This is a genomic window from Pantoea hericii (assembly GCF_014155795.1).
Taxonomy (GTDB): domain Bacteria; phylum Pseudomonadota; class Gammaproteobacteria; order Enterobacterales; family Enterobacteriaceae; genus Pantoea; species Pantoea eucalypti.
The window spans coordinates 401,416-512,952 of record NZ_SCKV01000001.1; the positions used below are offsets into that span (position 1 = coordinate 401,416).

The 111,537-nt window shown below is 53.8% G+C and carries 125 protein-coding genes (2 of these 125 cut by a window edge); 22 read left to right on the forward strand and 103 right to left on the reverse strand.

Annotated features, from left to right (window positions below):
- From nuoL to lrhA, 12 genes are all read right to left on the reverse strand, one after another.
- Positions 1 to 376, reverse strand: partial view of an NADH-quinone oxidoreductase subunit L gene (gene nuoL / locus H7K52_RS01665; protein WP_182629570.1) — the start only. 1,460 nt of this gene lie to the left of the window's left edge; only the first 376 of its 1,836 coding nucleotides appear in the window; the start codon lies at positions 374 to 376; the stop codon falls past the left edge of the window.
- Positions 373 to 675: an NADH-quinone oxidoreductase subunit NuoK gene (gene nuoK / locus H7K52_RS01670; RefSeq protein ID WP_003854236.1), complete on the reverse strand. Its 303-nt coding sequence runs from the start codon at positions 673 to 675 to the stop codon at positions 373 to 375. The genes nuoL and nuoK overlap by 4 nt, the downstream gene beginning before the upstream one ends.
- Complete coding sequence (gene nuoJ / locus H7K52_RS01675; protein ID WP_003854237.1) at positions 672 to 1,223, reverse strand: NADH-quinone oxidoreductase subunit J; 552 nt, start codon at positions 1,221 to 1,223, stop codon at positions 672 to 674. The genes nuoK and nuoJ overlap by 4 nt, the downstream gene beginning before the upstream one ends.
- Before the next feature lie 10 nt (positions 1,224 to 1,233).
- The gene (gene nuoI, locus H7K52_RS01680; RefSeq protein ID WP_003854239.1) at positions 1,234 to 1,776 is read right to left on the reverse strand and encodes an NADH-quinone oxidoreductase subunit NuoI; all 543 of its coding nucleotides are present in this window, start codon (positions 1,774 to 1,776) and stop codon (positions 1,234 to 1,236) included.
- Positions 1,777 to 1,787: 11 nt separating this feature from the next.
- On the reverse strand, positions 1,788 to 2,765 hold the full coding sequence (gene nuoH, locus H7K52_RS01685; protein WP_003854240.1) for an NADH-quinone oxidoreductase subunit NuoH: 978 nt from the start codon (positions 2,763 to 2,765) through the stop codon (positions 1,788 to 1,790).
- Positions 2,762 to 5,485 (reverse strand): NADH-quinone oxidoreductase subunit NuoG, encoded by a 2,724-nt coding sequence (nuoG, locus tag H7K52_RS01690; RefSeq protein WP_105098955.1) that lies wholly within the window; start codon positions 5,483 to 5,485, stop codon positions 2,762 to 2,764. Before nuoG ends, nuoH begins: the two co-directional genes overlap by 4 nt.
- A 109-nt stretch (positions 5,486 to 5,594) precedes the next feature.
- Positions 5,595 to 6,935 carry an NADH-quinone oxidoreductase subunit NuoF gene (gene nuoF, locus H7K52_RS01695; RefSeq protein WP_175501446.1) on the reverse strand — a complete coding sequence of 447 codons (1,341 nt, stop codon included), beginning with the start codon at positions 6,933 to 6,935 and terminating at the stop codon, positions 5,595 to 5,597.
- Between the two features lie 2 nt (positions 6,936 to 6,937).
- A complete protein-coding gene (gene nuoE, locus H7K52_RS01700; RefSeq protein ID WP_003854243.1) occupies positions 6,938 to 7,453 on the reverse strand; it encodes an NADH-quinone oxidoreductase subunit NuoE in 516 nt (171 codons plus the stop codon).
- 2 nt (positions 7,454 to 7,455) lie between these two features.
- A complete protein-coding gene (nuoC, locus tag H7K52_RS01705; RefSeq protein ID WP_182629571.1) occupies positions 7,456 to 9,255 on the reverse strand; it encodes an NADH-quinone oxidoreductase subunit C/D in 1,800 nt (599 codons plus the stop codon).
- A 113-nt stretch (positions 9,256 to 9,368) separates the two neighbouring features.
- Positions 9,369 to 10,046, reverse strand: a complete 678-nt coding sequence (locus H7K52_RS01710) for a NuoB/complex I 20 kDa subunit family protein (protein WP_003854245.1) — start codon at positions 10,044 to 10,046, stop codon at positions 9,369 to 9,371.
- 15 nt (positions 10,047 to 10,061) lie between these two features.
- Entirely contained in the window at positions 10,062 to 10,505 is a 444-nt protein-coding gene (locus H7K52_RS01715) for an NADH-quinone oxidoreductase subunit A (RefSeq protein WP_003854246.1), read from the reverse strand.
- Positions 10,506 to 11,143: 638 nt separating this feature from the next.
- Complete coding sequence (gene lrhA / locus H7K52_RS01720; RefSeq protein WP_003854247.1) at positions 11,144 to 12,067, reverse strand: transcriptional regulator LrhA; 924 nt, start codon at positions 12,065 to 12,067, stop codon at positions 11,144 to 11,146.
- Positions 12,068 to 13,031: 964 nt separating this feature from the next.
- On the opposite strand from lrhA, the gene H7K52_RS01725 reads away from it, so the two are divergent.
- Positions 13,032 to 14,249, forward strand: a complete 1,218-nt coding sequence (locus tag H7K52_RS01725; RefSeq protein ID WP_003854248.1) for a pyridoxal phosphate-dependent aminotransferase — start codon at positions 13,032 to 13,034, stop codon at positions 14,247 to 14,249.
- A gap of 69 nt (positions 14,250 to 14,318) precedes the next feature.
- Complete coding sequence (gene yfbR / locus H7K52_RS01730) at positions 14,319 to 14,918, forward strand: 5'-deoxynucleotidase (protein ID WP_182629572.1); 600 nt, start codon at positions 14,319 to 14,321, stop codon at positions 14,916 to 14,918.
- A 29-nt stretch (positions 14,919 to 14,947) separates the two neighbouring features.
- Here the strand turns inward: yfbR and H7K52_RS01735 are convergent, their stop codons facing one another.
- The 3 genes from H7K52_RS01735 to yfbV form a co-directional block, all read right to left on the reverse strand.
- Positions 14,948 to 15,607 (reverse strand): sugar phosphatase, encoded by a 660-nt coding sequence (locus H7K52_RS01735; protein ID WP_182629573.1) that lies wholly within the window; start codon positions 15,605 to 15,607, stop codon positions 14,948 to 14,950.
- Positions 15,608 to 15,620: 13 nt separating this feature from the next.
- A complete protein-coding gene (locus H7K52_RS01740; RefSeq protein WP_003854251.1) occupies positions 15,621 to 16,115 on the reverse strand; it encodes a YfbU family protein in 495 nt (164 codons plus the stop codon).
- A 145-nt stretch (positions 16,116 to 16,260) separates the two neighbouring features.
- On the reverse strand, positions 16,261 to 16,713 hold the full coding sequence (yfbV, locus tag H7K52_RS01745; protein ID WP_008926473.1) for a terminus macrodomain insulation protein YfbV: 453 nt from the start codon (positions 16,711 to 16,713) through the stop codon (positions 16,261 to 16,263).
- A 337-nt stretch (positions 16,714 to 17,050) separates the two neighbouring features.
- Between yfbV and ackA the strand changes: the two genes are divergently transcribed.
- On the forward strand, positions 17,051 to 18,253 hold the full coding sequence (ackA, locus tag H7K52_RS01750) for an acetate kinase (RefSeq protein WP_039659730.1): 1,203 nt from the start codon (positions 17,051 to 17,053) through the stop codon (positions 18,251 to 18,253).
- A gap of 86 nt (positions 18,254 to 18,339) precedes the next feature.
- Positions 18,340 to 20,469, forward strand: a complete 2,130-nt coding sequence (gene pta / locus H7K52_RS01755) for a phosphate acetyltransferase (RefSeq protein ID WP_033743374.1) — start codon at positions 18,340 to 18,342, stop codon at positions 20,467 to 20,469.
- A gap of 110 nt (positions 20,470 to 20,579) precedes the next feature.
- On the opposite strand, the gene yfcD is transcribed toward pta, so the two are convergent.
- Positions 20,580 to 21,104: an NUDIX hydrolase YfcD gene (gene yfcD, locus H7K52_RS01760; RefSeq protein ID WP_003854255.1), complete on the reverse strand. Its 525-nt coding sequence runs from the start codon at positions 21,102 to 21,104 to the stop codon at positions 20,580 to 20,582.
- Between the two features lie 108 nt (positions 21,105 to 21,212).
- Complete coding sequence (gene yfcF, locus H7K52_RS01765) at positions 21,213 to 21,854, reverse strand: glutathione transferase (RefSeq protein ID WP_008926475.1); 642 nt, start codon at positions 21,852 to 21,854, stop codon at positions 21,213 to 21,215.
- Between the two features lie 182 nt (positions 21,855 to 22,036).
- Here yfcF and H7K52_RS01770 point away from each other — a divergent pair, with 182 nt between their 5' ends.
- Positions 22,037 to 22,936 carry a TIGR01777 family oxidoreductase gene (locus H7K52_RS01770; protein ID WP_003854257.1) on the forward strand — a complete coding sequence of 300 codons (900 nt, stop codon included), beginning with the start codon at positions 22,037 to 22,039 and terminating at the stop codon, positions 22,934 to 22,936.
- A 36-nt stretch (positions 22,937 to 22,972) separates the two neighbouring features.
- Here the strand turns inward: H7K52_RS01770 and hisP are convergent, their stop codons facing one another.
- From hisP to pdxB, 14 genes are all read right to left on the reverse strand, one after another.
- Positions 22,973 to 23,746: a histidine ABC transporter ATP-binding protein HisP gene (gene hisP, locus H7K52_RS01775; RefSeq protein ID WP_003854258.1), complete on the reverse strand. Its 774-nt coding sequence runs from the start codon at positions 23,744 to 23,746 to the stop codon at positions 22,973 to 22,975.
- Between the two features lie 8 nt (positions 23,747 to 23,754).
- A complete protein-coding gene (locus H7K52_RS01780) occupies positions 23,755 to 24,471 on the reverse strand; it encodes an ABC transporter permease (protein WP_003854259.1) in 717 nt (238 codons plus the stop codon).
- Positions 24,464 to 25,153 carry a histidine ABC transporter permease HisQ gene (locus H7K52_RS01785; RefSeq protein WP_003854260.1) on the reverse strand — a complete coding sequence of 230 codons (690 nt, stop codon included), beginning with the start codon at positions 25,151 to 25,153 and terminating at the stop codon, positions 24,464 to 24,466. Before H7K52_RS01785 ends, H7K52_RS01780 begins: the two co-directional genes overlap by 8 nt.
- Positions 25,154 to 25,331: 178 nt before the next feature.
- Entirely contained in the window at positions 25,332 to 26,114 is a 783-nt protein-coding gene (argT, locus tag H7K52_RS01790; protein ID WP_003854262.1) for a lysine/arginine/ornithine ABC transporter substrate-binding protein ArgT, read from the reverse strand.
- A gap of 259 nt (positions 26,115 to 26,373) precedes the next feature.
- On the reverse strand, positions 26,374 to 26,943 hold the full coding sequence (locus tag H7K52_RS01795; protein WP_008926477.1) for a UbiX family flavin prenyltransferase: 570 nt from the start codon (positions 26,941 to 26,943) through the stop codon (positions 26,374 to 26,376).
- 112 nt (positions 26,944 to 27,055) lie between these two features.
- Positions 27,056 to 28,573, reverse strand: a complete 1,518-nt coding sequence (gene purF / locus H7K52_RS01800; protein WP_078804617.1) for an amidophosphoribosyltransferase — start codon at positions 28,571 to 28,573, stop codon at positions 27,056 to 27,058.
- 37 nt (positions 28,574 to 28,610) lie between these two features.
- A complete protein-coding gene (gene cvpA / locus H7K52_RS01805) occupies positions 28,611 to 29,096 on the reverse strand; it encodes a colicin V production protein (protein WP_003854265.1) in 486 nt (161 codons plus the stop codon).
- A gap of 265 nt (positions 29,097 to 29,361) precedes the next feature.
- Positions 29,362 to 30,144, reverse strand: a complete 783-nt coding sequence (gene dedD, locus H7K52_RS01810; RefSeq protein WP_003854266.1) for a cell division protein DedD — start codon at positions 30,142 to 30,144, stop codon at positions 29,362 to 29,364.
- Complete coding sequence (gene folC / locus H7K52_RS01815) at positions 30,134 to 31,402, reverse strand: bifunctional tetrahydrofolate synthase/dihydrofolate synthase (protein WP_182629574.1); 1,269 nt, start codon at positions 31,400 to 31,402, stop codon at positions 30,134 to 30,136. The genes dedD and folC overlap by 11 nt, the downstream gene beginning before the upstream one ends.
- 94 nt (positions 31,403 to 31,496) lie before the next feature.
- Positions 31,497 to 32,411, reverse strand: coding sequence for an acetyl-CoA carboxylase, carboxyltransferase subunit beta (gene accD, locus H7K52_RS01820; protein ID WP_182629575.1), 915 nt, complete (start codon positions 32,409 to 32,411; stop codon positions 31,497 to 31,499).
- Between the two features lie 144 nt (positions 32,412 to 32,555).
- The gene (locus H7K52_RS01825) at positions 32,556 to 33,218 is read right to left on the reverse strand and encodes a DedA family protein (protein WP_003854268.1); all 663 of its coding nucleotides are present in this window, start codon (positions 33,216 to 33,218) and stop codon (positions 32,556 to 32,558) included.
- A gap of 29 nt (positions 33,219 to 33,247) precedes the next feature.
- Positions 33,248 to 34,051: a tRNA pseudouridine(38-40) synthase TruA gene (gene truA, locus H7K52_RS01830; protein ID WP_182629576.1), complete on the reverse strand. Its 804-nt coding sequence runs from the start codon at positions 34,049 to 34,051 to the stop codon at positions 33,248 to 33,250.
- A 2-nt stretch (positions 34,052 to 34,053) separates the two neighbouring features.
- Positions 34,054 to 35,061, reverse strand: coding sequence for an aspartate-semialdehyde dehydrogenase (locus H7K52_RS01835; RefSeq protein ID WP_003854270.1), 1,008 nt, complete (start codon positions 35,059 to 35,061; stop codon positions 34,054 to 34,056).
- Positions 35,062 to 35,364: 303 nt separating this feature from the next.
- Positions 35,365 to 36,498, reverse strand: coding sequence for a 4-phosphoerythronate dehydrogenase PdxB (gene pdxB, locus H7K52_RS01840; RefSeq protein ID WP_003854271.1), 1,134 nt, complete (start codon positions 36,496 to 36,498; stop codon positions 35,365 to 35,367).
- 372 nt (positions 36,499 to 36,870) lie between these two features.
- On the opposite strand from pdxB, the gene H7K52_RS01850 reads away from it, so the two are divergent.
- Positions 36,871 to 37,770, forward strand: coding sequence for a DMT family transporter (locus tag H7K52_RS01850; RefSeq protein WP_003854273.1), 900 nt, complete (start codon positions 36,871 to 36,873; stop codon positions 37,768 to 37,770).
- On the opposite strand, the gene H7K52_RS01855 is transcribed toward H7K52_RS01850, so the two are convergent.
- Together H7K52_RS01855 and tctD are read right to left on the reverse strand one after the other, a co-directional pair.
- Entirely contained in the window at positions 37,751 to 39,139 is a 1,389-nt protein-coding gene (locus H7K52_RS01855; protein WP_003854274.1) for a sensor histidine kinase, read from the reverse strand. The genes H7K52_RS01850 and H7K52_RS01855 overlap by 20 nt on opposite strands.
- Positions 39,130 to 39,801, reverse strand: coding sequence for a transcriptional regulator TctD (tctD, locus tag H7K52_RS01860; RefSeq protein WP_003854275.1), 672 nt, complete (start codon positions 39,799 to 39,801; stop codon positions 39,130 to 39,132). The genes H7K52_RS01855 and tctD overlap by 10 nt, the downstream gene beginning before the upstream one ends.
- Positions 39,802 to 39,921: 120 nt before the next feature.
- Between tctD and H7K52_RS01865 the strand changes: the two genes are divergently transcribed.
- The 4 genes from H7K52_RS01865 (at position 39,922) to flk (ending at position 44,022) form a co-directional block, all read left to right on the forward strand.
- The gene (locus tag H7K52_RS01865) at positions 39,922 to 40,902 is read left to right on the forward strand and encodes a tripartite tricarboxylate transporter substrate binding protein (RefSeq protein ID WP_008926486.1); all 981 of its coding nucleotides are present in this window, start codon (positions 39,922 to 39,924) and stop codon (positions 40,900 to 40,902) included.
- 12 nt (positions 40,903 to 40,914) lie between these two features.
- Positions 40,915 to 41,346, forward strand: a complete 432-nt coding sequence (locus H7K52_RS01870; protein WP_008926487.1) for a tripartite tricarboxylate transporter TctB family protein — start codon at positions 40,915 to 40,917, stop codon at positions 41,344 to 41,346.
- A 10-nt stretch (positions 41,347 to 41,356) separates the two neighbouring features.
- The gene (locus H7K52_RS01875; protein WP_003854278.1) at positions 41,357 to 42,862 is read left to right on the forward strand and encodes a tripartite tricarboxylate transporter permease; all 1,506 of its coding nucleotides are present in this window, start codon (positions 41,357 to 41,359) and stop codon (positions 42,860 to 42,862) included.
- A 113-nt stretch (positions 42,863 to 42,975) separates the two neighbouring features.
- Entirely contained in the window at positions 42,976 to 44,022 is a 1,047-nt protein-coding gene (gene flk / locus H7K52_RS01880; RefSeq protein WP_003854279.1) for a flagella biosynthesis regulator Flk, read from the forward strand.
- Between the two features lies 1 nt (position 44,023).
- Here the strand turns inward: flk and H7K52_RS01885 are convergent, their stop codons facing one another.
- A complete protein-coding gene (locus tag H7K52_RS01885; protein WP_003854280.1) occupies positions 44,024 to 44,467 on the reverse strand; it encodes a rhodanese-like domain-containing protein in 444 nt (147 codons plus the stop codon).
- Positions 44,468 to 44,554: 87 nt separating this feature from the next.
- Between H7K52_RS01885 and pdxR the strand changes: the two genes are divergently transcribed.
- Entirely contained in the window at positions 44,555 to 45,979 is a 1,425-nt protein-coding gene (gene pdxR, locus H7K52_RS01890) for a MocR-like pyridoxine biosynthesis transcription factor PdxR (protein ID WP_008926488.1), read from the forward strand.
- A 78-nt stretch (positions 45,980 to 46,057) separates the two neighbouring features.
- Here pdxR and fabB read toward each other — a convergent pair whose 3' ends face one another.
- Complete coding sequence (fabB, locus tag H7K52_RS01895; RefSeq protein WP_003854282.1) at positions 46,058 to 47,278, reverse strand: beta-ketoacyl-ACP synthase I; 1,221 nt, start codon at positions 47,276 to 47,278, stop codon at positions 46,058 to 46,060.
- A 154-nt stretch (positions 47,279 to 47,432) separates the two neighbouring features.
- On the opposite strand from fabB, the gene mnmC reads away from it, so the two are divergent.
- A complete protein-coding gene (mnmC, locus tag H7K52_RS01900; RefSeq protein WP_182629577.1) occupies positions 47,433 to 49,439 on the forward strand; it encodes a bifunctional tRNA (5-methylaminomethyl-2-thiouridine)(34)-methyltransferase MnmC2/FAD-dependent 5-carboxymethylaminomethyl-2-thiouridine(34) oxidoreductase MnmC1 in 2,007 nt (668 codons plus the stop codon).
- 36 nt (positions 49,440 to 49,475) lie between these two features.
- On the opposite strand, the gene H7K52_RS01905 is transcribed toward mnmC, so the two are convergent.
- The 6 genes from H7K52_RS01905 to prmB are packed head-to-tail and all read right to left on the reverse strand — an operon-like array spanning position 49,476 to position 54,062.
- Complete coding sequence (locus tag H7K52_RS01905; RefSeq protein WP_003854283.1) at positions 49,476 to 49,760, reverse strand: YfcL family protein; 285 nt, start codon at positions 49,758 to 49,760, stop codon at positions 49,476 to 49,478.
- A gap of 32 nt (positions 49,761 to 49,792) precedes the next feature.
- Complete coding sequence (locus H7K52_RS01910; protein ID WP_003854284.1) at positions 49,793 to 50,338, reverse strand: elongation factor P hydroxylase; 546 nt, start codon at positions 50,336 to 50,338, stop codon at positions 49,793 to 49,795.
- 19 nt (positions 50,339 to 50,357) lie between these two features.
- Complete coding sequence (locus H7K52_RS01915) at positions 50,358 to 51,161, reverse strand: sulfite exporter TauE/SafE family protein (RefSeq protein ID WP_182629578.1); 804 nt, start codon at positions 51,159 to 51,161, stop codon at positions 50,358 to 50,360.
- Positions 51,162 to 51,169: 8 nt separating this feature from the next.
- A complete protein-coding gene (mepA, locus tag H7K52_RS01920) occupies positions 51,170 to 51,994 on the reverse strand; it encodes a penicillin-insensitive murein endopeptidase (protein WP_003854286.1) in 825 nt (274 codons plus the stop codon).
- Between the two features lie 4 nt (positions 51,995 to 51,998).
- Entirely contained in the window at positions 51,999 to 53,084 is a 1,086-nt protein-coding gene (gene aroC, locus H7K52_RS01925) for a chorismate synthase (RefSeq protein WP_003854287.1), read from the reverse strand.
- A 45-nt stretch (positions 53,085 to 53,129) separates the two neighbouring features.
- Positions 53,130 to 54,062: a 50S ribosomal protein L3 N(5)-glutamine methyltransferase gene (gene prmB, locus H7K52_RS01930; RefSeq protein WP_008926490.1), complete on the reverse strand. Its 933-nt coding sequence runs from the start codon at positions 54,060 to 54,062 to the stop codon at positions 53,130 to 53,132.
- Positions 54,063 to 54,221: 159 nt separating this feature from the next.
- Here prmB and smrB point away from each other — a divergent pair, with 159 nt between their 5' ends.
- The gene (gene smrB, locus H7K52_RS01935) at positions 54,222 to 54,770 is read left to right on the forward strand and encodes an endonuclease SmrB (protein WP_008926491.1); all 549 of its coding nucleotides are present in this window, start codon (positions 54,222 to 54,224) and stop codon (positions 54,768 to 54,770) included.
- Between the two features lie 29 nt (positions 54,771 to 54,799).
- On the opposite strand, the gene sixA is transcribed toward smrB, so the two are convergent.
- From sixA to H7K52_RS01955, 4 genes are all read right to left on the reverse strand, one after another.
- Positions 54,800 to 55,282, reverse strand: coding sequence for a phosphohistidine phosphatase SixA (sixA, locus tag H7K52_RS01940; RefSeq protein WP_182629579.1), 483 nt, complete (start codon positions 55,280 to 55,282; stop codon positions 54,800 to 54,802).
- Positions 55,283 to 55,506: 224 nt separating this feature from the next.
- Positions 55,507 to 57,603, reverse strand: a complete 2,097-nt coding sequence (gene fadJ / locus H7K52_RS01945) for a fatty acid oxidation complex subunit alpha FadJ (protein WP_110411219.1) — start codon at positions 57,601 to 57,603, stop codon at positions 55,507 to 55,509.
- Positions 57,603 to 58,913, reverse strand: coding sequence for an acetyl-CoA C-acyltransferase FadI (gene fadI, locus H7K52_RS01950; RefSeq protein WP_182629580.1), 1,311 nt, complete (start codon positions 58,911 to 58,913; stop codon positions 57,603 to 57,605). The genes fadJ and fadI overlap by 1 nt, the downstream gene beginning before the upstream one ends.
- Positions 58,914 to 59,071: 158 nt before the next feature.
- The gene (locus tag H7K52_RS01955; protein ID WP_003854289.1) at positions 59,072 to 59,368 is read right to left on the reverse strand and encodes a YfcZ/YiiS family protein; all 297 of its coding nucleotides are present in this window, start codon (positions 59,366 to 59,368) and stop codon (positions 59,072 to 59,074) included.
- A 358-nt stretch (positions 59,369 to 59,726) separates the two neighbouring features.
- Here H7K52_RS01955 and fadL point away from each other — a divergent pair, with 358 nt between their 5' ends.
- Positions 59,727 to 61,010, forward strand: a complete 1,284-nt coding sequence (fadL, locus tag H7K52_RS01960; RefSeq protein WP_008926495.1) for a long-chain fatty acid transporter FadL — start codon at positions 59,727 to 59,729, stop codon at positions 61,008 to 61,010.
- A gap of 317 nt (positions 61,011 to 61,327) precedes the next feature.
- Here fadL and mlaA read toward each other — a convergent pair whose 3' ends face one another.
- The 10 genes from mlaA to ccmA all read right to left on the reverse strand — a co-directional run bounded on the left by mlaA (position 61,328) and on the right by ccmA (position 69,208).
- Positions 61,328 to 62,092, reverse strand: a complete 765-nt coding sequence (mlaA, locus tag H7K52_RS01965; protein WP_003853085.1) for a phospholipid-binding lipoprotein MlaA — start codon at positions 62,090 to 62,092, stop codon at positions 61,328 to 61,330.
- 150 nt (positions 62,093 to 62,242) lie between these two features.
- Positions 62,243 to 63,454 carry a c-type cytochrome biogenesis protein CcmI gene (ccmI, locus tag H7K52_RS01970; protein WP_003853087.1) on the reverse strand — a complete coding sequence of 404 codons (1,212 nt, stop codon included), beginning with the start codon at positions 63,452 to 63,454 and terminating at the stop codon, positions 62,243 to 62,245.
- On the reverse strand, positions 63,454 to 63,906 hold the full coding sequence (locus tag H7K52_RS01975) for a cytochrome c-type biogenesis protein (protein ID WP_003853088.1): 453 nt from the start codon (positions 63,904 to 63,906) through the stop codon (positions 63,454 to 63,456). Before H7K52_RS01975 ends, ccmI begins: the two co-directional genes overlap by 1 nt.
- A complete protein-coding gene (locus H7K52_RS01980) occupies positions 63,903 to 64,460 on the reverse strand; it encodes a DsbE family thiol:disulfide interchange protein (protein ID WP_182629581.1) in 558 nt (185 codons plus the stop codon). The genes H7K52_RS01975 and H7K52_RS01980 overlap by 4 nt, the downstream gene beginning before the upstream one ends.
- A complete protein-coding gene (locus tag H7K52_RS01985) occupies positions 64,457 to 66,415 on the reverse strand; it encodes a heme lyase CcmF/NrfE family subunit (RefSeq protein ID WP_182629582.1) in 1,959 nt (652 codons plus the stop codon). The genes H7K52_RS01980 and H7K52_RS01985 overlap by 4 nt, the downstream gene beginning before the upstream one ends.
- The gene (gene ccmE, locus H7K52_RS01990) at positions 66,412 to 66,897 is read right to left on the reverse strand and encodes a cytochrome c maturation protein CcmE (protein ID WP_008926498.1); all 486 of its coding nucleotides are present in this window, start codon (positions 66,895 to 66,897) and stop codon (positions 66,412 to 66,414) included. The genes H7K52_RS01985 and ccmE overlap by 4 nt, the downstream gene beginning before the upstream one ends.
- On the reverse strand, positions 66,894 to 67,127 hold the full coding sequence (gene ccmD / locus H7K52_RS01995; protein ID WP_039659712.1) for a heme exporter protein CcmD: 234 nt from the start codon (positions 67,125 to 67,127) through the stop codon (positions 66,894 to 66,896). Before ccmD ends, ccmE begins: the two co-directional genes overlap by 4 nt.
- Entirely contained in the window at positions 67,124 to 67,864 is a 741-nt protein-coding gene (locus tag H7K52_RS02000; RefSeq protein WP_008926499.1) for a heme ABC transporter permease, read from the reverse strand. Before H7K52_RS02000 ends, ccmD begins: the two co-directional genes overlap by 4 nt.
- Before the next feature lie 67 nt (positions 67,865 to 67,931).
- Positions 67,932 to 68,591 (reverse strand): heme exporter protein CcmB, encoded by a 660-nt coding sequence (ccmB, locus tag H7K52_RS02005; protein ID WP_003853097.1) that lies wholly within the window; start codon positions 68,589 to 68,591, stop codon positions 67,932 to 67,934.
- The gene (ccmA, locus tag H7K52_RS02010; RefSeq protein WP_008926501.1) at positions 68,591 to 69,208 is read right to left on the reverse strand and encodes a cytochrome c biogenesis heme-transporting ATPase CcmA; all 618 of its coding nucleotides are present in this window, start codon (positions 69,206 to 69,208) and stop codon (positions 68,591 to 68,593) included. The genes ccmB and ccmA overlap by 1 nt, the downstream gene beginning before the upstream one ends.
- A gap of 242 nt (positions 69,209 to 69,450) precedes the next feature.
- Between ccmA and H7K52_RS02015 the strand changes: the two genes are divergently transcribed.
- From H7K52_RS02015 to H7K52_RS02025, 3 genes are all read left to right on the forward strand, one after another.
- Entirely contained in the window at positions 69,451 to 70,386 is a 936-nt protein-coding gene (locus H7K52_RS02015; protein ID WP_182629583.1) for a formate/nitrite transporter family protein, read from the forward strand.
- Positions 70,387 to 70,923: 537 nt separating this feature from the next.
- Positions 70,924 to 71,685 carry a hypothetical protein gene (locus H7K52_RS02020; protein ID WP_182629584.1) on the forward strand — a complete coding sequence of 254 codons (762 nt, stop codon included), beginning with the start codon at positions 70,924 to 70,926 and terminating at the stop codon, positions 71,683 to 71,685.
- Complete coding sequence (locus tag H7K52_RS02025; protein WP_182629585.1) at positions 71,682 to 72,086, forward strand: hypothetical protein; 405 nt, start codon at positions 71,682 to 71,684, stop codon at positions 72,084 to 72,086. Before H7K52_RS02020 ends, H7K52_RS02025 begins: the two co-directional genes overlap by 4 nt.
- Before the next feature lie 104 nt (positions 72,087 to 72,190).
- Here the strand turns inward: H7K52_RS02025 and H7K52_RS02030 are convergent, their stop codons facing one another.
- The 47 genes from H7K52_RS02030 to H7K52_RS02245 form a co-directional block, all read right to left on the reverse strand.
- Positions 72,191 to 72,466, reverse strand: a complete 276-nt coding sequence (locus H7K52_RS02030) for a phage repressor protein (protein WP_259400594.1) — start codon at positions 72,464 to 72,466, stop codon at positions 72,191 to 72,193.
- A 49-nt stretch (positions 72,467 to 72,515) separates the two neighbouring features.
- Positions 72,516 to 72,755, reverse strand: coding sequence for a DNA polymerase V (locus H7K52_RS02035; RefSeq protein ID WP_182629587.1), 240 nt, complete (start codon positions 72,753 to 72,755; stop codon positions 72,516 to 72,518).
- 229 nt (positions 72,756 to 72,984) lie between these two features.
- The gene (locus H7K52_RS02040; RefSeq protein ID WP_110411212.1) at positions 72,985 to 73,416 is read right to left on the reverse strand and encodes a tail fiber assembly protein; all 432 of its coding nucleotides are present in this window, start codon (positions 73,414 to 73,416) and stop codon (positions 72,985 to 72,987) included.
- The gene (locus tag H7K52_RS18905) at positions 73,413 to 74,219 is read right to left on the reverse strand and encodes a hypothetical protein (protein WP_238329298.1); all 807 of its coding nucleotides are present in this window, start codon (positions 74,217 to 74,219) and stop codon (positions 73,413 to 73,415) included. Before H7K52_RS18905 ends, H7K52_RS02040 begins: the two co-directional genes overlap by 4 nt.
- A gap of 62 nt (positions 74,220 to 74,281) precedes the next feature.
- Complete coding sequence (cor, locus tag H7K52_RS02050; RefSeq protein WP_182629588.1) at positions 74,282 to 74,506, reverse strand: phage exclusion lipoprotein Cor; 225 nt, start codon at positions 74,504 to 74,506, stop codon at positions 74,282 to 74,284.
- Between the two features lie 88 nt (positions 74,507 to 74,594).
- Positions 74,595 to 75,275, reverse strand: a complete 681-nt coding sequence (locus H7K52_RS02055) for a hypothetical protein (protein WP_182629589.1) — start codon at positions 75,273 to 75,275, stop codon at positions 74,595 to 74,597.
- A gap of 1 nt (position 75,276) precedes the next feature.
- The gene (locus tag H7K52_RS18845; protein ID WP_220486691.1) at positions 75,277 to 75,579 is read right to left on the reverse strand and encodes a hypothetical protein; all 303 of its coding nucleotides are present in this window, start codon (positions 75,577 to 75,579) and stop codon (positions 75,277 to 75,279) included.
- Complete coding sequence (locus H7K52_RS02060) at positions 75,579 to 78,788, reverse strand: TipJ family phage tail tip protein (protein WP_182629590.1); 3,210 nt, start codon at positions 78,786 to 78,788, stop codon at positions 75,579 to 75,581. The genes H7K52_RS18845 and H7K52_RS02060 overlap by 1 nt, the downstream gene beginning before the upstream one ends.
- A gap of 56 nt (positions 78,789 to 78,844) precedes the next feature.
- Positions 78,845 to 79,468: a tail assembly protein gene (locus tag H7K52_RS02065; protein WP_008925138.1), complete on the reverse strand. Its 624-nt coding sequence runs from the start codon at positions 79,466 to 79,468 to the stop codon at positions 78,845 to 78,847.
- Positions 79,461 to 80,180 (reverse strand): C40 family peptidase, encoded by a 720-nt coding sequence (locus tag H7K52_RS02070; RefSeq protein ID WP_008925137.1) that lies wholly within the window; start codon positions 80,178 to 80,180, stop codon positions 79,461 to 79,463. The genes H7K52_RS02065 and H7K52_RS02070 overlap by 8 nt, the downstream gene beginning before the upstream one ends.
- Positions 80,181 to 80,182: 2 nt before the next feature.
- Positions 80,183 to 80,920, reverse strand: a complete 738-nt coding sequence (locus tag H7K52_RS02075; protein ID WP_008925136.1) for a phage minor tail protein L — start codon at positions 80,918 to 80,920, stop codon at positions 80,183 to 80,185.
- Between the two features lie 52 nt (positions 80,921 to 80,972).
- A complete protein-coding gene (locus tag H7K52_RS02080; protein WP_008925135.1) occupies positions 80,973 to 81,314 on the reverse strand; it encodes a phage tail protein in 342 nt (113 codons plus the stop codon).
- Between the two features lie 2 nt (positions 81,315 to 81,316).
- Complete coding sequence (locus H7K52_RS02085; RefSeq protein ID WP_182629591.1) at positions 81,317 to 84,664, reverse strand: phage tail tape measure protein; 3,348 nt, start codon at positions 84,662 to 84,664, stop codon at positions 81,317 to 81,319.
- A gap of 241 nt (positions 84,665 to 84,905) precedes the next feature.
- Positions 84,906 to 85,274 (reverse strand): phage tail protein, encoded by a 369-nt coding sequence (locus H7K52_RS02090; protein WP_182629592.1) that lies wholly within the window; start codon positions 85,272 to 85,274, stop codon positions 84,906 to 84,908.
- Positions 85,275 to 85,328: 54 nt separating this feature from the next.
- Positions 85,329 to 85,781, reverse strand: a complete 453-nt coding sequence (locus H7K52_RS02095) for a phage tail protein (RefSeq protein WP_182629593.1) — start codon at positions 85,779 to 85,781, stop codon at positions 85,329 to 85,331.
- 33 nt (positions 85,782 to 85,814) lie between these two features.
- The gene (locus tag H7K52_RS02100; RefSeq protein WP_220486692.1) at positions 85,815 to 86,207 is read right to left on the reverse strand and encodes an HK97-gp10 family putative phage morphogenesis protein; all 393 of its coding nucleotides are present in this window, start codon (positions 86,205 to 86,207) and stop codon (positions 85,815 to 85,817) included.
- A 10-nt stretch (positions 86,208 to 86,217) separates the two neighbouring features.
- Positions 86,218 to 86,601 (reverse strand): hypothetical protein, encoded by a 384-nt coding sequence (locus tag H7K52_RS02105; protein ID WP_008925130.1) that lies wholly within the window; start codon positions 86,599 to 86,601, stop codon positions 86,218 to 86,220.
- Positions 86,594 to 86,929: a phage head closure protein gene (locus H7K52_RS02110; RefSeq protein ID WP_008925129.1), complete on the reverse strand. Its 336-nt coding sequence runs from the start codon at positions 86,927 to 86,929 to the stop codon at positions 86,594 to 86,596. Before H7K52_RS02110 ends, H7K52_RS02105 begins: the two co-directional genes overlap by 8 nt.
- Complete coding sequence (locus H7K52_RS02115; RefSeq protein ID WP_008925128.1) at positions 86,926 to 87,252, reverse strand: head-tail connector protein; 327 nt, start codon at positions 87,250 to 87,252, stop codon at positions 86,926 to 86,928. The genes H7K52_RS02110 and H7K52_RS02115 overlap by 4 nt, the downstream gene beginning before the upstream one ends.
- A 37-nt stretch (positions 87,253 to 87,289) precedes the next feature.
- Entirely contained in the window at positions 87,290 to 88,504 is a 1,215-nt protein-coding gene (locus H7K52_RS02120; protein ID WP_008925127.1) for a phage major capsid protein, read from the reverse strand.
- 9 nt (positions 88,505 to 88,513) lie between these two features.
- Complete coding sequence (locus H7K52_RS02125; RefSeq protein ID WP_008925126.1) at positions 88,514 to 89,362, reverse strand: head maturation protease, ClpP-related; 849 nt, start codon at positions 89,360 to 89,362, stop codon at positions 88,514 to 88,516.
- 11 nt (positions 89,363 to 89,373) lie between these two features.
- Entirely contained in the window at positions 89,374 to 90,678 is a 1,305-nt protein-coding gene (locus H7K52_RS02130; protein WP_008925125.1) for a phage portal protein, read from the reverse strand.
- Positions 90,678 to 92,408 (reverse strand): terminase large subunit, encoded by a 1,731-nt coding sequence (locus H7K52_RS02135; protein ID WP_008925124.1) that lies wholly within the window; start codon positions 92,406 to 92,408, stop codon positions 90,678 to 90,680. The genes H7K52_RS02130 and H7K52_RS02135 overlap by 1 nt, the downstream gene beginning before the upstream one ends.
- A gap of 3 nt (positions 92,409 to 92,411) precedes the next feature.
- A complete protein-coding gene (locus H7K52_RS02140) occupies positions 92,412 to 92,885 on the reverse strand; it encodes a phage terminase small subunit P27 family (protein WP_008925123.1) in 474 nt (157 codons plus the stop codon).
- A gap of 220 nt (positions 92,886 to 93,105) precedes the next feature.
- Positions 93,106 to 93,456 carry an HNH endonuclease gene (locus tag H7K52_RS02145; protein WP_182629594.1) on the reverse strand — a complete coding sequence of 117 codons (351 nt, stop codon included), beginning with the start codon at positions 93,454 to 93,456 and terminating at the stop codon, positions 93,106 to 93,108.
- Positions 93,425 to 94,042: a hypothetical protein gene (locus H7K52_RS02150; RefSeq protein WP_220486717.1), complete on the reverse strand. Its 618-nt coding sequence runs from the start codon at positions 94,040 to 94,042 to the stop codon at positions 93,425 to 93,427. The genes H7K52_RS02145 and H7K52_RS02150 overlap by 32 nt, the downstream gene beginning before the upstream one ends.
- Positions 94,024 to 95,481, reverse strand: a complete 1,458-nt coding sequence (locus H7K52_RS02155) for a glycosyltransferase family 2 protein (protein ID WP_182629596.1) — start codon at positions 95,479 to 95,481, stop codon at positions 94,024 to 94,026. The genes H7K52_RS02150 and H7K52_RS02155 overlap by 19 nt, the downstream gene beginning before the upstream one ends.
- A gap of 51 nt (positions 95,482 to 95,532) precedes the next feature.
- Positions 95,533 to 95,946, reverse strand: coding sequence for a gas vesicle accessory protein GvpU (gvpU, locus tag H7K52_RS02160; protein ID WP_182629597.1), 414 nt, complete (start codon positions 95,944 to 95,946; stop codon positions 95,533 to 95,535).
- A gap of 129 nt (positions 95,947 to 96,075) precedes the next feature.
- Positions 96,076 to 96,549, reverse strand: coding sequence for a hypothetical protein (locus H7K52_RS02165; RefSeq protein WP_182629598.1), 474 nt, complete (start codon positions 96,547 to 96,549; stop codon positions 96,076 to 96,078).
- 36 nt (positions 96,550 to 96,585) lie between these two features.
- Positions 96,586 to 96,861, reverse strand: a complete 276-nt coding sequence (locus H7K52_RS02170; RefSeq protein WP_182629599.1) for an Acb2/Tad1 domain-containing protein — start codon at positions 96,859 to 96,861, stop codon at positions 96,586 to 96,588.
- A gap of 334 nt (positions 96,862 to 97,195) precedes the next feature.
- Positions 97,196 to 97,354, reverse strand: a complete 159-nt coding sequence (locus H7K52_RS18850) for a YnfU family zinc-binding protein (protein ID WP_220486693.1) — start codon at positions 97,352 to 97,354, stop codon at positions 97,196 to 97,198.
- A 194-nt stretch (positions 97,355 to 97,548) separates the two neighbouring features.
- On the reverse strand, positions 97,549 to 97,812 hold the full coding sequence (locus H7K52_RS02175) for a hypothetical protein (RefSeq protein WP_182629600.1): 264 nt from the start codon (positions 97,810 to 97,812) through the stop codon (positions 97,549 to 97,551).
- A 44-nt stretch (positions 97,813 to 97,856) separates the two neighbouring features.
- Positions 97,857 to 98,102 (reverse strand): Rz1-like lysis system protein LysC, encoded by a 246-nt coding sequence (lysC, locus tag H7K52_RS19070; protein WP_476641275.1) that lies wholly within the window; start codon positions 98,100 to 98,102, stop codon positions 97,857 to 97,859.
- Positions 98,017 to 98,454 carry an Rz lytic protein gene (locus H7K52_RS02180; protein ID WP_039659660.1) on the reverse strand — a complete coding sequence of 146 codons (438 nt, stop codon included), beginning with the start codon at positions 98,452 to 98,454 and terminating at the stop codon, positions 98,017 to 98,019. The genes lysC and H7K52_RS02180 overlap by 86 nt, the downstream gene beginning before the upstream one ends.
- Entirely contained in the window at positions 98,442 to 99,074 is a 633-nt protein-coding gene (locus H7K52_RS02185; protein ID WP_182629601.1) for a glycoside hydrolase family 19 protein, read from the reverse strand. The genes H7K52_RS02180 and H7K52_RS02185 overlap by 13 nt, the downstream gene beginning before the upstream one ends.
- Positions 99,058 to 99,420 (reverse strand): phage holin, lambda family, encoded by a 363-nt coding sequence (locus H7K52_RS02190; protein WP_082668175.1) that lies wholly within the window; start codon positions 99,418 to 99,420, stop codon positions 99,058 to 99,060. The genes H7K52_RS02185 and H7K52_RS02190 overlap by 17 nt, the downstream gene beginning before the upstream one ends.
- 347 nt (positions 99,421 to 99,767) lie before the next feature.
- Complete coding sequence (locus tag H7K52_RS02195; RefSeq protein ID WP_182629602.1) at positions 99,768 to 100,196, reverse strand: antiterminator Q family protein; 429 nt, start codon at positions 100,194 to 100,196, stop codon at positions 99,768 to 99,770.
- A 21-nt stretch (positions 100,197 to 100,217) separates the two neighbouring features.
- Positions 100,218 to 101,234, reverse strand: a complete 1,017-nt coding sequence (locus H7K52_RS02200; RefSeq protein ID WP_182629603.1) for a DUF968 domain-containing protein — start codon at positions 101,232 to 101,234, stop codon at positions 100,218 to 100,220.
- On the reverse strand, positions 101,231 to 101,947 hold the full coding sequence (locus H7K52_RS02205) for a phage antirepressor KilAC domain-containing protein (RefSeq protein WP_182629604.1): 717 nt from the start codon (positions 101,945 to 101,947) through the stop codon (positions 101,231 to 101,233). Before H7K52_RS02205 ends, H7K52_RS02200 begins: the two co-directional genes overlap by 4 nt.
- A 344-nt stretch (positions 101,948 to 102,291) precedes the next feature.
- The gene (locus H7K52_RS02210; protein ID WP_182629605.1) at positions 102,292 to 103,491 is read right to left on the reverse strand and encodes a hypothetical protein; all 1,200 of its coding nucleotides are present in this window, start codon (positions 103,489 to 103,491) and stop codon (positions 102,292 to 102,294) included.
- A gap of 370 nt (positions 103,492 to 103,861) precedes the next feature.
- Positions 103,862 to 104,080: a RusA family crossover junction endodeoxyribonuclease gene (locus H7K52_RS02215; RefSeq protein ID WP_259400602.1), complete on the reverse strand. Its 219-nt coding sequence runs from the start codon at positions 104,078 to 104,080 to the stop codon at positions 103,862 to 103,864.
- Positions 104,077 to 105,429 (reverse strand): ParB/RepB/Spo0J family partition protein, encoded by a 1,353-nt coding sequence (locus tag H7K52_RS02220; RefSeq protein WP_182629606.1) that lies wholly within the window; start codon positions 105,427 to 105,429, stop codon positions 104,077 to 104,079. The genes H7K52_RS02215 and H7K52_RS02220 overlap by 4 nt, the downstream gene beginning before the upstream one ends.
- 115 nt (positions 105,430 to 105,544) lie before the next feature.
- Positions 105,545 to 105,979: a PerC family transcriptional regulator gene (locus H7K52_RS02225; RefSeq protein WP_182629607.1), complete on the reverse strand. Its 435-nt coding sequence runs from the start codon at positions 105,977 to 105,979 to the stop codon at positions 105,545 to 105,547.
- A 12-nt stretch (positions 105,980 to 105,991) separates the two neighbouring features.
- Complete coding sequence (locus tag H7K52_RS02230) at positions 105,992 to 106,876, reverse strand: conserved phage C-terminal domain-containing protein (RefSeq protein WP_182629608.1); 885 nt, start codon at positions 106,874 to 106,876, stop codon at positions 105,992 to 105,994.
- Entirely contained in the window at positions 106,854 to 107,048 is a 195-nt protein-coding gene (locus H7K52_RS02235) for a DUF4222 domain-containing protein (RefSeq protein ID WP_182629609.1), read from the reverse strand. Before H7K52_RS02235 ends, H7K52_RS02230 begins: the two co-directional genes overlap by 23 nt.
- 186 nt (positions 107,049 to 107,234) lie before the next feature.
- Positions 107,235 to 107,783, reverse strand: a complete 549-nt coding sequence (locus H7K52_RS02240; RefSeq protein WP_182629610.1) for a YmfL family putative regulatory protein — start codon at positions 107,781 to 107,783, stop codon at positions 107,235 to 107,237.
- 28 nt (positions 107,784 to 107,811) lie between these two features.
- Entirely contained in the window at positions 107,812 to 108,021 is a 210-nt protein-coding gene (locus tag H7K52_RS02245) for a Cro/CI family transcriptional regulator (protein WP_089414382.1), read from the reverse strand.
- A 99-nt stretch (positions 108,022 to 108,120) separates the two neighbouring features.
- Here H7K52_RS02245 and H7K52_RS02250 point away from each other — a divergent pair, with 99 nt between their 5' ends.
- From H7K52_RS02250 to H7K52_RS02265, 4 genes are all read left to right on the forward strand, one after another.
- Entirely contained in the window at positions 108,121 to 108,765 is a 645-nt protein-coding gene (locus tag H7K52_RS02250) for a LexA family protein (RefSeq protein ID WP_182629611.1), read from the forward strand.
- A gap of 674 nt (positions 108,766 to 109,439) precedes the next feature.
- Positions 109,440 to 109,598 (forward strand): DUF1317 family protein, encoded by a 159-nt coding sequence (locus H7K52_RS02255; RefSeq protein WP_182629612.1) that lies wholly within the window; start codon positions 109,440 to 109,442, stop codon positions 109,596 to 109,598.
- A gap of 10 nt (positions 109,599 to 109,608) precedes the next feature.
- Positions 109,609 to 110,052 (forward strand): hypothetical protein, encoded by a 444-nt coding sequence (locus H7K52_RS02260; RefSeq protein WP_182629613.1) that lies wholly within the window; start codon positions 109,609 to 109,611, stop codon positions 110,050 to 110,052.
- Positions 110,049 to 110,453, forward strand: coding sequence for a hypothetical protein (locus H7K52_RS02265; RefSeq protein ID WP_182629614.1), 405 nt, complete (start codon positions 110,049 to 110,051; stop codon positions 110,451 to 110,453). Before H7K52_RS02260 ends, H7K52_RS02265 begins: the two co-directional genes overlap by 4 nt.
- Positions 110,454 to 110,488: 35 nt before the next feature.
- Here the strand turns inward: H7K52_RS02265 and H7K52_RS02270 are convergent, their stop codons facing one another.
- Entirely contained in the window at positions 110,489 to 111,169 is a 681-nt protein-coding gene (locus H7K52_RS02270) for an SOS response-associated peptidase family protein (protein ID WP_182629615.1), read from the reverse strand.
- Between the two features lie 47 nt (positions 111,170 to 111,216).
- Between H7K52_RS02270 and H7K52_RS02275 the strand changes: the two genes are divergently transcribed.
- A protein-coding gene (locus H7K52_RS02275; protein WP_182629616.1) for a hypothetical protein crosses the window boundary here: on the forward strand, positions 111,217 to 111,537 show its 5' portion. Its footprint extends 18 nt past the window's final position; only the first 321 of its 339 coding nucleotides appear in the window; it begins with the start codon at positions 111,217 to 111,219; its stop codon lies off the right edge, out of view.

Genomic DNA, 111,537 nt, shown 5'->3' on the forward strand with positions numbered 1-111,537 from the left:
TGGCGATAAACAGGTTGGTATAGGCGAAGAAGCGGGAGTAGCCCTCTTCTCCACGCATATACCAGGAGGCGAACATATGAATGAAGAAGCCAACACCGGTGACGACTGACAGCATGGTCAGAGACAGGCCATCCAGCGTCAGGTTCACTTTCATGTCGAAGTTGCCGACATGCATCCAGGTCCAGAGTGACTGGGTATAGGCTTGCTGACCACTGGCGAAGAACTCGAATCCGAGCATCACTGTAGTCAATGCTGCCAGACCCACCGATCCCATACCTACCGTGGCCGACAGGTTCTCAGACCAGCGACCGCGGGAAAACGCTAACAGCAGAAAGCCGATCAGCGGAAACAAGACAGTTAAATAGAGAAGATTCATCCGCGCATCTCGCTCACAGTATCAATGTTCAGCGTCTGACGACGACGATAGAGCTGAAGCAGCAGCGCCAGACCAATACTGGCTTCCGCTGCCGCCAGGCTGATCGCCAGGATATACATCACCTGTCCATCGGCCTGACCCCAGTAGCTCCCGGCAACCACCAGAGCTAAGGCGGCGGCGTTGATCATGATTTCAAGGCCGATCAGCATAAACAGCAGATTGCGGCGTATCACCAGCGACGTCAGTCCAAGGACAAACAGCACGGCAGCAAGAATCAATCCATGTTGTAACGGGATCATGCGTTCTCCTTTTTCACCTGAGCGGCGTCAGCATTACGGTTACTCAGGACTTCGCCCTGACGCTCTTCACGACCGATATGGAACGCCACGACCAGACCTGCCAGCAGGAGCATAGAAGCCAGTTCAACCGCCAGTACATAAGGACCAAACAGGCTGATGCCGACCGCTTTGGCGTCGATGATGGTGCCATCAATGCCCTGGTCATTCGCCGTCAGGATGGCGTAAATCATCACCACCAGCAGCAGCAACGAGACGATGCCGGGACCAATCCACAATGACGGGCTGAGCCACTCACGCTCCTGCTTCTCCGTCTGCTTGCCCAGGTTCAGCATCATAACGACGAAGACGAACAGCACCATGATGGCGCCAGCGTAGACGATGATCTCCAGCGCACCGGCAAAATAGGCACCCATTGAGAAGAAAACGCCCGCGATCGATAACAGCGAAACGATCAGGTACAGCAACGCATGTACCGGATTGGTGTGGGTAATGACGCGCAACGTCGTCAGCACCGCCACCAGTCCGCAAAGATAAAACGCAAATTCCATGCCTTGCTCCTTAAGGTAATAAGCCTTTGACGTCGATAGGCTTGGCTTCGTTTTCCGCTTCGCCCTTATCTTTACCGTCAATCGCCATACCTGCCATGCGGTAGAAGTTGTACTCCGGATATTTACCCGGTCCCGAAATCAGCAGATCGTCCTTTTCATACACCAGATCCTGACGCTTAAACTCACCCAGTTCGAAATCCGGGGTAAGCTGAATCGCGGTGGTCGGACAGGCTTCTTCACACATGCCGCAGAAAATACAGCGTGAGAAGTTGATGCGGAAGAACTCCGGGTACCAGCGGCCATCTTTGGTCTCGGCTTTCTGTAGTGAAATACAGCCAACCGGACAGGCAACCGCACACAGGTTACAGGCGACGCAACGCTCCTGACCATCCGGATCGCGGGTTAACACGATACGGCCACGATAGCGTGGCGGCAGATAAACCGGCTCTTCCGGGTACATCTGCGTTTCACGTTTGGCAAAGGCGTGCAGCCCTATCAGCCAGATACTGCGAACTGTCGTGCCAAAGCCTACGACAATATCTTTCAAAGTCATTTGTTAACCCCTTACGGCGCTGTGTAGAGAATCACTGCGGCAGTCGCCAGCAGGTTCAACAGCGTCAACGGCAGACACACTTTCCAGCCGAATGACAGCACCTGGTCGTAGCGTGGACGCGGAAGCGCAGCACGAATCAGGATGAACATCATCATAAAGAACGCCGTTTTCAGGGCGAACCAGATGAACGGCGGCAGGAAAGGTCCGTGCCAGCCACCAAAGAACAGCGTTACGATCAGCGCTGAAACGGTGGTAATCGCCACATATTCGCCGACAAAGAACAGGCCAAACTTCATGCCGGCATATTCAATGTGATAACCATCTGCCAGTTCCTGCTCCGCTTCTGGCTGGTCAAAGGGATGACGGTGACACACCGCCACGCCAGCAATACAGAAGGTTACGAAACCAAAGAACTGCGGAATGATGTTCCACAGGTGCGTCTGGCTGTTGACGATATCGTTCATGTTGAACGAGCCCGCCTGCGCCACCACACCCATCAGCGACAGACCCAGGAACACTTCGTAGCTCAGCGTCTGCGCCGAGGCGCGCATCGCACCCAGCAGCGAGTATTTGTTGTTACTCGACCAGCCAGCAAACAGCACGGCGTAGACCGCAAGGCCCGCCATCATCAGGAAGAACAGCAGACCGATATTCAGGTCTGTCACCATCCAGGTTGGCGACACTGGCACGATAGCAAAGGCCAGCAGCAGAGAAACAAAGGCAATAACCGGCGCAAGGGTAAAGATAAAGCGGTCGGTAAATGGCGGAACCCAGTCCTCTTTAAAGAACATTTTGATCATGTCCGCAACCAGCTGGAGCGAGCCGCCCCAGCCGACGCGGTTAGGTCCGTAACGGTTCTGGAACAGGCCGAGCAGACGACGCTCGGCGAAGCTCATGAACGCGCCGCAGGCCACAACCACCAGCAGAATCACAATGGCTTTAACAATGGCCAGCAGAATGTCGATAACGTCCGGTGTTAACCAGCTCATTGCGCCGCCTCCTGCAGAGTGTCGATTTTACCGTTCGCCAGGAATGGCGGAACGCCCGGCATACCCAGCGGCAGACCAATCTGACCCGCCTGCAGTGACGCCGAGAAACGGACCGGCAGACGCACTGTCTCGCCGGCACAGCTGAATTCAACCGCCGCGCCATTGTTGACGCCCAGCTTCGCTGCATCCTCCGGGTTAATCACCAATGCAGGCTCTGTCATGCGCTGCTGGAAGACCGGTGAACGCTGTGACATCTCTTCGCTACCGAACAACCGGTGGAGAGGCGCCACACGCCACTTCGCATCACTGACAAACGCGGCAGGAACGGTTGTGAACCATGGCAGCTCACTGTTGCTGGCTTCAAACAGGCGTACGCCCGGATCGCCATGACGCAGTTTGCCGCCCACTTCAGCCTGGAACTTGTTCCACGCCTGCGGTGAGTTCCAGCCTGGAGCCCAGGCAAACGGAATCTGCGAACGCGGAGCTGATGGCTGGTTGTTCCCTTCCATAGAGAAGGCGAACATGGTGTCCTGGTCCTGCGGCTGACGCGGTTCATGAACGCTGATATTCGCGCGCATCGCAGTACGTCCACTGTTACGTATTGGAGAACGCGCCAGTTTCTGACCACGGATGCGGAAGCTGGCGTCAGGTGCCGCTTCTTTAATACCCGCGAGCTGTGGCAGACGGGTCACCACGGCATCGATCACGTGATCGAGCTGCGTCCAGTCCACGTGACGGCTTTCCAGCGTGCTGTGCAGCGAGTGCAGCCAGCGCCAGCTTTCCAGCATCACAACGTTGCTGTCGTAATAGGCAGGATCGTAAACCTGGAAGAAACGCTGGGCGCGGCCTTCATGGTTAATCGAGGTACCATCACTTTCAGCGAAGCTGGCGGTCGATAACACCAGACCCGCTTTCTCCAGCGTGGCTGTACGCTGATGATCAACAACAATCACGTTCGTGGTCTGCGCCAGGGCTGCATCCACCACGGCTTTTGGTGCGTGACGATAGAGGTCATTTTCCAGCACCACCAGCGCATCGGCTTCGCCGTTGCTCAGTTGCTCCAGCGCATGCTCCAGTGGATTACCGCCGATCATGCCCAGACCGATGCTGTTGGCGTGACCTGCCAACAGAGTAATGCCGACATCTGCGCCGCGTGCCTTCAGGGCTTTCGCCACGTTCGCTGCGGCTTCAATGACTGCGCTGCTGCCTGAGTGAGTACCGGAAATGATTAATGGCTTTTTCGCGCCGGCCAGCGCCTGAACGACAACGTCCATTTTCCCGTTGAGCTTGCTGTCGAAATCGGTCACTGCCGGAGCAGATTCATCCAGTGCACTGGCGATAGCGAAGCCGAGGCGCGCCTGATCTTCAACCGGCGCACGATAGCTCCATGCCGCGATATCATCCAGACGGGTTTCATCAACATGGGTAACGAACAGAGGATGCTTCGCGTTCTGACCGATGTTCATAATGGCGGCGATCTGCCAGTCTGCGACTTTCTGCGCAGCGGCCATATCACGCGCTTTGCCTTTTACCGCCTGACGGACAGAGAGTGCCACGCGAGCACCAACCTGTGTAAGGTCTTCACCCAGCACCAGCACCGCATCGTAGCTTTCAATTTCACGCAGCGATGGCGTATAGACACCGCTTTCGCGCAGGACTTTGAGCATCAGTTCAAGACGGGCCTGCTCGTCCGCTGGCATACCGGTTGAGAAGTTCTCTGCGCCCACCAGTTCACGCAGTGCAAAGTTACTTTCAACGCTGGCGCGCGGCGAGCCGATGCCGATCACTTTCTTCGCCTGACGCAGCAAATCTGCACCGGCATTGACCGCCTGCTCTGCGTTCAGCGTAACCCAGTCATTGCCGCGCAGCAGCATCGGCTGGCGTGGACGATCTTTGCGGTTCACGTAGCCATAGCCAAAGCGGCCACGGTCACACAGGAAGTAGTGGTTTACGGTGCCGTTATAGCGGTTTTCAATACGACGCAACTCACCATAACGCTCACCCGGGCTGGTGTTACAGCCGACACTGCACTGCTGGCAGATGCTCGGCGCAAACTGCATATCCCATTTACGGTTATAGCGTTCTGAGTGGGTTTTATCCGTGAAGACGCCGGTCGGGCAGATTTCAACCAGGTTGCCAGAGAACTCGCTTTCCAGCGTGCCATCTTCCGGGCGACCAAAGTAGACGTTGTCATGCGCGCCGTAGACACCCAGATCTTTGCCATCGGCATAATCTTTGTAGTAACGCACACAGCGGTAACAGGCGATACAGCGGTTCATCTCGTGGGAGATGAACGGACCGAGATCCTGATTACGGTGAGTACGTTTGGTGAAGCGATAGCGGCGGAAGCTGTGGCCGGTCATTACTGTCATATCCTGCAGGTGACAGTTACCGCCCTCTTCGCACACCGGACAGTCGTGCGGGTGGTTGGTCATCAGCCACTCCACCACGCTTTCGCGGAACTCTTTCGCTTCGCCATCATCGATGGAGATGAATGTGCCGTCAGAGGCCGGTGTCATGCAGGACATGACAAGACGGCCGCGGGTATCTTCGGCATTCTGAAATTGCTTTACCGCACACTGGCGGCAGGCCCCAACGCTTCCCAGCGCCGGATGCCAGCAAAAGTAAGGAATATCAAGGCCCAGAGAGAGACATGCCTGTAGCAGGTTGTCCGCTCCGTTCACATCATACTCTTTACCGTCTACATGAATTGTAGCCATAGTGACATGCTTCCGTAAGGCTCGTCAGAGACGAGCGTTAATCATATTCTTGCCCCGACGCACGACATTGTCGGGGCGGCGGCACCAGGCCTGTTCCGTTTTTGGTGAATTACCAGCGCGCTTTCAGCAGGTTTGGCTGGATCCCGCCAATGGCACGGGTATTACCAAACACCTGCGGCGCCATGCCGGCTTCAAACTCTTCACGGAAATATTTAATCGCACTTTGCAGCGGCTCAACCGCACCTGGCGCATGCGCACAGAAGGTTTTGCCTGGGCCAAGCTGACGGCAGAGTTGCAGTAAGGTTTCAATATCGCCTGGCTGGCCCTGTTTCTGCTCCAGCGCACGCAGAATTTTCACGCTCCACGGCAGACCGTCACGACACGGAGTACACCAGCCGCACGACTCACGGGCAAAGAACTCTTCCAGGTTACGCACCAGGGAAACCATGTTGATCTCGTGATCAACGGCCATTGCCAGCGCCGTACCCAGACGACTGCCCGCTTTGCCAATGCTGGCAAATTCCATCGGCAGATCCAGGTGCTGGTCGGTCAGGAAGTCAGTCCCTGCGCCGCCGGGCTGCCAGGCCTTGAACTTCAGTCCGTCACGCATGCCGCCTGCATAATCTTCCAGGATCTCACGTGCGGTGATACCGAATGGCAGCTCCCAGACGCCGGGATTTTTAACCCGCCCGGAGAAGCCCATCATTTTGGTACCGGCATCTTCACTTTTAGAGATGTTTTTGTACCACTCCACACCGTTGGCCAGAATCGCCGGCACGTTCGAGAGGGTCTCTACGTTGTTCACGCATGTTGGTTTGCCCCACGCGCCCGCACTCGCCGGGAATGGCGGCTTGGAACGCGGGTTAGCACGACGGCCTTCCAGTGAGTTAATCAGTGCCGTCTCTTCGCCGCAGATATAACGCCCTGCGCCGGTATGGACGATCAACTCAAAGTCGAAGCCGGTACCGAGAATATTTTTACCGAGATAGCCCGCTTCCGTGGCTTCAGCAATCGCACGGCGCAGATGCACCGCCGCTTCAATGTATTCGCCACGTAAGAAGATGTAGCCACGGTAGGCCTTTAGCGCAAAGGCGCTGATCAGCATGCCTTCCACCAGCTGGTGAGGCATCTGCTCCATCAGCAGGCGGTCTTTATAGGTGCCTGGCTCCATTTCATCGGCGTTACACAGCAGGTAACGGATGTTCATCGACTCATCTTTCGGCATCAGGCTCCACTTCAGACCGGTAGAGAAGCCTGCACCGCCGCGCCCTTTCAGGCCGGAGTCTTTGACTGCCGCGACAATTTCATCCTGTGACATGCTTTTCAGCGCTTTTTCCGCACCGGCATAGCCGTTTTTGCTGCGATATTCATCAAGCCAGACAGGTTGCTTGTCGTCACGCATCCGCCAGGTGAGCGGATGGGTTTCAGCAGTACGAATGATCTGTTTGATTGTCATTGATACTGCTCCAGCAAAGAGGGAATGCCTTCCGGCGTCAGATGAACATGCGTGTCTTCATCCACCATCATCGTTGGGCCCTTGTCACAGTTACCCAGGCAGCAGGTTGGCAGCAGCGTAAAGCGGCCATCAGCAGTGGTTTGACCCGGTTTGATATTCAGCTGCTGCTCCAGTGCGGACTGGATGCCCTGATAACCGGTGATGTGACAGACCACGCTGTCACAATAACGGATCACATGACGGCCAACCGGCTGACGGAAGATCTGGCTATAAAACGTCGCCACCCCTTCAACATCACTCGCCGGGATACCCAGTACGTCGGCAATCGCGTTGATTGCGCCGTCCGGCACCCAGCCGCGCTGTTTCTGCACGATCTTCAGCGCTTCAATGGAGGCTGCACGCGCATCTTCGTAGTGGTGTTTTTCGTGCTCAATAGCGTGATGCTCTTCCGCGCTCAGCACGAAGACCTCGTTAGGGTCGATCGTTTTAATGGCAATGTGTTGATCGTGCATAATTAGCGGTCCACGTCTGACATAACAAAATCGATACTACCCAGATATACGATCAGGTCGGATACCAGGCTGCCACGGATTACTGAAGGAATCTGCTGCAGATGCGGGAAGCTCGGCGTACGCACGCGGGTGCGGTAGCTCATGGTGCTGCCATCGCTGGTCAGGTAGTAGCTGTTGATCCCTTTCGTCGCTTCAATCATCTGGAACGATTCATTGGCTGGCATCACCGGTCCCCACGAAACCTGCAGGAAGTGGGTGATCAGCGTTTCGATGTGCTGCAGCGTACGCTCTTTCGGTGGTGGCGTGGTCAGCGGATGATCCGCTTTAAACGGCCCCTCTGGCATATTGTTGAGACACTGCTCAAGGATACGCAGGGACTGCCACATCTCTTCCATCTTCAGCTGAACACGGCTGTAAGCATCGCTGACGCCGTCGCCGACCGGAATTTCGAAATCGAAGTTTTCGTAGCCTGAGTATGGACGCCATTTGCGCACGTCAAAGTCGAGACCCGTGGCACGCAGACCGGCACCGGTCGTGCCCCACGCCAGCGCCTCTTCCATATTGTAAGCAGCAACGCCTTTAGAACGACCAATCAGCACGGTGTTACGCAGTGCCGCTTTGTCATATTCCTTCAGACGCTTCGGCATCCAGTCCAGGAAGTCACGCAGCAGACGTTCCCAGCCTCGCGGCAGGTCGTGTGCTACACCACCGATACGGAACCAGGCCGGGTGCATACGGAAACCGGTAATGGCTTCAACCACGTCATAGATTTTCTGGCGATCGGTAAAGGCAAAGAACACCGGCGTCATCGCGCCGACGTCCTGAATAAAGGTCGAGATATAAAGCAGATGGCTGTTAATGCGGAACAGCTCAGAGAGCATCACGCGGATCACGTTTACGCGATCGGGCACCACGATACCGGCCAGTTTTTCTACCGCCAGCACGTAAGGCATTTCGTTCACGCAGCCGCCGAGGTACTCGATACGGTCAGTGTAAGGAATGTAGCTGTGCCAGGACTGACGCTCACCCATCTTTTCGGCACCACGATGGTGATAACCGATGTCAGGTACGCAGTCGACAATCTCTTCACCGTCCAGCTGCAGGATGATGCGGAACGCACCGTGCGCCGACGGGTGGTTAGGCCCGAGGTTCAGGAACATGAAGTCTTCGTTGGTGGTGCTGCGCTTCATGCCCCAGTCTTCAGGCTTAAAGGTCAGCGCCTCCATCTCTAAATCTTCTTTCTGCTTAGTCAGCGTGAAAGGATCGAATTCGGTGGCGCGCGCCGGGTAATCTTTACGCAGCGGATGGCCTTCCCAGGTCGACGGCATCATGATGCGCGTCAGGTGCGGGTGACCATCAAAGGTAATACCAAACATCTCCCAGGTTTCACGCTCATACCAGTTGGCATTCGGGAAAAGACGGGCGATGGTCGGCAGATGCATGTCGTTTTCAGAGAGTGCCACCTTGAGCATGATGTCGCGGTTGCGTTCAATCGACAGCAGGTGGTAGAAAACGGAAAAATCCGCCGCAGGCAGGCCTGCACGGTGGGTACGTAAACGCTCATCCACGCCATGCAGGTCATACAGCATGACGTAAGGCTTCGGTAATTTACGCAGGAACTCGGTAATTTCCAGTATCTGTTCACGCTTAACCCAGACCACCGGAATGCCGGTGCGGGTTGGCTGTACAGTGAAGGCATCCGGCCCAAAACGGTTACGCAACTCGCCGATCACCGGGTCATCAAGGTGATCACGGGTTTGCCATGAAGGCTGAGCGAGATCTTGCGTGGTCAAATCTGTCATACGTTACTCACCATTCCGGCCTGGTCTCAGGCACTCAAATGAAGGCGTCAGGATGGGGCCATGCATTAAATTGTGATGTTCTGCTGCAGGCGCTCTTTTCCATCCATACGGTTTTAAACTTCGTCCGGGCTGCGCAGGTTTGTTACTGCGATGCGCTCGCCGCGTTTTCTTTCACGCTCTGAAGGCATGTTAGCGCGGTAAACGCCCTGGTCGCCGACAACCCATGAAAGCGGACGGCGCTCTTTGCCGATCGACTCCTGCAACAGCAGCAGTGCCTGCATGTAGGCTTCAGGACGTGGCGGGCAGCCAGGAATATAGACATCTACTGGCAGGAATTTATCGACGCCCTGCACCACCGAATAGATGTCATACATGCCGCCCGAATTTGCGCAGGCACCCATTGAGATCACCCATTTTGGCTCCAGCATCTGATCGTATAAACGCTGAATAACCGGAGCCATTTTGGTAAACGGCGTGCCGGCAATAACCATGAAATCCGCCTGGCGTGGCGAGGCGCGCATAACTTCAGCACCAAAACGTGCCACGTCATGGACCGCGGTAAACGATGTGGTCATCTCAACGTAACAACAGGACAGGCCAAAGTTATAAGGCCAGAGTGAGTTTTTACGTCCCCAGTTCACCATGTCATGCAGGGCATTTTCGAGTTTGCCCATATAAACGCTGCGATGAACGTGCTGCTCCAGCGGATCGCTGACGATTTCCTGCTTTTGCAGAGGATAACGGTCGTTCTCACCACCGTTCGGGTCTATGCGGGTGAGCGTATAGTCCATCTTATTGCCTCTCTTTTACTGCTTATGAGGATTGGTGTGGCTGACCGTAGTAGTTTTCACCACTACGCGACGGCGAGCTGGAGCCCAGTCCAGTGCGCCAATGCGTACCAGATAGACCAGACCCGCAAGGAGCACCAAAATGAAAATTGCGGCTTCCACAAAGCCGACCCAACCGCTTTCGCGGATTGAAGTCGCCCATGCGTATAAAAAGAGGGCTTCGACGTCAAAAATGACGAAAAACATCGCAACCAGATAAAATTTCGCCGACAGGCGGATATGGGTGTCACCAACGGATTCAATGCCCGATTCGAATGGCGTGTCTTTATAGCGGGCGCGCGCTCTGCCGCCAAGCAACCATCCTCCGGTCAGCATAAAAGCACACAAGCCAAAGGCAATAACGATAAATACGATAAACGCCCAGTGCTGAGCGATGATTTCGGTGGTAGTTGACATACTCATTGCTTACTCATCAAAAGTGGCGCTGGCATCCTGCACGCGTTTCCCGCAGCAAACTGACCACATCGATTCAAGGGAAGGGTAAAAACCTTTTAAATGTCACTGTTATTACGGAATAAACAGCAATTTAATGGGGTTTTTTACTCCTTTCTATAACCTTTTGTCAACTTTGACAAAAGTATCCAAACATTATTTCACACCTGCATCATATTATTAACAAATGATGCCCCGCTTTCCAGCTAAATCGCTTCAGTCTGTAGGGTTAATTTTAGTGTAGCGGGTAATCACACGCATGGATCGTGCGTTTAACAAACATATTTTGACAGGTATGACTCTTTTTTCCTTCCCCTTAGCAGGGGTATTTTCTTGATCCAGAACACACTTTTGCCCTTTTTGCGTTAATTTCCTCCACCTGAAGCCTTGATACGGAACAAAAGGTTCGTTTTTATGGATTGCAGATTTCAGTTTGTAATGGAGTGAAATACAGTGAGGGGTTTACATCAGGGAGGTTGTCGTCGGGGCGAGTCTGACAAGGGTCAGATCGTAAAAAAGCCCCTCGTTCTGTTCAAAGAATGAGAGGCTTATTTATAAGCGTTTGTTAAGGCAATGGCGCTGATGTTGAGTACAACACGTTAGCGCTATTACTCTTCGTCATCCAACAGCAACGCACCGTCTGGATTGTTGCTCAGATTGTACGGATCATTAGTAGACTGCATGGCATTAAAGATAGCCAGCGCCAGCTCATTATCACTGTCAGGATTACGGCACAGCAGATACTGCGTATCCGGGAGAACCGGCAGACCTTCAGCCGCACCCATAACACGCAGTTCCGGGCTCATCATCTCGACCGGGCGCGCTGTTACGCCAAGACCCGCTTTCACTGCAGCTCGTACGGCAGCCAGAGTAGAAGCGACGTAAGAGATACGCCATGGGATACCGGCTTCATTGAGATGATCAATGGCCATATCACGGTAAGGACTTGGCTCATCCAGCAGCACCAATGGAATCGCTTCGCCGCGCTGGAAGATATAGTCCGCTGCGCAGTACCACAAGGTGGGTGAAGTACGCAGTACCTGATAGGTAAAGTTGCCCGGGCTGGACGTTGTCACCACCAGGTCAACTTCACCCTGATTGAGCATTTCCATCATGAATGGATTACGTTTAACCCGCACATCAATGGCCAATTTCGGATAAACCGAGGTCACCCGGTTTAACAGGAACGGCAGAATAGTGTCAGAGGTGTCATCAGAGGCACCAATAGTCAGTACGCCCTGAATGTTGCTGTACATCAGAGATGTGCAGGCTTCGTCGTTAAAACGAAGAATTTTTCTGGCATAGCCTAAAAGCTGGATCCCATGCTCTGTTAAAAGCTTATTACGTCCATGTCTGGCAAACAGCTCTTTACCTACCAATTGCTCCAGACGCTGCATCTGCTGACTGACTGCTGACTGGGTTCTGCAGACCGCTGCAGCGGCGGCTGCAAAGGTATTCAAATCCGCAACGGCAACGAAAGTTCTCAGCAGATCGAGGTCGAGATTCAGTATCGGACGATTTGCATTAGTCATGTTTTTTCTTCACTTATAAGATTTTTACGAACTACTACCCTGGTGTTATTACAAGCTTATCAAAGTGATAAGCGGTAATGGTGCTTAATGACAGTCCTGTGTGAAGACTGACATAAAAAAAATTTTATGTGGAACCTGCACCGTTGACTCACCCGAAGGGAGCACGATGCTTTAAGACAGAGACAACTTCTTCTGTACCGATGGCGCTGGGGTGCGCAAATGCAGGAAGCTGTTTAGTTGTCTTATTCCCACCGGAATGAATCGGGCGGGATAAAAACTACACTTAGCGGGCTATCAAGGCGAAGCGGCTAAGTGCACTAAATAATAAATTATACTTAATCATTTTTGACTTCAAAATGGAAATGATTTTGTGAAAAGCGCTGTAAATTTTGTGACAAAGGCATTTCGTGACCCTTATGCCACATTATTGATCACTTTTTAAGCCTTCAACGTTCTGAAAGTTAGTGAGGAAGTGTTAAGTAGTGCTCACTATCCTGTATTTAAGGTGCCGAATGAAACGCCTTTTTTGGTACTTTTCCGGCGATCACAAGGCCTTAAACAGCACACTCTTAACCAGTGTTAAGGCGTAAATAGTTCTCATGTTATAAAACTGGCCATAAAACGAACATTAATAAAATAAATTTTAACTATTCCTCAAAGTGTATATTTCAGCGGTAAAGAAAATATCTCTCCGTATTGAGTCCACAAACCTTTTTAAATTCCAGAGGCAGATGTTGGCTCGCTACGGTTTTGGGTGGATTAAAATTCTAAAAATTTCTTTATACATAGTTTTATTAACCACCCTCAGCGAGAGCTGTTACTTTTTACGCTACGCATTCTGCAAAAAGTTGTTGAACCCGCCAAAACGGGGCGGCACCCTTCTTTTGTGACCGTGAGGAGAGTACATTGTGCTGGTTCGATTTCTGTGGCAGCCACAAGGATTCTGCCCATCAAGGCGGTAACAATGACTTTTCAAATTGATAAATCCGGAAAACTCGATAACGTCTGCTATGACATCCGTGGACCGGTACTGAAAGAGGCTAAGCGCCTTGAAGAAGAAGGTAATAAAGTTCTCAAGCTGAACATTGGCAATCCGGCGCCGTTTGGTTTCGAAGCACCGGATGAGATCCTGGTTGATGTCATTCGTAACCTTCCCAGCGCTCAGGGTTATTGCGACTCCAAGGGCCTCTACTCCGCCCGTAAAGCAATCATGCAGCACTATCAGGCACGCGACATGCGCGATGTCACGGTAGAAGATATTTATATCGGTAACGGGGTATCAGAACTCATCGTGCAGGCGATGCAGGCGTTACTGAATAGCGGCGACGAAATGCTGGTGCCCGCGCCCGACTATCCCTTATGGACAGCCGCGGTTTCTCTCTCCAGCGGTAAAGCGGTGCACTATCTGTGTGATGAGTCTGCCGGCTGGTTCCCTGATCTGGATGATATCCGTAGCAAGATAACGCCTCGTACCCGTGGCATCGTGATCATCAACCCGAATAACCCTACCGGCGCGGTCTACAGTAAAGAACTGCTGTTAGAGGTGGTTGAAATTGCGCGTCAGCATAATCTGATCATTTTCGCCGACGAAATCTACGACAAGATCCTTTACGACGACGCCCAGCATCACTGCATTGCGGCCCTGGCGCCCGATCTGCTGACCGTGACGTTCAATGGCCTCTCCAAAACCTATCGCGTGGCCGGTTTCCGTCAGGGCTGGATGGTACTGAACGGGCCGAAGAAACATGCGAAAGGCTATATTGAAGGGCTGGAAATGCTCGCCTCAATGCGTCTGTGTGCCAACGTCCCGGCGCAGCATGCGATTCAGACGGCACTGGGCGGCTATCAGAGCATCAGCGAATTTATCATGCCTGGTGGTCGTCTCTACGAGCAGCGCCAGCGTGCATGGGAGTTGATCAATGATATTCCTGGCGTCAGCTGTGTGAAGCCGCAGGGCGCGCTCTACATGTTCCCGAAAATAGATGCCAAAAAATTCAATATCTTCGACGATCAGAAGATGGTGCTGGATTTTCTGTTACAGGAAAAAGTGTTGCTGGTTCAGGGCAGTGCGTTCAACTGGCCGTGGCCCGATCATCTTCGCATCGTTACGCTGCCACGCGTCGATGATCTGGAGATGGCGATTAATAAATTTGGGCGTTTCCTGCAAGGCTATCGTCAGTAATCACGCCCGCGTATACTGACGTTATTTGGGGAGAGCCGGTCTCTCCCCTGCCTGCCAACAGGAACGCGCATGACACAAAGCCACTTCTTTGCTCACCTCTCCCGTCTTAAGCTGATTAATCGCTGGCCGCTGATGCGCAATGTGCGCACCGAAAATGTCTCGGAACACAGTCTGCAGGTCGCTATGGTGGCGCACGCCCTGGCGGTGATCAAAAATCTCAGGTTCAGCGGGTCGCTTAATGCCGATCGTATTGCCATGCTGGCGCTTTATCACGATGCCAGTGAAGTGCTTACCGGCGATTTACCGACACCGGTGAAGTATTACAACGCGCAGATCGCCCACGAATATAAGAAAATCGAAAAGATTGCTCAGCAAAAGCTGATTGAGATGCTGCCGGAAGAGTTTCAGGAAATCTATCGCCCGCTGATCGATGAGCATCTGCATAGCGAAGAGGAGCAGGCCGTTGTGAAACAGGCGGATGCGCTCTGTGCCTATGTTAAGTGTCTTGAAGAGTTGTCTGCCGGGAATAATGAATTTTTACTGGCGAAAGCACGGCTGGAAAAGACCCTGGCGCAGCGTCGTTCGTCGGAGATGGATTACTTCGTTGACGTGTTCATTCCGAGCTTCAGCCTGTCACTGGATGAAATCTCGCAGGATACGCCTCTTTAAGCCCGGCGAACTGGCCGCCGGGCGAACCCTTAAGCCTGCTGACTAAAGGTAAAACTGCCATCAGACTCGCGGGAAACTACCAGCGATGCCAGCGATTCGAGCTTAAGCGCCACGTCATCCAGCCGGGGTGTCTCCGCCGCAGGATTAATAGCAATCACCGTGCAGCCCGCATTCAGGCCGGATAAAATTCCGGCGGGAGCATCTTCTGCCACTACGCACGCTGTCGCCGCTAACCCCAGTTTCTCCGCACCCAGCAGGTAAGGATCGGGTTCAGGTTTACCTTTCGCCACCTGCTCAGCCGTAATGAACACGGCAGGCTTTGGTAACCCCGCGGCTTTGTGACGGGCATGAGCGACCGGCACCGAGCCTGAGGTGACAATTGCCCAGGGAATATTCAGTTCGTTCAGCCGGTTCAGCAACGTGACGGCACCGGGCAGCGCCTGCACACCGTCGGTGTCCGCCGCTTCAGCCTGCTCCAGCGCGGTAAACTCCACCTGTATAGCCTCTTCCGACTGACCTGCCATAAAATGACGCAAAGAGGTGATCGCCTGTTTGCCATGGATAAAATCCAGGATCTCATCAGCGGCGATACCATGACGGGCACCCCACTGGCTCCAGGCTCGTTCAACCGCTGGCAGCGAATCCACCAGCGTGCCGTCTAAATCAAATAGAAAACCTCTGTAGGTCACGCGCTCCTCCTCTTCAGGCATTGATCACTTGTGCGATTTCATTTGCACTTAAATGGTACTGGCGCGGACAAGTCTGCCACAAAGCTAACATGCGTTGATACTTTTCCCACATTGGGGTCTGGGCATTGAAACCGTGAGTACCGGAATCGAAGTGGGTATACCGCCCTTCTGTATTCACCATAAAACGGACGTAGCCCAGCAGCCGCGCTTCAGTTGCCGCATCAAAGCCCAAAAAGGCGAGACGGCGCGCTTCAAGCTGACCTTTATCTTTGAGGTTCGACCAGGAAACATGGAGGGCATGATGCATCTCCATAATATCGATCACCGTCCGGCAGATCGCTTCGCTGAGTTCGCCAAACTCTTTGTCCAGCTCACGCATCTGCAGCGCATAGCCGCGTTCGATGATGGTCTGGTAACGGCGGAAGCGTTCAGCATTTTCAGGCTCAAGCATCGCCATGATTTTATACTGGTTAGTGAGAATCAAACGCTGTGCATGGGTCATTTCCATCATTGACTCCCGGTCAGAGACCGCTCAGTTAATCGACAATGGAGAAATGATTGCACAGCGTTAACGACACGGAAACCGCCGTCTCGCCTTTCTTTGATTTGGCCGCAGGTTAGCGGTAATTATTTTACCGCCAGCCTGGGTTTGCCTAGAGATCGTCGAGGAAGGTGCGGTCGAGCTGTTTAAACGCCCGCTTAAGCAGATCGGCCAGTGCCTGATAAGTCGGCTTGCCTTCAACCGGTGCTATCGCCTGCCCGGCTTCTTCCAGTCGGGTACGCACCTCATGAAACCAGTTAAGCAGCGTTGGCGGCAGTGGCGTCACTGAACGCTTGCCCAGCCACCACAGTCCCTGCATCGGCAGGCTGCAGGCAAACAGCGCAGTCGCCACGGCCGGGCCTAACTGACCGCCCATCGCAATCTGCCAGGTCAGCGTAAAAATCGCCAGAGGTGGCATAAAACGAATGGCAAAACGGGTTGCCGATGAAACCCGGTTTTCCGGGAACACGGGGGCCAGGCGCTTATCAGCAGGCCAGGTCTTCATATAGTGTTGGCCGCGCTGAAACATCCGAAACCAATTGGTACTGCCAGATTCATTCGCCATGGCTCACCTCAACTAATACTGCAAAGATTAAAAAATAGTTATAAAGACACAACTTTACGTAACAACCTTCAATTATTTTTGTCTTTAAAGATGACTCCAGCTATTCTGACGCCGTTTTAACACCTCTCCGGAAGCGGAATGCGCCTTTGGGAAGAGGCCTGAGCCAAGTTTCGACAAGGCAATCTTAAAATTTTCGCGTAATATTACCGAAATTTTTTGCGGAATCGCAGATTTCTGTCTACCGCATGATGTTTGTCATTAATCTACCAGCTTTCATGGGCTACGCTGATAGTCTGATTGCGTTTAATTTAGCCACTCTCAAAAAATAGGTACTTCCATGTCGAGTAAGTTAGTTCTGGTTCTGAACTGTGGCAGCTCTTCCCTTAAGTTTGCCATTCTTAACCCTGCCAGCGGTGAAGAGTTCCTGTCAGGCCTGGCGGAATGTTTCCATCTTCCTGAAGCCCGTATCAAATGGAAGCTGGAAGGCGAAAAACAGGAAGCGCCTCTGGGTGCTGGCGCAGCGCACAGCGAAGCGCTGAACTTTATCGTTAAATCCATTCTGGCACAAAAACCTGAGCTTTCGGCACAAATTGCTGCAATCGGCCATCGTATCGTTCATGGCGGCGAAAAACTGACGCAGTCAGTCATCATTACTGAAGAAGTCGTCCAGGGCATCAAAGACGCCTCCTCTTTCGCACCGCTGCACAATCCGGCTCATCTGATCGGTATTGATGAAGCGATGAAAAATTTCCCTCACCTGTCAGACAAGAATGTCGCGGTATTTGACACCGCTTTCCATCAGACAATGCCGGAAGAGTCTTATCTCTATGCGCTGCCGTACAAATTGTACAAAGAGCATGGCGTTCGTCGCTATGGCGCACATGGTACCAGCCACTTCTACGTGACTCACGAAGCGGCCAAAATGCTTAACAAGCCACTGGCGTCACTGAACATCATCACCTGTCACCTCGGCAACGGCGGTTCGGTCTCTGCGATTCGCAACGGCGAGTGCGTGGACACCTCAATGGGTCTGACCCCGCTGGAAGGCCTGGTGATGGGTACGCGCAGTGGCGACATCGACCCGGCGATAGTCTTCTTCCTCCACGATACGCTGGGTATGAGCGTTGATGCCATCAATAAACTGCTGACTAAAGAGTCTGGCCTGTTAGGTCTGACCGAAGTCACCAGCGACTGCCGCTACGTTGAAGATAACTACAGCACCAAAGAAGATGCGAAGCGTGCAATGGATGTCTTCTGTCATCGTCTGGCGAAATATATCGGCAGTTACACCGCGCTGATGGATGGCCGTCTTGACGCCGTCGTGTTTACTGGCGGCATCGGCGAAAACGCCGCGATGGTGCGTGAACTCTCACTGAAAAAACTGGCGCTGCTGGGCTTTGAAGTTGACCACGATCGCAACCTGGCCGCCCGTTTCGGCAAGTCTGGTTACATCAATAAAGAAGGCACTCGCCCGGCGCTGGTGATTCCGACCAACGAAGAACTGGTCATCGCCCAGGACGCCGCGCGGCTGACTGCGTAAAACACTTCTCTCCGTCAGCTCAGGCTGACGGAGTTGTTTTTGACACCCTGCCATTACTGAGAGGTTCAAACGTGTCACGTACAATTATGCTCATTCCGACCGGCACCAGCGTCGGCCTGACCAGCGTCAGCCTCGGCGTTATTCGCGCCATGGAGCGCAAAGGCGTCCGTCTCAGCGTCTTTAAGCCAATTGCTCAGCCGCGTAGCGGCGGCGATACGCCGGATCAAACCACCACGATTATCCGTAAGAACTCCTCAATTCCTGCCGCTGAACCGCTGCAGATGTCACGTGTGGAATCACTGCTGGGATCGAACCAGCAGGATGTGCTGATGGAAGAGATCATCTCCCGTTACCATGCCAACACGCAGGATGCGGAAGTGGTTCTGGTTGAAGGGCTTGTGCCGACCCGTAAGCATCAGTTTGCCAACGCACTGAACTACGAAATCGCCAAAACCCTGAACGCAGAAATCGTCTTCGTGATGGCGCTGGGCAATGACTCGCCGGCACAGTTGAAAGAGCGCATTGAACTGACTCAAAGCAGCTTCGGCGGTCAGAAGAACAAAAATATCACGGGCGTAATTATCAACAAACTCAACGCGCCGGTGGATGATCAGGGGCGTACCCGTCCTGACCTGTCAGAGATCTTTGATGACTCCTCAAAAGCGAGCATCGCCAACATCGATCCAAAGCAGCTGTTCTCAGACAGCCCGCTGCCGGTGCTGGGCTGCGTGCCGTGGAGCTTTGATCTGATTGCTACCCGCGCGATCGATATGTGCCGCCACCTGGATGCGCGTATCATCAATGAAGGTGAAATTCAGACCCGCCGGGTCAAATCCGTCACCTTCTGTGCGCGCAGTATCCCGCACATGCTGGAGCATTTCCGTCCTGGCTCACTGCTGGTGACTTCCGCAGACCGCCCTGATGTGCTGGTCGCCGCCTGTCTGGCCGCGATGAACGGCATTGAAATTGGTGCAATTCTGCTGACCGGTAACTATGAGATTGACGATCGCATCGCCCGTCTCTGCGACCGGGCTTTCCAGACCGGCCTGCCGGTGTTTATGGTGAAAACCAACACCTGGCAGACCTCCCTGAGCCTGCAGAGCTTTAATCTTGAAGTGCCTGCTGACGATACCCAGCGCATTGAGAAAGTGCAGGAATATGTGGCCAGCTACATTAATGCCGAGTGGATTGAGTCACTGACCGCCACCTCTGAGCGCAGCCGTCGCCTGTCACCTCCAGCCTTCCGCTACCAGCTGACTGAGCTCGCGCGTAAAGCGGGTAAACGCGTCGTGCTGCCAGAGGGTGATGAGCCGCGTACGGTTAAAGCGGCCTCTATCTGTGCTGAGCGCGGTATCGCCACCTGCGTCCTGTTAGGCAATCCGGATGAGATTCAGCGTGTCGCTGCGGCTCAGGGTGTCGTACTGGGCAAAGGTGTCGAAATTGTTGACCCGGAACAGGTACGTGAAAACTACGTGCCACGTCTGGTTGAGCTGCGTAAGAGCAAAGGCATGACCGAAGTAGTCGCTCAGGAGCAGCTGGAAGATAACGTGGTTCTCGGCACCATGATGCTGGAGAGCGGTGAAGTGGATGGTCTGGTTTCAGGCGCGGTTCACACCACCGCCAACACCATTCGTCCGCCACTGCAGTTGATCAAAACCGCGCCGAACAGCTCGCTGGTTTCATCCGTGTTCTTTATGCTGCTGCCGGAGCAGGTGCTGGTCTACGGTGACTGCGCCATTAACCCGGATCCCACCGCTGAGCAGCTGGCTGAGATTGCTATCCAGTCAGCGGATTCTGCCAGCGCCTTTGGTATCGATCCGCGTGTGGCGATGATCTCCTACTCTACCGGCACGTCAGGTGCAGGTAGCGATGTTGAGAAAGTGCGTGAAGCAACGCGCATTGCGCAGGAGAAACGTCCTGATCTGGTCATCGATGGTCCGCTGCAGTATGACGCCGCGATCATGGAAGATGTGGCGAAATCGAAAGCGCCAAATTCACAGGTTGCAGGTCGCGCTACCGTGTTTATCTTCCCGGATCTCAACACCGGTAACACCACCTACAAAGCGGTACAGCGTTCAGCCGATCTGATCTCAATCGGACCGATGCTGCAGGGTATGCGTAAGCCGGTCAACGATCTGTCGCGCGGTGCGCTGGTTGACGACATCGTCTATACCATCGCCCTGACGGCTATTCAGTCACAGCAGGCTGAAGGTTAAGCGTCTGGTAACAACGAAAAAGGCATGCCACGAGGCATGCCTTTTTTTTCGCCGGTAACCGGGCAGTCCACGTTAATGCGCGTCGGTCACTGGTATGAATGCGCCCGTTTTCAGGCCCGGTTATCACCGTTGCGGCTCATCCACAGAGAGAGCGCTTTCAGCGAATCGTCGGTAAATTCATCACAGCGTGCGGTGATCTCATCGGGCGTCATCCAGATAATCTCATCGACTTCCGATTCCTGCATGGCGAAAGGGCCATGTGACACACAACTGAACAGACCGCCCCAGACACGGCAATGCTGATCTTCGAAGTAGAATTTGCCATGCTCAGCAAACGGCACGGCGGCAATCCCTAACTCCTCTTCCGCTTCACGTCGCGCAGATTCCAGCATATCTTCACCGCTCTGCACCACGCCACCCGCGGTTGCGTCCAGTTTGCCCGGCATAAAATCTTTTATCTCGGTGCGACGCTGTACCAGAATCTTACCCATACCGTCATGAACCACGATATAGGTGGCGCGGTGACGCAGGCACTGAGCACGCATCTGCGCGCGTGTCGCCTGAGCAACGACTTCATTCTCTTCGTTTACGATATCGACCCACTCAATGCCGTCACCCGCAGTTTGATCCACCATCCGTAACCCTTTCCTGTTTGGCGTACAGTTGCGTACGCAGTTTGCCACGTCGTTATTTTTATGTGGCGTAAGGTAATCACTTACGCCAGCATGAGCAAGCCCCGGCTGTTACCGATTTTTACCACTTTCTGCTAACCACAGCTGTACCGAGGCGCGTTGCCACTGAAACTCAGCATATTGCTGTAAGCGTGCAGGCAGAGGATCGCCATGCAGTACCAGCCGGTTAAGCATCACCGCCAGATCGGTATCTGCAATTGACCACTCGCCAAACAGGTTCTGCTGTCCGTCTGGCAGCAGACGTTCGACAGCCGTAACGAGTTTATCCACCGCCTGCTGCGCTGACGCGGTCAGCGGCGCAAAGCGTTCACCGGCAAACAGCACCTCTGTCGGACGCTCCTGACGAATCCACAGGAAGTCACTGCGCAGCCAGGCCTGAATCTCTCTCGCGCGCGCGCGCTTTTCGCGGTCGCGAGGATAGAGACGTTCAAACTCGGGTGCCGGAAAACGCTCTTCAAGATATTCGGTTATCGCCGAGGATTCGCTTAACAGAAAGTCATCAATCTGCAGGGTCGGAACCCGGCAGGTCAGCGACAACTCACGGTATGCCGCTGCGTATTGCTGATTCTGCGACAAATCGACGCGTTTCAGGTGGAACGGAATCCCTTTTTCGTTAAGGGCAACGTAGGCCGACATGGCGTAAGGACTGAAAAATGATGAATCTGACCACAGGGTGATGGGCGGATAATTCATCGGTTACCTCAATTGGCTGTCAGGATTGCATCATGTTTACCGATTTTTTTTTGCGAAGGCAACGCTGAGCTGATCCGATCTCTTCCTTCAGAAGAAGAAACCGCGACGCGACTCACTATAGAGTGGCTCCACTCTTCTATGCTGAAAGGTGCAAATAACAAAAACATCAAGGGAGCCGCAACATGCACATTCTTATTACCGGTGGCACGGGACTGATTGGCCGTCACCTGATTCCACGTCTGCAGCAGTTGGGCCATCAGATCAGCGTGGTAACGCGCGACGTGGTCAGCGCGCGTGAAAAACTGGGCGAGAACGTCGCACTCTGGTCAGGACTAGCGCAACAGTCGACACTGGATGACATCGATGCGGTGATTAATCTGGCGGGCGAACCGATCGCTGACAAACGCTGGACGGAGCCACACAAGCAGCAGCTCTGTGAAAGTCGCTGGCAGATAACCGAGCAGATCGCCTCACTGATCAACGCCAGCACCACGCCACCCGCCGTATTGATCTCAGGTTCGGCAACCGGCTTTTATGGCAATACCGGCGATCTGGTGCTGACCGAAGAGGATCAGGGACAGGATGAGTTCACGCATCAGCTCTGCGCCCGCTGGGAACAGCTGGCGCTCACGGCGGAAAGCGAACGCACCCGCGTTTGTCTGCTGCGAACTGGCGTGGTACTGGCGCCCGAGGGCGGCGCACTCAGCAAAATGAAGTTGCCGTTTAAGCTCGGCATCGGCGGGCCAATCGGCAGTGGTAAACAGTACATGCCGTGGATCCATATTGATGACATGCTCAACGCCATTATCTGGCTGCTGGACCATGATGACCTGAGAGGGCCGTTCAACATGGTCGCACCTTACGCGGTGCGTAATGAGCAGTTTGCCGCCACGCTGGGTCGGGTTATGCATCGTCCGGCCTTTATGCGTACGCCTGCCAGCGCCATTAAGCTGATGATGGGCGAATCGTCGGTTCTGGTGCTGGGAGGACAACATGTGCTGCCAAAGCGGCTGGAGGCGTCAGGTTTTGGCTTCCGCTGGTACGATCTGCAGGAGGCATTGCAGGATGTAGTGAAGCATTAACCAGAAGCCCGCGCCCGGCCAGGCGCGGGCTCAGGCTTACTTCAGCGATCCCTTGAGGAACTGCTGTAAACGTGGACTTTTCGGGTTGCCAAACACCTCCGCAGGCGGCCCCTGCTCTTCAATTTTGCCCTGGTGCAGGAAAATCACATGGCTGGAGACGTGACGGGCAAATTCCATCTCATGCGTGACGACCACCATGGTTTTACCCTCCTCCGCCAGCTTCTGCATAATGCGCAGCACTTCGCCCACCAGTTCAGGATCCAGCGCCGACGTCGGCTCATCAAACAGCAACACTTCCGGCTCCATCGCCAGCGCGCGCGCAATCGACACACGCTGCTGCTGACCACCCGAGAGATGCACCGGATACTTCGCCTGCGCCCGCGCATCAATGCCGACTTTATCGAGATAGCGGATGGCGCGCTCACGCGCTTCCGCTTTACTCAGCCCCAGCACCTGAATCGGCGCTTCCATCACGTTTTCCAGCACTGTCATGTGACTCCAGAGATTAAAGTGCTGGAACACCATGGTGAGGCTGGTGCGCAACGCGCGCAGTTGCTCTTTGTCAGCCACTTTAAGCTGACCATCTTTATCCCGGACTAAGGTGATCTGCTGGTTGTTCACCATGATGCTGCCTTCACTCGGTTTTTCGAGGAAGTTGATGCAGCGTAAAAAGGTACTTTTCCCTGAACCGGACGATCCAATGATACTGATCACATCGCCCGCTTTAGCAGTTAACGAGACCCCTTTCAGCACTTCATGTTCACCGTAACGCTTATGCAATTCGGTGACGCTTAATTTATTGTCAGCCATAGTTCTACTCAATGCGATGAAGAGGGTTTCACGTGTGCCAGCCAGCGGCGTTCCGCCAGGCGGAACAGGCTGATCAACACGTAAGAGATAATCAGGTATAACACAGCCGCAATGCCAAAGGCGGTAAACGGCTGATAGGTCGCCGAGTTAATATCCCGCGCGATTTTCAGCAGATCCGGCACCGTGGCGGTGAAAGCCAGCGCCGTGGAGTGCAGCATCAGAATCACTTCGTTACTGTAGGCCGGCAGTGCCGTCCGCAGCGCCGAGGGCAGGATAATGCAGCGATAGAGTTTAAAGGTGGAGAAGCCATACGCCCGCGCCGCCTCAATCTCGCCGTGGGGCACCGAGCGAATGGCACCGGCAAAGATCTCTGTGGTGTAAGCACAGGTATTCAGGGTGAAGGCGAGTAACGTACAGTTCAGGCCACTGCGGAAAAATGCGTTCAGCAGTTCAGTGCCTTTCACAATCTCCAGCGTGTACATGCCGGAGTAGAATACCAGCAGCTGTACATAGAGCGGCGTGCCGCGAAACACGTAGGTAAAGAGCCAGACCGGAAAACTGATAAACCGGTTAGGCGAAACCCGCGCTATCGCCAGCAGGATGGCCAGACAGCCACCAACGGTCACCGAAAGGATCAGCAGCCAAAGGGTGATAGCCACACCGGTAAAACGATAACCGTCGGTCCAGAGCAGCGATTTCCAGTATTCCTGAATAATCTCAATCATAACTCGCCCTCTTCACACCGACCGTATAGCGACGGTTCAGCCACCACAGCACGCCATTCGACAGCGTGGTGAACACCAGATAAATCACACCCGCTACAATAGCGAAGTAGAACGGCTGCCAGGTACTTTTCCCCGCCAGTTGCGTTGCCTTCACGACATCTTCCAGCCCCAGCAGCGAGACCAGCGCGGTGGCTTTCAGAATCACCTGCCAGTTGTTGCCGATGCCCGGCAACGCATAGCGCATCATGGCCGGAAACAGAATGCGGCGGAACACCTGCGCGCTGGTAAAACCAAATGCAGTAGCCGCCTCTATCTGTCCCTGAGGCACAGCCATAAAAGCACCCCGGAAGGTTTCGGTGAAGTAGGCACCATAGATAAAGCCGAGCGTGATGATACCGGCCACCATCGGGTCGATATCAAACTGCGCCATACCCAGCGCATCGGTTACCTGGTTGAGGACAATCTGCAGACCGTAGAAGATCAGCAGCATCAGTACGAGGTCAGGCACGCCACGAATCAGCGTGGTGTAGCCTTCAAAAATCATCGCCAGCGGCCGGCTGCGCGACAGTTTCGCGCCTGCGCCAATCAGGCCCAGCAGCACGGCCAGTACGACAGAGGTGAGTGCCAGCTCCAGCGTCACCAGCGTGCCCCGAAGAATTACATCAGAATAGCCATACAGCATCGAAAGGTCCTGTCGTGGGGTGTAAACGAAACGCTGCCCGCAAGCGAGACGGGCAGTTTAGCTTTACCTCTCCGTTTCAGACGCTTTCCGTCATCACTGGGCCAGGTCCGGTTTCTGCCTCGGGCAGAACCGGCTCAGTCCCGGCAGAACGGAAACAGAAGGTAAAGCGACAGGATGGTTAGTCGCCGTACACATTGAAATCGAAGTATTTCTTCGCAATCTTGTCGTAGGTGCCATCTTTACGCATGTCAGCAAAGGCTTTGTCGATGGCGGCTTTCAGTTCGCTGTCATCTTTACGCAGTCCCATACCGGTGCCGACGCCAAAGATCTTGTCATCTTTGACGGCCGGACCGGCAAACGCGTAGTTTTTACCGACTGGCTGCTTCAGAAAACCTTCGCTGGCCTGCACTTCATCCTGGAAGGCCGCATCAATACGACCGGCATTCAGATCCTGATAAACCAGATCCTGATTAGCATAAGGGGTGACGTTAACCCCTTTAGGCCGCCAGTTCTGATTGGCATAGGTTTCCTGGGTTGTGCCCTGCAGCAGACCGATATTTTTGCCTTTCAGCGACTCAATGGTCGGTTGAATTTTCGATCCTTTCGGTGCGACTAAACGCGCATTAGCAGCGTAAAGCTTATCCGAGAAGGCGATCTCTTCCTGACGTTTTGCTGTGATGGAAAGTGAGGAGATGATGGCATCAATTTTTTTCGCTTTCAGCGACGGGATCAGCGCATCGAAGTCGCTTTCAACGTAGGTGCATTGGGTATGAATACGTTTACAGATTTCGTTAGCGAGGTCGATATCGAAGCCCACTAACTTGCCTTGCGCGTCTTTCGACTCAAACGGTGGGTAAGTTGGATCTGTGCCGATACGGATTGAACCCGGCACTGCCGCGAATACGCTGGCAGCACTGGATAAGCCCAGCATCAGGGAAAGAGCCAGAACACGCTTTTTCATAGATTACCCTCAAGTGAAGTGCTTTTTGTTATGTGGTTTGTGATGTGTTTGCGCAAATTAATTTGCATGTTTCATGCCAGTTCTGCAAGTTTTCCACGCAGTTAGCGTGATGTCAGACAGGCGAAAACGCTGTGTTTGTAGGGGGAATATAGCAGTGAAGTAAAAGAGAAAAAGCGACGTTGTTAACTTTTGGTGCATCAAATGCACGAAGAGTGATCCGAGGCGCGCTTATGCACTAAATAAGTGCGCCAGCGGAACTTTATGCACCCTGCCAGCGCGCGAAGAGATCTTCCGGTAATTCGATATCGAATTGATCAATAACCCGGTTGACGGTCTGGTCAATCAGCTGATCGATGGTTTCAGGCCGATGATAAAAAGCCGGCACTGGTGGCATTATTATGGCGCCCAGCTCGGCGGCGGTGGTCATCATGCGCAGGTGTCCAACGTGCAATGGCGTTTCACGTACGCACAATACCAGCTTACGCTGCTCTTTTAATATGACGTCAGCCGCACGGGTCAACAGGGAGTCAGTGTAACTGTGGACGATGCCTGAAAGCGTTTTCATTGAGCAGGGTAAAATCGCCATGCCCAGGGTTTTAAACGACCCCGACGAGATATTTGCTGCAATATCGCGCACGTCATGCACCACATCGGCCAGCGCCTGCACGTCACGCAGCGAATAGTCGCTCTCCAGCCCCAGCGTCTGACGCGCCGCCTGGCTCATGACCAGATGCGTTTCTACTTCTTCCACCTGCTGCAACACCTGCAGCATGCGCACGCCATAGATCACCCCGCTTGCGCCGGAGATGCCAATGATGAGTCGTTTCATATTCCAACCTTATGTCAGCCAATGCACCATCATACGCGGCCAGCAGGTTTCTGAAAACAAACAGGGCGGGATTGCTCCCGCCCTGCTTTATGTTGACCACCCGCTGAGCATATCAGCCCTCGTTGTGCAGCTCGAGGTTTTCGACTTCGTTCTGGCGTTGAAGCGCTTTGGCGTCATCGTTGCGCAGCGATTCCAGATACTCCAGATACTGCTGATCGACATCTTTCGTCACGTAGATACCGTTGAACACCGAGCATTCAAACTGGGCGATGTCCGGGTTCTCTTCACGCACCGCTTCAATCAAATCGTCCAGGTCCTGGAAAATCAGCGCATCGGCTTTAATCAGCTGGCGAATCTCTTCCACTTCGCGGCCATGCGCAATCAGTTCCGTGGCGCTCGGCATATCAATGCCGTAGACGTTCGGGAAACGAATTTCCGGTGCAGCAGACGCCAGATAAACGCGTCTGGCGCCGGCTTCACGCGCCATCTCAATGATCTGCTCTGAGGTGGTGCCCCGCACGATAGAGTCATCCACCAGCAGGACATTTTTATCACGGAATTCAGCACGGTTAGCGTTGAGCTTGCGGCGAACCGCGCTGCGACGTAACTGCTGGCCCGGCATGATAAAAGTACGGCCAACGTAACGGTTTTTCACGAAGCCCTGACGATAAGGCTTGTCGAGAATACGGGCAATTTCCAGCGCGATATCGGTAGAGGTTTCCGGAATAGGAATCACCACGTCGATATCCAGATCTTCCCACTCGCGGGCAATTTTCTCGCCCAGCTTGGTGCCCATGCGGACACGGGCGCTGTAGACGGAGATTTTATCCAGGAAAGAGTCCGGACGGGCAAAATAGACATATTCGAACAGGCACGGATTGCTTTTCGGGTTTTCAGCACACTGGCGGGTAGAGAGCTGGCCCGCTTCAGTGACATAGACGGCTTCACCCGGTGCGACGTCACGGATGAACTCAAAGCCCAGCGTATCCAGCGCGACGCTCTCGGAGGCGACCATATATTCGGTGCGACCATCAGCGATAACGCGCTTGCCCAGCACCAGCGGACGGATGCCATTAGGGTCACGGAAAGCAACCATGCCGTGGCCGATAATCATCGAGACAACCGCGTAGGCGCCACGCACCTGCTGATGTACGGCAGCCACCGCGGCAAAAATGTTGTCGGCTTCCAGCGGATCATTTTGAAAACGATCTAACTCCTGCGCAAAGATATTCAGCAGGATTTCAGAATCTGAGGTGGTATTAACGTGACGGCGGCCCTTCTCAAACAGGTGCTTGCGCAGCACATGGGCGTTGGTCAGGTTACCGTTATGCGCCAGAGTGATGCCGTATGGGGAGTTTACATAGAATGGCTGCGCTTCAGAGGCACTGGAGCTTCCCGCAGTGGGATAACGCGCGTGGCCAATCCCCATATTGCCCTGCAGACGCTGCATGTGGCGAGCTTCGAAAACGTCGCTGACCAGGCCATTTGCCTTTCGCAGGCGAAAACATTTCAGCGCATCAATCGTACAAATGCCTGCGGCATCCTGCCCGCGGTGCTGGAGCACCGTTAACGCGTCATAGATCGACTGGTTGACCGGCATGAAACCGGTGATACCGACAATACCGCACATGTTGTCATTTCCTCATTTAGCCGCACTCCCGGTCACATCACCGGGGTAAAAAACTCGACGTGCTTTTCAGGTAATCAAAAAACCACCTGATGATATAACTGAACTCGGGAATGAGTTGAGACTGTTGCCAGTCTGGACTTTTAGAAAAGCCAGTGAATGTATCAAGGAAGAACAGCAAAGCGGCTACGATCAGCACACCACGCAACGCCCCGAAACAGACGCCCAACACCCGGTCGGTTCCCGACAGGCCGGTTTTCTCCACCAGCGTGCCGATAACGTAGTTCACAATGGCCCCTACAATCAGGGTAGCCACAAACAGCACACCGATGGCGATACCGTTACGAACCAGTTCGTCGTCAAAACCTGTAAACCAGACTGCAAGGTAGGCGTAGTAATGACTGGCGACAAAAAACGCGCATCCCCAGGTAACAAGAGATAAGGCTTCCCGGACAAACCCACGGACGAGGCTGACCAGAGCCGAAAAACCAACTACCGCAATAATGACGTAATCAATCCAGATCATGAACTCTTCCAGCGCCAGTGCAATTGCACCCCTGCATCCAGTTCGGGGCGCATTCTAACAGAAAAAGAAAACGTTTGCGTAGCGGTTTTCTTTTTCTGCATCCATAAAAAAGGCGATGAAAAAAAACGCAATCGCCTGGGTGATTCTCAGCCGGAAAGGCCGTTGAAAATATTCACTATTTCAGGCGTACAGCGCGACCTGAGCACGCTGTACGCCGGGAAAAAGACGCTGCCTGTTACTGCTATCGGCAGCGCCAATCGCCGGTTTAGCGGGCGCTGTACGGTTTCACAACACCGCCCAACCCTGAGATGCTTTTCAGCTCGCCAACGGCACTCTGCATTTTGGCTTTCGAGGCATCCGGCCCGACGTAAATGCGGGTAATCTGACCCTGAACGGGCGTTGAAGGCACAGTAAAGGCGCGATAGCCCGACAGCCGCAACTGCGCGACAATCTCATTCACTTTGCTGGCGTTTTTCAGCGCACCTAACTGCACCACATAAGCCTGCCCTGCCGGTGCGGTCGTCTCTGCTGCTTTTGGCGCCGCTTCCTGCTTCGGCTGTTCGACCGCTTTAGGCGGTTCTTCCGGCTTCGGCTTCGTCTGCTCCACCGCTTTAGGCTTCTGCTGTTCGACCGGTTTCTGCTTAGGCTGCTCAGTGACTTTAGTTTTCTGCTGCTCTGCCACTTTCGGTTTGGTCACCGTCTGTGCAGGCACAGACTGATGAACCGGCGGCGGCGAAACCACAGTCGGTTCGGTATCATCATCCGGCTCGGCACGCCCCTGCTCTGCCGTGACGCTGCTTTTGCTATTACCATTACTGCTGTTGACCGCATTGCCCGCGCCTTCAGGTGGCTGGGATGGCAGCGACTGGGTAACCGGTGGCACCATTTCACTGTCCTGCTGATCGTCAGGTTTCGGCACCAGCGGAATGGCGGCGAACTCTTCTTTGTAATGCTTTTTCTGACCATCCAGCAGCCCTGGCAGCACAATCACGCCAACGGCGACCAGAATAACGGTGCCGACTAAACGGTTTTGAAACTTACTTGCCACGTCCTTTCTCCGTTTCAATCGATTCCATGACCTGCGCAACGGTGTGGAATGAACCACAGACCAGCACAGTGTCCTGCGGCGCTGCCCGCTGGCGTGCCTGCTGCCAGGCGAGCTCAACCGAGCTAAAGGCTTCGCCCTGCGAGAGGCAATCCAGCAGTTGCTCAGCACTGGCGCCGCGCGGACCGTCAAGCGGTGCGCAGTACCAGGCATCGACCATGGGTGCCAGCGCCGTCAGCGTACCGGCAATATCTTTATCATGCAGCATGCCCACGACGGCATGCACTTTGCCGCGTTTCGGCAGCGTCGCCAGCTGTGACGCCAGATACGACGCTGCATGCGGATTATGGGCGACATCCAGAATCACGCGCGGTGATTCACTAATCGTCTGAAAACGCCCTGGCAGCATCGCCAGCGGCAGGCTGGCGCGAATCTGCGCCTCACTGACCTGAAGTCCAGATACACGCAGCGCGACCAGTGCCGTCGCCGCGTTAGGTAACGGCACCTGGGGGAGCGGCAGATCGTTCAGCTCCCCCAACGCATCACGCAGCGACCAGCTTTCGGCCTGGGCTTGCCATGACCAGTCACGGTTGCGCTGTAACAGCTCAGCGCCTTTTTCCTGCGCGACCACCGCGATGCTGTGTGGCATATCGGGTTCACCGACGACTGCCGGTTTCCCCGCCCGGAACACACCCGCTTTCTCACGCCCGATGCTTTCGCGATCCGGCCCAAGCCAGTCAGTATGATCCAGTGCAATGCTGGTGACTACGGCGACATCGGCATCCACGATGTTGGTGGCATCCAGCCGTCCGCCGAGGCCGACTTCGAGGATCACCACATCCAGCTGCGCCTGGTGGAACAGATTGAGCGCAGAGAGCGTGCCAAATTCGAAATAGGTCAGGGAGATATCCGCACGTCCGGCTTCAATCTCCGCAAAGCTGGCGCAGTGCTGCGCTTCACTCAGCTCCTCTCCCTGGACCCGAACACGCTCGGTGTAGCGCACCAGATGTGGCGAGCTGTAGACGCCAACGCGGTAGCCCGCGGCAATCAGCAGCGTTTCCAGGGTCCGACAGGTCGTGCCTTTGCCATTAGTGCCGGCTACGGTAAAGACAAAGGGAGCGGGTTTCAGCAGGTCGAGACGAAGTGCTACCTGACGAATACGGTCCAGACCCAGTTCGATGGCCTGAGTATGCAGGTGCTCAAGATAATAAAGCCACGTGGCCAAAGGCGACGTGGCTTGAGGAAGGTGAAGATTGTCCATATGTCCCGTTTTGCTTATTTATACCTGGCAGACTGGTGCTGCGGTATACGGTGCATTGGTAAGAGGTGCTTTGGACGCACCTCTCTATCTCCTGTCAGGCCTCGTTGCTTTCCGATTCAGTCGTCGCAGGAGCGGACTGTTCACCGTCATGCAGCGGTGCTGGCAGGTTCATCATTTTTGCCAGCAGGCTTGCCAGTTTGTAACGCATTTCCGGACGACGAATGATCATATCGATCGCGCCCTTCTCAATCAGGAACTCACTGCGCTGGAAGCCTGGCGGCAGTTTTTCGCGCACGGTCTGTTCGATCACGCGTGGACCGGCAAAGCCGATCAGCGCTTTAGGTTCCGCGATATTGAGGTCACCCAGCATCGCAAAACTGGCCGAAACGCCACCCATCGTCGGGTCAGTCAGCACAGAAATATATGGCAGACCGCGCTCGCGCATTTTGGCCAGTGCCGCACTGGTTTTCGCCATCTGCATCAGCGACTGCAGCGCTTCCTGCATACGGGCACCACCACTGGCGGAGAAGCAGATCAGCGGACAGTTATCTTCTAACGCCTGCTCAACCGCACGCACAAAGCGCGCACCAACCACAGAACCCATTGAACCGCCCATAAAGGCAAATTCAAAGGCTGCCGCAACAACCGTCATGCCGTGCAGCTGACCTTTCATGACAACCAGCGCATCTTTCTCGCCGGTGTCTTTCTGGGCCGCTACCAGACGGTCTTTATACTTTTTGGAGTCACGGAACTTGAGCAGATCTTTAGGTTCAAGTTCACTGCCCAGCTCAACCATAGTGCCCTGATCGAGGACACTGCCGAGACGCTCACGGGCATGCATACGCATGTGATGGTCACACTTCGGGCAGACCTCAAGATTACGCTCCAGCTCGGCGCGGTAGAGAACCTGACCACAGCTGTCACACTTGGTCCAGACCCCTTCCGGGATACTGGCTTTGCGCACAGGCGTTCCGGTGCTTTTATTAAGAATGCGTTCAATCCAGCTCATTGATGACCTTTCTGTTTAAAACTGACCTGGTCCAGTCGTCTTGATACTGCTGAAAACAGCTTCAGCAGACGGTAAATGTCGCTCATTAAACCACAACCTGTTCAGACTGTGGATAAAAATCTGGTCTTACCCCTGAGCGAAGCCTTATGGCAGCTTCTGCTGCTTAGCCTGACGGCGATGACGCCAGACTTCAATCACACCCGGCAGAATCGACACCACGATAATGCCGACAATCAGCAGCTTCAGGTTTTCCTGCACCACCGGCAGATCGCCAAACAGGTAGCCGGCGTAGGAGAACAGCAGCACCCATAGCAGCGCACCCGTCACGTTGAACAGTGCGAAGTGGCGATAGGACATATGGCCCATACCCGCAACAAACGGCGCGAACGTCCGGACGATGGGCACAAAGCGCGCAAGGATAATGGTTTTTCCGCCATGACGGGCATAAAACGCATGGGTTTTATCCAGATGGCTGCGGCGGAAAATCTTCGAGTTCGGGTTACTGAACAACCGTTCGCCAAACAGGCGGCCAATGGTGTAGTTCACCGCATCGCCCAGAACCGCCGCCACCACTAACAATGCCACCATAATGTGCACATTGAGATCGTTACCTGGCAGCGCGGCCAGTGCGCCCGCCACAAACAGCAGCGAATCACCCGGCAGGAATGGCGTGACCACCAGTCCGGTTTCGCAGAACAAAATCAGGAACAAAATAGCGTAAATCCAGATACCGTACTGTGCAACCAGTTCAGCAAGATGCACATCGATGTGCAGAATAAAATCGACCAGAAAATGGATAAACTCCATAGCGCGCCCTTTTAAGTCCTGAAAGTAAATTAATCCGCGAGGAACAACGGTCCCATCGACGGTTGTGGTAACGCAAAGTGGGATGGGTAGTCCACCGCCACCAGATACAATCCCTCTGCCCGGGCTGTGGCTGCCGCCAGTGTCCGATCTTTCGCTGCCAGCAGCGTGGCCATCCATGACTCAGGCTTATTGCCGCAGCCTATCTCCATCAGACTGCCCACGATATTGCGCACCATGTGATGGACAAAAGCGTTGGCTTTGATATCCACAATCACGTAAGGGCCCTGACGCGTGACGTTAAGATGAATCACGTTGCGCCACGGGGTACGCGACTGGCACTGCACGGCGCGAAATGAGGTGAAATCATTTTCGCCTAACAAACATTGCCCGGCGCGCTGCATCTTCTCCGCATCCAGAGGATGGTAGAAGTGCGTGACGCCCTGCGCCAGCACCGCCGGACGCAGACGCTGATTGTAGATCAGGTAGCGATAGCGTCGGGCCGTAGCGCTGAAGCGGGCATGAAACTCATCCGGCACCGCTTTCACCCAGCGCACCGCAATATCCGGCGGCAGATTAGCGTTGACGCCCAGCGTCCAGGCACCATCAGGTCGTTGTGATGTCGTCTCGAAATGGACCACCTGCCCCGTTCCGTGCACGCCGGCATCGGTGCGGCCCGCGCAAAAAATGCTGACCGGGTGATCCGCGACCTTCGACAGCGCGCGCTCTACCTTCTCCTGCACGCTGCGGACTTCATTCTGACGTTGCCAGCCGTAGTAACGACTGCCGTCATACTCGATGCCGAGCGCCAGTTTTAGTGTCTGACCATCGGACATGGTTACAGATACTCCTGAACCAGTTTCTCGGCAGTTTTCACCGCCATCAGCGCGCCGCCAAAACGAATATTGTCCGCTACTGACCAGAACTGCAGCAACTCCGGAATACCGTAGTCGTTGCGTACCGCGCCGATGCTCAGTTCGCCGTTGCCTGAGGCATCCGTAACCGGCGTTGGCACTTCATCCTCTTCGCTCAGACGAATATCTGACGCCAGCGCCAGCTCGGCACGCGCTTCTTCCGCAGAGAGCGGGCGCAGGTTTTCGATATGCACAATCTGCGCATTACCGTAGAACACCGGTGCCTGTACGCTGCTGACCGCAATCGGTAAGCCTTCGTCCTGCAGGACTTTACGCACCTGATCAATCAGGCGACGTTCACTTTCCACGCTGCCTTCTGCATCGGCCTGTTGAGGCATCAGGTTAAACGCCAGTTGACGACCAAAATGGTGTTCATCGGCTGGAATACCATTCAGCAAGCGGGCACTTTCCCCGGCCAGCGCATCCACCGCCACTTTGCCGTAACTGGAGACCGAGATCAGGTTCGTCACCTGTAAACGGCTCAGTCCGGCTGCATCCACCAGCGGTTTAATTGCGGTCAGCAGCTGGCTCACCAGATTATCTGCCACGCTGATGATGTTGCGATTACGATAATCAGCCAGCACCTGCGGGTTCACATCCGGCACCACCAGCGGCACATCAGGTTCCAGCGCAAACAGCTCGCTGCTGTCGATCACCAGACAACCGGCGTTAGCCGCTTCATCGGCAAAGCGCGCCGAAGCGTCACGTCCCGCCACAAAAAAGGCCAGCTGCGCCTGTGACCAGTCGAATGTCTCTGCATTGTCGACCCGCACCGAGCGGCCCTCGTAACGCTTGATTTCGCCTGCGCTGTTTTCGCTGGCCAGCAAATATAATTCACCAACCGGGAACTGGCGTTCCGCCAGCAGTTCCAGTACAGCGTTCCCTACTGCGCCTGTCGCGCCAAGTAGCGCAATATTCCAGCCGTCAGACATGTTGGTTTACTCCAGACAATGACATAAAAACAGAAGGCGGTGATATTCACCGCCCAGGGATTCAGATTTATCCCCATCGTCTTTCACGTTGCATCTTTGCTGGCTGCGTTCACTCAACCGAATCACTTACCTGAGTAAGCTCATCGGGACTCGTGCTCTTGCCGCCGCAATGCAACCCGAAATCCATGGGGTATCTCCCCCGGAAACCACCGTCATGCAGCCATGCCAGCAGTACGCATCGTTTCCGTACACTGACTGATTCAGTGCGGAAACTGCGCCGGGGCGACTGACCTGCAGCGCCCGTTATTTCGGGGAGATGATTGCGTTAAAGCCCAGCTGGTTTAGCTTCTCAGCCGTTGTGGCGTCATCACAGTTCACCTGCAGCGACGACCATTCGCGGCGCTCCAGATACTGCTTGCGCAGGCGATCAAATTCGCCCGGTTTGGCCGCCACTTTACGCAGGGGGGCATCATCGCGGCGCACATCATACACCAGATGCGCCAGGCGTTTCAGCGTTGGCTGATCCAGCGGGCCATTCAGGGTGATTTCACTGAACTCCGGCACCGGCAGTAAAGTGCTGAGCGGCACCTGCTGCGGCTGACCAATAAAATCGCACCAGGCTTCAAATACCTGCGTGGTGCCGCGTGCTTTACCTTCCAGGGTGTAGCCCGCGATGTGCGGCGTGGCGATATCAACTTTATCCAGTAACGCCAGTGAGAGATCCGGCTCCGGCTCCCAGACATCCAGTACAACGCTGAGATCCGGCCGCATTTTCAGCACTTCCAGCAGTGCGCTGTTATCCACCACCGGACCACGACAGGCATTGATCAGAATGGTGTTGGGCTTCAGCGCCATCAGCAGCGCCGCATCCGCCAGATGCCAGCTTTTATAGGGACCGTCTTTAAACAGCGGGGTGTGGAAAGTCAGAATATCAGCCTGTGCGGTGACGGCGTCCAGCGACAGGAAATCGCCCTCGTCACCCCGATCGGCGCGTGGTGGATCGCACAGCAGGGTTTTGATGCCCCAGGCCTCCAGACGCTTTTGCAGACGCCCGCCAACGTTACCGACACCGACGATGCCGACCGTGCGGTCACGCAGCTCAAAGCCGTCACGCTCCGCCAGCAGCAGCAGCGCAGAGAAAACATATTCCACCACGGCAATGGCGTTACAACCCGGAGCGGCAGAGAACGCAATGCCCGCCTGCTGCAGCCAGTTCTCGTCGATATGATCGGTGCCCGCCGTGGCGGTTCCGACAAACTTTACCGGCTTTCCTGCCAGCAGTGACTCATTCACCTGGGTGACTGAGCGCACCATCAGACCATCGGCATCGGCCAGTTCTGCCACCGGCAGCGGACGTCCCGGCACCGCGACAACATCGCCGGTACGACTGAATAACTCACGGGCGTAGGGCATATTTTCATCGACCAGAATTTTCACTACGGCTTTCCTGTCAGTTGCATAGAGGGGAGTGATTCTGGCACAAAGCGACGCGTTAGCCTAACCGTGCGCGATAGCGATCGGGCGTGATTTCCGCCGGCTGCCTGAAAATGACAATCAGCGCCGGGGCGGAACGGTATTCCAGCGCAAGGGCGAGACGCTGCACACGTTCCCCTGCGCCGGCAGCACGATGGCGCGCAGAAAACGCAGCCGCTGTCGTGACCCGCCCGATGTCATATGACGCGGGGAGTGACTGGTCACTATCAGGATCACTCAGTCCCATCAATCACTTATTTTTCCGATATTAATGATCTGAATAAATCCGGACACGCGTACAATGCGCCTCATTAATTATATATATAGAGAGTCAGCATGTTTTTCCTCTATCCGCTCTTTGCGGTAATAATCTGGTCAATCAACTCCATTGTCAGCAAGCTCTCAGCCAGTGCGATCGATCCCGCGGCGATCTCTTTCTATCGCTGGCTGCTGGCGCTACTGGTGCTGACGCCCTTTGTGCTGCCGGGCGTGTGGCGGGCGCGTGTGGCTATCAAGCCGCATCTCTGGCGGCTGGCTATGCTTGGACTGCTCGGGATGGTGCTCTATCAGAGCCTCGCGTATTACGCGGCACACAGTGTCAGCGCACTCTTTATGGGCATTATTGGCGCACTCATTCCGCTGCTCACCGTGCTGCTGAGCGTCGTGATCCTCCGCATTGCGCCGACGCTCGGTATCCTGCTCGGCAGTATCATCTCATTCATCGGTCTGGTATGGCTGGTCAGTGAAGGCAATGTGATGCAACTGCTGAATCATGGCCTGGGCAAAGGCGAACTGCTGATGCTGGCCGCTTCCGCCGCCTATGCACTCTATGGCGTGTTGACACGGCGCTGGGCGCTGCCGCTGCCTATCTGGCAAAGCCTGTATGTGCAGATTTTATTTGGTGTCGTGCTGCTGTTGCCTGGTTTTCTGCTGGCACCTGAGGTGGCGCTTAACCGGCATAATCTGCCGCTGGTGGCATTTGCCGGTCTGTTTGCGTCGATCATTGCGCCGTTCCTGTGGATCCATGGCGTGCAGCGTCTGGGGGCCAGCACCACCAGCATCTTTATGAATCTGATTCCGGTATTTACCGCGGTGATTGCGGTGATATTCCTGCATGAACAGCTGCACAGTTACCACTGGATTGGCGGCGGTCTGACGCTGGGCGGTGTGATCCTGGCCCAGCGACTGCGTACGCCGTTAATCCGGCGTAAAGCGGTCAGCCTGCCACCGAGGTAAACAAGACGGTTACCCGCAGCCCGCCAAGCTGCGGGCTGCGGTCCAGCTGCATTGTGGCACCATGCCAGGCACAGATATCCTGGACCAGCGCAAGACCAATACCCGCACCGGGCTGCATGCCGACATTATCCAGCCGCTGAAAAGGCTGAAGTGCTTTGGCCTGACTGGCATCCTCAATGCCCGGACCACTATCCTCAATTTCCAGTTTTCCAGGTGTCACGCGCGCCGTCACCACGCCATTGTGCGGGGTGTATTTAATAGCGTTATCAAGCAGGTTGGCGCACAGCTCGCCCAGCAGAACACCATCCCCCACCACCTTATGACACTCTTCACCCTCATAACCGAGGTCAAGCTGCCGGGTTCGCGCCGCCGGATAACGGCTAAAACAGGCTTCACGCACAATGGCGGCCAGATCGACACGTGCCATTGGCTTATCTTCACCATGCCGCGCTTTAATGCGGGCCAGCTGTAGCAGCCGGTCGGTAAGTAAAATGGTCTCATCCAGCGTGTGGCGCATCCCAAGCAGGCTCTCCTGCCACTGCTCAGGACGATCGCTGTTGAGTGCCACGCTGACCTGAGTTTTGAGGATGGTCAGCGGGGTGCGAAGCTGGTGAGCCGCGTCGGCGCTGAAGCGATCCTGACGCGCCAGCAGCCCGCGCAGGCGCTCCAGGTAACGGTTAAATGCGATGATCAGCGGCTGAAGCTCTGACCAGGGTAATGACGGCAGTGGCGTTAACTCTCCCCCATCCCGCTGCAGGACAATGCGTGACAGTCGACGTAGCGGTCGCAGCACCCGACGCAGCATCAGACTGGCCAGCAGTAGCGTCATCAGAACCAGCCCGCTCTGACTGATCAGCGCAGTGCGCATCAACCGGCTGGCGAACTCCTGACGAGAATTAATGGTTTCAGCCACCAGGACCAGTGCCATGCCTTCAACACCCGCCTCACTGACCGGTTGCCAGAGTGCCGCAACGCGAATGCGATGCTGGTGATAGCGACCATCATAGAAGTGCACCAGCGCCGGATAAGCGGTCGACATTTTACTGGCTGGCGGAATCGGCGGCAGATCGTCGTAACCGGAGAGGGTTTTCCCCTGCGGGGAAATGACCTGATAAAACAGCTGATCATTCATATTACGTTCAAAACTGTCGAGCACCACCCAGGGAACATCGACTTCCAGATGCTGCTGTCGTACCACCAGACGTTCTGCCACGGTTCGGGCCGAAGCCAGCAGCGAGCGGTCATAGGCCTGGTTGGCTGCCGCCAGTCCACTCTGATAGTGGGTATAGACTGACAGCGCCCATAGCAACAGCAGTGGCAGGCCCAGCCACGCCAGCAGCTCGCCGCGCAGCGAGTGAATCAGCCGCACGGCAAGGTTTCCAGGCTGTAGCCGAGTCCGCGCAGCGTCACAATCGCTACATCACTGCCCGCCAGTTTTTTACGCACCCGATGCACATACAGCTCAATGCTCTCCGGACTGGCCTCATCAGCCAGAGTAAAGGTCTGTTCATAGAGATGCTGACGGGAAACGGGCCGGCCATGACGCTGCATCAGGGTAGTAAGAATACTGGATTCGCGCGGCGTTAATGCCAGCGGCTTTTCAGCCAGCAGAAAATAGCCCTCCCCATCCAGCACCAGTTGCCCCAGTGACTGACTTTGCGCGGACTGGCTTTGACTGCGCCGCAACAGCGCGCGCAATCGCGCTTCCAGTTCATCCAGTTCAAACGGCTTGGTCAGATAATCATCCGCCCCCAGATTCAGGCCGCGCACCCGGTCATCCAGTGCACTGCGCGCCGTTAACAGCAACACCGGCACACCCTGTCCACGCCGCCGTAACCGCGTCAGCACCTCCAGACCATCAATACGCGGCAGGGAAACATCCAGCACGACCAGCGCATAGGCTTCACATTGCAACGCGTGATCGGCGGCAACCCCATCTGCAACCCAGTCAACGGCGAAGCCCTTTTGCGTCAGCGCCTTCTGCAGCCAGCGTGCCAGTTCAACGGTATCTTCTACCAGTAAGAGACGCATATCACATCCTGTCATTAAATCCGGGCAGTGAAAGGTAAATGAAAGGTAACTGTTTTAACAATTCAGTAACGCCAATATTACGGCTGTAATCACACTCTGGAAGAATGAATGGAGCGCACGATGAAAAAAATAATCCATACCGCCCTTACCTCTGCCCTGCTGGCTCTGCTGGTACCGGCTGCCAATGCCGCTGACGGCCCTGGCCGTACCGAATGTATTGCACCAGCCAAACCGGGCGGCGGGTTTGATCTTACCTGCAAGCTGTTGCAGGTCTCGCTGCAGGAAACCAAACAAATTGAAACCCCGATGCGCGTGACCTATATGCCTGGCGGCGTGGGTGCGGTGGCCTATAACGCCATTATTGCCCAGCGTCCGGCTGAAGCGGGCACGGTGGTCGCCTTTTCTGGCGGATCGCTGCTGAACCTGTCACAGGGCAAATTTGGTCGCTATTCGGTTGACGATGTGAAGTGGCTGGCCGCCGTGGGAACGGACTACGGTATGGTCGCCGTCCGCGAAGACGCGCCATGGAAAACCCTGGGCGAACTGATGGCGGCAATGAAAGAAGACCCGACCAAAGTGGTGGTCGGTGCCGGCGCATCAATCGGCAGTCAGGACTGGATGAAAACGGCGTTGCTGGCGCGCGAAGCGGGCATCGATCCCCGCAAAATGCGCTATGTCGCCTTTGAAGGCGGTGGTGAGCCGGTAACGGCGCTGCTCGGCAATCATATTCAGGTGGTTTCCGGCGACATGAGTGAGATGGTGCCACATCTGCAGGGCGGCAAAATGCGGGTACTGGCGGTGATGTCCGATCAACGTCTTCCTGGCCAGCTGGCTGAGGTCCCTACCGCCAAAGAACAGGGTTTTAATATCGTCTGGCCCGTTATTCGTGGCTACTACCTCGGCCCTAAAGTCAGCGATGCTGATTATCAGTGGTGGGAGCAGGCATTTAAAAAGATGGTGGATACCCCGGAGTTTAAAAAACAACGCGATATGCGTGGTCTGTTTGAATTCAACATGTTCGGGCAGGAACTCGATAGCTACGTGAAAACGCAGGTGGCGGATTATCGTGAGAAGGCAAAATCATTTGGTCTGGCCAAATAAGCGGAGCGAATCATGAGCGATCGTATTTTTGCGGGCCTCTGGCTGGCCCTGTGCCTCGGCGGCATGGTAATAGCCTGGCAAATTCAGAGTGAATACAGCTACGAACCGGTGGGACCACGACCGTTCCCAATGGCGATCCTTGGCCTGATGGCAATCTGTGCCGTGCTGATGCTGTTTCGTAAACCGGACACCATTCACTGGCCAGCCCACAGCACACTGAAACGTCTGGTGGCGCTGGCGGCAATGATGATGCTCTATGGCTGGCTGTTTGAAATGCTGGGCTTTGCCATCAGCACAACGCTGCTGACGTTTGGCATCGGCTTGCTGTTTGGTGCGCGCTGGTGGGCAGCCGCACTGTCCGGCGTGGTAATGGGCTCCACACTTTTTTATGCCTTTGACCGTCTGCTGGAAGTGACCCTTCCGGTCGGCAGCTGGCTGAGTTAAGGAGAGTATCATGGATACCTGGTCCTTTTTAATGCAGGGCTTTGCCGTCGCCATGACGCCAGAGAACCTGCTGATTGCCCTGATTGGCTGTTTTATCGGTACCATCGTCGGCCTGCTGCCGGGTCTGGGGCCGATCAACGGCGTGGCGATCCTGATGCCGCTGGCCTTTGCCCTGCACTTACCGGCGGAATCGGCGCTGATCCTGCTGGCAACGGTCTATATCGGCTGTGAATATGGCGGACGCATCTCCTCCATCCTGCTGAACGTGCCCGGTGATGCCGGCGCGATCATGACCGCGCTGGATGGTTATCCGATGGCGCAACAGGGCAAAGCAGGCGTTGCCCTGTCCATCTCAGCTGTCAGTTCATTCATCGGTTCAACCATCGCGATTATCGGCATTATTCTGTTCGCGCCCCTGCTGGCCAGCTGGTCGCTGGCATTTGGCCCGGCGGAATATTTTGCGCTGATGGTGTTCGCTATCGCCTGCCTTGGCAGCATGATGAGTCACAATCCCCTGAAGTCGTTCCTTGCGGCATTAATAGGGCTCAGCATGGCTACGGTGGGCGTGGATGCCAATACCGGCGTGTACCGCTTTACCTTTGACAGCGTTCACCTTTCCGATGGCATTCAGTTTGTGGTGGTGGTGATTGGTCTGTTCTCAGTCAGCGAAATTCTGCTGATGCTGGAGTCCACCAGTACCGGGCAGAAAGCGGTTCGTGCCAGCGGTCGCATGATGTTCAACATGAAAGAAGCCTCTATGGCAACCGGCGCAACGCTGCGCTCCTCGTTTATCGGTTTCTTTGTGGGTGTGTTACCTGGCGCAGGCGCCACCATCGCCAGTGCTATTGCCTACATGACTGAGAAAAAGATCAGCGGCAGCGATCAGTTCGGTAAAGGCGATATTCGTGGTGTGGCAGCACCGGAAGCGGCAAACAATGCTTCTGCATGTGGATCCTTTATTCCGATGCTGACACTGGGTATTCCCGGCTCAGGGACAACAGCGGTGATGGTCGGCGCATTAACGCTCTACAACATCACACCAGGACCGGCGATGTTTGTTGAGCAGCCAGATATTGTCTGGGGCTTGATTGCTGCCCTGCTGATTGGCAACGTAATGCTGTTGATCATGAATATCCCGATGATCAACGTCTTCGCCCGCATGCTAACCATTCCATTGTGGTTTCTGGTGCCAGCCATTGCCGCTATTTCTGCCGTGGGCGTCTACGCGGTGCACAGCACCACCTTTGACCTGTTGCTGATGGTGGGATTGGGTATCTTTGGTTATATCCTGCGTAAAATGGATTTTCCGATGTCGCCGTTGATTCTGGGATTTGTGCTGGGTGAGATGCTGGAGCAGAACCTCCGTCGCGCCCTGTCGATCAGCAACGGCAACATGGTCATTCTGTGGGAAAGTCTGATCTGTAAAATCCTGCTGGTTCTGGCAATTGCGGTTCTGCTGGTGCCGCCAATCTGGAAACGCTGGCGTCGTCACCAACTGAAGCGCACCGAAGCGTAATTCTCCTGCCGAAACGCGCATGCCCCCGTGGGATTTCCCGGGGGCTTTTGCTATCATGGCCTATTCTTTTTCCGGCGCACCCCACGCTGTTCTGTTTTTCCAAGGAATCCGCCATGCAACCTCTTAGCGGCCCCGGTGTGCCGGTCGATCGTTCATCTGTCAATCCGCAAACCGGCGTAACGCGTCACGGTTCCGTGGCCGGTGAACAGCCTCTTTCGCCTGCGCAGCGCACGACGTTGGAACGCCTGATCGTGCGTATCTCTTCGCTCAGCAATCTTAAAGCGCCTGAACTCTGGGCGGGGCTCCGTCATGAAGTGGGCGTCAAGAGTGAAGCGGAGTTGCAGTCGCGTCATTTTCCGGCAGCGGAGCAGTATCTTAATAACCGCCTAACACAGACACAAAATGGACATGCCACCCGCCTGCTGATGACCCAGCTCACCGACTTGCTGCCCAAGGGCAATAACCGCCAGGCTGTCAGCGATTTTATCCGTCAGCAATTTGGCCAGACAGTGCTTAGCGCGCTGAGCCAGGATCAATTGCGCCAGGTGCTGACGATGCTGCAGAACGGGCAGATGACGATTCCCCAGCCGCAGCAGATTCGCGTCAGCGACCGTACGCTGCTGCCTGCTGAGCACCATACGCTGAATCAGCAGGTGGTGCGCCTTGCCGCTGCCACCGGCGAATCTACCGGTAAGCTGTGGACGGCTGCGCTGAAGCTGGTGAACCTGACCAGCGGCGATCCGATCCCGTCACGTCACTTCCCGCTGCTGACCCAATATCTCCAGGTGCGCCAGACGCTGAGTCAGCACAGCGCCCCTACGCTGCACCTGCTGGAAGCCTCCCTGAAACAGCCGCTTGATCAGCAGGAGCGGCAGCAGCTGGAGGATTACAGCCAGCAGCGTTTTCAGGCCACGCCACAGACGGTGCTCACGGTGACGCAGACTCAGGATTTGCTGAATTTTCTGTTCAGCCGTCGCGCAGACCGGGCAGAAAAACTGCACGAACAGCCGCTGGCTGCCAGCGAGATTAAACCGCAGCCGATCTGGTCACCCTTTGTCGCCTCGCTGCCGCCGCCGATTCAGTCACTGGCAGGGCGTCCGCTGTTGGGTTTCTTTATTGCACTGGTCGTCATCACCCTTTTACTCTGGCTGGTACTCTGAGCTAACAGCCACAGGATGCTTTGGTCGCGGTAACGGGCCATTCACCCGCCGCATCACCCCAGGTCAGCGGATGACCATCACGTTTCCAGAAATCCAGCCCGCCAATTAACTCCTTTACCTGAAAGCCCAGCGATGCCAGCTTCAGGGCCGCTTTCGTCGAGCCGTTACAGCCAATGCCGTCACAATAAGTGACATACACTTTGCGGCGATCAAGCCGGGCCGTCGTGCTGGCATCCATCCCGCGATGCGGAAAGTTGATGGCGCCGCAGATGTGCCCGGCGCGATAAGCCTCCGGCGCACGCGCATCAATCACCACGATAGCCTGACGCTGCTGCTCCAGGTCTTCCGCCAGATCCCACGCGTCGGTGTAATACGCGAGTTTTGACTGCAGATAGTCGAGGCTTTGCTGCGGCGTGGCGGCCGGAATGCGTAAAACTGATGACATAGCGATTCTCCTGTTGTGATGAATTCGCAGTTTACGGCAAAGTGGACTGCTTACTGATACCCATTCTTCATCAGGGATAAGACCGATATGCCTTCACCGCTGTTACAACTTTTCCAGCATCAGACCAGTGGCGGCGTGCGTGAACGTCTCTGCGCGACCCTTCGGCTGGCGATTAACCGGCACCATCTGCGTGCGGGTCAGCAGTTACCCTCCAGCAGACAGCTGGCGCTGGATCTGCACCTTTCACGCGTGACGGTGGAAGCGGCCTACGGACAACTGGAGAGTGAAGGCTATCTGCGACGTGAAACCGGTCGCGGTACTTTTGTCGCCATCATCATCCCCGGCACACCCTCATCTTTGCCGACACGGCATCAGCCCGCCCGTTTTTCGGCGCGCGGCCAGCAGGTGCTGGCAACCGGTGGCTGTCAGGATCCCCCTTTTCCTCACGCGTTCGCATCCGGTTCACCGGAGTTACGTGCGTTTCCTCACGACACCTGGCGACGCCTGAGCAGCAGCGTACAACGTTCTCTGGGCAGCACCGCAATGGGATATGGCGATCCCTGTGGCTATCTGCCGTTACGCAGTGCACTTGCTGATTATCTGACACTCTCCCGGGGCGTCGCGTGCCAGCCGGAGCAGGTCATCATTCTGACCAGTTCCCAACAGGCGCTGCAGTTACTGAGCATGATGCTGGTCGATCCTGGTGATGAGGTGTGGATGGAGGAGCCGGGCTATCCCGGTGCCCGCAATGCCTTCCTGGCTGCAGGCGCACAGGTGCGTGGGATTGTTGTTGATGCCGAAGGCGCCCTGCCCACCAGTGGCAGTGCAACGCTCATGTACCTGACGCCCTCGCATCACTATCCCACCAGCGTCACGCTCAGCCTGCCGCGACGTCTGGCATGGCTGGACTGGGCACAGCGCAACCAGAGCTGGCTGATAGAAGACGATTACGACAGCGAGTTTCACTACAACGAACGTCCGATTCCTGCATTGCAGGGTCTGGACCGGCATCAGCGGGTCATTACGCTGGGCACCTTTTCGAAGTCGCTGTTTCCTTCCCTGCGGCTGGCCTGGATGGTCGTGCCGCCGGCGCTGGTTACGCCCATAGGCCGTGCACGGAGCGTGCTGGATGGGCACAGCGCCCTGCTGCCGCAGGCTGTCACCGCCGCCTTTCTGCAACAGGGACATTTCGCCAGCCATCTGCGCCTGATGCGTCAGCTCTATCACAGCCGTCGCGATCGGTTGCTTGAGCAGATTGAGCAGCGGCTCTCGCCGTGGATCACGCCAATAGCCAGCGGCGGTGGATTACAGCTGACGGTAACAGTACAAAAGGATGAAGCACGCTTAACCGCGCTGGCAACACAACAGGGATTGCTGCTACCGCGACTGAGTCCGCTTTATGCCGGACACGCATCTCAACAAGGCTGGATGCTCGGTTTTGCCGCGCTGACGCCTGACGAGATTGTGGCAGGATGCGATAAGTTGCTGCGGCTACTGCAGCGGGAGGGTTAATACCGAGGGGTAAATGAGGTAACGGAGATGGGCTTTAAAAACAAAAAGGGCCGGCAAGCCGGCCCTTCAGAGTACTGATTACGCCTGATATTTACGCATGGTCAATGTGGCGTTGGTGCCGCCAAAACCAAAGCTGTTAGACATCACGGTGGTCAGCTCTTTTTCCACTGGCTCAGTCACAATGTTCATGCCGGTTGCTGCCGCGTCCAGCGAGGTGATGTTGATGCTTGGCGCGATAAAACCATGCTCCAGCATCAGCAGCGAGTAGATCGCTTCCTGCACGCCAGCGGCACCCAGTGAGTGGCCGGTCATTGCTTTGGTCGCAGAGATGTATGGCGTGTTATCGCCAAACACTTCACGAATCGCACCCAGCTCTTTCACATCACCTACCGGGGTAGAGGTTCCGTGGCTGTTCAGATAGTCGATGGGTGTATCGACACCGTGCATCGCCATCTTCATGCAGCGTACTGCGCCTTCGCCGGATGGCGCAACCATGTCTGCACCGTCTGACGTCGCACCGTAACCGACGATTTCGGCATAGATGTGCGCACCACGAGCCAGCGCATGCTCCAGCTCTTCAACAACGACCATGCCGCCGCCACCCGCAATAACAAAACCGTCGCGCTCGTTGTCATAGGTACGTGACGCTTTTTCCGGGGTGTCGTTGTAACGGGTAGAGAGCGCGCCCATCGCGTCGAATTCACAGGCCATTTCCCAGCACAGCTCTTCGCCGCCGCCAGCAAAAACGATATCCTGCTTGCCGAGCTGAATCTGCTCAACAGCATTACCGATACAGTGCGCCGAGGTGGCACAGGCGGAGCTGATTGAGTAGTTTACGCCATGAATCTTGAACGGCGTGGCGAGGCAGGCAGAGACGCCAGAAGCCATCGCTTTGGTGACCACGTAAGGGCCAACCGCTTTCAGGCCACGTGGGCTGCGCATCGCATCAGCACCAAATACCTGGAAACGTGGAGAACCGCCGCCTGAGCCTGCAATCAGACCCACACGTGGGTTGCTCTGATACATTTCAGTGGTGAGGCCGGAATCTTTAATCGCTTCTTCCATGGAAAGATAAGCATAGATTGACGCATCACTCATAAAACGCACAACTTTGCGATCGATGAGGCCGGTGGTATCCAGTTTAACGTTACCCCAGACGTGACTACGCATGCCGGAATCTTTCATCTCTTCAGAAAAGGTGATGCCAGAGCGTCCTTCACGCAGAGATGACAGCACCTCCTGCTGGTTATTACCAATACTGGAAACGATCCCTAAGCCAGTAATCACAGCACGTTTCATTCAATCTTCCTCATCCACTTCTTCTTAATTGGCATGCACTCTAGCGTACACTTGTACGCCGAACAAGTCCGATCAGCTATTTCCTTTTGTAAATTTGCGTCATGTCACGTGGGTCGCTAAAATCGCGCCACTGCCTGAAAAATGAGCCTTTACCGTGAAATTAACCCCGGTCGAACATGCGCAGCTAAACTGGAATGAACAGGGTACACCTGTTTCCCGAGCGTTTGGCGACGTCTATTTCTCTAATGACAATGGTCTGGAAGAGACACGCTATGTCTTCCTTGGCGGCAACGGTTTTCCCCAGCGTTTTGCTGAGCATCCACGGGATCTGCTGATCGTGGCGGAAAGCGGTTTTGGCACCGGCCTCAATTTTCTGACGTTGTGGCAGGCGTTCGATGCGTTTCAGCGTGACCAGCCTGATGCCACTTTAAAACGTCTGCATTTCATCAGCTTTGAGAAATTTCCGTTAACCCGTGATGACCTGGCTGCGGCGCAGCAGCACTGGCCTGAACTGGCCCCGTGGGCGGCGGCGCTGCAGGCGCAATGGCCCGCCGCCCTGCCCGGCTGTCAGCGACTGCTGTTTGACGGCGGACGTATCACCCTCGACCTGTGGCTGGGCGATATTAACCAGCTGATGGGAGAGCTGGATGAGAGCCTGAATCATCAGGTGGATGCCTGGTTCCTGGATGGTTTCGCGCCGTCGAAGAACCCGGATATGTGGACGCCAGCACTGTTCAGCATGATGGCAAAACTGGCGCGTCCGCAGGGGACATTCGCGACCTTTACCGCCGCAGGCATTGTCCGGCGCGGTCTGCAGGAGGCCGGCTTTGACGTCATCCGCCGCAAAGGATTTGGTCCCAAGCGCGAAATGCTATGCGGACCTTTACAGGATGCACCTGCGCTGCCTGCCGGGCAGCCCTGGTATCATCGTCAATCAGCGGCGCAACATGATGTTGCGCTCATTGGCGGCGGCGTTGCCAGTGCCACGCTGGCGCTGGCGCTGCTGCGTCGCGGCTGGCGGGTGACGCTTTACTGCGCCGATGAGGCGCCGGCACTGGGTGCGTCCGGCAATCGTCAGGGAGCACTCTATCCGCTGCTCAATCAGCACGACCCGGCGCTTGCCACCTTTTTCCCGGCAGCATTCAGTTTTGCCCGGCGGCTCTACGATCAGTTAACTGTCGCCTATGAACATCACTGGAGCGGTGTGCTGCAACTGGGCTGGGATGAGAAAAGCCGCAAGAAGATCGATCAGATGCTGGCGATGGGCCTGCCTGAATGCATCGCCCGTGGCGTTAATGTGGATGAGGCAGAGACGCTGGCGAATGTCGACCACGGCTGTGGCGGTATTTTCTACCCGCAGGGCGGCTGGCTTTCACCGGCTGAGCTGACCAGCGCGATGCTGGCGCATGGCGAAACCCAGGGATTACGCATTCACTGGCTGCATCGCGTCAGCGAACTTTCACGCGAGGGCGATCACTGGACGCTGACGTTCAGCGATCGTCCGGCGGTCCGTCATGCCACGGTGGTGCTGGCAAACGGTCATGCGATAGCCGACTTTGCGCAGAGCGCCCCGCTGCCAGCCTATCCGGTGGCCGGTCAGGTAAGCCATGTTCCCTCCACGCCGGGGCTTAATGCACTCCACACCGTGCTCTGTTACGACGGCTATCTGACGCCCGTCAGCCCACAGTTTGGTACTCACTGCATCGGTGCCAGCTATCACCGTGGCGAAACCGCCACAGATTACCGGGAAGAGGATCAGCAGGAGAACCGCAGCCGCCTGTTGCATTGCCTGCCTGACAGCCGCTGGGCAACAAACGTGGATGTCAGTGGCGGTGAAGCAAGAATGGGCGTGCGTTGTGCCACGCGGGACCACCTGCCGATGGTGGGCGGCGTACCGGATTATGATGCGACGCTTAAGCAGTATGCTGATTTACCGACCCAGCTTGCAGCAGGTCATGACATCGCTGACGCACCTGAGTTTACGGGCTTATACCTGTTTGGGGCGCTGGGGTCGCGCGGCCTGTGCAGTGCACCGCTGGCAGCCGAAGTGCTGGCAGCCCAGCTGACCGGCGAGCCACAGCCGCTGGATGCCAGTACGCTGGCAGCCCTCAATCCTAATCGTTACTGGGTAAGGAAATTACTGAAGGGAAAAGCGGTTTAACTGGCGATGATAAGGGCGGCATGCCGCCCTGCACGGTCAGGCGGAGAGCTGACGAGCCTGGACAAACAGGTTGTCCCACATCCCCACCACTAATGCCTGATCGCGCGGCGAGAGTTCACCCGCCGCAATGGCATTTTGCAGGCTGCGGGAGACCTGAATCTGCAGCGCTTCTGGCGTATGTTCGCCCAGTTGCTCCACCTCGGCCACGGCCAGTGTCAGATGCCCGCGCAGATAACCGCTGGCGAACAGCTCATCGTCACTGGCATGCTCGACCATGTCGTCAATCAGGGCCAGAATACGCGCTTCAAATTCTGCGATCATCTCAATTCCTCTATTTATAATGCCTTTCTGCATCACAGATCGTCCGGCCAGGGAAACTGCGACGCTGTTAATGACGGCCTGCCATAAAATTCCGCCAGGGCGGTAATAAAACGCGCGGGACGGTCGGGAATGCCCGACGTCAGATAGCTCATGACCTGAGCATGGACTTTACGCTGAAACGCAATGCGATCCGGCTCACAATCTCCGTCGAGATTGTCACAACTCACGTTGAAGGGAAAGCCTGCCGCCGTACAAAACATCCACTCCAGCGCCTGCGGCTTCACTTCCACTGCTTCAAACTGACTCTGGGTCAGCGCGTCGCGGCCATCCGGGCAGTACCAGTAGCCAAAATCGACCAGTTTGCGGCGGGCTTCACCGGCGATGCACCAGTGTGAGATCTCGTGAAGAGCGCTGGCGTAGAAGCCGTGGGCAAAGACCACGCGGTTCCACGGCGACTCTGCATCCGCAGGAAGATAGATCGGTTCATCGTCGCCTTTAATTAGACGGGTCTGAAATTCATCGCTGAAACAGCGATCAAACAGCGTGATCAGCTGTTCATAATGATGAGTCGGGTTCATGACGGTATCACGTAAAAAGTTACGAATGCAGCGTGGCCAGCCAGGCCAGAACGTCGCTGCCGTGGCTGTCCCACAGTAATTTAATGCTCATGACGGCAGAGACAATGACCACCATCGGGCGGATCAGTTTCTGTCCGCGGCTCAGCACCAGCCGCGCGCCCAGACGCGCGCCGCAGATCGCGCCGAGCATCATAACCAGGCCGGTTCCCCACACCACTTTGCCACCGAACATAAAGAACAGCAGGCTGCCCAGGTTTGAAGTGAAGTTAAGGACCTTGGCGTGTGCGGTCGCTTTGGCCAGGTTGTAGCCGCAGAGCGTGACGAAAGCCAGTGCATAAAAGGAGCCTGCGCCCGGTCCGAAAAATCCGTCGTAGAATCCCACGGCTCCGCCGCCCACCAGCGCATAAGCCAGGCCATGCAGGCGGCGCGCCTGATCCACTTCCCCCAGGCGCGGCATCAGCAGGAACCACAGGCCGATGGCGATTAAAAACAGCGGCAGCATCTGACGCAGAAAATCCGCCTGCAGACGCTGAATCAGTATCGCACCCAGCACGGACCCCATCAGCGTCATGGCGATATTCAGCCACTGCTCATTCAGCTTCACTGCACCGCGCCGGACAAAGTAGAGGCTGGCGGAAAACGATCCGCCGACCGATTGCAGTTTATTGGTCGCCAGCGCCTGGGCAGGAGAGAGGCCCGCCGCCAGCAACGAAGGTACCGTAAGTAATCCCCCGCCACCCGCGATTGAATCAATAAAACCGGCCAGCATGGCGATTAAAAACAGCAGCCCGACCAGCAGCGGGCTGACCACAAACCAATCCATGGAATCCCTTACAGTAAATGTTTATCCAGCAGGGCCTGACAGGCAGGCGGCAGCGGCGGTGGCTCACGTTTCACCGGTGCACCAGAACCCGGTTGCTTCGGCAGGAACCAGCTCTGCAGTTCTGCGCCACAGCCATCGCCTGGCGGCGGTGCAGGCTGATCTTCACAGCCAATACTGCCTGCCGGGCAGCGCAGCCGCACATGCATATGGGCACGATGAGCAAACCACGGACGCACTTTACGCAGCCAGTCGCGATCGTTACCTGCATCAGCACAAAGCTGCTTTTTAATTGCCGGATTGACGAAGATGCGTGTGACATCATCATCTTTGGCCGCCAGTTTAATCAGGCTGTCGATTTCCGGCTGCCAGTGGCGCGCAATGACATTTTTATCGCCTGGCCCAACCAGATCCAGCGGCTGCGGCTTCAGCAGTTGCTGCGCGCTCCAGCGGCTTTTTGGTAGCTGCAGCCAGATATCTACATCCAGTCCGGTCTGATGACTGGCGTGACCGCTGCTGAAGCGCCCGCCTGCTGCCATGCCCATGTCGCCAATCAGCACGTTACCCAGTTGCAGGTTATGCACCTGGGTGCTGAGCCGCTGAATAAACTGAATCAAATCGGGATGACCGAAATAACGCCGCTGATCCTGCCGCATCACCTGATAGTTGGGTGAATTCAGCGGCAGCGACTGCGCGCCAACAATACAGCCATTGGCAAAGCCGCCAATAGATTGCGGTGCGCCGCTGATTGGATGCTGAATGTTTTGCCACGGCGTCGCCGCCAGGCTTGAGGCGCTGATCAGCAGCGCACTCAGGGTAAGCAAGAGCGCTTTCATGCCATCACCAGCGCGGCACGGAGCTGTTAACATCACCGTTCTGCGCCCGCTGGCGCAGCAGATGATCCATCAGCACGATCGCCATCATCGCTTCCGCGATCGGCACGGCACGGATCCCCACGCAGGGATCGTGACGACCTTTGGTGATCATCTCCACTTCTTCGCCATCGCGGGTAATGGTTTTACCCGGCACGGTGATGCTGGAAGTCGGTTTCATCGCCACATTGGCGCTGATGATCTGACCGCTGCTGATACCGCCCAGAATGCCACCCGCGTGATTGCTCTGGAAACCATCGTGACGGATCTCGTCGCGATGCTGACTGCCGCGCTGGTTTACCACCGCAAAGCCGTCACCGATTTCGACGCCTTTGACGGCATTGATACTCATCAGCGCATGCGCCAGATCGGCGTCCAGTCGGTCGAAGACCGGCTCGCCCAGGCCTGGTGGCACGTTCTCAGCCATGACAGTGACTTTAGCACCAATGGAGTCGCCCTCTTTTTTCAGGCCGCGCATCAGTTCGTCCAGCGCTTCCAGCTTGCCAGCATCCGGGCAGAAGAACGGGTTCTCTTCTACGATGCTCCAGTCTTTCAGCTCGCAGGCGATATCACCAATCTGTGACAGATAGCCGCGCACCACCACACCGTGTTTCATCTGCAGGTATTTCTTGGCGATGGCACCTGCCGCCACACGCATCGCGGTTTCGCGCGCCGACGAGCGGCCGCCGCCACGGTAGTCGCGCTGACCATATTTCTGCTCGTAGGTGTAATCCGCATGGCCCGGACGGAACAGATCTTTGATCGCGCCGTAATCCTGCGAGCGCTGATCGGTGTTCTCAATCAGCAGACCAATTGAGGTGCCGGTCGTCACGCCTTCAAACACACCGGACAAAATTTTCACCTGATCCGGCTCGCGGCGCTGCGTGGTATAGCGCGATGTGCCAGGACGACGGCGATCGAGATCGTGCTGAATATCGGCTTCGGTCAGCGGGATGCCTGGCGGCACGCCGTCAACAATGCAGCCCAGCGCAAGACCGTGGGACTCGCCGAAGGTGGTTACTCGAAAAAATTGCCCGATGCTGTTTCCGGCCATGCTGTTTCCTTCTCAGGGTTTGGCGGGCGATACTTCGCCCCACTTTTAGTCTTTATAAAAAGAGAAATGGTGTTGTGCGTCGACAATCTGCTGGCGCGTCAGCGTAAAGACGCCGTCACCGCCGTTGTCGAATTCCAGCCAGGTAAAGGGCACATCGGGATACTGCTCGATCATGTGCACCATGCTGTTGCCCACTTCGCAGACCAGAACGCCCTGCTCGCTGAGATAGTCAGGTGCACACGCCAGAATACGGCGCACCAGCTTCAGGCCATCGCTGCCTGCCGCCAGACCCAGCTCAGGTTCGTGACGATATTCGTTTGGCAGATCATCCATGTCTTCCGCATCCACATACGGCGGATTCGTGACGATCAGATCGTATTTTAGCTGTGGCAGTTCGCGGAACAGGTCAGCACGAATTGGCGTCACCTGATGAATTAGTCCATGCTCTTCAATGTTCTGCTCGGCGACGGCCAGCGCACCGGTGGAGATATCCACGGCGTCCACTTCCGCTTCCGGGAAGGCATAGGCGCAGGCAATCGCGATGCAGCCGCTGCCGGTACACATATCCAGAATATGACGCGGCGGCGTGCTGACCAGACCGGCAAAGCGGTTCTCAATCAGTTCGCCAATGGGTGAACGTGGAACCAGCACGCGCTCATCCACAAAGAATTCGTGACCGCAGAACCAGGCTTTATTGGTCAGATAGGCGACCGGAATGCGCTCGTTGACGCGACGGATAACGCGCTCAACGATCAGCAGACGTTCGCTGGCGGTCAGACGCGCGTTGCGCATATCTTCCGGAATATCCAGCGGTAGCCAGAGTGACGGCAGGACCAGTTGAACGGCTTCGTCCCAGGGATTGTCTGTACCATGTCCGTACCAGATTCCGGCAGCGGAAAAGCGGCTGACCGCCCAGCGCAGCATGTCCTGAATGGTGTGCAGTTCGTTCACTGCCTCATCGACGAAAATTTTGTCCACGTAGCCCTCCGCAGGCCTTTTGCTAAATCGGCCAGTAGTGTGCCATGAAGCCGGGGAGAATTCAGCGCAGCGAGGTGAAAAAGCTGACATTTAATGACACTTAACGGTAAGGTAGCGGCTCTGCTGTGTGACAGCCTTTTCTGATATGACTGACCTGCCATGAGTAAAAAAACACCACTAAGCCCGGATGATGAAGCGCTGTTTCGCCAGTTAATGACCGGAACACGTCAGTTAAAACAGGACACCTTTGTCCATAAAGCGCCGGTGAAAACCCGCCAGATTCCGGTAAAGCGTCTGCTTTCAGAGCAGGCGGACAACAGTCACTACTTTTCGGATGAGTTTCAGCCGCTGCTTTCTACGGAAGGGGCAACCCGTTACGTTCGCGCCGATGTCAGTCACTTTGAGCTGAAAAAATTGCGTCGCGGCGACTATACGCCAGAGATTTTCCTGGATCTGCACGGATTAACGCAGCAGCAGGCCAAGCAGGAGCTGGGGGCACTCATCGCCGCCTGCCGCCGTGAACATCTGTTCTGCGCCAGCGTCATGACCGGTCATGGGAAGCATATTCTGAAGCAGCAGACGCCGCTGTGGCTGGCCCAGCATCCGTGGGTGATGGCTTTTCATCAGGCGCCGAAGATGTTTGGCGGTGACGCCGCGCTGCTGGTATTGATTGAGATTGAGGAGTGGCAACCGCCTGAGTTGCCATAAAAGGGGCCGACGGGATCGGCCCAGAGACGTCAGATCGCTTTCGCCAGTTTTTTGGGACTGACCTGCCACAGCAATTTACCTGCGCTTGCCGCGGGATCGAACTCCACGCAGGCAATGGCGGAAGTGGCAAACATGGGCGGTGCTTCCTGTGGGCACAGTTCAGAGACTAAATACCCCACCAACGGTAAATGTGAGATCACCAGCGCCGATTTCACGCCTTCATTCGCCAGCGCCTGCAGATAGCACCCTACCATCTCAGGATCGCCACCTGGCGTTAACTCCGGCAGCACGTCCTGGCCTTCCGGCAGGGGAAAGGCTTCACGCACCATCGCGAGCGTTTGCTGCGCGCGTAAATAGGGACTCACCATTACTCGCTCAATGTCCGGCGTCTGGCTGTTAAGCCAGTTGGCCATTTGACGTGATTCGTTGCAGCCACATAAGGTCAATGGCCTTACTGAATCACTGGCTGCTTCCAGAGCCGCATCGCCGTGACGCATGATAAAAACTTGCATAAAGCACCGCTGTTGTTTGTCGACATCGCCCGACGCGTAGCGCCTGACTCTTCACTCTGCGAATGAACGCTGTGTTTTACCCTAATGGCTTCAGTATAGTCAACCGGTTGTTTATTAAATAAGCACTTCTCAGAATCATGCTGCGCCGCACACTCTGGCGGCGTTTTTCTAAGCCGCTGAATCGGATTGGTTATTCCATTTTCAGCAGAAATGTAAAATTTCGTCTATTTTTTAGCCGCCTCAATCAACGCGTCACAGGGTGTAAAACGTTCCCCATGTTGCTGCGTAAGCCGGGTTAATCTGTTGACCATTTCCGCCGCGCCCAGTTTGTCCATGTAGTGGAACGGACCACCCAAAAATGGCGGAAAGCCGATGCCAAACACGGCACCGATATCGCCATCGCGCGCGCAGCGGATCACCTGCTCGTCAAGACAGCGGGCCGCCTCATTGAGCATCATCATGACACAGCGTTCAGCAATCTGTGCCTCACTCTGCCTGGCTTTCGGTGTGACCTTCAGCAAAGTATAAAGTGAGGCGTCAGGTTTTTTACGCTGCCAGCGCGCCTGGTCATAGCGATAAAAGCCTTTGCTGTTTTTACGTCCCTTGCGGCCATCTTTCAACACCGCATCAAACGCGGCCGGCGCGGCAAAGCGTTCGCCATAGGCCTGATGCAGGATGGGACTGATTTTACTGCCGACGTCGATACCCACCTCATCCAGCAGCTGAATCGGGCCGACCGGAAAACCAAACTTCACCAGCGCCCGATCAATATGGTCGATGGGTTCGCCCTCCAGCAGGCAGCGCATCGCTTCATTTATATAAGGCGTCAGGATGCGGTTAACATAGAAACCCGGCTTGTCCGCCACCACAATCGGGGTTTTGCCCTGGCTGCGTGCCAGTGCCACAATCGTCACCAGCGTTGCGGTTGAGGTGTTCAGATGGGGAATCACCTCCACCAGCGGCATTTTTTCGACCGGACTGAAATAGTGCAGCCCGATGACGTTTTCCGGACGCTGCGCTTTGGCGGCGATCTCTTCGATCGGCAACGAAGAGGTGTTTGAGGCAAACAGCGTGTGCGGCTGGCAGTGTGCTTCCACTTCGCTCACCATCTGCTGCTTCAGCGCTAAATCTTCGAATACGGCTTCGATCACCACATCACGCTGTGAAAAGCCCTGATAATCGGTGCCGCCCGTGATACGAGCCATCTGCTGTTGACGCTGTGCCGGCGTCAGCTGGCGTCGTTTAACCTTTTTACTCAGCAGCTCCCAGCTGGTTTTCAGCGCATGGTTTACCCCTTCCAGGCTGATATCTTTGATGCGCACCGGCAAGCCCGCGTTGATGGCGGTGACGCTGGCGATGCCGCCGCCCATCAGGCCACCGCCGAGAATAGCGACGCTTTTCACCGCGGCAGGCTCCGCGTCTCCGCCCCGCTCTTTCTTCATGGCCGTGGTCGCGAAGAAGATGCCGCGCAGCGCAACGGATTCTGGCGTCATCGCCAGTTCACCAAAGGCACGCGCTTCAGCATCATGTCCTGCCCGGCTGCCCTGTTCCAGCCCGATGCGCACCACCTCAATAATGCGATTTGCCGCCGGATAATTGCCCTGGGTTTTGGCAGCTGTCTGACGGCTCGCCAGGGCAAACAGTGCCTGACGGCCAATCGGGCCATGCAGCAGACGGTCGCGCAGCGGCAGCGTTCGTCCGCTGACCTTGCCCTTTTTCACACGGGCGATGGCGGTCTCCAGCAGAATCGCCTGCGGCACCGCGTCATCAACCACACCCAGCTTACGTGCCTGTTTAGCCCGCAGCGTTTTGCCAGTCAGAATCAGCGGCAGCGCCTGCTGCACGCCGATTAAGCGTGGCAGCCGCTGAGTGCCGCCAGAGCCTGGCAGCAAGCCGAGCTGTACCTCCGGTAATCCGAGCCGGGTTTTATCATCCAGCGAACAGATACGTGCATCGCAGGCCAGCGCCAGCTCCAGTCCGCCGCCGAGGCAGGCACCGTGGATGGCTGCAACCACCGGGAACGGCAGCGCGTCGAGCGCAGCCATCACTTCCTGGCCCTGTTTTGCCAGCGCTTCAGCTTCCTGCGCGCTCTTGCAGCGGTCGATCATGCTGATGTCCGCACCCGCAATGAAGTTATCCGGCTTGCCGGAAATCAGCACCAGGCCAGCCAGCTTTGGATCGCGCCGCGCCTCCGCAATAATCGCGATGATCTGACCGGCAAATTCCGCTTTCAGGGTGTTCATTTTCTCATCAGGGACATCAATCGTGATGATGCCGACGTGATCCAGTCGCATCTTCAGATGAAACGCATTCTGCTCCATTATTCGGCCTCCAGAACCATTGCCGCACCCAGACCACCTGCTGCACAGGCAGTGACCAGTCCTAACCCGCCACCCCGGCGGCGTAATTCGTTCAGCGTCTGGGTAATCATGCGCGCGCCCGTGGCGGCGAAAGGATGACCATAGGCGATTGAACCGCCCAGCACGTTAAAGCGCTCTTCATTCACTTCGCCCAGCGCATGCGGACGATTCAGTACCTCACGGGCAAAGCGCTCATCGCGAAACATCTGCAGGTTGCTCAGCGTCTGGGCGGCAAACGCTTCATGCATATCGATCAGCGTCAGATCGGCCAGGGTCATGCCAGCGCGATCCAGGGCCAGTGGTGAAGCGTACGCCGGACCCAGCAGCATATCCTGCTGCACCCCGATAGCGGAAAAAGCGTAGCTGCGCAGATAACCCAGCGGTCTGATACCCAGCTCGCGGGCGCGGCCCTCGCGCATCAGAATCACCGCGGCCGCGCCGTCGGTGAGTGGCGTACTGTTCGCCGCAGTAACACTACCGTGCTGGCGATCAAATGCCGGACACAGTCGGGCGTAATCCTCCGCTTTGGCATTCATACGGACGTTATTGTCCTGATCGATAGCGGTTTTCCACGGCGGCACAAAAGCGGCCATCACTTCCTGATTCAGTACCCCGGATTGCCAGGCTCGGGCGGCATGCTGATGGGATCGCAATGCCAGCGCATCCTGTGCTTCACGGGTAATGCCGTGACTCTTCGCCATCTGTTCGGCTGTGTCGCCCATGCGCAGGCCAGTGGAATACTCCGCCACTGCGGGTGGCACCGGCAGCAGATCGCGTGGGCGCAGACGTCGCAGGATCTGCAGTTTCTGCCCGAAGCTGCGGGCTTTATTGAGATCCACCAGCGCACGCGCCAGCGTTTTACTGACACCGATTGGCAGCACTGAAGAGGAGTCAGCCCCACCCGCGATGCCCGCAGAGATGGTGCCCGCCATCAGACTTTCTGCCACATTCGCTACCGCCTGAAAACTGGTGGCGCAGGCACGGCTGACACTGTAAGCGTCGGTATGTACATTCAGCCCGCTGCTTAAAACAATTTCCCGCGCAATGTTCGGCGCTTCCGGCATCTGCACGACCTGGCCAAAGACCAGTTGCTCTATCACTTCAGCGGGAAGTTCACTGCGCGCCATTAATTCGCTGACCACCATACGTCCCAGTTCAATGGCGGGAATGCCATGAAAGCCGGTCGCCTGGCGCAGGAAAGGGGTGCGTAACCCATGGGTTATTGCGATGCGTTCACCATCACGCGTCAGCAGCGGCTGCGCTTTGCTCATTATTCTCACCTGTGGCTGGGACTGTGGCATCATTGCCTGAAGAGGTCTGACCTGATCAGTGTTAACCACAAGCGGGTGAGCCGCCAATATCGGAAAGGAAAAAGTGCGAAGGGAAACACGAAAATGAAAAACGCCGCATGTACGCGGCGCTTAGAGATTTAACGCAAACCGAGCTGAAAAATCAGGGTTTCAGCCTGGCAGCTGAAGGTGAAATCGACATCGAGCTGTACGCCCTGATTTACTTCGCTGAAGCGCGATTCAATCACACAGGGTTCTGATTCAACCTCACGCGCGCGCTGGGTAAGTTGCGCTAATTTCGCTTCCGCATCGGCACGCTGAGCAAACCATTCTGACCAGCTTGCAGTGCAATCGGTGTTATCCATCACTGTGCCCACATCAACACAGCAACAGGCTGCGGTTTCGGTCGCACTGCATTTTTTAATGGCATCAGTCATTTCATTCTCCTGACCAGCATTCTGGCGGTTTGCGCGATTTTATGACCGAAATTTTACCTGCTTGCCCAAAAATGCGCCACGCGTATGGCCCTAAGTGACGAATATCACAATAAAAATTGATCCAGAACAAACTGGAATCGGTATGCTGTGCAGAATTAGGGCTGTTTTGTTAAGCAGATCGAATTTTAAGCGATCAATTCTGAAATATTTGAAAAACAATATTGCAACATGCACACAGGTCGGACCTATACTCTCCGCACTGGTCTGATATGTGCGCTTTACATCAGTCCCTACAATCCGCCGTCCTTTGTTACGCGACGTTATAGCGTTAAATAATAATTCACATGAGGTTGTGGTCATGAACCATAAAAACCTGTTTGCAAAGTCAGCCGTGGCGGCTGCAGTGGCGCTTGTCTCTTCACACGTTTACGCAGCTGGATTTCAGTTAAATGAATTCTCTACGATTGGTTTAGGTCGCGCATATTCAGGCGAAGGGGCAATGGGCGATACGGCGGCGTCAGCCAGCCGTAACCCGGCGACGATGGCATTAATGGATCGTCCTGAATTTTCACTCGGTGCGGTTTATATTGCGCCAGATGTCAACATCAGTGGTCGCAGTCCCAGCGGACGCAGCCTGGATGCCAATAATATTGCCCCGAATCAGTGGATCCCCAATATTCATTACGTTCAGCCTATTAACGATCAGTGGTGGATTGGCGCATCTGCAACGTCAAATTATGGCTTAGCCACAGAGTTTAATAATGGCTACACCGCAGGCGGTTACGGGGGTAAAACCGACCTGATGACCGGCAATTTCAATCTCAGCACCGCCTATCGTCTGAATGATCATTTTAGTGTGGGTGTGGGTTTTGATGCGGTTTACGCCAAAGCCAAAATTGAACGCTATGCAGGTGAATCAGGCGCGAGGCTGGGTATTCCGGCTGATACCCAGGTGGCCCATCTGAAAGGCGATAAGTGGGGCTACGGCTGGAATGCCGGTGTCCTGTATGAAGTGGATGAAAATAACCGCTTCGGCTTTACCTACCGTTCAGAAGTTAAAATTGATTTCGATGGCGATTATAAGAGCAACCTCTCATCACGGCTGAATGCGTTTAATGATCCGACCGTGACCGGTGTTCCTGATGGCACCAACGGCACGACCGTTCCGGGGGCATTAACCCTGAATCTGCCGGAGATGTGGGAAGTGTCGGGCTGGCATAAAGTGGCACCGCAGTGGGCGGTTCACTACAGCCTGGCGTACACCAGCTGGAGTCAGTTCCAGGAGCTGAAAGCGACCGGTTCAAACGGCCAGACGCTGTTCTATAAAGATGAAAGCTTCCACGATGCGTACCGCATTGCGCTGGGCACGACCTATTCCTACGACAAGAACTGGACTTTCCGTACCGGTATTGCGTTTGATGACAGCCCGGTGCCAGCAGATAAGCGTTCTATCTCTATTCCGGACCAGGATCGTTTGTGGCTAAGTGCCGGTACCTCTTATGCCTTTAACGATAATGCCTCTGTTGATTTAGGCATCTCTTATATGCACGGACAGAAAGTGACGGTGAAAGAAGGTCCTTATACCTTTACCTCTGAAGGTAAGGCCTGGCTTTACGGCGCGAACTTTAACTACAAGTTCTGATGAAATAGCACGATCAAAAAGGGCGACTCTGGTGAGTCGCCCTTTTTTGTGGCGGCGGGTCGCTGGCTGGCTCAGGGAGCATGCGCCCTTTGCAAAGACGCAAAACCCGCCATACCTGACTGCTCAGCGTGGGCGATTACGCACCTCATCCCTGAGATGCGCCCGCTGCCGGGCCAACGCTTTGCGTTGTTTAAAAACGCTCCCGGCGTTTTTATCCATGGCCCGCGATGCTTTGTTCCGGGCGTATGCTCCCATCACTTCAGCTGCTGTGCGCTCTGCAGAAAAACACAGCGACACGCAGGCAGGGGATCCTGCATTTACTGCGCGTCGATATCCTTCAGGTCATCCTGAATCGCGGCTGCGTTAGGGTTGTCTTCCGGCTTGAGCTTGCCACCGCGCGCCAGGAAGTCGTGACGCTGGAAGTAAGCGTTACGAATAAAGGCGTAAGGATCGCTCTGCTGTTTCAGGATCGCATCGGAATCCAGCAGCTGCGCACGGGTCTCGATCCCTTCAAGCGTCCATTTACCGATCGACATCGGCCAGGTCAGCCAGCCAAGAATCGGATAGAGGGTATCAACGTAGTCGCCGCCATCCTGACGAACCGTAAAGCTGCCATAGGCAGGCAGTTCAACGTAAGGACCATAGCCAACGCCGTAATGACCCAGCGTAGTACCGAAACGGTGCGGCTCTTCACGCGCCAGTTCCGGGTTCGCTTTACCGGCAACGTCAATGAAACCGCCCAGGCCCAGCACGCTGTTCAGGAAGAAACGGGTAAAGTGAATACCCGCATCGCGCCCGTCACCCACCAGGATGGCGTTGACCATGCTGGCAGGTTCTTCCAGGTTGCCAAGGAAATTGCTCAGGCCGGTACGTGCCGGAACCGGCACATAATCGCGCCAGGCGACAGCGACCGGACGTAACACATACGGATCCAGCACATTGTAGTTAAAGTTAAACATCGTGCGGTTAAAGCCTTCGAATGGATCGCTGCGCCCGGCAGGATCGCTATTCGCGGGCTTTGAACTGGCACAACCCACCAGAAGGACGCTGGCCACAGCCAGGCTGGTCAGGCGATAATTCATTCCAATCTCCCTGTGCGGATGAAAAAGGTCTACCCATCGTTCAGGTCACAGCCCGGAGTCGAATCGGCTTACCCGATGAGCATAGCTGACTTTGTGCCAGAGGCAGCAGGCAATGGCACGCATCATTGTTAACATTATCAATTTTTACGTTCAGGGAAGCTGCTTATTGATCTCTACCGCGATGGACTGATGCCCATCCCAGGGCGTTACGGCGCTCAGCCCCAGCCAGTCACCCGGCTGCGGATTGGCGCTGCCATCGCGTGAAACGCGCACCCTTACTGCGACCTGATGCTGCGCCGAAAGCAGGCGATCTGGCATCATGGCGTTACTGTCATCCAGCGTCAGCGTCAGCGGGAAATGACTCAGCGGCATCCGCTTAACCGCCACCGGCACGGGTGAATCCCCGTCAGAAACCGAAATATACAACACTCCGTCTGGCGGTAACATTTTTTCTGCCTCAGGTGTCAGCGTCACGGTCAGCGCCAGCTGACGACTCTGCTGCCCTGCCTCACTTCTGGCCTTTTCAATGCTGCGGGCGATCATCGCGTGCCGCTTGTCATCGGCAGGCAACAGAGCTAACAGCGTCTGCCATGCGTCGATAGCCTGATCGTATTGCTGCTGTCCGTAAGCATTAAACGCCAGCAGGCTCAGCGTCCGCAGGTTGTGCGGATCTGCTTTCAGCAATGATTGCAGCAGCAGTGACGCCTGCCGGTTATCCTGCGGGTCAGAAGATCGCGTCAGAACCTCTGCATAATCCTGTTTGAGCGCCAGATCGTTGGGGGCCAGCTGTAAAGCATGCTCAAAGGCCTGACTGGCGATCTCTGTATTATTCAGCACCATGCCGAGCCGCCCCAGCATCGTCCAGTCGGCCAGATTATCCGGTTCTGTTTGCAACGCGGTACGCAATCCGAGCTCTAAACGCGCCAGCTCTTCCATGCTCAGCGGTTTAGCGCCAGGGTCCATCAGACGAGCACGCAGCTCAGGATACGCCTGCTGCACCTGCATCCAGCCAGTGAATTGTGCCAGGCCGCCGGTTTTCAGATAAGTGCCCAGCGAGACCGCAATCAGTACAATCAGGCCTGGCAGCAAAATCCAGCGGCTGCTGGTGTGTGATTGCATTGCCTGTGACGGCGGAATATCCGCCAGTAGTGTCTGCTGTAATTCCCGCTCCATCAGCGGACGTTCAGCGACCACGCCCTGCGCTTCATCCTGCGCCAGCTCATCTATGCGTTGATGGTAGAAGCGCTGATTAAGACGATCGCGATCGCCTGTGCTGGCCTGACGTTGCCGCCAGCCCGCCGCCATAAACAGCGTGCAGGCTGCCAGCAGTAACAGAAAAAGGGTGATCCAAAATGCACTCATTACGGCTTCCTGTCTGACTTCAGTAGCGCATTAAGACGCTGTTGCTCATCTTCATCCAGCTCGCTGCGGGTTTTACGCTGACGGCTGCGCAGGATGATCACCGCGCCGCCCAGTAGCGCAAACAGCGCCGGGCCCGCCCAGAGAATCAGGGTGGAGGGCGTGACCGGTGGCGAATAGCTGACGAAATTGCCGTAACGCGCCACCATATAGTCGATGATCTGCTGCCGACTCTGGCCCTGCTTCATCAGCTCGTAGACTTTTAATCGCATGTCGGCGGCAATCATGGCATTCGAGTCGGCGATGCTGTTGTTCTGACATTTCGGACAACGCAATGACGCAGTCAGGTCACGGTATTGCTCTTCCTGGGCTACCGAATCAAATTGCAGCGTGTCGATGGTCGCCCAGAGATTGATGCTGAACAGCAGGCCGCAGAGCAGTAACAGCGTTCTCATGATCCCGCCTCCGCGCTGTATTTCATCCACAACGGTTTCACTTCCTGCTCCCAGACACGCGCATTCAGATCGCCCGCATGGCGATAACGAATGATTCCTTTGCCGTCGATCAGGAAGGTTTCCGGCGCGCCATAGACACCAAGATCGAGTCCCAGCATACCGTTGCCATCATAAAGACTCAGCGCATAGGGATTGCCCAGCGTGTTCAGCCAGTTAACGGCCTTGCGTCGATCGTCTTTGTAGTTCAGCCCCACCACGCGGATGCCCTGCTCCGCCAGCGTATTCAGATACTGATGCTCTGCGCGGCAGGTCGGACACCAGGTCGCCCAGACATTCAGCAACATCGGCTTGCCATCCCTCAGCACATGCTGATCGTAGATTTTGCCCGGCTGATCCAGTGCTTCCAGCCGGAACAGCGGCACCGGTTTGCCAATCAGCGCAGATTCGAGTCGGGTCGGATCGTCACCCTCGGCATTGCGGGTCAGCTGCCACAGCAGCGCCGCCGCCAGCAGCAGAAACAGCATCAGGGGAATGAACAGGATTTTCTTATTCATGTCCGCGCCTCCGTTTCCGCTTTTTTGCGCGAACGGTAGCGGGGATCGAACAGGCAGAATAGGCCACCCAGCGCCATCAGTGCGCCACCGAACCAGATCCAGCGAACAAAGGGTTTGTAGTAAATGCGCACGGCCCAGCTGTCATCATCCAGCTCTTCGCCCAGCGCCGCATAGAGATCGCGGCTGAAACCGCCATCGATCGCCGCTTCAGTCATCATGGTGCGGGCAGCGGTGTAAAAGCGTTTTTCCGCCTGCAGTGTTGCTTCATGTTTGCCGTTGCGGGTGACATCAATAATACCCATGCCGCCGCTGTAGTTCGGCCCCTGCAGATTCTGCACACCACGGAAGACAAAGTGATAGTGATGAATATCGACACTATCGCCCGCCTTCATCCGCACATCGCGCTCCACGCTGTACTGCGTGCTGAATGCAATGCCAATCACCGTGACCCCTACGCCCAGATGGCCCAGCACCATGCCCCAGTGACTGCGTGACAGATGACGTAATCCGGCAAAGAACGGGTGACGATGGGTGGCGCGTTCGTGCAGCTCCAGCAGTGTCAGTACAATAATCCAGAGCGACATCAGCAGGCCAACCACGGTCATCGCCTCAATGCGATCCTGCAACCACCAGGGAATGATCATGGAACAGGCCAGGGTCACGATCAGCGCCAGCGCCAGCCGTTTTGCCAGCTTTTGCGGTTCATCGCGACGCCAGCGCACCAGCGGTCCGATTCCCATCAGTAGCGCAAACGGCGCCATCAGCCAGCTGAACATGGTGTTGAAGAACGGCTCGCCGACCGAAATGCTGCCCAGCCCCAGTTGCTTATGTACCAGTGGCAACAGCGTGCCGAGCAGGACCACCAGCATTGCGGCAATCAACAGCACATTATTGCCCAGCAAAAATGATTCGCGCGACCAGGTTTCATTCTGTACCCGGCCACGCACCTGCCCGCCTTTGATGGCGTAAAGCAGCAGCGAACTGCCGATGACAATCACCAGAAACGCGAGGATAAACATCCCGCGCGCCGGATCGGAGGCGAAGGAATGCACCGACACCAGCACCCCGGATCGCACCAGGAACGTCCCCAGCAGGCTCAGCGAAAACGCCGTAATCGCCAGCAGCACAGTCCACGCTTTGAAGGTGCCACGCTTTTCAGTGACCGCCAGCGAGTGCATCAGGGCGGTGCCCGCCAGCCACGGCATAAACGACGCATTTTCAACCGGATCCCAGAACCACCAGCCGCCCCAGCCCAGCTCGTAATAGGCCCACGCCGATCCCAGTACGATGCCAATGGTCAGAAAGACCCAGGCCGCAGTCGTCCACGGGCGTGACCAGCGCGCCCAGGCGGTATCCAGCCGGCCAGCCATCAGTGAGGCGATGGCAAACGCAAACGCCACCGAAAAGCCGACATAGCCCATATAGAGCAGCGGCGGATGGAAGATCAGGCCGATATCCTGCAGCATGGGATTCAGGTCATGGCCGTCTATCGGGAAGTCCGGCAGCGTGCGGCAAAACGGATTAGACGTCAGCAGGATAAACAGCAGGAAGCCAAGATTGATCATCCCCATCACTGCCAGCACGCGTGCCAGCGCATCCTGCGGCATACCACGACTGAATATCGCCACCGCCAGTGTCCAGGTGCTCAGCAGCAACACCCACAACAGCAGCGATCCTTCATGTGCGCCCCAGGTGGCGGCGATGCGATAGTAAACCGGCAGCAGGCTGTTAGAGTTGGTGACGACATAGGCAACGGTAAAGTCGTTGCTGATAAAGGCCCAGACCAGCAGTGCAAACGCCGCAGCGATACAGACAAACAGACCCGAGGCCAGCGGACGCGCCATCGCCATCAGGCGGGCATCCTGGCGCACCGCGCCCCACAGTGGATAGCTGCTCAGCAACAGGGAGAGGCCCAGCGCCAGGCAGAGCAGAAAGGTTCCGATTTCGGGCATCATGATGATTTATTTCCCACCTGATAGCGCGACTGCGGGCCGGTTTGATCACTCTTCATCGCGTTTTCAATCTCCGGCGGCGTATATTTCTCATCATGTTTTGCCAGAACCTCTTTGGCGATCACCTGGTTGCCCGCCGCCAGCACGCCCTGCGCGACAACGCCCTGCCCTTCACGGAACAGGTCCGGCAGGATCCCTTCAAAACTGACGCTGACCACACCACGCGCATCATAAAGTTTGAACGACACAGCCAGCGTTTTCGGATCGCGCCGGACGCTGCCGGGCATCACCATGCCACCGACGCGCAGCCGCTGTCCCGCTTCGGGCTTCTCGTGCGCCTCCCCTTTGCCGTAGAGGATTTCGCCTGGGGTATAGAAGAGATCGATGTTTGAGCGCAGCGCATACATCACCAGCGCGGTGGCCAGGCCAAGACCGAGCAGGATCGCCAGGGCCGCATAAAGGCGGTTGCGTCGACGGATATTCACAACTTCTCTCCTGCCGCTTCAGTCGCGGCTTTTTTCGATTTTGCTGCCCGGATGCGACGTTCACGTGCGTCACGCTGGCGAATTTCCGCCAGCAAACGGCGGCGCAGTAACAGGGTATGCAGCGTCAGGCCGATCAGTGAAAGCAACGTGCAGGCCACTGCCAGCCAGACGTAGAAAGCGTAACCGCCCATCGCAAAGAAGGCGTGCCAGGAGGAAAAGGCTGGAGTCATGCCTGCTCCCCCCGCTTCGCCACATCAATCGCCCAGGGACGATGACGTTCGGTTAACAGAATCAGGTTACGCAGTCGCATCAGCGTCAGCGTAATAAAGACCAGCAGATAACCGAGGATTGCCCAGCGCAGCGGCGTGCGCATAACCGGCGCAATCGCCTGCTGGAGAATGCCCGACGAGCCCTGATGCAGGGTATTCCACCACTGCACGGAGAAGTGAATGATTGGCAGATTGACCACGCCGACCAGAATCAAAATACCCGCTGCCCGGCCTGCGGTGCGGCGGTCATCAAAAGCGTGATACAGCGCAATCACGCCCATATAGAGGAACAGCAGTACCAGCTCTGATGTGAGGCGGGCATCCCAGATCCACCACGTGCCCCACATCGGTTTGCCCCATGCCGAGCCGGTGACCAGCGCAATAAAGGTAAAAACCGCACCCACCGGAGCCATGGCGGCGGAAACCAGATCGGCCATTTTCATCTGCCACACAAGGCCGATAAAGGCGGCGATGGCCATTGAAGCATAAACACCCATCGACCACATCGCAGCGGGCACATGAATGTACATGATGCGAAAGCTGTCGCCCTGCTGATAGTCAGCGGGTGCGTATCCAAATCCCCAGACCCAGCCCAGCAGCAACGCCGCCAGCCCGGCGATGGCGAACCACGGAACCAGTCGCCCCGAAAACTGATAAAGCCGTTCGGGTCTGGCCAGCTGATGTAACGCTTTCCACATATCAAATGCTCACATTAACGATAAAAGAGTGTTGCCGCGTCTTGTACGCGCGGTTATTGCAAAGTGGCTATTGCAACGTGATGCGTAGCGCCGCCGCCGTAGCAAACGGCGCGAGCGTCGCACTGCCCACCAACATAGCGCCAAGAATCGCCAGATAGCCGCCAATCGGCAACCCCTGACTGGCCGCCTCCATCGCCGCACTGGCGAAGATTAAAACCGGAATAGCCAGCGGTAATACCAGCAGGCTCAGCAGCACGCCGCCGCGCCGTAAACCCACCGTCAGACCCACGCCAATCGCACCGAGAAAACTCAGGGTTGGCGTACCCAGCAACAGCGTCAGGGCCATTGCCCGCCAGCCATTAAAATCCAGTGACAGCAGCAGCGCGGCCAGCGGCGACAGGATAATCAGTGGCACGCCAGTGACCAGCCAGTGCGCCACCACTTTGCCGATAACCGTTACCGGCAGCGGCGTCGGCAGCAACACCAGTTGCTCCAGCGAGCCATCGCTGAAGTCATCACGGAACAGACGCTCCAGCGCCAGCAGCGACGCCAGCAGCGCAGCAACCCAGGCAACGCCCGGTGCAATGCGAGCCAGCTGTTGCGGGTCCGGTCCGATACCTAAAGGAAACAGGGTAATGACGATCAGGAAAAACCAGAGTGGATTGACGACATCCGCGCCGCCACGAAAGGCGATGCGTAATTCACGCTGGATGAGGCGAAACAGCATCACTCTGCCTCCACATCGCCGAGGCGAATTTTACGCACCCGCGCTGCCTCTGCAGGCAAATCCTGATGGGTGGTCAGGATCACTGCACCGCCGTTATCGGCATGCCGGGCGAACTGCGCCATTAATTTTTCAATACCCGCTTTGTCGATGGCGGTCAGCGGCTCGTCAAGAATCCATAGGCGAGCCTGACTGAGCCACAGACGTGCCAGCGCTACCCGACGCTGCTGTCCTGCCGACAACCGGCTGACGGGCACCTCTTCGTCGCCCGTGAGATCGACACTTTCCAGCGCAGCAAAAATCTGCGCATTACTGCAATCGGGATGGTAAAAGCGCAGATTTTCCAGTGGCGTGAGCACGCCTTTGACGCCGGGCTGATGACCCAGATAGAGCATCGCCTGATGCCAGCTTTCACGCTGACGCAGGATCGACTGCTGCTGCCAGCGTATTTCACCCTCTTCAGGACGGCTCAGCCCGGCCAGCAGGCGCAGCAACGAGGTTTTACCGGCACCATTGGGGCCTTCAATCTGCACAATGTCACCTGCGGATACGCGAAATGAGAGCCGCCGGAACAGCGACCGTTCGTCGTATGCACAAGTGAGTGTAATGATTTCCAGCATTGAAGGGGGAGTCGCACCAGCTAAAAGTGGCCGGGATATTACCACAATGTTGCTGTGGGCCGAAGTGTGAGCCAGCGCTCAGTTTCGCTGGTAAGGGATTATTCGTGCGTTTTCATCAGCAGTCTGAATAAAAATGCAGTTCCGAAAAACGTTGTTACGCTTATTCGCATCGGACGTTACATTTCCGGCAAATAAAAAACGGCTACGCTTATAACGTTACAGCACTATCACCAGGAGAAAATATGAAGCCTTCATCAGGTAATGAGCAGGGTCCTAACGACGTAGAGAGCGAAGAGAAGGACAAGGGCACTGACATCGAAGTTGATGAGGAGGCTTTACCCTCCCGCGCGGCTGCGATTCATGAAGAGATTCGCCAGGATGGAGAAAAGGAGCTGGAGCGCGACGGTATGGCGCTGCTCTGGTCAGCTATCGCGGCAGGCTTGTCCATGGGCGCTTCGCTGATGGCTAAAGGGATATTTAAGGTGCATCTGGATGGCGTACCGGGCGCATTCCTGCTGGAAAATCTCGGTTATACCTTTGGTTTTGTTATTGTCATTATGGCGCGCCAGCAGCTGTTTACTGAAAATACCGTTACCGCCGTATTACCGGTGATGCACAAACCCACCTGGGGTAACACGGGCCTGCTGTTACGGTTATGGGGCATTGTGTTGCTGGGTAACCTGATTGGTACAGCGCTGGGTGCGCTGGCCTTCAATGAGATGCCAATTTTTGACGAGGCCACCCGCCAGGCGTTTACCGACATCAGCATGAAGGTCATGGAAAACACGCCAGGCGAGATGTTTGCCAATGCGGTCATTTCCGGCTGGATTATCGCCACCATGGTCTGGATGTTTCCCTCTGCGGGCGGCGCGAAACTGCTGGTGATTGTGATGATGACCTGGCTGGTTGCGCTGGGCGACCTGGCACACATTGTCGTGGGCTCGGTGGAAGTGCTCTATCTGGTGTTTAACGGTAGCATTAGCTGGCATGAATTCCTGTGGCCGTTTGCCCTGCCGACTCTGCTCGGCAACATCACTGGCGGCACCCTGATTTTTGCGTTGATCAGCCACGCGCAGATTCGCAATGACATGAGTGAAGCCGCTGTGGCCAAAGCAAAAGCTGAGAAGCGGAAGCAGGAAAAACGCCGCCAGCGAGAAGAGCAGGAAAACGCGGAATAAATGGCGGGGCAGACAAGGCTGATTTACCGGTTTTGTCTGCCTTTCAGGCATGCTGGCTGAACCTTTGATATTGAGATCAAACCGTCAGGCTAAAGCAGAGAATCTTTTCAGCGTGAACGATCTGCGCGCGTCATGTTTAACCGCGTTCAGTGCAGAAAATCGGGATTGCTGGCGTAATGAGCAAACGCGCGGCAACCTGGTGAATTTTCAGGACTGTTTCGCTATACTGCACGCCGCTGTCCTCTTAGTTAAATGGACTAAGTGATAAAACAACCCAATACCATGAATTTAAAACACTTTACCACTGAAACCCCACTTCAAAAGTACACATTTAAGTACTGTTTTTTTTATATTTAAAGTTTAGTGCTGCTTGGTCGATAAAACTGACAATAAGTACGTTGTGCATTATGCTTTTTTTGCAAATCCTGCTTTTCAGAGTGACAACTGGGTTGTTAATGGTAGAATTTGCATCCTGCATAAAAAGAAATAATGAAAAAAATATTTACTTTTCACTTAGTTACTTCATAAAAGGCATTCATGCAACCTCAAGCGAAACCAGCTTCTCAGTCTGTTAACAATTCGTTATGGGATTTTATTAGTTCCCATACCGTTCCCCCACAGGCTGAGATTGACGAGTTTGAAAAGGCCATTAGCTTTGAAGTAGAGCCGTTTCGTTCATATCTGAATGGTCTTCTTATGGCCTCACTTAATGATTTCGATGCAGCAATGTCATACTTTGCAAAGGCGTTAGAATCTGAAAATGAGTTCATAGCATCTAACTACCTTGCTTATCTTGGCTTTAGCGCTCATAACTATCTTCATCGGAAAGAACTTTTCCGGTTGGAAGAGCGCTACTGTACTTCCGAACATCGACTCGTTGCGCGGAACGTAGCTTTTACGATTGGAAACAAAAAGCTCACCCGGAAGTATAACTTAAAGTTATTAGCAATGTATGATGGAGAAGAACGTCAACGCTACATGGATGAAGGGGTTCGCATGGTTTCCATGATTGAAGAGTTCCAAAAAGCTTCGACCCTTACTTCTGGTGAGATTGAAGCACTATGTGATGAAGTTGAAGACATCGCCAACCGTCATGGAGTCAACTGCGTGGGCGCTCATTATTTCATCAACTCAGATGATGACAATGCCTATGTAATGAGAGCTGAAACAGAAGATCCATACATTCTTGCCAAGCTTAATAATGAACTTTCCTTCCTGCTTGCCGATGATAAGTATATCGGTAAACCTTTTACATCTTGGTTCAAAAGCGACCGGAGCAGAAAGGAGAAATTTCAATGAGCATAAAGGGAAGAGAGTTTTTAGATTTTGCTAATCGTTGCCTTGAGCAGGGCGATGAAATTGCGTTTAGGAATGCAGTGGGTAGAGCTTACTACGGCGCATATCATGAAGTTTGCGGCATTCTTGAGAAAGCTGTTTTTGTACATACTCATAAAGATATACGAGATTACCTAGTGCAGCGCTCTTGGTTTAAGGGTAATGAGCCATTCGACAAAATGACCATGATTTCACTGGGTTCTCGACTCAAACAAATGCATACTAACAGAGTATCAGCAGACTATGACTTGGCTGAAACGTTCAGCGATGTAGATGCGAAAGCCGCATTAATACAAGCACAGCTATTTATAGATGACGTGGATACTATGTTTGAAAAGGTTTACCCAAAGCCTCCTGCCGCTTAGTCTGATATCATTTAGAAGAGCCATTTAATCAGTTGATGCGTACGCGTTTTTGCAAAAAAAGCAGCCTACAAGGCTGCTTTCAATTTTTTAAAAACTAATCATAGCTACACCGTTGGCCAGTGCGGCTCATAAACAACCACTATCTCAGCTGTTACCTTCCCCAGCACGATAATCCCTTCCAGGCCATCGCCATCGATTGTCTCGCCGTCTGAGGTGATAATTCCTGTTTTGAACAATCTGCCCAACTGCGAATAGTCACTGAGCTGGAATACTACTTTGTCGCCCGTCTTTGACTGAACCGTTCTGTCGACAATCGCAAAACCGACCGGCGTTTCGATCATCAGCATGTGAGTCGGATGTGGCATAAGAAGTTTGTTCAAGTCGATGCGGCCTTCAACGTAATCAGACGCAGGTGATGGGAAGCCCATATCATATTCCTCCGTTCGGGTTAAACTGACGGTAGGTCTTAGCCTCACCCTCCTGCGTCGATGTATCGCAGAACGTCGCCGTATTTGCCTTTATCCACTGGTTAGCCTCGCGCAGGCTGAAGTGCCAGTTAACCAGCTCCAGCTGATGGACAAATTCCTGAGTCTTGACGATGACACCCAGCCCCGGCTCTCGCCTCATGGCAGCCATGAATGCCGCCTTAATGTCACTTTCTCTCGCCATGATAAATTCCCCTCTTAAAAGAACTGTATGGATAAACAGTAATGCCGATCGGTAGGATTGATCAAGGCGGACCAGTTCACAGATTTGTAAAGGGTTTGAGAGGTAAGGGTTTTTAATCGTGCGGGAGTGGCGGTGAGTAACTAATCTCAAATGACCCACCCCGTAGCCTGCTCAGATAGGAGTGCAAGAGTCATTGCCCGGTCGCTGGGCCTTTTTCAAAGGCGTGGATTCAGGATGCGGGCTTTTCAGGCCATGTAATATCGGGTGCCTTTGTCAGGTCGATGCGATTAACCGCCACCCGGTACTTCTTCCAATCCTTGATTGCAGCCTCTTCTTCTTCAGTAGCCTCACCTATATCAACAGCATCCTGAAGTGGCGCCATAAGGTTAGCAGCCTCATACAGCCGCTGAATTTTTTCAGCCTGAGCCTCCTGCTGGTGCTGCTCTGCAGTTTTAACTGGATTCTTCTCTACACGCGGTCCGTTTTCGTCAAAAATGGAATAGTATCCCTCGGGAGGTGAGCACCAGTTTTTATAGTCCTCTTCACTTATTTCATTGAAGTCCGATAGCGTGAGGCCCGTCTGAATCAGAGTGGCTTCTTTAGCGGACTCGGTGTCCATGAAGTAGAACCCCCGAACGCCCTCTTTAGTTGTGTACATCATGTGTTGACTACTCCGATGGCTGTATAATTTAACTGGACCTGTGATGTGACAGGCGTCCCGTCTTTGTTCGTGATAAAAGCCTGAAATCCGCCTGCACCGATATAGGTGATACTGATAAAAAGCGTCGAGGCCACCTGCCCGTTACCATTACACACAACAACACTGGTCGGCGCGGATGCAAATGCTGTAGCAAATGTCACTGTCGCCGTTCCCTGGCTCGGAACCGGAGCAGCAGCATCACAAACAACCCTTACAGACTGAGTCTGGGATACCGGCGCAACTGCTGCCCTGCTGCTGCCAGAAATGCCAAGGTTAACAGCTGTCTGCCCTGACACTGCGCGACTTGAGAAAGAAAGCGCTCCTGACAAAACTCCGCCGCTTTTATCGTATTTATTGCTGAGGGATGTTGTGAGCGAATTCCAGGATGGGCCGCTGTACTGACTTCCATCAGGCAGGGTGACCGTTATATTTCCGCTACCATAATAAACCTGTTGCCAGTTAGCCTTGTCCAGATTAAGCCCGCGAATAGCTTTCGCAACATCGGCGGCCACCTGTGCAGTAATCCCGACAAGTGCCGCATTTGGGACTGCAGTCCATGCCACACCAGATGCGTTAGGTCCGTTGTAAGCAGTAATGAGAGTAACGCCTGTTGCTGAGTTGACCGACTGCACGCCGAGCGTATAGGTAATGCCGCCAACAACCGCAACAATAAAGTCATTCGCTTTCAGCTCAGTCGTGAAGCTGGTACCCGATCCATTCACAGCTGTTGAGTTGTTTGTTAATGCAATAGTGCCTGCTGGCATAGCTTTCTCCGGGCAATAAAAAACCCGGCGCGGTGGCCGGGTTAATTGATTTGAGTTATTTACTATTTATCGCAGGTGCTTTTGGTGAAGTTCGCCTTTGATACCCACTTCCATCCAAACGGGTTTCCCGCGTAATATTGTGTCTGATTGGCTACTTTCTTAATGCCGTAAATCGGAACGGATACGTCCTGACCACCAATCCGGGCAGTCGCTGAGCACTGCTGAGGTGGTAAAACCTGACAGCCAGCAAGAGCAGATACGGCAAGACATAACACAATCTTTTTCATGATTTTCATCCTTGTTTGAGTTATGCATCTTATACATACATACCCAAAATACATCAAACAAATTGATGTATTTCAAAGATCGATTTTATTAATATCTCTGAACGTTAACTGCTACCAGACGGTTTCGGTAGTTAGTCATGGTTCCTGTGCCTCCCCCTCCAGTATTAAGGTTTCCAATATAGCCACTGGTAACCTGTGTTGTGCTGCCATTAAATCTGGCGCTGCTTGCATATTGAGCAACAACCGGATAAACCTGACCTCCCTGACTCACTGTTCCCGTATAATTACCAGTGTAAGCAGGAGCCACTGCCCACTCGCCTGACAATGTGAAGTTGGCGTTGAATCCTGAACCCGAGTCAGACCCCTCATCTCCGAGCTTTTGCACATCTCGCAGGACCTTTGTCTCATTCGTTAAAATGCATCTGCCCTGAGAATCATTTATTTGAATGCCCCATGCAGGGACTGGCTGAAATTGGTAACCAAAAATATAAACATTGACCGTTCTTGCGGCTCCAGCACAGCGCAAGCTCCAGACTCCCCCAGATAACTCCATCGCTTCACAAGTGTTTTGGCCGCTTCCCTGAGCGCCATTACTGTTGACGAAAACAAACCTGATGACGCCATCGTTATTGAATAGATTAATGACAGCCCCGCTCCCTGATGCTGCTGGCACACTAAGCACTCTTTTTTCAAGAAGCGTTAATGGCATTGTGTCACCAATATAAAATGGCACTCCTGCTGAGTCTGTCAGCATTGCTCCATAGGACATATCACCTCACGAACACCAGTATATTTCCCGGAACATTTGGAAAGGTGCCAGAGGAGTAGTCAGAGCTTGCCACCTGACTAACAACTATACTGGCACCGCTCGCATATATTTTCTTTCTGCCAGTGCCATTCCTGTCACCATTGGGCTGAAAGAGGTAATCAAGTGAATAACCTGACGGCAATGAAAATGCCTGGCTGTAATTACTTGTTGCATCGATAGACATAACGCCGAGCGCGTTTATTTTAACGAGCCCGGTGTTATTATCGACTCCGCTTGCATCCCATGTTCCGAAGCCATATGCCATTAGCTGAGTTTCCCCATTCTAACGCGCAGAACGCCACTGCCGTCATAGACCGATATCTGGTTGTTGGTTTGCACCATCCGACCATTACCGGGCTCATAGCCATTATTTTCAAAGGTTCCGTCTTTGCTTAGCCTCCATCCCGTCGCGCCTGCAACATAATTTGTAGACTCAATATATGCCGCGATCATCGCGCTTGTGATCGTCGCATCACCAATAAACGCCTGATTGATGATGGTCTGCCCGTTCTGGATAGCAAAGAAGGTTTTCGGTGTTGCGCCAACCTGCGACATTACGGCAAAGCGGTCAGCCAGGAACAGCACCTGTGTCTGCATGCCGGAAGGAGAATTCTCTACCCCTATTCCCATACCAGCCGCGTACTGGCGACCGTTGCTGTCCACGGCGACTTTCACTGAGTACTGTGCAGAGAGTTTACCATTTGTGTCAGCCAGGGCTGTTGACGTCTGCTGAACAACAGCTGTGTTCTGGTCTACGGTCGCCTGTATCTGTTCAAACTTCTGGGCATACGCCTGTTCGTTAGTTGCGATGGTCTGCTTCACCGTCAGGATGTCAGCACGGTTTTTGCCAGCCTCTGCTATCTGGTGATCAACCGTTGCATCGAGGTTCAGCGCGTTCTGCAGCATGGCATCAATGTTGGTATCGACTTTGGCAATGAGCTGCTTACCGGCATCTGTTTTCAGGACCTGCTCGGTAATGTCGCCCAGCAACGCGGTCGCATCAACACTGCTGGCACCCTCCACAAACTTTGTCCAGTCGCCGGTATTGCCAATGCGGTCCACCAGCCGGGCGCGGTACCAGCGGCGAACGCCAGCGGGCATCGGTCCGTGCTGGTAGCTGACACCGGGATAAGGAACATAAGCCAGAAACTGTGGGTTCTGCCCGTCAGCAGTTGTGGCCACCTGAATCTCAGTGTAAGAAGTATCACCAGAACCATCAGGAAACGCCCAGGTCACATCAATTGCCCAGACCACATTATCAGTGGCGCGGAGGTTAACCGGCGTGCCCGGCTTACCTGCTTTGCCAATTAGTGAGGTTGAATCGGCGTATCCCCACGGGGAAGATACCTCAGCGGCATTCACAGCACGCACGCGAACATCATAAACGCCGGTGTAAATGCCCTGAATGCTGAAGCCCTGAGCACTGGTGACTGCAACGTTAATCCAGTCGCCTTTGTCCTTGCGCCACTGCGCTACATAGCTGATCGCACCCTCAACGCGATCCCACGTCACCTGCATTGATGAGACAGACATCCCCTGCTCAACAAAGCTGACTTCACCAATTCTGATGTTGGCCGGCGCCTTCAGCACGCTGATGGGCGTTACCGTAACTGGCGCTGGCTCAATGCGCACGCCGTCATCAATGTAACGGTACTTATTCGGGTCATGCTGCACGCCGGTAATAGTAAACGTGCCGTCATCATTCCCGGCTACTGAGGTGATGCGGAAATACTGAATTGCCAGCTTATCGCTGTCGATGGCCCAGACTGCCCCCGCCACCGGCGTAATGCGGAATGAGGTGTTCACGCTGACCGTTTTCTTATCGGCGCTGATACTGCCGATTGTGCGTGTCTGCGCGGTACCGTCTGGCAAATTTACAACCAGTCTGTCACCTGCAGCGTAATCAACTGCACGGTCGAGCGTGATGCGCAGTCCGTTAACCGAACTGATGCGGCCACCGTTCTGCTTACCGCTACGGAACGGGTCCGCTACACCGATAATCTCAGCCGGAATTGGGATGTAACCATCCAGACCTACGCCGAATGAAACCGTACCGTCTTTGGCGTTAGAAAGAATGGCCCAGCGACCGCGTCGGTGTGCCTCGCTCTGAGAGGTACAGCCGATAGCGGTGAGGCTCATCTCGCGCACATCGTAGCGCTGCACGAGGTCTGAGTCGTAGACGCCCTCAACAGTATCGGAATAGTGGTTAATAGGATCGGACCAGCTCACCTGACAGGAGGAATAGCGGTTCTTGTAACTACCACCAGCATAAGTGAACAGGCCGTCAATGACGTTAGCGGCGTGGTAAACGAAATCAACGTCAACGTTGCCGTCTGAATCAACCTGCGGCACGTCTGCATTGACGAAAATCTGGCTGTTTCCCCAGAAAGTTATGCCACGGAATATAGCCGCAATGTCCTTCAGTACTGTGTAAGCGTCCTGCTGGCTCTGAATGAAAACATTACAGGTAAAGCGCGGTTCTGTGCCGCCTGCGCCGTCTGACACCATTTGATCGCAATACTGAGAAATGCTGTACAGCTCCCACTTGTCGATCATGGTGGCATCGACACGCGTCCCCATACCAAAAATTTTATCCAGCACCAAGTCATAGAAAATCCATGCCGGGTTATTGGTATAGGCATATTTGAAATCACCCTGCCATGTTCCAGCATAGGTGCGCGTCACCGGATCATAAGTTGTCGGAACGCGAACCAGTCGCCCTTTTGGCTTGCAGGTTACCTTCGGAGCCTGTCCGCTGAACTGGCTCGCATCGACCTCAATATAAAGTAGTGCGGTGTTGGGATAGCGAAGTTTGCTGTCGATGACCTCTGCAAAAGAAAACACCTTAAAGCCATTTACCAGCTTTGAGGATGTCGAGTCTGCGGTGATGCGGCGCACCCGGATAGACCAGCCGGATGTTGCTTTAGGTAAATCAATGCGGTGATCGCGCTGATATTCAGAGGTGGTTTTACCATTGAAACTGCCATTAACAACGGTGACCCATGAACTGCCGTCTGTTGAAAGGTCAATAGCGTACTGCGTCACGGTACCTACCATGTCGCCATTGTCTTTATACTGATACTGCACCGGCAGGCTCAGCTTGATGCGAACGGCATCGAGCGTCAGATTTGAAAACTGGCGCGTCCAGGCGACAGCCTGCGTCACTGCAACGCCTACTGAAAGTTCATTATCAACTTCAGGCATGCCCTGAATATAGGTCTGGTCCTGTGTTCCCCTGCGCCAGTCCCATACGACACCGGTAAAGTTATAGGTGCCGTCTTCGTTCGCCAGTTGAGTATCGTTCAGGTAAATCTGCTGCGCGGTTAAATCACCCTGAATCTCACCTTCAGAGATAGCCAGCAGCATTTTTAATTTGGCGATAGACAGCAGGTCATCTGGCTGTTCTACCGGCGTATGGGCACTGCCGCCACCGCCTTTACTGCCCTGAATCACGGCACCTTCGAGAAGTCGCATATTTCACCCATAAAAAAAGCCACCCGAAGGTGGCCTGATAATTAATCCCGCACTGATTACTGCTGATCGCTGGTAAAGCTGCCTGCACTGATGACCGCGCCGCCGATTTCTCTGGTACCGTAAAGCACCGGCACCGGATAGCCCATGGCAACGGTATTAACCGGCGCACCGAACGCATAGTTCGGCTTATTGTCCGTGCTGGATGATGCACCCACGTTAAGCTTTGGCTGCGGAGTCAGCATCTGCACGACCCCACCAAGCAACATACTGATACCTATGCTTGTCAGTGCCGTTGCTGCCAGTCCAACTGCAGTTGTGGTACCAATAGCCGCGCCATATGCAGCCAGTGACGCGCCCGCTGTGAAGAACGCAGCAACAATTGCGACCGCACCGATGATGATCTGCAGTGTGCCGCCACGCTTTGAACCTTCCAGTACCGGCTCCATCTGAAACTCAGTAGCAGATGAGGACATGTCGAACTCCAGCAGGCCGATATTATCTTTGCCGCTAAAGAAGGCGAACCGGATGCCGTTGAGGTGAGCGTTTGATACGAATTTTTTGAAGCCTGGCAACTGTGAGCACATTGCACGCAGCAACTCCCGCAAATCCGCAACGTGAAACTGGTGAACCGGACCAAACATTTTTGCCATCCGGCCTTTGAGTCGCATGGTTTTAAGCATCCATCAGCTCCTTTCTGCGCACGATCCGCACGGTACGGTTACGCCAGTATTCGCCATAAGGAACGCGTGTAGAGAGGCTCCCAGCGTTGTGATGAAGAATGATATTGTTGCCCAGATAGATTGCGGCGTGATTTGTAACCGGAGCGCTGATGCGCATCATGATCATGTCACCCTCACGCAATTCCGCTGGCTCAACCTCGACAAACCCCTCTGACTGCCAGTTGTCGTCATACAGGTTTTCTTTGCCGTCCACCCACCACTCATAGTCAACAGACCAGTTCTTCAGGGTGATGCCGTGCTCACGCTGGTACCAGTCCATGATGAGTGTCCAGCAGTCATTGCTGCCAATCAGCCACGGGCGACCAGTGTAGTCGCGGTCAGTTCGCGGGCTGATGGTGCAGAAGTCGCCATCCGGCCACGACATAATGCCCCACTCCACGCCGGAGAAGTCGCACTGCACCCGATCATGCTCTGACGGGATGAGCTGTGGCGCGTCCGGGTGTGAATGGATGACCATCAGAATTTCGCCCTGCGCTTCCGCTGCCCGCTTATCCTCCGGCGACAGCGTAAAATGCTCGGTCGGCGCGTCAGCGATATTACGGCAGGGGATGTAATTCTGGGTCCGGCCAGACTGGATGACCAGACCGCACGCCTCTTTCGGGTATTCAGCGGCAACGTGTTCACGTATCGCATCAAGAATTTTTTTACGCATCGTCATTTACCCTGAAGGTTTGCAGCCGGGAAACCGCCAAAGGGCAGCGGCTGATCGTCACCAAATCGTGCTTTGCAGTCAGCCATACGCCCGCCGCACACGTCTTTTGACGGGTCGCTGGTCGCCGTGCCGTCTTTGGTGAAATAACGGTTGCCTGCATAATCACAGCCGGTGCCGGTGCGGTACCAGCCACGCATGCACCAGGTGCAGACTGGCGTTATCTGGCGCGATGGAAGCTGCAGGCTCTGAATATCAAAAGGAGAGCAGAGTTCAAAATCCACCTGGGCACGCGTCTCGGATGTTTTCGCATTCACGTAAAACAGCTGAACGCGTTCCTCCTGCGGGTTAGCGCTGGGGTTTCCCGCCGTCCAGTTTGCCGCATCAAGATACTTTGCCAGCGTGGTGTGGATACGCACTTTCGCTTTAACCATGTCGTCAAACTGCAGACACAGCGCGGTGACATAGTTGCCTACGTTGCCAACAGAAAGCTTTGGCGTCGGCTGTGAGCCGGTGCTACTCATCTCCATACCGGTCAGCTCATAGGGATGCGGGTCGTACTCATTGCCCTGCCAGATGATGGACGGCAGGTTTTCTGCTGCATATGACTGCCAGCCTTCGGTCGGCAGGTTGTACGCATGAAAGCGCAGCACGGTATCAAGCCCAAAAGCCGTGCCGTCAATCTCAATCAGCTGGACCAGACTTCCCGGCTCCAGCGCCTGAACGTCCTGGTTAAAACTCATTTTTCACCCAATAAAAAAGGGCGCTGATGCGCTCTGTTGTTATCGTGACATGTCACGGTTCGAAAGACTGCTCAAAGGTAAAACTAATTTCGACAAATCCGCCATTGATAAACTTTGGATTAATCGAATCTCCTTTAACGCGATAAAGCTTTTTCTCACCCCAAGGATTTGTCCACCAGAAAGAGGTAGCGACGTGGGTTTTCAGGAACGCACGCACAGTAGCCATAACGTCCACCTGACCGTTGCAGCTCAGCGACCAGCTTTCAGCAGCATCATTGATCCCTTTCCCGGCGACCTGCTTGTAACCATCGCCGTACTGCGCCTGAATGGTGGAAACGCTAAGCTGTTCGCTCGCCTGAATACGGGTAGCCCAGGTAAATGTATCTGTCGCCATGATCAGCTCCGACCGCTATAAAGAATGCCGCCCGGTGAAATTTCCTTCTTCAGCCTGTCCGTAATCGTCTGTTGAACGATAGATTTAAGCTGTGAGGCTACAGCCGAGGTGCCGGTCGCGGATGATTCACCAGCACCGCTTTCCTGCATTATCGTCACCGGTGCGTCGACCTGAATAATGGTATTGCCACCAGCGAGACTACTACCTGATGCTGATGCAGGTCGTTCCGTAGGGGCGTCGACCAGCCCGCCGCTGGCATAGCCGCGCATCATCCCATAGAGGTTTTCAACGCCAATACGCTCGGTGGCCTCTTTGGTAAAAACGAACTCACCTTTGTGAACAACGCCAGCGGGATCATATTTGCCACCTTCCCCGGTAAATCCGCCGCCATCGTAAGCCTGAAAGCTGGTACTCATGCCCATGGCACCGGTACTGCCCGCCGTTGCTGCTGCACCTGTGCCCACTGCGCCGACCGCTGCCCCCCCAAAACTCATGAAGGATGACAGCACTGTTTTGGTCAGCAGCGCCTGTGCGGTCATTTCAATAAGACTTTTGATGACGCTTTGCGCCAGCGAGGCAAACAGATTTGAAATGCTTTCCCGGAAAGATTGCGTGCCGGTAAGCAAACCAGTCAGGGAGTTAGTCGTTCTCTCTGCCGCCGTTTCGGCCAGGCTCACGATCCCTTTATTCAGTGTGCTCTGTCCGGCATACAAATTGAGCGCAGCCTGATACTGAGCATCTGCTGAATCGCGCGAGGACTTCTGCATCAGCGCTTCGTACTGATCCTTATTCAGCCTGCTATTTTCATAGTAAGCGGTATAAAGGCTCTGCTGCTGCACCAGCTGATTCTGAAGCTGAGCAACCGGATCAACCTCTCCGGCTATATTAAGTTTTGGTGCAGCCGCCTGAGTTGCCTGTGCCTGAATCATCTTCTGAGCAGAATCGTTTGCCAGCGTAATGCGGGCAGACTGGTACTCTCGCTCAGTGACGAGGCGAGCGTCATAAAGCTCTTTCAGATTGCGGCTGGCTTCGGTCTCCTGACGGATAATGGCTTTAGCCGGGGAATATTGCTCGGCCAACTCCTGACGCTGACGCTGATAATTAGCCGCATTCAGGGTCAGCACGCGCTGCACTTCTGCCTGACTCACTCCGGCAGCTTTGGCATCTTTCAGGATTTTTTCCTGCGAAACCTTTTCCTGAAGATTGATTTTTTCCAGGCTTGAGGCGTGCGCCTGCTCAATCTCGTTGCGAAGCGCAGTGAACTGCTTCAGCGCCTGAGCGCCTTTCTTATCAGCCTTAGCGGGGTCCTCACCGCCCCACGGCGATGCCACTTTACCAGCCTCAGCAGCTGCAGCTGTTGCGGCCTGTACGTCGCTTTTGAGGTTTTTAGCCGAGTCAGCAATACCTGTTTTCACCAGGAAACGCGCTTTATCGACGTTCTCCATGTTGTCTTTAAGCGTTTTCAGACCGCTGTTTACAGACTCGAGATCGGCTTCTGCGCGGGTTTTTCCTTTCTCTACACCTGCCAGCTGACCGAAGGGATCGAAGCCTTTGAGGCTGTCCATACGGCTGTCAGCATCCTGAATTTCCTTAATCAGCTGGTTTCTCTGCGTAAGCTGATTTTCATACTGGTCCTGCAGGTCCAGCTGCTTCACGGAAAGCTGCTTGTCTGAAAGCTGCATCAGTGCGGCTGTGGTTTCAATCACAGCGCCTTTGAGATCAATCGCTGACTGACGCGCCTGTTTCGCCTGTTCATGGAAATAAAGCAGCGCCGAGCCGGCAAGCATCGCAGCACCAACCGGGCCACCAATGAGCGACAGCGCTCCACGCGCCAGGCCGGATGCAACAGAGGCAGCGCGGGCCGTGACAGATAGCTGTGCATTGGCCGCCGCCAGTCGTTCCGTTGCCGCTGTTTCCGCAATTCTTGACTCACGAATGGTGCGGCTCAGCGCGACCTGCTCTTTCTGATAGCCGACATTGATACCGGCTGCAGCGTTTGCCGCTGTGCGCGTACCCAGATAGCGGGCTTCTTCCTGAGCCTGCTGACGGGTTGCCTGCGCGGCGGCGATGGTCTGCTTCGCCGTCTCTGCCTGCTGCAGCGCATTTTTCCGCACTGCGGCTTCGTTCGCCGCCCAGCCTGAGATGTTTTCCCTCAGCCCTGCCGTGAGCTTTGTAGAAAGTACGGGAATGAGCGTATAGAGCGCGACAGAGGCCACGGCGTTAAAGTTATCTGAAAGCTTATTAATGCCTTCGGAAATGACCTGAATACCGGAGCGCAGGGGACCACTGCCTGACTGGCCCACTTTGATAATCAGCCCTTCAAAGGCGCTGGTAAGCCCCATCAGGTCGCCATTCAGGTTATTCACCCTTATCGCTGCCTGCTCATGCGCCGTCTGAGTCCCGGTCAGGGATTTGGTCAGCTCATCAATTTTGCCACGATTACCCGTCAGGATTGACGCGGCGTTGATATTCTCCACGCCAAACAGTTTTACGGCTTGCGCAGTAGACAGATTTTTGCCAGCCAGATTTTCCAGCGCCTTACTGAGCCCTACAACGGACGGCTTGAGGGTTTTATCAGTCCCTTTCTCAAGGCTGAGGATGATATTGCGCAGCGCGGTACCCGCTTCACCTCCTTTGACTTCACGCGATGCCAGCACCTGAATGGCGGCATTGAGCGTTTCAAAACCGATACCTGCCTGCGCAGCGGCCACGCCTCCATTTTTAATCGCGGCGGCGGTATCGTTAATTTCGGAAGCGCCAAATTTTGCACCGGCAGCAAGGACGTTAATATAACGGTCGGCCTGTTCAGCACCGGCACCGAACTGGTTCAGTGACAGGGCCAGCGTTCTGGTGGCGTCTGGCAGCGTACTGCCGCCCGCCTGTGCCAGCAGCAGTGCGCTGTTGGTCGCCTTTTGCAGCCCGTCAGCCGTATCAAGCAGCTCGGGCTTGGCTGATGCCATCAGCTTCAGCGCCTCAACAGCCTGGCTGGCGCTGTACTCGGTAGTGCGCCCCATCTGCTGCGCTGCTGCACCCAGATCGCGCAGCTTGTTGCCTGTCGCGCCGGTAATGGATGAGAGGTCAGACAGCGCCTGAGAGTACTGGCGGGACGTCTGGATAATGGTACCGAGTGACAGCCCTACGCCAGCCAGCCCGGCGATCCGCCCGGCCAGTCCGCGAACGGCAGCATTAACGCGACCGTAAGCCTCTTCCGTTTTCTTTGCGTCGTCCTGCGCCTGTCTGTTGAACTGGCGCGACTGCTTACCGGCATCGCCATACGCACTGACGAGCTGGCTTTTAAAATTTGCAGCGTTGAGGTGTAACCCTACCGCCAGCGATGCTACGTCAGCCATTACATTAACGCCCTCATTACGGCGTCACACTGCTGATCCACGCTATGCGTGGCCGTGTTCGGCCTGGTGTCGTGTGGGGATTGCGCGGATTGCGGCTCAGAGCGGGTCAGGATGCCCTGCTGAAGAAAGTAAGCTCGCCAGTGGTTTAGCGTGTCGCACGGTAATGCTGCTATAACTGACGGGTCAGGCTCGCCCCACCTGTCCGCCAGCCACAAAATTAGCTGCAGCCATGGCGAGCTGGTCAGTTTTTTTCGGCAGCTTCCAGTTTACCGATGGCATGCGTTTTCACGCGCTCAATTGCCGCCATCAGCGTCGGGTTATCGTGAGCCTCAAGCAGCTCTGCAGCGGTCGGAAGAAGCTCAGCTTTAACAGGCGAGCCGTCAGGATTAACCAAACTGTCTAGAACAAGCTGGACGCTCATTTCAGAAATTGCACGGATATTGCCGGTTGCCTGCGCTGCATCCAGCTCTTCCTCGTAGCGAATAAGCTCACCGGCAGTGCGCCGGCGGATGTATACCTGAGCGCCCAGCAGCTCTGTTTTGATGGCGGTAGACTTTGGCTGCAACAGAACTGACTTTAACGTGGCCGCACTGAATTTTTTTTCGGACATTATTTGATCCCGTTAGGTGGTAAAAGCCGCCATCAGGCGGCGTGGCTGTGTTAATCAGGAGCCTGCGACAACGCCCCACTCAATGTTGTTCTGCTTGCCCTGAACGGTAATCTGGATCACTTCGCTGGCTGGCGCCGTGATTTCATTCATCTGCCAGCCAGAAAGCGCCAGCACCATGTTTGCGGTACGTCCGTTCGGCAGCTCAACGTAAAACTGCACGGTCTGGCGGTTCTGCGCGGCGTTCAGGAAAGCGGCAAAATCGGTGTTCGACGGATCGTCGATAAAGCCCAGGGATTTCTCCGGACCTTCCGGCAGGTCTGAAATGAACTGCTTGCTCTTATCAATCAGCGTGGTGCAGTCCACGAAACTGCCGGTCTGTCCGGTAGCACCGAGCGCCTTACAGTTAATCAGCGGCTTCATCGCTGAGACAGCGGCACCGGATGCCCCCCATTTCACTACGGTTCCTGCAGGCAGCATCGCGTATTCTGGCGAAGTTTTATCAGCCATGACTTTCTCTCTCTATGAAGGTGGTAGCGGCTGCTACCCGTTGTTTTGAATGCGGTCCCGTATTTCTACCGCGAGGATTCGTAGAACGCGGGATTTGTTGTAATCCAGCGCAGGTCGAATGAAGGGTTCGGGAACCTGTTTGACCGTGCCAAACTCCTGGGCAAGCGCCTTGATGTAATGCTGCTTGCTGGGACCGACGCGAAGCACCACAACGGCATTACCTCTGGTGCGCGTTGTCGAGCGTATTTTGATTGAGTCACGCATATGCGGGCCTTTCGCTGATTGGTCGTAACCTGCATGCTCTTTCATATCCTGCTCAACCACCTGCAGCGCGGCACGGCCCGCCTCGCGCAGAACCTTTGTTCCGGCCTTTTCACCCAGCGCAATAAGCTGACGCTCAAGCTCATCAAGGCCTGTGACTTCCATTCTGAGCACGTCATACCTCACTGAAGTAGATGATGAAGTCTCTGGTCAGGCGGTATTGCACTGCGTTGTTAGGCAGCGTGACTTTATCCTGCTGCAGCGTACCGCGCTCAACGTACTGAACCGGATAGCCGCCGATATCCCCATGCCTGATGCCCTTCCACATCTGCCAGAGTTGAGCATCAAGCGCCAGCAGGCCTGAGTAGTCAGAGACTTTCACAAAGGAAATCTGGAACCGACCGGCCACCAGCGATGTTCTGACCAGACCGCCTTCAATCTCGGGGTCAGAAATACGCTGGTAAGTGATCCCTTGCTGCTCAGTATCAGGAATCAGAAGTGGATAGACTTCTAGTTCAGATAGGGACTGAAGGGATTTATAGATGCCTGATTCAATCATGACGCACATCCCTTTCAGCTGTGATAACAGCACGATCCCGGCTGCTGCGGTCAACAGCCCTGATTGTGTAAACCTCATTACCCCAGCTTATTTTCCAGTCCGTCTGAACATCGCTGCGTGGCCGGATTGTGAACTGCCAGGTTTCAACAATCTGCTGCTGATCCATGCTGCGTATTTTGCGGTTTGAAATGTTTTCAGCTTTCGCCCAGATAAAAGGAGAGCTGATGACAACCTGCCCCGGCAACACCTCACCAAGCGGACCGCGCTCAGATTCGGTGCGCTGGACCTTAATGCGCTTATCAAGCTCGCCAGCCGCAAGGCCGGTCATAGTCCGTAAATCCTGTAAGGTTGAAGGAGCGCATCCACCGCCAGAGGCATTTCGCTGGTATTTTTGTCGCTGACAGCTTCGCGATTTGCATACCAGTGGCCGACCAATAGCAATATGACCAAGCGAATATCATCATCAAGCAGAAGACGGTCCTCATCGGTATCAAACCCGGCATCAGCATTGGTTTCATAAAGATTTCGACGTGTCCATTTCTCAATGTGCCGCTTTGCCGCTCCGATGTAGATCATCAACAGCGAATCTTCACTGTTATCGTCAGCATCAATGCGGCAGTGCTCCCTGACCGTTTCAATTGCGATGATCATGATGAGAAACCTTAAAGCGGCCCGAAGGCCGCTAGAATTAAGAACCGCTTTCAGCGCCGGTAAAGTTTCCGTAGATGAAGGATTCAGGACGTTTGACCGCCAATGCCAGACGCTCTTCACAACGAATTGAGATTAGGTTCTTCTCAAAGTCGTCGGCGTTCTCGGTGGAGATAACCACGTTGGCATCTTCACGATCGAACAGCTGAGCGGCCGCGTTGAATGCACCGGTCAGGAATTTGCCACGGAACTGTGCCGCCTCAGTCGCGACAACCGGCAGGCCCCAGAGTGTTGGTCCAGTCAGTGCGGATGGGTTCGCCAGGATATAACGGCCCAGCGTGTCTTTTGTCAGCTCAATCTTCGCCCAGTCGATAAAATGAAGAACATGGCCAGAAGCCGGGAAGCGAGCCAGTTGAGCCTGAAGCATCGCGAGGCGCAAATCATCAATGCCGCTCTGCTGGGCCACTGAGAATGCCGGATCGAACGCAGTAGCCTGCGGAACGATGCCATGCAGATGAACACCAGTGCCATCACCAAACAAAATTTCCTGCTCTTCGACATACTTCAGGCCGTAGCGCATTTCAGCATCCACGGTTGACTGAAGCTGTGCAAAGTCATCCAGAATCTGTTTAGACGCTTTGAACATGTGAGCAATGGTGGTGACTGGAGTGATCTTGGTAGCAAATTCGATATCGCTATAAGGCTTGGTAGTGCCTTCAGCAACAACTTTTGCCGCGTTTGTGAAGCCAGTCTGCTGCACCCAGAAAATAGCAGGGGACGTTGTGCGGCCCGGTGCGATCAGATCACGAATGAAAAGCCGCTGCTTAGGTGCAGTGTCAATTCCCGGAAGGCGCTGGGGCTCAACAACGCCATCAGCAACATCAGTGGAAAGCAAAGCAGCATTAACCGGAATGCTTACGCGCTTACCGCCTTCAACGCTGGCTGCAAATGATTTCAGCGTTTCATTGCTGACAACAATCCGACCAACGGTCTCAATTGTCTTTTTAGTAGCGTTCAGCGGCATATTTGCAACATGCTGCTCAAGCTCACCCACAGACGCCTTCAGCGATTTATTCGCTTCGTTCAACGCATTGAACTCAGAAGCAATTTTATCAACTGCCTCTTTGGTTTGTGCTGAAAGCTGGCCTGAATCTTTGGCCTCTTTCAGAGCATCCTCAGCCTTCTGGCTGAAGGTGCCAGAAACTTCATCAAGCTTAGCTGAGACTTTTTTCAGTAATTCATTTACATCTGACATAGTGATTCCTTAATTGCCGAACGCCGCCAGGGCGTCTTGGAGTTGTTTAACGTTTTCAGGGTTTACTTCATCGGTAGCGCTCGGCGTACCCTCGGAGTTGGCAGCAGCGCCCGGCGTGCCGCCTGATAAGGCTTTTAGAAGTTTTCGGCGCTCAGAGCGCGGGGTATCGGTTTTAGCCAGTAAAGCATCAAGCTTGCGAAGCGCTGCTTCCGGGCTATCGTCGTCATCAGAAATTTCATCTGCTGAAAGCAGGCGGTCAGCAAAACCTTTATCAACTGCATCACTGCCACCGATATAAGTTTCACTGTCCATCATTTTGGCGACATCGCCCGTGCTGAGACCTGAACGGTGGGAGTAGATATCACCCATCGCTTTATCGAATGGCTCCATGTCAGCGGCAATTTGCTCAAGATCGTGACGATTTCCCATCGCATAAACCCAGCAGTTGTGGATCATAAGGAAGGCACCCCGACCAATCTGGATATCATCACCAGCCATCGCAATGATTGATGCCGCCGACGCCGCAAGACCAAGAACCTTGACCGTCACCTTGCCTTCGTATTCACGCAGAAGGTTGTAAATGGCGAGGCCTTCAAACATGTCACCGCCTGGTGAGTTGATGTTTACTGTCACATCTGCGCCGTTCATTGAACGCAGCGCTCCAGCGATCCGGCTTGCTGTCACCCCATCCCCCCAATAATCAGAGCCAATCACATCGAATACGGAAATGCTGTTTTCGTCGGGATTAGCGGCCTTGATACCGCCGTTCCAGCGTTCCATTGCTGCTGACGGCAGGTCTCTTTTTGAGAGCGCAGAAGGCCGTCCCGCCGGCGCTGCCGGAAGGCTTTTCAGTGTCATGTGAATAACTCCTAAGCCGCTTTCTTCAGCGGGGATTGTTCGAAAGGAATATCAGGGAAAACGTAGTTATGAACTTTAAGGAGGTTGGCGGCCTGTGCTGCCTGGCTATTTTTCTTCAGGTCCTCCAGCGGCGTAAGGTTCAGTTGAACTGTATAAAGATCGCCTCCCTCAATAGGTGGCATGTTTTCGAGTCGGCGGACGTCATTACGTGACATCCAGCCGTTCTGCAACGCCGTGGTGTAATAGGCAGAGCGACCAGCACTGTCTGCGCGAAGAAGACCTTCAACAGAGAACTCTGCAAATAAATCTTCATCGCCATCCAGAAGACAACGCGAAATTTCCTGTTCAATATTGACCAGTAAAGGACGCAGAGTATTAGTCAGAAACTGGAGGTTCATTCCCTCTACGCTCGAAGCCCAGCTGCTCTGCTTATCCGCATGACCGACCATAAACGGCGGTACGCGGAACCATCGGCAAATTTCTTCAATACTGAAAGCACGTGACTCCAGCATCTGAGCCGCTTCAGGGTTCATGGTGACATTCTGGTACTTCAGCCCGCCTTCAAGCACCATGATCTTCCCGGCGTTACGCGAGCCGGTGAACGCCTGCATATAACCACGCAGCCTTTCGCGCTGGTCATTATCCAACGCAGTTTCAGCAGAGAGAAAACCGGAGCTCTGAAGACCGTTTTCAAATATCTTGGCAGCAGACTCTTCTACCGCCATCGCAGCACCAATAACATCACGCCCCGTCATCATGGGCATCATTCCGCAGACGCCATCAAGACCGAACCCGCGAATGTGCATGATATTTTTAGCGGGGATAACTCGTTGTGAATTTGACTCTGTGTACGTGTACTGCAGTGAACCGTTATCAAGCCGCTTTACGACCATGTTCTGAGGCAAAAGCGGCACCAGAGAAACCAGCTTGTTGCCGATCATCTTTTTCTCAACAAATCCATTACCACGAAGGCATATGCTTGCCACCAGCATCAACATGAAGCGAGATGGTGTCATTTCAAGATTTGGTCGGCGGCACAAAACCTGATAAGCCGGGTGGTTTGTAGCTGGCTTTCGTGATCCGTCAGATTGTCGCTCGTAAATCTTCAGCGGCAGCGTGGAGACTGACTCACTCAACAGTCGGACGCAGGCCCATACAGCAGAGAGCCGAATCGCTTTGTCAGCGGATACAACTTTTCCGCTGGTACTCATGCCCATCCATTCCTGCCAGAAAGTACCCGTTGTCAGTCCGATCGGTACACCAAGCCAATTGAGCAAAGCGCTTTTAACTTTGCCGGGCTGATTATTTTTTTTCATCAGAAACCTATCATTATCGGGTTTTCAAAGAAGCCGCTCAGGTCCTGCACATCACCGCCGCCATTTACCAGAAGTCGGCTTTTGGCTGTGAATAATGCAACCGGCCCATCAATTTTGTTTTCCGGCGTAGATTTGTTCGGAAAGATATTGTCGTTTTTGTCAGGTTTGACGGTGATATTCGACATCATCCAGGTCATAACGGGGTTGCCGTCATGATGGAACTTATTGCCGTATATCTCCGCCTGAACTGACTTCATGGACTCAGACAGGTTTTTAACCGTCTGCGGCACCTCAACCAGAGGCAGGCCTTCTTCAGCCAGCGCCAGGCTGAATTGCAATGCGCTCCATGGGTCGAATGCGATTTCTTTAATATTCTCGCCTTTTACCCATTCCACTATTTCAGCCTTAATGACCCCATGATCGATTACATCTCCGTCTGTAAGCTCAAGGTGTCCTGCATCAGCCCATTTACGATAGAGCTCTGCAATATGATTAGGCGCTGTTTCAATGCGCCCCTCAGGCAACCAGAAGCGGGGCTCCATATGCGTCTCGCCTGTCGGATCTCGCCATGTTTTAACAGCAGCACAGATGTCGATTTTGTTTGCGAGGTCAACACCAACCCAAAGAGGCCAGCCTTTTCTTTTGGCCTCTTCGGCAGTTGGCAACATCTTCGACCAGCGATCCATATCCATCCAGGCGCTTTCCGCTGTAACCCAGATATTCAGGTGCTTAGTGAAAAAGTTAGGCCGCGCAGCAACCTGCTCTTTTGCTTTTTTAGCGAGGCGGCGCATATCGTCCCAGCGCTTGCAGACACCGAGACCGGGGTTAGCCTTTGGCCAGTTAGCCTCATCAAACGGATCGTCTTCTTCGTCCAGGGTATAAATGACAGCAAAGTAAGTGTCATCCTCCACGACGCCGCGTAGGACCTTGATGGCGTAATCACGCTGTTCAAAGCAGATGCCTTCTTTATTGGACCCTGCTGTAGTGATGGCGAACAGAAGAGACTGAAGTCGCGCACCCGTGGCGGTCTCAAGTACATCCCAGACGTCACGTGTCCGGTGAGCGTGCAGCTCATCAACTATGCCGCAATGGATATTGAGGCCGTCGAGATTGTTAGCATCACTGGAAAGGGGTTCAAATTTTGATGCTGATCGCTCCTGATGGATGTTCAGCTTAACGTGACCAAACAAACGTCCTAAAGTGCGTGGCGCTTTCTTAATCATGTTCTTGGCATCATCAAATACAATCCGGGCCTGATCGCGGGTTGTGGCCGCTGAGTAAACCTCTGCGCCCCCCTCACCATCAGCGCCGGTCATATAAAGCCCGATACCCGATGAAACCGTCGATTTGGCATTTTTACGTGCCACTTCGTTATAAGCGGTACGGAACCGGCGAACCATGACCGGATCGCCATCATCATCCATGACCTCTTCACCGCTCATTTCATCAATCAGCGGAATGGTGAAACCAAAAAGGTTTATCAGGATGAAGATGTGCCAGGGCATAAGCTCAATAGGCTTACCTGCCAGAGCACCTTTTACGTGCGGAACGAAGTTATAGAAGTCGAGAATGTGCTGGGCGCGGTCCTCACTGAAGTAGATACCGCGTTCCGGCCCGTGTTCTAAATCATTAAGGAATCTCTGGCACGCAAGGCGCACCAGTTCGCCAGCAACGATCTCGCCAGCCAGCACGCTTTTTGCGTACTGAATACCAGCCTGAACAGTTGCCATTCATCATTTGCGCTTTTTGAGAAACTCTTCCAGAGGATCGGCTTCGGATGGCCCGGATGCGCCAACCTTGGAGCGGCTGGCCGGGGTCATGCCAAATTCAGAGAGCATCGCCCGGATGCGTTTCCACGCATCGGACTTCATCACTGCTGCCGGATGTGCTTTAACAATATCCTCACCCGTTGCAGACACCGTTTTGTAGGTGTAGCCCTCTTCAGTAAGAACATCGCAGTGTTGCCGGTACTCGGTGTAAGCCTCGATCAGCAACTCAAGTGCTTTACCGTCGAGAGTGGTCATCACTCCGACCGCATCAAGCTCTTCGCCGATTCGCTTAAACCAGTACTTCCCCATCTTGTCCAGATGCTTCGGAACTGGGGGGACCCCAGAGGGCGGTTTTGGCTCTTTTTTGTTTACTGCCCGTTTTGATGGGTTCCCCTTCACCAAAGCCAGATGTGTCGGGGTTTTCGGTGGTCCTGGCATAATCGAAAACTCCTATTAATAACTGGTTGGGGGACCCCAAAAAAAGTTTTCTATCCTGCGGCGGTGTGAAAAAGGGTTAGGCGGCGGTCCTGAAAGGCGAAAGGGGGGAACTTTCGACCCGCCCTCCCCCTTCAAAAACCACCCAAATGAGAGTCATTCTCATTTCTGGCATTTCCGCACCAAAAAGGTGCACCATGACAGCATAAAACGATAATCATTATCATTTGATTCTATCTCTGGCTGTCTTCGCCTTGTGGCACGGCCAGCACAAAGCCTGAAGATTGCTATCGTCATCGGTACCCCCATGTGCTTTCGGGGTGATGTGGTCAACCGTCTTTGCCGCTGCGGGTCTGCCCTTTCGCAGGCATTCCTGACAGAGGTGCCGATCACGCTCAAGAACTCGTGCGCGTCTGACATCCCATTGACTGCCATAGCCGCGCTGGTGCCTGCTCATTCCGTTCTGATGCTGCTGCCATCCTTCATTGAGGTGATCAGCGCAATAGCCAGAGCGGTCTGTGGTTGTCTTAGCGCAGCCATGCTTACGGCACGCTCTGGGTATTCGTTGCGGCATCCAGTCTCCACGCCCTGCGGCGTTCAGTTCGTGGTGTGTTATCGGGATGGTGCTCAACCGTCGCCGCGTCAGCGTGATCAACCAGTGAGTAGCATGGGTACACCACTGCACCGCCGCACGCATCACCCACCGCGTAATCAGCAGGCGAGCCATGATTCCAGCGGCTGATAACCTGATTAAGTTTTGGCTTAGGGACGCTGTAGCAGACTCCATGAATCAGCCGGTTGAGTGTGATGTAATCTGCCTGTTGCCGGTCGGTATCAATAAGCTTTGTCGCTATCTCGGGTTGATACTGCGGCGGTCTGCCGGTACCGAGATAGAAGCTCAGCAGGTCGTCAGGGAAGCGCGATAGCCATTCAGCCACCTTTTGCGCGAAGCCAGATACCGGCAGTGCATCGTCTTCCAGTATCACTACCCGGCAGTCCTGCTGGCTGGCCCACTCGATAGCGCGACGATGATTCCAGTTCGCGCCATGATGATCCTCATCAATAAGCAGGTGAGCGTTAAGCATCTGTGCCAGGCGTTCTGCCTGATGCCTACGTGAGTGGTGGCCCACAACCACAAAACTTATTTGTGCTTCCACCAGGCAAACTCCTTACCGATACCATCTGATTTAAACACTGTGTGCACATGGGGGCCGGTGACCAGCCTGTCACTGTATCGATGCGCAGCAATGCCAAAGGCAATCATGTCGCCAACAGCTGCTGCTTTCACTTCCTGATTCCAGAAGCGCAGCGATTCGATGTGGTAATAGAGGCGGACGATGCAATGGGCTATTGCCATCACGTCAGCACGAGCGCCACCAAGCAGACCGGCATTCAGCATCACATCATTCTGGTGCTCAGCGAGAAAAGCCTGATAAACACCTTCAGGATGCTGCTGCTTAGCCCATGTGTCTGCATAGGTTTTAGGTTCAGAACCAACGTAAATTTTGCCCTGCTCCATCCCTTGCCACGGTTCGCGTAGCATCTCAAGGTCAGTACCATCAGTACACCAGACGAAGTGATATTCAGGATGATCGCGAAGGTGCTGCCAGATATGCAGCCAGCGCCGGAAGTAAACATTCATCTTCACATCAGTAACGGCTACCAGCGACGCGCCTGCAGGTGCGGTAGTCAGCTCATCGGCCAACACTACAGCGGCGGCACCTTTGACCGATGCCGCCCATTTAGCCAGCAGGTCAGGCGATGCCGTCATTCTGGTGCCGCGCTGCGGGTCCGGTTGACTGGTCAGCAGTGTGGTAATCACCACGTTTCGCTGCTGCCGGTACTCTGTGTAACCGGTGTAACCGCTGTTGCGGCGTTCATTGTGAATCGTGACGTTGCGCTTCACCTGCTCTTCACGGTCAGGCTTTGGCACTGAACGCTCTACGGCCTGATGCTCATCAAGTGAGTAAATCAGCTTTTCTGACCCAGCGACATCAGCAAACGCCCAGCTGGTTAACCCTGCGTTGTGGATGCGCAGTGCCAAATCAGAGTGCTCATACATGCCACGCTGGTAGATGGGATCGAATCCGCCAACCTTCTCAATCGCACTGCGGTGGTAATACAGCATCACGCCGCGTTGGCCGGTATAAGCTATGTGCCGGTCATCCTGATACAGCACCGCAATGTCGTTAAGTTTTTGCCCGGTGGCAAAATCCTGAAACTGGTAAGCCAGATGTGGCTCAGGCGATTCAATGTAAGGCCGTTCCCAGCCACCAGTAATCGGCCATGCATCATCGTCCCACAGGAACAGGTGCTCACATCCGGCATCAATCAGCGCCTCAAGGCTGGCGTTTTTAGCGGCCACGATACCGCGTGAGGTTTCATGCCGTATGACCCTGACGTCCTCAGGCACTGATACTGTTATGGCTGAACCGTCATCAATAACAACCACCAGCGCACCGGCCGGCAGGAACTTCAGCTGATGCTCAAGGGCGCGGGATAAAACGTCATGGCGGTTATGGGTGCTGATGGCGATACCGATGTTCAAATCCCTTTCAATGACCGGCACGTATTGCACGCCATCAATCGCAACTTCCATAATTACCCCAACAAAAAACCGCCCGAAGGCGGCCTTTAAATATTCTATCGATTAAAAGTACTGCCCCAGAATAAACCCATCAATTTCTTCAATTTTTATTCTGAGCAGGCTATTAGGTAAGGGATTTAGCTTACCTCCACCGAGCGTGAATGAAGCCTCTTTGAGGTGAAGAAAGTTTTGTGGATACTCAAAGCTCTCATTTTCTCCTGCCTGATAGTAACTTAGCCCTTCACTGAAGTGCTGAGACAGAAGCTGTGACGTGTCGTTATTTACCTCACTTAAAGCTTTAATCTGAGTTTCGTAATATTCACGACCAGAAACTGTGACTCCTGTTACCAATGCCCCTTTGACAAAAAGCGTGATTCCAATTCCAGAATTATGCTTATTTGCTAAATCAGCAATAGAGAGTAAATCAGCATCTTTCATCTTATAGGCAAGAACTTCATTCAAATCATTCTGAGACATTGTGTAACCTCCTTACATGATTGGAGATACACCTTACCTTTAGGATAAATCTTAGTGAAGCAAAATTTATACTTGCGACTTTGCACCGTTTTTACAGCCTGGCTAACGATTACTCCGTCTCGGGTAATTTTAATTAAAAACAAAGTGGTGATTCAGTATCACCATGCATTCTTTACCCAGATCGCTTTTTGATAAATCGCCTGAAAAATACCTATGATGATTTTGTCTAATGAAATCCCAGGCATGTAAGACCTCTGGCTCTCCATCAAGAAGGTGCTCCAACACCAGTTTTGACGTCATACACTCCTCAAAATGAGTTGAGAGTTCTTCACATCTATTTTGGTGCGTCTTTCTGATGTAACCCGAACCAAGATACTCTGGCAACGATGTTAGGCAGGTTGCGTAGTGACTTATGGCAATTTTGAAATTTAAACGGGCCTTCAGTTCATCTTGCTTTTTCCACCGAAACATAGCCCATAAGGCTATCACTCCTGTTAGCAGGGTAAATAATGCTGAAGCAGCAGCCCAAATTGTCGCCCACATACCTATATGTCTCATTGATTTACGTAAATTAATAATAGAGGCATGTGAGTTAAATTTCATTATCAGGCGCACTCGCAAATGCGCCTTGTGATGATCTCAGCAGTCTGAGTCTGGTCGGGCTACAGCACGACACGCCGCCATACAGGCACGCTGCATATCCTTGTGTGCTTCACGCAACCACTCATTTGCATCCCAGCATTCTTGCGTGTTCCGCAGGCTTGGGTCAGAGTCCAAATCCATAGCGTGCTGTTTCAGCAATGCAATGAACTGGCGACTCAGCTCTTTGAACTGATTCATCTTGCCGATTTCGCCATAAGAGAGCGTCCGATAGCCCTTAACGGTGCTGCCGTCCTGCGGTTTTGCTTCGCTCATGATTTTCCTCTCATTAATGTTACCGCTTACGCTTGCAATGACGATGTATGCCTTTAATATTTCAGAATAACAATAAATAGTGTTCCTCTTTGAATGGCCCTGCACGGGGCCTTTTTTTAATCTTTGACTTTCATAACTGGTTCGATTGGCTTCACATGCGTGAACATGAAGCCTTCATAAGAATTTTTTACTGGTTAAACGCGCTTAATCCTCAGCAATGGTGAAGCCACCCGCTGATAATTCATAGTGTTTATGCTGAAAAGTGAACTCATTGAATGCAGTTTTCAGCACAAAAAAAACCGCCCGGAGGCGGCTTAGTGCTCGTGTTTATTTATTAATGGATTACAAAGAGCGATTTGCAGTGCGGGCATAACAAAGCTTGCTCTTTTGAAACCTTCGTAACGGACTGCTTGGACGTTTTCCCGCAAACTGGACACTTAGCGTCAGTGTTGATTCTGGCGATACGGTCCATTACCTGACTGAAGTAGGACATGGTATTCGGCCTTTCTCATGAATGAGACTAATCATAACACTGCTGGTTATTTTTTAATCATAACCATTACGACTAATCTTAAGATATATCATGAAAAGATTAGTTAATCACGCAAGGCCATTGACCGGCTCCCCATTGATTAGCCTGCGCTTGGATTTAATCAGCAGACAAAATTCTCGGTGGCTACCTAAGGATTAGCTATCAATATCATTTACATGAATTATAGCCATGTAAGGAAGACTGCCACCAACCTCTCTATCCCTCATCTCATAATCCAGTATGTCAAAACACAGCATCTTAGCGCCCTGCCTCAACAAAATTTTTTCACCAATATCGAATGGGCAGGTTCGATCTTTGAACGGTATCAGAAGTTGGTTGTTTGTGGTGTCCGCTTGCCCGATATACGTAATATTTTCGAACGAGAACTCGTCAGGAAACAGAGCTTTTTTCGAAGCCATAGCCGTACCTTGCCCATTAAATGTGTGAAATCAGATCATCACATTTAATGGGCAACAGGAACAGGATGCATATCAAGCTTCCTGACTGCAGCACGATCAATATTGCACTGCCCAAGAGCGCCATATAACTCAGCGTTGAGGCTTACGCTGTCACCGAACGTCATATACTGTGACGGCGCTGGTACATCAATTGGGCTGGTCAGTTCAGCCGGAAGGCTTAGCTGTGGCTGCTTTACTGTCCGGTACTCCACCAGCGGCTTTTGCTGCGTTACGCAACCGGTCAGCAGCATCAGGGGGAACAGGAGCAACAGCACACTTGTCCGCCGCAAGGTAACGCTTAATTTCATTCTGTAATTTCCGATTCTGCTGGGCTGTTACGGCACGCTGCTCTGTGACCTGACTCATCACTTCGTTTTGCTGCTTAACGGCTGTTACCAGCTCAGTGACACTGGATGCCAGGTCATCGTTCTTTGAACGCAGGTCCTTAATCTGATCGTCTTTGCTGTTTGCCAGCTTTTCAAGTCTGTCGTTCGTTGCTTTCAGCTGTGAGTTACTGGCATTCAGCCCCCACAGCGCCACGCAGATAAGACCGATGATGACCAGGCCTGAATTGTTTCGGATAAAGCCGATTACGTTGAACATAGAATCCCCTTAGATTTTGATAAGCGGGATTTCCGGTCGTCCAGACCATTGGTGCCACCGTTAATGATTCTGGTGATGCGGAGAACATCATCAGAGTCTGCCAGCTCGTTTAAGCCGTGATTCTTCCACCATGCCGCAGCAGACATCGCAGCAAAGCGATAGCCCAGCAATAAATCAGGGTTTGCCACTACATCAGCGCCCAGCTGTTTTACCAGTGCTGCATAGTTGGCCTTGCCGGTAATCTGAATCAGGCCGCGACCGCGATAGCGGTAACCATCACCGGAATCAACATCACCATTACCGTTACGATTTGCGTAAATGATGCTGGCGATCATCTTCTGGTTAGCCACATGCATCGCATTACGACCATAGGCTCGGGCCTGCTCAGCGGTGATGCGCTTGCCAAACATTGCCGTAAGCGCGTTCTCACTGTAGTTCAGCCCCTCTTCCACCTTCAGGAACCCGGCTGACTCATGCCCCGTCTGCGCCAGAAAGTGAGCCTGACGCAATGGCGTACTTATCTGGAACGCAGAGAGGCTTGCCGCTATATGAGGAAACCATGCATCACGCAGCGCATTACTCACGCCGGTCGCGAGCTGAAAACTACTGGCTGTCAGCATTACTGTCTCCCAATCGCTTATCTATCTGGCGGCGTATCTTCGTTGACACGTAGTCCACACCGAGGAAGCCAAGGAAGACCGCAGCAACCCGCGTAATGTCTTCACTGAAGTGCCAGTTGAACACCGAACCAATCACCTGCAGGCTTGGCTGCAGGAAGAAGGCGAAGACGCTGCACATCGCAGCATCAAGCAGGCGGCGTGACCATGCGTCTTTTCCAACGTAAGTGGCTCTCAGAATCGCCATGACTCCGGCAAGACCCGCATAGCCGGTTTCGTTTTTGTGGGCATAAAGCCAGGCGATCAGGCTTGCCCAGAACCCAACGTCTTTGTCCGGCATGCGTTTCATCCTCACCTCCGTTAATTGGCAGGTGCTGTCAGTAGTCATAAGAAAGATGCGCAACACCACGGTGTCAAAAGTGTGTGTGGAGACTGATTGGTGTGCGCAAAAACGAAAAAAGGCCGCTCTTTGGCGACCTCTTTGTGTAGGAACCCTGACGCGATAGCGGTAATAGCCTTGCCCGTCGGCAACAGGGTTAATTATTTATACCTTGCAGGATATGATTAAAAACCATCCCTTCAGGTTATGCGGCCAATAAAAAACGCCTCCAGGCTGGTGAGGCCAGAGGCGCTTTGACATCCACATTTGGAACTGACTTTTAGCAGATAAGCTGCACTGCTTGGTAATCGACCTTATCAGATTACTAAGGAAATTGCGGACCGCGTGAGAGGTTTTTTCAATATTTTTTTCGGCGTCAATTCGGCATCCATATCCAGCCGAACGTCAAGCATCGCCAGACAGCCTTCAATGAATCCCTCGGCCATCTGAATCTCAATTCTAACCACCTTCTCATCTCGCCTGGCCTGCTTTGCCAGGGTGCGCTTAGAGATATTAAAAAAGTAATGCAGCACGATTATCGCATGCTCATCCGGGCGCTTTTCTTTAAGCCGAGCCAGACAGCCCTCAATGATTAATCCGTCATTATCGCTGCAAGTGAGCGTTAATTTTGAATCCTGTGACAGCAAGCCTTTAAAGCCTGCCGCAATTGATGAGTAATCCACACCGCTGCTGTCCGATTTTGCCCAGCCAGCCCAGCGCTCTAATACCTGTGACATGTCACGCATATTTAATCCTCTCCACACACTTTATTTTTTATCTGTCCCGATAACGCCGACTGCAATCGCGAAATCCAGGAACCTGAATAGCAGCTCAACCTGACTGCCATAATTCGACTCAAAAAGTTTTGGGTCGCGGTGTAACTCGTCGTGATGCGCCCTGCAAAGCGGTATCACGAATAAATCATGGGCCTTTGTTCCCATTCCTCCCTGTCCATGTCCGATGATGTGATGAGGATCGTCCGCCTGACTGCCGCAACATGCGCAGCTCTGCGACTTAACCCACCGTGTGTATTTCTCACTCTCCCAGCGCTTACGCTTGGGCCGCTTCATGAATGATTCTGGTGATTCCGGGTCAGTACGTAAGCTGATTATCTTTTTGACGACCTGAGCAGCATCCTGAATAACTTCGCGTGCCGGACGCATCGGAACAATCCGCGACTCTTTGAGTTCGCCAGCCTGTATGGCTTCCTTTGGCATGCGCAGAACGCGCCGCGCTGGTGCCTCCGGTATCAAATCAATCAGGTCATTCAGTGAGGCCCACCAGCATAATTCCGGTAGTGTCATCTGGTGATCGCCGCTTAGCGCCATCTGGCTGCATGCAGCTCTGATTATCCAGAGTGCGGTGTTGCCTTTGGCGATATTCTCAAGGCTACCGGGGACGCCGTTTTCCCTGAACTCATTATCGTGGCTGTAGCAAAGAGACACCAGGCCGTTTTCGATTTCTGACACTGTGAATTCATGGTGATGCCATGTTTCGGGCTGTTCCCACTGACAGCAACCAAATGACTGGACGAAGGATGCCAGCGCATTAGGACCACCAGCAGCCGCTATCACACGTTCGTGGCCGAAGAAGGGAATCAGTGAGGGTTCATCAAGCAGCGGTTGTGTACCGTCATTCAGTCGCCCTGATGGTAGGTCTGCCATATCCATTGTAGGAGTGCTGATCACAACGCGAGATCTAAACAGCTTCAGCAGTTCCGGCCCCGGTTTGAACAGCACAATACCGGTGCGCGGTGCTATTTCCGGTGTAAGCAGTGCTCTCACTCAGCACCGCCTGTAGCCTTATAAGCGGTCCATAGCCCACCAATCCACTGGACACCCTTAGCGGTAAAGCGTGACTGACTGAACATGTAATTTGATTCTGTAGTGGTTCCGGTTCTGACCTCAAATCGACCAGCCTCAATGTGCTGGCTGTAAGGAGTCAGGACGCCATTGAGCCGGTACATAACCCGGCTTTCAATCAGGAACAGGCGAAGCTCTGGCTCTTTAGCATCAAGAAGTTTTGCTACCTGTCGAAATGTCATTGAACTGGTGGCAGTGACGTAGCGATCCACGAACGCAACCTTTGGTGCGGCTTCCGTTAGCTGCAGCTGCAGGCGCTCTTTCTCCTCTTCCGCTTCGGCGGCCAAGCGGAGTGCCTCGGCAAAGGTCTGAGGGATTTTAACTGGCTGGCGTTCCTCTAACTCATGCAGTCGCTTGATCACTTTCATGCGCAGAATGGCGCTGTAACCGGTGATAAGGCATTCGGTATGCTCACGGTCGAGGTGATACTCAGTTCGCTGCCGGTTCATGGTGTCGAAATAGATAAGCTGGAATTTCAGCGCATCTTCTCCCAGGTCATCCAGCATACGGCGGATATCTACAGTGACATTTTTGTGTTCTTTGCCTGTCAGTTCGGCAATCTCACGGCTGGTCATGATTGGGGATTGAATAGCATTGACTACAGGCGCAATAGCGCCCGCTGATTGATTCAGCATTTTGACCTCTCCACACACTGGAACAACGTTTTTAGATGGTCCCGACCCATCACCTGCAAGTAAAAGGGCCCAACCTATACAGTTAGCATCAGCTCTATGCCTTAAGCATCTATACTAAAATGCCATTAAAGTTTATTCCACACTATTCCTTTGATCCATTATAGCTACTTTTAATCTACCTGATTTGATACCGAGCAACAAATAATAATTAAAAATATATATTGTTATTTTAAATAACCCTTCTTGAGATTCTATTTTTATAATAACCACCCCGCTGAAAAATTAGCTGTATTTAACTCAAAGGTTTCATTGATGTTATCCTTTATTATAGGATGCAAACGCGGTTAGAATACATTTGGAGGATTTCGGATCTGGCTAATGAACTCATCAAAAACCTTTTGGTTAAGAAGTTCCATTTCATAATCTATATTCTTTTTTGAATGCATTACAAATTTATGCTGCAACTCAATGTAATTTATCAAAGAAACCATCTCTTTATGTAACTCATTATAATGTGAGTCTGATGATTGTTCCATAAAGACTGATCTTTCATCACCATCCTCTTTACCTAGCAGCAAACACCAGTAAATATCTGCACATAACAGCGCCTTTAAAGCTAGAACAGTCAAACCTAAAATCTCATGACCCACTATATCTGTTGTAGGATCTTTTTGAAGATTAATAAAAATAGCTATAAAGGCGCAACGTATAAATTGAGCCCTTAACACAGGGTTTGGGTGATTACCCAAAGAGTGTATTCTTCCAGAATATAAGCCGTTATTATTATGATGCAAGATAAGAAATAACACATTTAACCCACAATGAAGAAAATATGCATTACCAGAATCAATGACTTTATTCTTTCTTGTAATGTATGCAAATGTTAGATCCATAGCCTGGAGGTCAGCAAGGATCTCACGTGCCTGTTGTTGTTTGTTCTTTTCTTCAATGGCATCTGCACTAAAATTACTTTTAATGAGGTTATGACTTTGAAAGTGGTGAGAAATCTCGTGAAAAAATAAGAATGTTAAAGCTAACTCAAACATGATAAATCTAGCTAAAGTATTATTTTCCTCAAAACTTTCTTGCAAGAATGGTTTTTCTTTCAAAACTTCACTATATTTTTCAAGAGCTTCTTTTGTTTTCTTCTTGGAAAAATCTGAAGCATAATGCCTTCTAATTCTTGGAACTCCATCCTCAACATGAAACAACACCCTGCTTCTGAATTGATACCTTAGGTAGGCAACATAACTTTCTAGCTCATCAATATCACTCATCTCAGATTTATAAAGAGGAAAAAGCATGCAATTGCGATATATCTCTTGAATTAAAGCATAATTTATCACAACAGTATTTTTTTCGTAATTAAACCCTGCATTTAAATTGTATGAATCTTCACGAATTGTGAATTTTATCTCCCTCTTAACCTTATGGCTTTCTTCAGCCCATTTACACAAATTAGTAAGAACATCAGATGCATACTCACTAATTTTTAGATTATCGTAAACTTCAATTCCTGTGAAATAAGAGCTATTTAATGGCATATGGAGACCTTCTTTTTTGAAAACTACCTATAGGCTATATTTAAAAGTGAAGCACTGCTGGACTGCGAAATCCAACCTACTAAGCTGGTTGGATTTCAACAAGCTCATACGCTTGCAAGCTGCTGACTGTTTATATTATCGTGAAATCCACGCCCCATCTAGTATATTTAAAAATTATCATCTTTTTTATGAGAATAGCTTCTCTAATAAAAGAATGTCCAGGTTAATATTTTACGGATGTGAAATATTTAATGATAACCTTAGCTTCGTCACACTTAACTTGATTTTCTCACATAACGGTAATTAGCTTTATTAAGCTTCCATAGGCCAAAATACCCGCATGTATAATACTATCAAAGGTTTCCTAGGATTAGTTATCAAGATCGCGCTGTCGCTTGTCTGGCGGGAAGAGCAGCATGCTTACCTCTACGTTCACTGTAATTTGATGCGGGCGGCGTTTGAGCTGCTGAAGAACGGCGGCAAATGCATTGGAGCGGAAACAGCGCCCGTAGGCGCTGATTAATACTCCCTTTCTGGTGTTACGCCAGTACGTATTAACGCTTGGCAGGAACGGAAGGGTTAACTTCATGCAGCGCTCTCTCCCACATCAGGGATAGTCATCTGACCAACCACCTCACGAACGGCCTGACGCAGCATGCGGATGTTTGACCAGCAATCACGGTCGGTCTGCTCCACCAGTTCGATAAACTTCTGAACCGTGCAGGTCTTGTCCTGGCGAACTTCAATCAGAACCGCTGAGAAGCGCTGCAGCTGCTCTGCTGCCAGCTCTGAATCATCGTACTGCTCTGATACCCACAGCTTCAGTTCAAGATCATCCTGATGCTGTTTGATCAGGCGGACTGCGCTGGCAATCGTCTCTGCTGGCACTGTTACACAGGTAGGGTTCTCTACGGAGTCTGCCGCCCAGGTATGCGCCCACTTGGATTCGCTGTAGGTGTATTCGGCTTTCATTTTGAACGCGGCAATAACGCACGCCCACACTTCAACGCCGCTCTGCTCAAGAATTTCGTGCTTCAGCAGTGGCAGGTCATCACCATCGACGTTCTCAGCCTTAACCGGGTTCGGTTGTTCGTTTACTGATTGAGTCACGCCGTAATGCTCTTTGGCGATCAGAACAATGTCCATCAGCTCAGCCGCCTGCAGGTCAGTTTCAAAAGTAAGTGTCATGCGAGCACCCTCCTCGTCCTGCTCGGTCTGGCAATGCTTAGCAATCAGCTCTACCAACTTGCGTGCCTGAGCGGCGCTGAATTGCGGCATAGCATCTGTTTTGGTCAGCTTCTTCTTGCCTGCTGCTTTCGCCTTCTGCATCTGCTCCTGCGCTACCGATGATGCTTTTACGCCGTGCTCACGCTGCAGAGCTACTGCTGTGGTCGCTGCCACTTCGCCAGACTTCACCATTTCAATCAGCGGCTCGCCAACGGTCAACAGCTGGAGGTGCTGTTCTACATCGGTGATCGAACGCTTCACCTTGGCAGCAATCTCTGCTGGCTCTAAGCCCTGATTCACGAGGCGCTGATAGGCTGCGGCACGTTCCAGCGGCAACAGGGCGCGGCCCTGACTACTGGTAACCATGAACGCCACGCTGTCAGCCTCACTACCCACGAAATCCTTACACTCAAGTCGCAGCGTGTAGCCTGCTTCCTGCGCCAGCTTCGCACCGTAGTAACGATGATGGCCGTCGATAATCTTGATGCCCTTCTCCGTGACCTTAACAGCCAGCGGAGGCACATGCTCACCAGCGATAAAGGCGTCCCGGAATTCCTCGACATGGGTCTGATCGATATCACGGATGTTGTAATTAGTTTCAACATAGAGCTCATCAACGCCCAGCAGGTAGGTTTTGCGGGTGGTTATATCGATTTCAGCTTTGCCCTTTTCGGAGTCTTTGTTTTTGTAGACCTGATATAAATTACTCATGCTGTGGTCAACTCCCATGTCAGGACAATAATCAGGGCGGTAATCATCACGGCTGTTGCTCGGATGGCCCGGTAGAAAATCTCATTGCGTTCGTAATGGCTCTTCAGGTGCGCTTTCATTGGCGAACCTCACTCAGGAAGCTTTCACCGATACGGCCTGTATCAAGGCCGCCGTAGCTGCCACAGTTGAATGAACCCCTTACAGCGCAGCGGTCGCAGTTCTCTTTGGCTTCGTTACGTGATGCGTCGAACTTCGCCACCAGCATCGCCTCGCGCCATATCTGAGCTGCACGAAGCCAGAACCCTTTGCTCTCCAGTTCGGCGGCCAGCTTCGCCTTGTGGCTGAATTTCTCGCTCTCAACCGGTAACGGGCCGGTGTTGATTGAATAACTCCAGTCGCTTGCCCGTTTAAGCAGCCCTTTAGCAAACAACGGTTTGATAAAGTGCCTCACGGAGGTTTCATGCAGGCCAGTGAGCTTGCAGAGCTGGCGCACCTTAAGCGGACCATTGCGGGTTATCAGTTCAAGAATTTTTGATTCGTGGTTAATCATCGCTCTATCCCCTTATGCGCCGCGAAAGCCGTCAGGAATTTCATAATCCATTGATGAGATAGCCATCACATCACGCTGCCACTTACCGTTGATGCACTTAGGCCGCCCCGCTTTATCCCACTTCTGCGCGGAACTCAGATAGCCGGGGAACTTGCCTGGCCGGAAAATTGTTTCCGGTCGGACGTACTCACACATTTTTGGGTCTTCAGCCCACTTAGCGATTGAGTAGTCCACTGTGAGGATCAGCTCATCAGCAGTGAAATCTTCTCCCAGGCGACCGCGAATTGGTGCCAGTGAGGATTTTGATTTCTGAAAACGCATACCAGCTGCACGGTTAAGATGTTCAAGCACACTGAAAGCAGCCTGATTTGCATCTGGGGCGTGGTCGGGTTGCCCCGCAACCTGACAAGAAGGGGTTGTTGTAATCTCTGTAGTAATCTCTGTTGTATTCTCTGTAACATTGGGACAATTTGACCCGATGGATTGGGACAACTTGTCCTTATCCATAGGGACAGATTGACCTTTTCGATTGGGACAAATTGTCTCTCTCGATAGGGACAAATTGTCCGTATCGGCCAGTAAAGGGCTCGCGTAGTTAATTGCGTAATAATTAGTCTGGTCGTGCTGGCTTTTTTTAAGCTGCTCAACATAAATCAGACCCATCTTTTTCAATGACGAAACCGTTCTTTGTATAGTCTTCGCGGTCCACCATGGAAACTGCTCATTCCAGGCATTAATGCTGTTATAAACCCAGCGTTTGCCGTCATATTCGATGCCAGCAGTGGTGTCTTCCAGCCAGTAACAAATTTGCTGCAGCACAATGGCCTCGTTAATGCCAATACGCAGAGCGAGCATCGGGCTGATAACCAATGGCTTAACTTTCAGAAGTAGGCTCATGACTTACACTGACCTCCCTGAAGTACAGCTTGAACCGTTCGAGAGAGCTGAAGCACTCGCCATGTTCATAGTTGTCACGCAGGTAGATAACCCGGTCGTTCTCTGGCTCCCATCGAATGACCCGCACATGGATTCCGCGTTTATCGCGGAAGATTCTGTCAAGTTCTCGCATTTGACCGCCTTCATTCGCTGACTGGCATCACCCACAGCCCAACTAACAAAGCTGTGGTTAACTTCTTCGCTAACGCCGGGTACATTAAGCACATACCGCAGCGGCTCACTGCTGAAGCGGCCACCAGCTGAAGGCAGGCAACGGAATTGCGGTAAGCCTGATAATCTGGTTAAATTGATCACGCGATTAGTTCTCCACACACGTTGATTTAGTCGCATCGAACGCCGCGGACTGCAATCCTGCGGCGTTCACCTTTTCTGGCGGGCAAAACACGCGATACAGCAGCGTAAGATGCTCCTGCCACTTAGCCATTACCTGATAGCTGTTCTCTTCAATCTGCTCCCGTTCAGCCGCATCAATCACACCGTCAGCGGTTGCCTTACGGATGTAGGCAGAATGTTTACCAATCCACTCAACCGACTCCATCAGACGCTGATTAATGTCCGCGTTATCAACATCCTCAATGTCCACCAAAGGGACGTTAACGCTGTTTGACTGGCGGGAAACTGCATTCGCAATGTGTTTGGTGCCGCTTGCCTGCTGCAGGACCATTGCCCAGCCCATTGGGAAAATCTGATCGCCATTAGTGCGCAGGCGGTTAAACAAAGCATCTTCAGTCACGCCCAGCCATTCAGCTGCTTCCTCGTATCCACCCGGAAGACTAGAAATGGTCTTCTTGATTGCAGCCACCAGCCATGCTGGTTGCTTTTCTACCTGCCAGTGCTTTTGATCCACGGTTTACCTCTGTTTCCTGTGGTTATCTTTACGAAGCGTTTGAAGTAGGCTTGTCGTAAAGGGACGGTTGAAATTTGAGTTTGCCTTTAGTACGGAAGGCAGCTTCGGCGGCACGGCCTTTTGGAATTAAACCGCCCGGACGCTTTCGCCACTGATAAAAGGCCTCGGGTGAAACATTGAAAAAGGCTGCCGCCTTGTTTGGTGTACCGAAAAACTTCTCTAAATCACTGGTAGTCATCTTGGCCTCCCCTAAGAATACTTAGATAGTATTTTCTAAATTAACTTTGGTCAATAAAAACTAAGATAACTTAGTCACTTTTCATTTAGAGGATTTACTGTGAGCTCTCTTGGGGGGCGCGTTAGGGCGCTACGCATGGAAAAAAGGCTGACGCAGGGCCAGCTTGGTAAAGCAGTAGGCGTTTCGGACGTGACCATAGGCTATTGGGAGCGCGATCAGAACACACCTGGTGGTTTGAAGCTTTCTAAGTTAGCTTCTGTGTTAGGTGTAAGCGAAACGTATTTATTGTACGGTAAGGAAGATGAACCAAACATTGCGCCAGCGCCTATTGGCAGCATGAAGGTTCCAGTAATAAGCTATGTGCAAGCTGGAGTTTGGAGCCCTGAGTGTGATGCGCGCAATTTAGAAGGGAATATTGATTACGTGTTTAGCACTGGTAACTTCTCGAAGGGGACATTTGCCTTAAAAATCAAGGGAAAGTCGATGGAGCCAGATTTTGTTGAGGGGGACCTCATCCTTATCGATCCAGAACTAAGCCCTCAGCCTGGCGATTATGTTGTGGCTAAAAATGGCGAAGACGAAGCGACCTTTAAAAAGTACCGAGCCAGAGGTGTAACTGAAGACGGCAAGGAAATTTTTGAGCTTGTTCCTCTTAATGAAGACTTTGCTGTACGTAGTTCGGCCAAAGAAAAATTTAATATCATTGGCGTTCTCGTCGAACATCGTCGCCTCATGAGGCGTTGAAACATCTAAAAAATTGAAGCCTAAATTTATTTAGGCTTTTTTCTTGACCTCCAATCTAAGTTATCTTAGATTAATTGCAGATTACTTAGCCGCGCTTGCAGCAGGCGCCGTTTTTAAAATTTTGTGGAGAGGCCATGAAGATGATTAAGAACATGTCGAACACATCGGTAAAGGACTTGGTTACCTTTCTGCGCCTCTTCCCGGATGCCGATGTGATCTGCTGTGGTGATGCAGGAGTGGTGAGTGTGCAGTGTGATGTTGAAAACGTAGTTCGGGGTCCAGCGTTTTAAGAATACGGAATTGCTGTGTTGGCGGTTACTCACAATGTTTTTAACCGCCCTTTTTCACAACGATAAGGGCATTTGCAAAGCGGGTGTTTTCGAACGCTTTAGAGACGTGGAGTAAATGTCCTTTTCGTTGTGGTGAATGCGGCCAGCGCACGCGGAAGACTGACAAAGATTGCACACAGTCTAAGAGTTTCCGCTCTGGTGTCTGTCAGTCTGACCAGAGCACCGGGAGGCACCCGGCACTGCAACAACATTTCAAATGTGTGGAGTAATCGGGCTGTGGGTTATTGCAGTAGCTCACCAGCCAAATTAAACGAATCCCAAAAGTTTTTATTGCCGTCACTGGCAAGGGGTTCATGCAACCAAAAATCGTGTGTGGAGAGTTTCATGGAAAAGCCTTTTGACCATATCACCGTAGGCATTATCACCCTGCCCTACAGCCATATCCTGAACGGCTGGATATTACCTGACGGGTCTGTAGTCACCAATCCAATTAAGGCGCAGAACGAAGCTGAGCGCCTTAACAGCACCATCACCATTCACTGAGGGCAATGACATGCATCACTTCAAATCGAATAAAGAAGTTGTCGCTGCCGGCCACCAGTTCGCTAAAAGCATCAGTATGGAAACGCCACTGATTGAAATGGCAAAGATGGTGGCTGAGCTGTCATCACGCCTCGACGTTGCCACCGTTCGCGCCAATCTGATGTCTGCAGAGGTACTGCGTATTAAAAGCATGCTGACTGACACCATTTCAGCGCTACAGGCAGCAGATGCTGATATGACCCTGATTGATGACCTTAACGCAGCGCTCGCTACTCCAGCTTGTGATCAATGGATTCTCACCCTACGCGGTGAAGCTCTTTGGGAAGCACGCCGGGCAGTAAAAACGCTGGGTAACCACCAGCAACCGGGTATCTTACATGCGATCAACATCATTTCGCAGATGGAAATGGATTTGCTCCGCCCACGCACTGTAACGCTGAAGGTGGTGTCATGAAAAAGGTCGCCCAATTCCGGCGCAGCACCGGCGCTAATGCCGGATTCAGTGAAAAGTTAGCCTGGCAGTTATCAAAAGGCCCGGCAACTGGCCGCGAGCTGGCAGAACGTCTCGGTATGACCCTCAGTGAGTTCAACCGTTTGGTTCTCCACATAATGCGCAGAGGTGGCGAAACGCTGCAGGTTGACGCCTCAAATCAAATCTGTCTCGGCGGCGGCTCAATTGACCGCACTTACACCCTGACCAGAAACCCGCGCCGTGTTGCTCCCCCACCATGCAAGCCGATGGTGATCAACCACAGCAATGACTGCTCCGAAGAAGCTAAGAAGCGTAACCGTGAAGCAGCTAAACGCCGCGCCCGTCTGATTTCCAGCGGGCTGTATCTGGAATGCATGGGTTAAGGAGACGATTCGATAAGCAATAAGCTTGAGGGTTATCAAACCAAAGCATCATCAATTTCATCCAACAAGTCGGAACCTTGATTATGGATATTGCCAACCTTTTTAGTTACCGGATGCCAGCTGAAGTCGTTTTCAGGAACAGACGAATCATGAGCAATTTCCTGTGCACGTTCCGGGCTGGTTTCGACACTGAGCCATTCACGTACAGCGTCGGCGGTGAGCACCAGTGGTCGGCGGTCATGAATATCTACCATGCCTTTGTTACTGGCAGCGGTCACAATAACGAAGCCTTCATGGCCGTGATCTGTACTGAACGGCGCTTTACCAATAGAGGCGAAGAACAGGGGTTGATCATTCTTGTGGTGAATGAAATAGGGTTGCTTCTTGTTACCCTCTTTCTTCCATTCGAACCAACCATCTGCAGGCACGATTGCACGCCCATGCTCCCAGAGCGGCTTAAACATACGCCCACTGGCAGCAGTTTCGCCGCGAGCGTTGATGAGTGGCTGCATGTTCCACCACTCAGGGCCATAGCCCCAGTAAACAGGGTCGAGGTGCAATTCATTTTCACGTTCGTTAAGCAGCAAGACCTTTGTACCGGGAGCCACGTTAAAGCGCCCTATTGGCTCAGGGTCATAGATAATTTCGTCAGGCTTCACGCCGAGGGCTTCGAAATATTCATCTCTACTGCTGTACTGCGCAAATCGTCCACACATGTTGTACCTCCTTCAATAAGCATAGTGCAGGATGAGGAGGTGGACGCGTGAGCAAGACAGCTGCAGAACGTAAAGCCGCGCAGCGTGCCAGACAGGCCGTTGCCGGAGGTAAAAAGCTGGAGCTGGCGCTGGATAGTCAGGAACTGGAGATGCTGGCGCATAACTGCGCCGCACGCCGCCCCGGTCGTGAACCGTATGAGCTTAACGAGTATATAGCGCTGCTGATTCGAAAGGATGCCGCTGAACTGTCACAGCAGCTGGAGGTGATGGCAGAGCAGCAATGCGGGAAGTGCAAGGAGCAACTGCCAGTGCAGTTCTGCCCCTGTCAGGGTGAGGCTGCGTGCTGGACAACAAATGGATGGCATGAG

Excerpts from the sequence above, each read along its gene's own strand:
- nuoK (WP_003854236.1), bottom strand. The coding sequence starts at position 675 with ATGATCCCGTTACAACATGGATTGATTCTTGCTGCCGTGCTGTTTGTC.
- nuoJ (WP_003854237.1), bottom strand. The coding sequence starts at position 1,223 with ATGGAATTTGCGTTTTATCTTTGCGGACTGGTGGCGGTGCTGACGACG.
- nuoI (WP_003854239.1), bottom strand. The coding sequence starts at position 1,776 with ATGACTTTGAAAGATATTGTCGTAGGCTTTGGCACGACAGTTCGCAGT.
- nuoH (WP_003854240.1), bottom strand. The coding sequence starts at position 2,765 with ATGAGCTGGTTAACACCGGACGTTATCGACATTCTGCTGGCCATTGTT.
- nuoG (WP_105098955.1), bottom strand. The coding sequence starts at position 5,485 with ATGGCTACAATTCATGTAGACGGTAAAGAGTATGATGTGAACGGAGCG.
- nuoE (WP_003854243.1), bottom strand. The coding sequence starts at position 7,453 with ATGCACGATCAACACATTGCCATTAAAACGATCGACCCTAACGAGGTC.
- nuoC (WP_182629571.1), bottom strand. The coding sequence starts at position 9,255 with ATGACAGATTTGACCACGCAAGATCTCGCTCAGCCTTCATGGCAAACC.
- H7K52_RS01710 (WP_003854245.1), bottom strand. The coding sequence starts at position 10,046 with ATGGACTATACGCTCACCCGCATAGACCCGAACGGTGGTGAGAACGAC.
- H7K52_RS01715 (WP_003854246.1), bottom strand. The coding sequence starts at position 10,505 with ATGAGTATGTCAACTACCACCGAAATCATCGCTCAGCACTGGGCGTTT.
- lrhA (WP_003854247.1), bottom strand. The coding sequence starts at position 12,067 with ATGACTAATGCAAATCGTCCGATACTGAATCTCGACCTCGATCTGCTG.
- H7K52_RS01725 (WP_003854248.1), top strand. The coding sequence starts at position 13,032 with ATGACTTTTCAAATTGATAAATCCGGAAAACTCGATAACGTCTGCTAT.
- yfbR (WP_182629572.1), top strand. The coding sequence starts at position 14,319 with ATGACACAAAGCCACTTCTTTGCTCACCTCTCCCGTCTTAAGCTGATT.
- H7K52_RS01740 (WP_003854251.1), bottom strand. The coding sequence starts at position 16,115 with ATGGAAATGACCCATGCACAGCGTTTGATTCTCACTAACCAGTATAAA.
- yfbV (WP_008926473.1), bottom strand. The coding sequence starts at position 16,713 with ATGGCGAATGAATCTGGCAGTACCAATTGGTTTCGGATGTTTCAGCGC.
- ackA (WP_039659730.1), top strand. The coding sequence starts at position 17,051 with ATGTCGAGTAAGTTAGTTCTGGTTCTGAACTGTGGCAGCTCTTCCCTT.
- pta (WP_033743374.1), top strand. The coding sequence starts at position 18,340 with ATGCTCATTCCGACCGGCACCAGCGTCGGCCTGACCAGCGTCAGCCTC.
- yfcD (WP_003854255.1), bottom strand. The coding sequence starts at position 21,104 with ATGGTGGATCAAACTGCGGGTGACGGCATTGAGTGGGTCGATATCGTA.
- yfcF (WP_008926475.1), bottom strand. The coding sequence starts at position 21,854 with ATGAATTATCCGCCCATCACCCTGTGGTCAGATTCATCATTTTTCAGT.
- H7K52_RS01770 (WP_003854257.1), top strand. The coding sequence starts at position 22,037 with ATGCACATTCTTATTACCGGTGGCACGGGACTGATTGGCCGTCACCTG.
- hisP (WP_003854258.1), bottom strand. The coding sequence starts at position 23,746 with ATGGCTGACAATAAATTAAGCGTCACCGAATTGCATAAGCGTTACGGT.
- H7K52_RS01780 (WP_003854259.1), bottom strand. The coding sequence starts at position 24,471 with ATGATTGAGATTATTCAGGAATACTGGAAATCGCTGCTCTGGACCGAC.
- H7K52_RS01785 (WP_003854260.1), bottom strand. The coding sequence starts at position 25,153 with ATGCTGTATGGCTATTCTGATGTAATTCTTCGGGGCACGCTGGTGACG.
- argT (WP_003854262.1), bottom strand. The coding sequence starts at position 26,114 with ATGAAAAAGCGTGTTCTGGCTCTTTCCCTGATGCTGGGCTTATCCAGT.
- H7K52_RS01795 (WP_008926477.1), bottom strand. The coding sequence starts at position 26,943 with ATGAAACGACTCATCATTGGCATCTCCGGCGCAAGCGGGGTGATCTAT.
- purF (WP_078804617.1), bottom strand. The coding sequence starts at position 28,573 with ATGTGCGGTATTGTCGGTATCACCGGTTTCATGCCGGTCAACCAGTCG.
- cvpA (WP_003854265.1), bottom strand. The coding sequence starts at position 29,096 with ATGATCTGGATTGATTACGTCATTATTGCGGTAGTTGGTTTTTCGGCT.
- folC (WP_182629574.1), bottom strand. The coding sequence starts at position 31,402 with ATGGACAATCTTCACCTTCCTCAAGCCACGTCGCCTTTGGCCACGTGG.
- accD (WP_182629575.1), bottom strand. The coding sequence starts at position 32,411 with ATGAGCTGGATTGAACGCATTCTTAATAAAAGCACCGGAACGCCTGTG.
- H7K52_RS01825 (WP_003854268.1), bottom strand. The coding sequence starts at position 33,218 with ATGGAGTTTATCCATTTTCTGGTCGATTTTATTCTGCACATCGATGTG.
- truA (WP_182629576.1), bottom strand. The coding sequence starts at position 34,051 with ATGTCCGATGGTCAGACACTAAAACTGGCGCTCGGCATCGAGTATGAC.
- H7K52_RS01835 (WP_003854270.1), bottom strand. The coding sequence starts at position 35,061 with ATGTCTGACGGCTGGAATATTGCGCTACTTGGCGCGACAGGCGCAGTA.
- H7K52_RS01850 (WP_003854273.1), top strand. The coding sequence starts at position 36,871 with ATGTTTTTCCTCTATCCGCTCTTTGCGGTAATAATCTGGTCAATCAAC.
- tctD (WP_003854275.1), bottom strand. The coding sequence starts at position 39,801 with ATGCGTCTCTTACTGGTAGAAGATACCGTTGAACTGGCACGCTGGCTG.
- H7K52_RS01865 (WP_008926486.1), top strand. The coding sequence starts at position 39,922 with ATGAAAAAAATAATCCATACCGCCCTTACCTCTGCCCTGCTGGCTCTG.
- H7K52_RS01870 (WP_008926487.1), top strand. The coding sequence starts at position 40,915 with ATGAGCGATCGTATTTTTGCGGGCCTCTGGCTGGCCCTGTGCCTCGGC.
- H7K52_RS01875 (WP_003854278.1), top strand. The coding sequence starts at position 41,357 with ATGGATACCTGGTCCTTTTTAATGCAGGGCTTTGCCGTCGCCATGACG.
- flk (WP_003854279.1), top strand. The coding sequence starts at position 42,976 with ATGCAACCTCTTAGCGGCCCCGGTGTGCCGGTCGATCGTTCATCTGTC.
- H7K52_RS01885 (WP_003854280.1), bottom strand. The coding sequence starts at position 44,467 with ATGTCATCAGTTTTACGCATTCCGGCCGCCACGCCGCAGCAAAGCCTC.
- pdxR (WP_008926488.1), top strand. The coding sequence starts at position 44,555 with ATGCCTTCACCGCTGTTACAACTTTTCCAGCATCAGACCAGTGGCGGC.
- fabB (WP_003854282.1), bottom strand. The coding sequence starts at position 47,278 with ATGAAACGTGCTGTGATTACTGGCTTAGGGATCGTTTCCAGTATTGGT.
- H7K52_RS01905 (WP_003854283.1), bottom strand. The coding sequence starts at position 49,760 with ATGATCGCAGAATTTGAAGCGCGTATTCTGGCCCTGATTGACGACATG.
- H7K52_RS01910 (WP_003854284.1), bottom strand. The coding sequence starts at position 50,338 with ATGAACCCGACTCATCATTATGAACAGCTGATCACGCTGTTTGATCGC.
- H7K52_RS01915 (WP_182629578.1), bottom strand. The coding sequence starts at position 51,161 with ATGGATTGGTTTGTGGTCAGCCCGCTGCTGGTCGGGCTGCTGTTTTTA.
- mepA (WP_003854286.1), bottom strand. The coding sequence starts at position 51,994 with ATGAAAGCGCTCTTGCTTACCCTGAGTGCGCTGCTGATCAGCGCCTCA.
- aroC (WP_003854287.1), bottom strand. The coding sequence starts at position 53,084 with ATGGCCGGAAACAGCATCGGGCAATTTTTTCGAGTAACCACCTTCGGC.
- smrB (WP_008926491.1), top strand. The coding sequence starts at position 54,222 with ATGAGTAAAAAAACACCACTAAGCCCGGATGATGAAGCGCTGTTTCGC.
- sixA (WP_182629579.1), bottom strand. The coding sequence starts at position 55,282 with ATGCAAGTTTTTATCATGCGTCACGGCGATGCGGCTCTGGAAGCAGCC.
- fadJ (WP_110411219.1), bottom strand. The coding sequence starts at position 57,603 with ATGGAGCAGAATGCGTTTCATCTGAAGATGCGACTGGATCACGTCGGC.
- fadI (WP_182629580.1), bottom strand. The coding sequence starts at position 58,913 with ATGAGCAAAGCGCAGCCGCTGCTGACGCGTGATGGTGAACGCATCGCA.
- H7K52_RS01955 (WP_003854289.1), bottom strand. The coding sequence starts at position 59,368 with ATGACTGATGCCATTAAAAAATGCAGTGCGACCGAAACCGCAGCCTGT.
- fadL (WP_008926495.1), top strand. The coding sequence starts at position 59,727 with ATGAACCATAAAAACCTGTTTGCAAAGTCAGCCGTGGCGGCTGCAGTG.
- mlaA (WP_003853085.1), bottom strand. The coding sequence starts at position 62,092 with ATGAATTATCGCCTGACCAGCCTGGCTGTGGCCAGCGTCCTTCTGGTG.
- ccmI (WP_003853087.1), bottom strand. The coding sequence starts at position 63,454 with ATGAGTGCATTTTGGATCACCCTTTTTCTGTTACTGCTGGCAGCCTGC.
- H7K52_RS01975 (WP_003853088.1), bottom strand. The coding sequence starts at position 63,906 with ATGAGAACGCTGTTACTGCTCTGCGGCCTGCTGTTCAGCATCAATCTC.
- H7K52_RS01980 (WP_182629581.1), bottom strand. The coding sequence starts at position 64,460 with ATGAATAAGAAAATCCTGTTCATTCCCCTGATGCTGTTTCTGCTGCTG.
- H7K52_RS01985 (WP_182629582.1), bottom strand. The coding sequence starts at position 66,415 with ATGATGCCCGAAATCGGAACCTTTCTGCTCTGCCTGGCGCTGGGCCTC.
- ccmD (WP_039659712.1), bottom strand. The coding sequence starts at position 67,127 with ATGACTCCAGCCTTTTCCTCCTGGCACGCCTTCTTTGCGATGGGCGGT.
- H7K52_RS02000 (WP_008926499.1), bottom strand. The coding sequence starts at position 67,864 with ATGTGGAAAGCGTTACATCAGCTGGCCAGACCCGAACGGCTTTATCAG.
- ccmB (WP_003853097.1), bottom strand. The coding sequence starts at position 68,591 with ATGCTGTTTCGCCTCATCCAGCGTGAATTACGCATCGCCTTTCGTGGC.
- ccmA (WP_008926501.1), bottom strand. The coding sequence starts at position 69,208 with ATGCTGGAAATCATTACACTCACTTGTGCATACGACGAACGGTCGCTG.
- H7K52_RS02015 (WP_182629583.1), top strand. The coding sequence starts at position 69,451 with ATGAAGCCTTCATCAGGTAATGAGCAGGGTCCTAACGACGTAGAGAGC.
- H7K52_RS02020 (WP_182629584.1), top strand. The coding sequence starts at position 70,924 with ATGCAACCTCAAGCGAAACCAGCTTCTCAGTCTGTTAACAATTCGTTA.
- H7K52_RS02025 (WP_182629585.1), top strand. The coding sequence starts at position 71,682 with ATGAGCATAAAGGGAAGAGAGTTTTTAGATTTTGCTAATCGTTGCCTT.
- H7K52_RS02035 (WP_182629587.1), bottom strand. The coding sequence starts at position 72,755 with ATGGCGAGAGAAAGTGACATTAAGGCGGCATTCATGGCTGCCATGAGG.
- H7K52_RS02040 (WP_110411212.1), bottom strand. The coding sequence starts at position 73,416 with ATGATGTACACAACTAAAGAGGGCGTTCGGGGGTTCTACTTCATGGAC.
- H7K52_RS18905 (WP_238329298.1), bottom strand. The coding sequence starts at position 74,219 with ATGCCAGCAGGCACTATTGCATTAACAAACAACTCAACAGCTGTGAAT.
- cor (WP_182629588.1), bottom strand. The coding sequence starts at position 74,506 with ATGAAAAAGATTGTGTTATGTCTTGCCGTATCTGCTCTTGCTGGCTGT.
- H7K52_RS02055 (WP_182629589.1), bottom strand. The coding sequence starts at position 75,275 with ATGTCCTATGGAGCAATGCTGACAGACTCAGCAGGAGTGCCATTTTAT.
- H7K52_RS18845 (WP_220486691.1), bottom strand. The coding sequence starts at position 75,579 with ATGGCATATGGCTTCGGAACATGGGATGCAAGCGGAGTCGATAATAAC.
- H7K52_RS02060 (WP_182629590.1), bottom strand. The coding sequence starts at position 78,788 with ATGCGACTTCTCGAAGGTGCCGTGATTCAGGGCAGTAAAGGCGGTGGC.
- H7K52_RS02065 (WP_008925138.1), bottom strand. The coding sequence starts at position 79,468 with ATGCTTAAAACCATGCGACTCAAAGGCCGGATGGCAAAAATGTTTGGT.
- H7K52_RS02070 (WP_008925137.1), bottom strand. The coding sequence starts at position 80,180 with ATGCGTAAAAAAATTCTTGATGCGATACGTGAACACGTTGCCGCTGAA.
- H7K52_RS02075 (WP_008925136.1), bottom strand. The coding sequence starts at position 80,920 with ATGAGTTTTAACCAGGACGTTCAGGCGCTGGAGCCGGGAAGTCTGGTC.
- H7K52_RS02080 (WP_008925135.1), bottom strand. The coding sequence starts at position 81,314 with ATGGCGACAGATACATTTACCTGGGCTACCCGTATTCAGGCGAGCGAA.
- H7K52_RS02085 (WP_182629591.1), bottom strand. The coding sequence starts at position 84,664 with ATGGCTGACGTAGCATCGCTGGCGGTAGGGTTACACCTCAACGCTGCA.
- H7K52_RS02090 (WP_182629592.1), bottom strand. The coding sequence starts at position 85,274 with ATGTCCGAAAAAAAATTCAGTGCGGCCACGTTAAAGTCAGTTCTGTTG.
- H7K52_RS02095 (WP_182629593.1), bottom strand. The coding sequence starts at position 85,781 with ATGGCTGATAAAACTTCGCCAGAATACGCGATGCTGCCTGCAGGAACC.
- H7K52_RS02100 (WP_220486692.1), bottom strand. The coding sequence starts at position 86,207 with ATGGAAGTCACAGGCCTTGATGAGCTTGAGCGTCAGCTTATTGCGCTG.
- H7K52_RS02105 (WP_008925130.1), bottom strand. The coding sequence starts at position 86,601 with ATGATTGAATCAGGCATCTATAAATCCCTTCAGTCCCTATCTGAACTA.
- H7K52_RS02110 (WP_008925129.1), bottom strand. The coding sequence starts at position 86,929 with ATGACCGGCCTTGCGGCTGGCGAGCTTGATAAGCGCATTAAGGTCCAG.
- H7K52_RS02115 (WP_008925128.1), bottom strand. The coding sequence starts at position 87,252 with ATGATCATCGCAATTGAAACGGTCAGGGAGCACTGCCGCATTGATGCT.
- H7K52_RS02120 (WP_008925127.1), bottom strand. The coding sequence starts at position 88,504 with ATGTCAGATGTAAATGAATTACTGAAAAAAGTCTCAGCTAAGCTTGAT.
- H7K52_RS02125 (WP_008925126.1), bottom strand. The coding sequence starts at position 89,362 with ATGACACTGAAAAGCCTTCCGGCAGCGCCGGCGGGACGGCCTTCTGCG.
- H7K52_RS02130 (WP_008925125.1), bottom strand. The coding sequence starts at position 90,678 with ATGAAAAAAAATAATCAGCCCGGCAAAGTTAAAAGCGCTTTGCTCAAT.
- H7K52_RS02135 (WP_008925124.1), bottom strand. The coding sequence starts at position 92,408 with ATGGCAACTGTTCAGGCTGGTATTCAGTACGCAAAAAGCGTGCTGGCT.
- H7K52_RS02140 (WP_008925123.1), bottom strand. The coding sequence starts at position 92,885 with ATGCCAGGACCACCGAAAACCCCGACACATCTGGCTTTGGTGAAGGGG.
- H7K52_RS02145 (WP_182629594.1), bottom strand. The coding sequence starts at position 93,456 with ATGCCGCAACGAATACCCAGAGCGTGCCGTAAGCATGGCTGCGCTAAG.
- H7K52_RS02155 (WP_182629596.1), bottom strand. The coding sequence starts at position 95,481 with ATGGAAGTTGCGATTGATGGCGTGCAATACGTGCCGGTCATTGAAAGG.
- gvpU (WP_182629597.1), bottom strand. The coding sequence starts at position 95,946 with ATGTCTCAGAATGATTTGAATGAAGTTCTTGCCTATAAGATGAAAGAT.
- H7K52_RS02165 (WP_182629598.1), bottom strand. The coding sequence starts at position 96,549 with ATGAAATTTAACTCACATGCCTCTATTATTAATTTACGTAAATCAATG.
- H7K52_RS02170 (WP_182629599.1), bottom strand. The coding sequence starts at position 96,861 with ATGAGCGAAGCAAAACCGCAGGACGGCAGCACCGTTAAGGGCTATCGG.
- H7K52_RS18850 (WP_220486693.1), bottom strand. The coding sequence starts at position 97,354 with ATGTCCTACTTCAGTCAGGTAATGGACCGTATCGCCAGAATCAACACT.
- H7K52_RS02175 (WP_182629600.1), bottom strand. The coding sequence starts at position 97,812 with ATGGCTTCGAAAAAAGCTCTGTTTCCTGACGAGTTCTCGTTCGAAAAT.
- lysC (WP_476641275.1), bottom strand. The coding sequence starts at position 98,102 with ATGCTGCTGACCGGTTGCGTAACGCAGCAAAAGCCGCTGGTGGAGTAC.
- H7K52_RS02180 (WP_039659660.1), bottom strand. The coding sequence starts at position 98,454 with ATGTTCAACGTAATCGGCTTTATCCGAAACAATTCAGGCCTGGTCATC.
- H7K52_RS02185 (WP_182629601.1), bottom strand. The coding sequence starts at position 99,074 with ATGCTGACAGCCAGTAGTTTTCAGCTCGCGACCGGCGTGAGTAATGCG.
- H7K52_RS02190 (WP_082668175.1), bottom strand. The coding sequence starts at position 99,420 with ATGAAACGCATGCCGGACAAAGACGTTGGGTTCTGGGCAAGCCTGATC.
- H7K52_RS02195 (WP_182629602.1), bottom strand. The coding sequence starts at position 100,196 with ATGCGTGACATGTCACAGGTATTAGAGCGCTGGGCTGGCTGGGCAAAA.
- H7K52_RS02205 (WP_182629604.1), bottom strand. The coding sequence starts at position 101,947 with ATGCTGAATCAATCAGCGGGCGCTATTGCGCCTGTAGTCAATGCTATT.
- H7K52_RS02210 (WP_182629605.1), bottom strand. The coding sequence starts at position 103,491 with ATGCCATTAAATAGCTCTTATTTCACAGGAATTGAAGTTTACGATAAT.
- H7K52_RS02215 (WP_259400602.1), bottom strand. The coding sequence starts at position 104,080 with ATGAAGTTAACCCTTCCGTTCCTGCCAAGCGTTAATACGTACTGGCGT.
- H7K52_RS02220 (WP_182629606.1), bottom strand. The coding sequence starts at position 105,429 with ATGAGTAATTTATATCAGGTCTACAAAAACAAAGACTCCGAAAAGGGC.
- H7K52_RS02225 (WP_182629607.1), bottom strand. The coding sequence starts at position 105,979 with ATGATTAACCACGAATCAAAAATTCTTGAACTGATAACCCGCAATGGT.
- H7K52_RS02230 (WP_182629608.1), bottom strand. The coding sequence starts at position 106,876 with ATGAGCCTACTTCTGAAAGTTAAGCCATTGGTTATCAGCCCGATGCTC.
- H7K52_RS02235 (WP_182629609.1), bottom strand. The coding sequence starts at position 107,048 with ATGCGAGAACTTGACAGAATCTTCCGCGATAAACGCGGAATCCATGTG.
- H7K52_RS02245 (WP_089414382.1), bottom strand. The coding sequence starts at position 108,021 with ATGACTACCAGTGATTTAGAGAAGTTTTTCGGTACACCAAACAAGGCG.
- H7K52_RS02255 (WP_182629612.1), top strand. The coding sequence starts at position 109,440 with ATGGAAAAGCCTTTTGACCATATCACCGTAGGCATTATCACCCTGCCC.
- H7K52_RS02260 (WP_182629613.1), top strand. The coding sequence starts at position 109,609 with ATGCATCACTTCAAATCGAATAAAGAAGTTGTCGCTGCCGGCCACCAG.
- H7K52_RS02265 (WP_182629614.1), top strand. The coding sequence starts at position 110,049 with ATGAAAAAGGTCGCCCAATTCCGGCGCAGCACCGGCGCTAATGCCGGA.
- H7K52_RS02270 (WP_182629615.1), bottom strand. The coding sequence starts at position 111,169 with ATGTGTGGACGATTTGCGCAGTACAGCAGTAGAGATGAATATTTCGAA.